Source organism: Pyxidicoccus trucidator (assembly GCF_010894435.1).
Lineage (GTDB): Bacteria > Myxococcota > Myxococcia > Myxococcales > Myxococcaceae > Myxococcus > Myxococcus trucidator.
Genome location: NZ_JAAIXZ010000008.1, coordinates 1 through 115,343 on the forward strand (window position 1 = coordinate 1; position 115,343 = coordinate 115,343).

The 115,343-nt window shown below is 69.8% G+C and carries 88 protein-coding genes and 3 pseudogenes (1 of these 91 running past the window's edge); 39 read left to right on the forward strand and 52 right to left on the reverse strand.

Features of this window, described 5'->3' with window-relative positions; all coding sequences use genetic code 11:
- Positions 1-140: pseudogene (locus tag G4D85_RS50765) on the reverse strand (IS701 family transposase); the annotation flags it as partial.
- Between the two features lie 599 nt (positions 141-739).
- On the opposite strand from G4D85_RS50765, the gene G4D85_RS22395 reads away from it, so the two are divergent.
- Entirely contained in the window at positions 740-1,120 is a 381-nt protein-coding gene (locus G4D85_RS22395; RefSeq protein ID WP_164015229.1) for a TIR domain-containing protein, read from the forward strand.
- A 58-nt stretch (positions 1,121-1,178) separates the two neighbouring features.
- Complete coding sequence (locus G4D85_RS22400; RefSeq protein ID WP_164015231.1) at positions 1,179-1,592, forward strand: hypothetical protein; 414 nt, start codon at positions 1,179-1,181, stop codon at positions 1,590-1,592.
- A gap of 194 nt (positions 1,593-1,786) precedes the next feature.
- Here G4D85_RS22400 and G4D85_RS22405 read toward each other — a convergent pair whose 3' ends face one another.
- The 5 genes from G4D85_RS22405 to G4D85_RS22425 form a co-directional block, all read right to left on the reverse strand.
- On the reverse strand, positions 1,787-2,455 hold the full coding sequence (locus G4D85_RS22405; RefSeq protein ID WP_164015233.1) for an IS630 family transposase: 669 nt from the start codon (positions 2,453-2,455) through the stop codon (positions 1,787-1,789).
- Entirely contained in the window at positions 2,376-2,921 is a 546-nt protein-coding gene (locus G4D85_RS50770; protein ID WP_420821717.1) for a helix-turn-helix domain-containing protein, read from the reverse strand. Before G4D85_RS50770 ends, G4D85_RS22405 begins: the two co-directional genes overlap by 80 nt.
- A 190-nt stretch (positions 2,922-3,111) precedes the next feature.
- Complete coding sequence (locus tag G4D85_RS22415; protein ID WP_164015237.1) at positions 3,112-3,771, reverse strand: SLOG domain-containing protein; 660 nt, start codon at positions 3,769-3,771, stop codon at positions 3,112-3,114.
- A 2-nt stretch (positions 3,772-3,773) separates the two neighbouring features.
- Positions 3,774-4,934, reverse strand: coding sequence for a toll/interleukin-1 receptor domain-containing protein (locus G4D85_RS22420; protein ID WP_164015239.1), 1,161 nt, complete (start codon positions 4,932-4,934; stop codon positions 3,774-3,776).
- A gap of 6 nt (positions 4,935-4,940) precedes the next feature.
- On the reverse strand, positions 4,941-5,429 hold the full coding sequence (locus tag G4D85_RS22425) for a TIR domain-containing protein (protein ID WP_164015241.1): 489 nt from the start codon (positions 5,427-5,429) through the stop codon (positions 4,941-4,943).
- Between the two features lie 559 nt (positions 5,430-5,988).
- Between G4D85_RS22425 and G4D85_RS22430 the strand changes: the two genes are divergently transcribed.
- Positions 5,989-10,176 (forward strand): nSTAND1 domain-containing NTPase, encoded by a 4,188-nt coding sequence (locus G4D85_RS22430; RefSeq protein ID WP_164015243.1) that lies wholly within the window; start codon positions 5,989-5,991, stop codon positions 10,174-10,176.
- Between the two features lie 479 nt (positions 10,177-10,655).
- Here the strand turns inward: G4D85_RS22430 and G4D85_RS22435 are convergent, their stop codons facing one another.
- On the reverse strand, positions 10,656-11,906 hold the full coding sequence (locus G4D85_RS22435) for an ISAs1 family transposase (protein ID WP_164015245.1): 1,251 nt from the start codon (positions 11,904-11,906) through the stop codon (positions 10,656-10,658).
- Positions 11,907-12,653: 747 nt separating this feature from the next.
- On the opposite strand from G4D85_RS22435, the pseudogene G4D85_RS50775 reads away from it, so the two are divergent.
- Positions 12,654-12,785, forward strand: a pseudogene (locus tag G4D85_RS50775) (TetR family transcriptional regulator); the annotation flags it as partial.
- Positions 12,786-13,682: 897 nt separating this feature from the next.
- Here G4D85_RS50775 and G4D85_RS22445 read toward each other — a convergent pair.
- The 11 genes from G4D85_RS22445 to G4D85_RS22495 are packed head-to-tail and all read right to left on the reverse strand — an operon-like array spanning position 13,683 to position 27,304.
- Positions 13,683-14,333, reverse strand: a complete 651-nt coding sequence (locus G4D85_RS22445) for a putative glycoside hydrolase (RefSeq protein ID WP_164015248.1) — start codon at positions 14,331-14,333, stop codon at positions 13,683-13,685.
- The gene (locus G4D85_RS22450) at positions 14,330-14,884 is read right to left on the reverse strand and encodes a hypothetical protein (protein WP_164015249.1); all 555 of its coding nucleotides are present in this window, start codon (positions 14,882-14,884) and stop codon (positions 14,330-14,332) included. Before G4D85_RS22450 ends, G4D85_RS22445 begins: the two co-directional genes overlap by 4 nt.
- A gap of 10 nt (positions 14,885-14,894) precedes the next feature.
- Complete coding sequence (locus tag G4D85_RS22455; protein WP_164015251.1) at positions 14,895-18,245, reverse strand: glycoside hydrolase family 2 TIM barrel-domain containing protein; 3,351 nt, start codon at positions 18,243-18,245, stop codon at positions 14,895-14,897.
- Positions 18,242-19,612, reverse strand: a complete 1,371-nt coding sequence (locus tag G4D85_RS22460) for a GH1 family beta-glucosidase (RefSeq protein ID WP_164015253.1) — start codon at positions 19,610-19,612, stop codon at positions 18,242-18,244. The genes G4D85_RS22455 and G4D85_RS22460 overlap by 4 nt, the downstream gene beginning before the upstream one ends.
- The gene (locus tag G4D85_RS22465; protein ID WP_164015255.1) at positions 19,593-20,585 is read right to left on the reverse strand and encodes an ABC transporter ATP-binding protein; all 993 of its coding nucleotides are present in this window, start codon (positions 20,583-20,585) and stop codon (positions 19,593-19,595) included. Before G4D85_RS22465 ends, G4D85_RS22460 begins: the two co-directional genes overlap by 20 nt.
- Complete coding sequence (locus G4D85_RS22470) at positions 20,582-22,342, reverse strand: dipeptide/oligopeptide/nickel ABC transporter permease/ATP-binding protein (RefSeq protein WP_164015257.1); 1,761 nt, start codon at positions 22,340-22,342, stop codon at positions 20,582-20,584. The genes G4D85_RS22465 and G4D85_RS22470 overlap by 4 nt, the downstream gene beginning before the upstream one ends.
- A complete protein-coding gene (locus G4D85_RS22475; protein ID WP_164015259.1) occupies positions 22,335-23,315 on the reverse strand; it encodes an ABC transporter permease in 981 nt (326 codons plus the stop codon). Before G4D85_RS22475 ends, G4D85_RS22470 begins: the two co-directional genes overlap by 8 nt.
- 2 nt (positions 23,316-23,317) lie before the next feature.
- Positions 23,318-24,958 (reverse strand): ABC transporter substrate-binding protein, encoded by a 1,641-nt coding sequence (locus G4D85_RS22480; RefSeq protein ID WP_164015261.1) that lies wholly within the window; start codon positions 24,956-24,958, stop codon positions 23,318-23,320.
- On the reverse strand, positions 24,955-25,806 hold the full coding sequence (locus G4D85_RS22485) for a glycoside hydrolase family 16 protein (RefSeq protein ID WP_164015264.1): 852 nt from the start codon (positions 25,804-25,806) through the stop codon (positions 24,955-24,957). The genes G4D85_RS22480 and G4D85_RS22485 overlap by 4 nt, the downstream gene beginning before the upstream one ends.
- Positions 25,803-27,035 carry an ROK family transcriptional regulator gene (locus G4D85_RS22490; RefSeq protein WP_164015266.1) on the reverse strand — a complete coding sequence of 411 codons (1,233 nt, stop codon included), beginning with the start codon at positions 27,033-27,035 and terminating at the stop codon, positions 25,803-25,805. Before G4D85_RS22490 ends, G4D85_RS22485 begins: the two co-directional genes overlap by 4 nt.
- Positions 27,036-27,079: 44 nt before the next feature.
- Positions 27,080-27,304, reverse strand: coding sequence for a hypothetical protein (locus tag G4D85_RS22495; protein WP_164015268.1), 225 nt, complete (start codon positions 27,302-27,304; stop codon positions 27,080-27,082).
- Positions 27,305-27,652: 348 nt separating this feature from the next.
- On the opposite strand from G4D85_RS22495, the gene G4D85_RS22500 reads away from it, so the two are divergent.
- Entirely contained in the window at positions 27,653-27,970 is a 318-nt protein-coding gene (locus G4D85_RS22500) for a hypothetical protein (protein WP_164015270.1), read from the forward strand.
- Between the two features lie 90 nt (positions 27,971-28,060).
- Here the strand turns inward: G4D85_RS22500 and G4D85_RS48920 are convergent, their stop codons facing one another.
- From G4D85_RS48920 to G4D85_RS22540, 8 genes are all read right to left on the reverse strand, one after another.
- Positions 28,061-28,702, reverse strand: a complete 642-nt coding sequence (locus G4D85_RS48920; protein WP_205525657.1) for a hypothetical protein — start codon at positions 28,700-28,702, stop codon at positions 28,061-28,063.
- 214 nt (positions 28,703-28,916) lie between these two features.
- On the reverse strand, positions 28,917-30,095 hold the full coding sequence (locus tag G4D85_RS22510; RefSeq protein WP_164015272.1) for a hypothetical protein: 1,179 nt from the start codon (positions 30,093-30,095) through the stop codon (positions 28,917-28,919).
- 114 nt (positions 30,096-30,209) lie between these two features.
- Positions 30,210-33,623, reverse strand: coding sequence for a peptidoglycan-binding protein (locus G4D85_RS22515; RefSeq protein WP_164015274.1), 3,414 nt, complete (start codon positions 33,621-33,623; stop codon positions 30,210-30,212).
- A gap of 189 nt (positions 33,624-33,812) precedes the next feature.
- On the reverse strand, positions 33,813-35,888 hold the full coding sequence (locus tag G4D85_RS22520; protein WP_164015276.1) for a TonB-dependent receptor plug domain-containing protein: 2,076 nt from the start codon (positions 35,886-35,888) through the stop codon (positions 33,813-33,815).
- Between the two features lie 182 nt (positions 35,889-36,070).
- The gene (locus G4D85_RS22525; protein ID WP_164015278.1) at positions 36,071-37,123 is read right to left on the reverse strand and encodes a PEGA domain-containing protein; all 1,053 of its coding nucleotides are present in this window, start codon (positions 37,121-37,123) and stop codon (positions 36,071-36,073) included.
- Between the two features lie 57 nt (positions 37,124-37,180).
- Entirely contained in the window at positions 37,181-38,356 is a 1,176-nt protein-coding gene (locus G4D85_RS22530) for a serine/threonine-protein kinase (protein WP_164015280.1), read from the reverse strand.
- 114 nt (positions 38,357-38,470) lie between these two features.
- Complete coding sequence (locus G4D85_RS22535; RefSeq protein ID WP_240359437.1) at positions 38,471-39,100, reverse strand: imm11 family protein; 630 nt, start codon at positions 39,098-39,100, stop codon at positions 38,471-38,473.
- Positions 39,101-39,367: 267 nt separating this feature from the next.
- Positions 39,368-40,075, reverse strand: a complete 708-nt coding sequence (locus G4D85_RS22540) for a metallophosphoesterase family protein (protein WP_164015283.1) — start codon at positions 40,073-40,075, stop codon at positions 39,368-39,370.
- A gap of 84 nt (positions 40,076-40,159) precedes the next feature.
- On the opposite strand from G4D85_RS22540, the gene G4D85_RS22545 reads away from it, so the two are divergent.
- The 9 genes from G4D85_RS22545 to G4D85_RS22585 all read left to right on the forward strand — a co-directional run bounded on the left by G4D85_RS22545 (position 40,160) and on the right by G4D85_RS22585 (position 51,769).
- Positions 40,160-42,802 (forward strand): DUF5916 domain-containing protein, encoded by a 2,643-nt coding sequence (locus G4D85_RS22545; protein WP_164015285.1) that lies wholly within the window; start codon positions 40,160-40,162, stop codon positions 42,800-42,802.
- Positions 42,803-42,999: 197 nt separating this feature from the next.
- On the forward strand, positions 43,000-45,486 hold the full coding sequence (locus tag G4D85_RS22550) for a DVUA0089 family protein (protein ID WP_164015287.1): 2,487 nt from the start codon (positions 43,000-43,002) through the stop codon (positions 45,484-45,486).
- A 177-nt stretch (positions 45,487-45,663) separates the two neighbouring features.
- Positions 45,664-46,545, forward strand: a complete 882-nt coding sequence (locus G4D85_RS22555) for a tetratricopeptide repeat protein (RefSeq protein WP_164015289.1) — start codon at positions 45,664-45,666, stop codon at positions 46,543-46,545.
- 87 nt (positions 46,546-46,632) lie between these two features.
- Positions 46,633-47,235, forward strand: coding sequence for an RNA polymerase sigma factor (locus tag G4D85_RS22560; RefSeq protein ID WP_164015292.1), 603 nt, complete (start codon positions 46,633-46,635; stop codon positions 47,233-47,235).
- On the forward strand, positions 47,232-47,936 hold the full coding sequence (locus G4D85_RS22565) for a hypothetical protein (protein ID WP_164015294.1): 705 nt from the start codon (positions 47,232-47,234) through the stop codon (positions 47,934-47,936). The genes G4D85_RS22560 and G4D85_RS22565 overlap by 4 nt, the downstream gene beginning before the upstream one ends.
- 194 nt (positions 47,937-48,130) lie before the next feature.
- Positions 48,131-48,934: a GNAT family N-acetyltransferase gene (locus tag G4D85_RS22570; protein WP_164015296.1), complete on the forward strand. Its 804-nt coding sequence runs from the start codon at positions 48,131-48,133 to the stop codon at positions 48,932-48,934.
- A 79-nt stretch (positions 48,935-49,013) separates the two neighbouring features.
- Positions 49,014-49,700 carry an iron-containing redox enzyme family protein gene (locus G4D85_RS22575; protein WP_164015298.1) on the forward strand — a complete coding sequence of 229 codons (687 nt, stop codon included), beginning with the start codon at positions 49,014-49,016 and terminating at the stop codon, positions 49,698-49,700.
- A gap of 104 nt (positions 49,701-49,804) precedes the next feature.
- Positions 49,805-50,830 carry an SPFH domain-containing protein gene (locus G4D85_RS22580; protein ID WP_205525659.1) on the forward strand — a complete coding sequence of 342 codons (1,026 nt, stop codon included), beginning with the start codon at positions 49,805-49,807 and terminating at the stop codon, positions 50,828-50,830.
- 18 nt (positions 50,831-50,848) lie between these two features.
- Complete coding sequence (locus tag G4D85_RS22585; RefSeq protein WP_164015303.1) at positions 50,849-51,769, forward strand: diacylglycerol kinase catalytic domain-containing protein; 921 nt, start codon at positions 50,849-50,851, stop codon at positions 51,767-51,769.
- 87 nt (positions 51,770-51,856) lie between these two features.
- Here G4D85_RS22585 and G4D85_RS22590 read toward each other — a convergent pair whose 3' ends face one another.
- Together G4D85_RS22590 and G4D85_RS22595 are read right to left on the reverse strand one after the other, a co-directional pair.
- Complete coding sequence (locus G4D85_RS22590) at positions 51,857-52,297, reverse strand: protease (RefSeq protein WP_240359438.1); 441 nt, start codon at positions 52,295-52,297, stop codon at positions 51,857-51,859.
- Between the two features lie 204 nt (positions 52,298-52,501).
- On the reverse strand, positions 52,502-53,611 hold the full coding sequence (locus tag G4D85_RS22595; protein WP_164015307.1) for a M35 family metalloendopeptidase: 1,110 nt from the start codon (positions 53,609-53,611) through the stop codon (positions 52,502-52,504).
- Positions 53,612-54,122: 511 nt separating this feature from the next.
- Here G4D85_RS22595 and G4D85_RS22600 point away from each other — a divergent pair.
- On the forward strand, positions 54,123-55,070 hold the full coding sequence (locus tag G4D85_RS22600) for a tetratricopeptide repeat protein (protein ID WP_164015309.1): 948 nt from the start codon (positions 54,123-54,125) through the stop codon (positions 55,068-55,070).
- A 52-nt stretch (positions 55,071-55,122) separates the two neighbouring features.
- On the opposite strand, the gene G4D85_RS22605 is transcribed toward G4D85_RS22600, so the two are convergent.
- On the reverse strand, positions 55,123-55,632 hold the full coding sequence (locus tag G4D85_RS22605) for a peroxiredoxin (RefSeq protein ID WP_164015311.1): 510 nt from the start codon (positions 55,630-55,632) through the stop codon (positions 55,123-55,125).
- 583 nt (positions 55,633-56,215) lie between these two features.
- Between G4D85_RS22605 and G4D85_RS22610 the strand changes: the two genes are divergently transcribed.
- The 7 genes from G4D85_RS22610 to G4D85_RS22640 all read left to right on the forward strand — a co-directional run bounded on the left by G4D85_RS22610 (position 56,216) and on the right by G4D85_RS22640 (position 61,400).
- Positions 56,216-56,638, forward strand: a complete 423-nt coding sequence (locus G4D85_RS22610) for a PTS sugar transporter subunit IIA (protein ID WP_164015313.1) — start codon at positions 56,216-56,218, stop codon at positions 56,636-56,638.
- A 33-nt stretch (positions 56,639-56,671) separates the two neighbouring features.
- The gene (locus G4D85_RS22615; protein WP_164015315.1) at positions 56,672-57,157 is read left to right on the forward strand and encodes a PTS sugar transporter subunit IIB; all 486 of its coding nucleotides are present in this window, start codon (positions 56,672-56,674) and stop codon (positions 57,155-57,157) included.
- 4 nt (positions 57,158-57,161) lie between these two features.
- Positions 57,162-57,878: a PTS sugar transporter subunit IIC gene (locus G4D85_RS22620; protein WP_164015318.1), complete on the forward strand. Its 717-nt coding sequence runs from the start codon at positions 57,162-57,164 to the stop codon at positions 57,876-57,878.
- On the forward strand, positions 57,875-58,642 hold the full coding sequence (locus G4D85_RS22625; protein WP_164015320.1) for a PTS system mannose/fructose/sorbose family transporter subunit IID: 768 nt from the start codon (positions 57,875-57,877) through the stop codon (positions 58,640-58,642). The genes G4D85_RS22620 and G4D85_RS22625 overlap by 4 nt, the downstream gene beginning before the upstream one ends.
- A 21-nt stretch (positions 58,643-58,663) precedes the next feature.
- Positions 58,664-58,942 carry an HPr family phosphocarrier protein gene (locus G4D85_RS22630; protein ID WP_164015322.1) on the forward strand — a complete coding sequence of 93 codons (279 nt, stop codon included), beginning with the start codon at positions 58,664-58,666 and terminating at the stop codon, positions 58,940-58,942.
- 46 nt (positions 58,943-58,988) lie between these two features.
- Positions 58,989-60,827 carry a phosphoenolpyruvate--protein phosphotransferase gene (gene ptsP, locus G4D85_RS22635; RefSeq protein WP_164015324.1) on the forward strand — a complete coding sequence of 613 codons (1,839 nt, stop codon included), beginning with the start codon at positions 58,989-58,991 and terminating at the stop codon, positions 60,825-60,827.
- Between the two features lie 135 nt (positions 60,828-60,962).
- Positions 60,963-61,400, forward strand: a complete 438-nt coding sequence (locus G4D85_RS22640; protein ID WP_164015326.1) for a hypothetical protein — start codon at positions 60,963-60,965, stop codon at positions 61,398-61,400.
- A 12-nt stretch (positions 61,401-61,412) separates the two neighbouring features.
- On the opposite strand, the gene G4D85_RS22645 is transcribed toward G4D85_RS22640, so the two are convergent.
- The 5 genes from G4D85_RS22645 to G4D85_RS22665 form a co-directional block, all read right to left on the reverse strand.
- Positions 61,413-61,925: an MgtC/SapB family protein gene (locus tag G4D85_RS22645; RefSeq protein ID WP_164015328.1), complete on the reverse strand. Its 513-nt coding sequence runs from the start codon at positions 61,923-61,925 to the stop codon at positions 61,413-61,415.
- Between the two features lie 11 nt (positions 61,926-61,936).
- Positions 61,937-62,536, reverse strand: a complete 600-nt coding sequence (locus G4D85_RS22650) for an MXAN_6521/LA_1396 family lipoprotein (protein WP_164015330.1) — start codon at positions 62,534-62,536, stop codon at positions 61,937-61,939.
- 79 nt (positions 62,537-62,615) lie between these two features.
- Complete coding sequence (locus tag G4D85_RS22655; protein ID WP_164015332.1) at positions 62,616-65,333, reverse strand: efflux RND transporter permease subunit; 2,718 nt, start codon at positions 65,331-65,333, stop codon at positions 62,616-62,618.
- 139 nt (positions 65,334-65,472) lie between these two features.
- On the reverse strand, positions 65,473-67,617 hold the full coding sequence (locus G4D85_RS22660; RefSeq protein ID WP_164015334.1) for a site-specific recombinase: 2,145 nt from the start codon (positions 67,615-67,617) through the stop codon (positions 65,473-65,475).
- A 106-nt stretch (positions 67,618-67,723) separates the two neighbouring features.
- The gene (locus tag G4D85_RS22665; RefSeq protein WP_164015335.1) at positions 67,724-68,302 is read right to left on the reverse strand and encodes a Tgt2/MlaC family protein; all 579 of its coding nucleotides are present in this window, start codon (positions 68,300-68,302) and stop codon (positions 67,724-67,726) included.
- Between the two features lie 227 nt (positions 68,303-68,529).
- Here G4D85_RS22665 and metK point away from each other — a divergent pair, with 227 nt between their 5' ends.
- Complete coding sequence (gene metK, locus G4D85_RS22670) at positions 68,530-69,711, forward strand: methionine adenosyltransferase (protein WP_164015337.1); 1,182 nt, start codon at positions 68,530-68,532, stop codon at positions 69,709-69,711.
- Positions 69,712-69,812: 101 nt separating this feature from the next.
- Here metK and G4D85_RS22675 read toward each other — a convergent pair whose 3' ends face one another.
- A complete protein-coding gene (locus tag G4D85_RS22675; RefSeq protein WP_164015339.1) occupies positions 69,813-70,640 on the reverse strand; it encodes a penicillin-binding transpeptidase domain-containing protein in 828 nt (275 codons plus the stop codon).
- 394 nt (positions 70,641-71,034) lie between these two features.
- Between G4D85_RS22675 and G4D85_RS22680 the strand changes: the two genes are divergently transcribed.
- A complete protein-coding gene (locus G4D85_RS22680) occupies positions 71,035-73,785 on the forward strand; it encodes a CHAT domain-containing protein (RefSeq protein ID WP_205525660.1) in 2,751 nt (916 codons plus the stop codon).
- A gap of 39 nt (positions 73,786-73,824) precedes the next feature.
- Positions 73,825-74,460 (forward strand): hypothetical protein, encoded by a 636-nt coding sequence (locus tag G4D85_RS22685; protein WP_164015343.1) that lies wholly within the window; start codon positions 73,825-73,827, stop codon positions 74,458-74,460.
- A 728-nt stretch (positions 74,461-75,188) separates the two neighbouring features.
- Here the strand turns inward: G4D85_RS22685 and G4D85_RS22695 are convergent.
- The gene (locus tag G4D85_RS22695) at positions 75,189-75,674 is read right to left on the reverse strand and encodes a YchJ family protein (protein WP_164015347.1); all 486 of its coding nucleotides are present in this window, start codon (positions 75,672-75,674) and stop codon (positions 75,189-75,191) included.
- Between the two features lie 124 nt (positions 75,675-75,798).
- Here G4D85_RS22695 and G4D85_RS22700 point away from each other — a divergent pair, with 124 nt between their 5' ends.
- Together G4D85_RS22700 and G4D85_RS22705 are read left to right on the forward strand one after the other, a co-directional pair.
- A complete protein-coding gene (locus G4D85_RS22700; RefSeq protein ID WP_164015349.1) occupies positions 75,799-76,692 on the forward strand; it encodes an undecaprenyl-diphosphate phosphatase in 894 nt (297 codons plus the stop codon).
- A 17-nt stretch (positions 76,693-76,709) separates the two neighbouring features.
- Positions 76,710-77,321, forward strand: a complete 612-nt coding sequence (locus G4D85_RS22705; RefSeq protein ID WP_164016063.1) for a CoA pyrophosphatase — start codon at positions 76,710-76,712, stop codon at positions 77,319-77,321.
- Between the two features lie 4 nt (positions 77,322-77,325).
- Here the strand turns inward: G4D85_RS22705 and G4D85_RS49560 are convergent, their stop codons facing one another.
- The 4 genes and pseudogenes from G4D85_RS49560 to G4D85_RS22725 form a co-directional block, all read right to left on the reverse strand.
- On the reverse strand, positions 77,326-77,868 hold the full coding sequence (locus G4D85_RS49560) for a hypothetical protein (protein ID WP_240359439.1): 543 nt from the start codon (positions 77,866-77,868) through the stop codon (positions 77,326-77,328).
- 133 nt (positions 77,869-78,001) lie between these two features.
- A pseudogene (locus G4D85_RS51000) lies at positions 78,002-78,289 on the reverse strand (AHH domain-containing protein); the annotation flags it as partial.
- Positions 78,290-78,564: 275 nt separating this feature from the next.
- Positions 78,565-79,980, reverse strand: a complete 1,416-nt coding sequence (locus G4D85_RS22720) for an MBOAT family O-acyltransferase (protein WP_164015353.1) — start codon at positions 79,978-79,980, stop codon at positions 78,565-78,567.
- A gap of 1 nt (position 79,981) precedes the next feature.
- Entirely contained in the window at positions 79,982-82,774 is a 2,793-nt protein-coding gene (locus tag G4D85_RS22725; protein ID WP_240359440.1) for a GDSL-type esterase/lipase family protein, read from the reverse strand.
- Between the two features lie 164 nt (positions 82,775-82,938).
- Here G4D85_RS22725 and G4D85_RS22730 point away from each other — a divergent pair, with 164 nt between their 5' ends.
- The gene (locus G4D85_RS22730) at positions 82,939-84,003 is read left to right on the forward strand and encodes a mannose-1-phosphate guanylyltransferase (protein ID WP_164015357.1); all 1,065 of its coding nucleotides are present in this window, start codon (positions 82,939-82,941) and stop codon (positions 84,001-84,003) included.
- Between the two features lie 69 nt (positions 84,004-84,072).
- Here the strand turns inward: G4D85_RS22730 and G4D85_RS22735 are convergent, their stop codons facing one another.
- A complete protein-coding gene (locus G4D85_RS22735) occupies positions 84,073-85,668 on the reverse strand; it encodes a Tox-REase-5 domain-containing protein (RefSeq protein WP_164015359.1) in 1,596 nt (531 codons plus the stop codon).
- A 253-nt stretch (positions 85,669-85,921) separates the two neighbouring features.
- Here G4D85_RS22735 and G4D85_RS22740 point away from each other — a divergent pair, with 253 nt between their 5' ends.
- From G4D85_RS22740 to G4D85_RS22760, 5 genes are all read left to right on the forward strand, one after another.
- A complete protein-coding gene (locus tag G4D85_RS22740) occupies positions 85,922-88,009 on the forward strand; it encodes a serine/threonine-protein kinase (RefSeq protein ID WP_164015361.1) in 2,088 nt (695 codons plus the stop codon).
- A gap of 119 nt (positions 88,010-88,128) precedes the next feature.
- Positions 88,129-89,928 carry a CotH kinase family protein gene (locus G4D85_RS22745; protein WP_164015363.1) on the forward strand — a complete coding sequence of 600 codons (1,800 nt, stop codon included), beginning with the start codon at positions 88,129-88,131 and terminating at the stop codon, positions 89,926-89,928.
- An 86-nt stretch (positions 89,929-90,014) separates the two neighbouring features.
- The gene (locus G4D85_RS22750; protein WP_164016068.1) at positions 90,015-91,385 is read left to right on the forward strand and encodes a phosphomannomutase/phosphoglucomutase; all 1,371 of its coding nucleotides are present in this window, start codon (positions 90,015-90,017) and stop codon (positions 91,383-91,385) included.
- A 1-nt stretch (position 91,386) separates the two neighbouring features.
- Positions 91,387-91,938, forward strand: a complete 552-nt coding sequence (locus tag G4D85_RS22755; RefSeq protein WP_164015365.1) for an NADPH-dependent FMN reductase — start codon at positions 91,387-91,389, stop codon at positions 91,936-91,938.
- A 15-nt stretch (positions 91,939-91,953) separates the two neighbouring features.
- Positions 91,954-92,886, forward strand: coding sequence for an ROK family protein (locus tag G4D85_RS22760; RefSeq protein ID WP_164015367.1), 933 nt, complete (start codon positions 91,954-91,956; stop codon positions 92,884-92,886).
- A 58-nt stretch (positions 92,887-92,944) separates the two neighbouring features.
- Here G4D85_RS22760 and G4D85_RS22765 read toward each other — a convergent pair whose 3' ends face one another.
- The gene (locus G4D85_RS22765; RefSeq protein ID WP_164015369.1) at positions 92,945-93,352 is read right to left on the reverse strand and encodes a hypothetical protein; all 408 of its coding nucleotides are present in this window, start codon (positions 93,350-93,352) and stop codon (positions 92,945-92,947) included.
- 144 nt (positions 93,353-93,496) lie between these two features.
- On the opposite strand from G4D85_RS22765, the gene G4D85_RS22770 reads away from it, so the two are divergent.
- Entirely contained in the window at positions 93,497-94,318 is an 822-nt protein-coding gene (locus G4D85_RS22770) for a helix-turn-helix domain-containing protein (RefSeq protein WP_164015371.1), read from the forward strand.
- Between the two features lie 77 nt (positions 94,319-94,395).
- Here the strand turns inward: G4D85_RS22770 and G4D85_RS22775 are convergent, their stop codons facing one another.
- The 4 genes from G4D85_RS22775 to G4D85_RS22790 all read right to left on the reverse strand — a co-directional run bounded on the left by G4D85_RS22775 (position 94,396) and on the right by G4D85_RS22790 (position 99,417).
- Positions 94,396-94,944 (reverse strand): M23 family metallopeptidase, encoded by a 549-nt coding sequence (locus G4D85_RS22775; RefSeq protein WP_164015373.1) that lies wholly within the window; start codon positions 94,942-94,944, stop codon positions 94,396-94,398.
- Between the two features lie 58 nt (positions 94,945-95,002).
- Entirely contained in the window at positions 95,003-96,001 is a 999-nt protein-coding gene (locus tag G4D85_RS22780) for a HEAT repeat domain-containing protein (RefSeq protein ID WP_164015375.1), read from the reverse strand.
- On the reverse strand, positions 96,001-97,173 hold the full coding sequence (locus G4D85_RS22785) for a HEAT repeat domain-containing protein (RefSeq protein ID WP_164015377.1): 1,173 nt from the start codon (positions 97,171-97,173) through the stop codon (positions 96,001-96,003). Before G4D85_RS22785 ends, G4D85_RS22780 begins: the two co-directional genes overlap by 1 nt.
- Positions 97,174-97,401: 228 nt before the next feature.
- Positions 97,402-99,417 (reverse strand): CBM96 family carbohydrate-binding protein, encoded by a 2,016-nt coding sequence (locus G4D85_RS22790; RefSeq protein WP_164015379.1) that lies wholly within the window; start codon positions 99,415-99,417, stop codon positions 97,402-97,404.
- Between the two features lie 246 nt (positions 99,418-99,663).
- Between G4D85_RS22790 and G4D85_RS22795 the strand changes: the two genes are divergently transcribed.
- Both G4D85_RS22795 and G4D85_RS22800 read left to right on the forward strand, forming a co-directional pair.
- On the forward strand, positions 99,664-102,471 hold the full coding sequence (locus G4D85_RS22795) for a fibronectin type III domain-containing protein (protein WP_164015380.1): 2,808 nt from the start codon (positions 99,664-99,666) through the stop codon (positions 102,469-102,471).
- Between the two features lie 122 nt (positions 102,472-102,593).
- Positions 102,594-103,718, forward strand: coding sequence for a hypothetical protein (locus G4D85_RS22800; RefSeq protein WP_164015227.1), 1,125 nt, complete (start codon positions 102,594-102,596; stop codon positions 103,716-103,718).
- Between the two features lie 115 nt (positions 103,719-103,833).
- Here G4D85_RS22800 and G4D85_RS22805 read toward each other — a convergent pair whose 3' ends face one another.
- The 3 genes from G4D85_RS22805 to G4D85_RS22815 form a co-directional block, all read right to left on the reverse strand.
- Positions 103,834-104,967, reverse strand: a complete 1,134-nt coding sequence (locus G4D85_RS22805; protein ID WP_164015382.1) for a pectin acetylesterase-family hydrolase — start codon at positions 104,965-104,967, stop codon at positions 103,834-103,836.
- Between the two features lie 107 nt (positions 104,968-105,074).
- Positions 105,075-106,277 carry an AMP-binding protein gene (locus G4D85_RS22810; protein ID WP_164016069.1) on the reverse strand — a complete coding sequence of 401 codons (1,203 nt, stop codon included), beginning with the start codon at positions 106,275-106,277 and terminating at the stop codon, positions 105,075-105,077.
- 3 nt (positions 106,278-106,280) lie between these two features.
- Complete coding sequence (locus G4D85_RS22815; protein ID WP_164015384.1) at positions 106,281-107,957, reverse strand: isovaleryl-CoA dehydrogenase; 1,677 nt, start codon at positions 107,955-107,957, stop codon at positions 106,281-106,283.
- A 272-nt stretch (positions 107,958-108,229) separates the two neighbouring features.
- On the opposite strand from G4D85_RS22815, the gene G4D85_RS22820 reads away from it, so the two are divergent.
- Together G4D85_RS22820 and G4D85_RS22825 are read left to right on the forward strand one after the other, a co-directional pair.
- Entirely contained in the window at positions 108,230-109,255 is a 1,026-nt protein-coding gene (locus tag G4D85_RS22820; protein WP_164015386.1) for a BPSS1187 family protein, read from the forward strand.
- Between the two features lie 123 nt (positions 109,256-109,378).
- Complete coding sequence (locus G4D85_RS22825) at positions 109,379-112,228, forward strand: cation-translocating P-type ATPase (protein ID WP_164015388.1); 2,850 nt, start codon at positions 109,379-109,381, stop codon at positions 112,226-112,228.
- A gap of 16 nt (positions 112,229-112,244) precedes the next feature.
- Here G4D85_RS22825 and G4D85_RS22830 read toward each other — a convergent pair whose 3' ends face one another.
- Positions 112,245-113,141 carry a DUF547 domain-containing protein gene (locus tag G4D85_RS22830; protein WP_164015390.1) on the reverse strand — a complete coding sequence of 299 codons (897 nt, stop codon included), beginning with the start codon at positions 113,139-113,141 and terminating at the stop codon, positions 112,245-112,247.
- Between the two features lie 186 nt (positions 113,142-113,327).
- Here G4D85_RS22830 and G4D85_RS22835 point away from each other — a divergent pair, with 186 nt between their 5' ends.
- On the forward strand, positions 113,328-114,377 hold the full coding sequence (locus tag G4D85_RS22835) for an aromatic ring-hydroxylating oxygenase subunit alpha (protein ID WP_164015392.1): 1,050 nt from the start codon (positions 113,328-113,330) through the stop codon (positions 114,375-114,377).
- Between the two features lie 33 nt (positions 114,378-114,410).
- Here the strand turns inward: G4D85_RS22835 and G4D85_RS22840 are convergent, their stop codons facing one another.
- A complete protein-coding gene (locus tag G4D85_RS22840; RefSeq protein ID WP_164015394.1) occupies positions 114,411-114,629 on the reverse strand; it encodes a hypothetical protein in 219 nt (72 codons plus the stop codon).
- Positions 114,630-114,772: 143 nt separating this feature from the next.
- Positions 114,773-115,343, reverse strand: the 3' end of a protein-coding gene (locus G4D85_RS22845) for a TolC family protein (protein ID WP_164015396.1). It continues 878 nt past the right edge of the window; the window shows 571 of its 1,449 coding nt (coding positions 879-1,449); its start codon lies off the right edge, out of view; the stop codon is at positions 114,773-114,775.

The following is a 115,343-nucleotide window of genomic DNA, read 5'->3' on the forward strand; positions in this document are numbered from 1 at the left end:
GGCTCGACGCTCTTGCGCTCCCCGTCTCCCAGCAGGCCCATGGCATAGAGGGCGAACGAGCCACGCCGGCTCTCCTCGCCGAGCACGTCGCCGATTCGCTGGAAGTACCTCTCAAGCCGCTGCACGGTAGCGGCATTCATGATGGAGTCCATACCTACTTCATGAGTAGGACGCCGGGCGCACAACGCAATGGTAGCCAAGGGCGCGCAGCCCTCAGTCGCTCGCTCCCCCGCATACCCCTGACGCAGTAGTGCTAGCCACCGCCTAAGCGCGCTCCTGGAACGCGTGGAACTGGAACGGGTGTGGGCCGGGCGGTCCATCCGGATCCCGGCCGCGTCGCTGGAGGCGCTTCTCGCCCGGGGGCGTCGCTGGCGCGTGGCCGGTGGTTCCCGGTTCCTGGCCCTATAGCGGGAACCGAAACCGGACGAGCACTGCGCCTCGTCATCCCGTAAACCGAGGCCCGTGGGAGGCTGACGTGTGCCCCATCGGGCTGCACAATGAGTGCACCGGCGTGGCGCACAGTTCCTGGGCTCCTGTCAGCGGCTTTCCTCTGACTCTCAGCTCCAATCCGCTGTCCTCAACAGTGCCCCAATTTCTCTTATGCGCTGACCGCGTCGATTTCCTCGTGTACCCAAGGTCCCCGCCGAAGGCGGAAGCCGGAATGTCACCGACTGGTGAATCGCGAACCCGTTGCGGTACAGTCAAGACGCTGGTTGAAATACGAACAGGGAGTCCAGCCATGCCTCAATCTATCTTCCTCAGCTACGTGTACGAAGACCACAATCACCGAGACGATGTCATCCGCTGGTGCCAAGGGGGACGGTTGGGCTCCAACATGGTCACGGTGACGGAGAGTGAGGATGTAAGGCACCTGGGACAGACCGCCATCGAGAACCATCTGAAGCCCAAGATCCGGGGCGCTTCTATTGTACTCTGCCTAGTGGGCCAGAATACGCACAACCATGACTGGGTGCGATACGAGTTGGCGGTCGCCACCTCGCTCAACAAAAGGGTGTTCCTGGCGAGGATACCAGGTACTACTGGCGCTCCCCCCCAGGGCTTTGGACAACTCCTCCCCATCCCGCTGAACCCGGAGGCCATCGCCAAGGCCCTGGCATGATGACCTGAGCAAGGTCTCCAGGGAACGCTGGAACCTCGGTTGAAAGGAGCGCGGCGGCATGAGTGACTCAAGTGAGGACAAGCGCAAGCACCTTGAGTTGATTCAAGGGGTCATCAACCGGATGACGAGCAACTCCTCAAGCCTTAAGGGCTGGGCCGTCACGCTCGTCGCGGCACTCTTTGCGCTCTCATCGCAGGACGCGGATCAGCGCTATGCGTACATCGCACTTCTGCCTGCCTTTGCCTTCTGGATGCTGGACGCCTACTACCTTCAACAGGAGAAACTCTTCCGCGATCTCTACAACGACGTGCGGCAGAAGCCGGGTACCGACTACTCCATGGACACGAGCGGCTTTGCCAGGGAGAGCCTAAATGAGGCTGCGGCGCGCCCGGCGTTGGCGGCGTTCTATATTCCACTCCTGCTCGCTGTCATCGGCGTGCTGGTCTTCATCAACCTCAAGAAGGGAGCCTGACATCACGCAACCCTGTCTCGCTCAAGGAATGCCGAGATCCGCGAAGAGCTGCTTCATGACGAGCGGATAGGACTTGAGCTTCATCAAGTCGGAAGCACGAATGTCGCGGTGGTTTCCGGAGAATGCGCCCGGAGCCCCGGAGAGCAAGTCCTTCGCCGCAGGGAAGGATGCATCCCCAAGAGTCCCTGCCCTCATTAGTCCTTTGACCGGGTGAAGTCTGGTGGGCAGTAGCGGAACTTCGCTCGGGCCTTCGGCACGGTGAAGAGCCAGCGGATTCGGACCCGCTGGCGATTAGCCCACCTCGCCCATGCTCCCGTTTCGCGGCGGAGCTTATCGAGAGTGGGGATGCGTCGCTTGCCCAGACACTGACGTGAGAGAAGGGAAATCTCCACCTCCGCTTGGTTGAGCCAGCTTCCGTGCACAGGCGTGTAATGCACGGTGAATCGGCGCCAGAGCCGCCGACCTGCGCGCACCCCATACCGAACCTCGAGAGCGCGGCGGCTGTGGGTGCTGAGGTTGTCCATCACCAGGTGGATGGTGTCCGCGTCCGGGTACCTGTTCGCAATGTCCTGCAGAGCCTCGGCAAACGCCGGACTCTTCCTGTTCGGTGTCGCCTTCACGAAATGCCAGCCGGCCTTTGGCTCCACGGCACAGAAGAGGTTGGCCGTGCCGCACCGAAAGTAGGCGTAGTCCCGGCGTGCCTCGCGCCCGGGACATGCTGGTGAGGCAGGACGTACCCACTCCAGCAGCTGTACTGGTCTCTCATCGAAGCAGATGACGGGTTCAGTAGGACAGAGCGGCCGCTGGTACAGCTCCAGCACGTTCTCCATGCGCTCGGCGTACTGGGCGTCCAGCTCGGGCACGCACCACATTTTTTTCTCGCCACGGCATCAAGTCATGGCGCAGGAGGAGTTCGCGCACGGTTTCCCGGCCGACCTCCGGCACGATGCCCCGACGCACTGCCTCGTGCGCAATGAGACGCACCGTCCAGCGGGCGCGGCCCTCGGGTGGCGGTGCGCACACCATGGCCACTACCTCGCTGGCCTGCGTCTCGGTGAGGCGTCGTGCCGCACCTGGCCTGGGCCTCTCACGCAGAGCCGCGGCGAGCCCCGCCTCACGGTAGAGCCGCCGGACGGTGCGCACCGTGGTTTCGGTGACGCCCACCGCTTCGGCCGCGCCTACCACCGTCCACCCCTCAGACAGCAGTTGCAGCATCCGCGCTCGCCGCAACACCCGCACCGACTCCCGCCCCCGGTGCGTCAGCGCTTGCAGCGCTGCCCTGTCCGCCTGCTTCAGTTTCAACCCTCGGCTTCGCGTGTGCGCCCTCATACCTGGGCAACACGCGGGAGTTCGCGAGTTAATCTCCACCCGGTCAAAGGACTAGGGTGCCGTCTTGGACGGTTGGTGGGACGTCAGTCGGTGACGTCGGAGAAAGAAGGTCTCACCATGCCGCACGAACATCGCGGATGTTCTTCTCCACGGAATTTCGTTCGCCGAAGAAACACCATGGTTCGAACCATCAGGGTTTGACGCCTAGCGGGCGCCAGTATCGCTGATCAATCTCAGCCGGCTGGGCCTCGGGTCGGGCGAATCGTTCCTCCCGCACCGAGATCTCAAGATGACGGTGGAAGAGTGCGACGTAGTCGAGATCGTTCGACAGGTCTGGGGCGACCACCGGCAGTCGCTCGGCCACCTTCAGAACGGCTCCGCCCGTCGAAACCACGGGTACCACCGCCGCGTTCGGTTGGAGGCGATGAAAGAGTTCGAACTCGTCGATGATCCCACCCATGCCGCCGATAAACACCGCAGCCTTGAACTGGTGCTCGGTGAACATCCGCTCCCGCATTTCGAGGAGGCTCTTTTCTCGATCCTTCTCGACGTCGCCAGTATAGGTGACGTTTTGGAATCGCTCGTTGTCCTCGGGGAACTCGTCTTGAAAATGGCGCGACTGATATAGGCGCACCCACCGACCGTAGTCGACCCCGATGTTTTCTGCGACCACCCAAATCATAGGAGTGATAGCGGGATGGCCGCCCCAAATCAGAAGCCTCCGGCCGAGCGTCACGTGGACGAGTGCGGAGACTGCGGCGGTAATCGCGACGGTGTCGGCGGTTGCCGCGTACTCGGGGCCGCACTTCGGGTCGGGAACGCCGGCTGAGAGAAAGATCGCCTCAGTCATGCTCAACTCTCCCAAGCCGCAAGCGACCATCCGGCCTCCGAGACCTTAATGGCGCGAACAGCCCGGATGTTCTCATCCAGCCACTTCAGATGTGCGTTCCAAGCGTCGCGGATGCCGATGTGGTCGTAGACGAGCACTGGAACTTCCCGTTGGTCGGCCCGCTTCGCCTTCTCCGCGACATCGTTGAGGACCTCGGCCGTCGGCACGCCTACAACGGGATAAGCCCAGATCTTCCGGTCATCGAGCAGACGCACGGCAATGGCGCGGTGAGCTCCAATCCCTTCGACGCTGGCACCGATCTTCTCGACGTCCGCGCGCAGCTTGCCCGTAATAGACATGTAGCGAGCCGCGATGCTTCGGCTTCTCAACCGTTCCACGCCAAGCACGATCGTATCCGCTGTGGCGGCAATAATCGGACCATCGGGCCCTTCGAGTTCAGCGCTGTCCAAGTAGATCGTTTCGGCAAGATCGGTCAGTTTGCTTGGCTTGTGCTCGGGCCAGATCACCCGAAGCACTTGGATCTCCTTAGCGCGAGCGCGACCAATCTCTTGGCGCGTCCAGCGGCTGTCGAAGTAGGTCGGCGTGTCCAGCATAACCATGACGTCAGAATCGACCAGCCGATGCCAGAGGACATCCTGGAATGGATCGCCGGGCCGGATGTCGTGCGTGTCGAGGAACACGTCGAAGCCGTGGGCCGTCAGCATATCGTGCAATTGCAACGACGCAGCGCGTGACTCCACGCGTCGGTAGCTCACGAACACACGACGTTGCCGCCGGAGGAGCCCGACGCACTCAAGCATCGCCGCCGCCAGCTCGGCCATCTCAGGATCGTTATTCCGGCGGCGCAGCCCGTTCACGGCATGCAGGAAGCCCGGGACGTGAGTACTGAAATCGCCTCCGCTCCCGATTGTCGGGATGATGGGAGCGCTCGTACGCACCACCTCACTCGCTGCCTCCAAATCCGTCTGGTCGGCCCCACCGAAGTAAGCCGCCGCGAAGGCGGAGCGCTTGTCTCGTCCGGCAAGCGTATCGGCGTTGTGGACGACCACTTCCGCGCCGAGCGCGAGCCCAAAGTCCGCCACCATCTTCTTAATGGTTCCCGTGAGCACCGCCCGCTCCTGCGGCGATACTGCGCCCAAGATGGCTAGTTCATAGATACTCACGACGCGTCAACGCCCAGCGGCCTTCGCGGCTGCTTCGATCCAAGACAGCATGTTGGCATAGCCATTGTCGCGCACCCAATCGTAAGTCTTGTAGAGGGTGGACAACGGTACATCGCGCCCGTTCTGATTGATCGTCAAGTAGTCGAGCGGGTTCTTCCCCTGCACGTCCACTCCATGCTGCGGATCCTTCACGTTGTGGATGTCAATCGCAAGCAGTCCCTTACCGAGTACGTAGCTACGCTTGATCTCGTGCCGCACCCAAGGACGTTCGTAGGTCTCCGCACCGAAAAGAACCACCGTTACGGACGTCCCATTGAGTTGCTCCTCGATCCACTTCTCAATGCCGCCGGCGCGCTTCTTCACCTCCTCGAACTCAGCCTTGTCGTAGAAGGGCTGCGCCTCGCCTTCTGGACGAACGACCCACGAGTTTCGAACCTGCACGACGCGCCTCACGTCACGGTCGTAGTGGAAACTGAAAAAGACCTTTCGAGCCATATGCGCCTCCGTAGAACGCCTTAGCCTATATCAGAGCCGGCAGCGCCTGTAATCCTACAGCCGGAGCATGGACGGATAGGGACTCTGTTGAGGGTGGCGGGCTGAAGCAGAGGGGGCGAGGAGGGCCGCTGACTAGGCCGTCCGAGCCGTGTGCCGGGTCGGTGGAGTGGCCGCGCAGCCCCTTGGGGTACACGCCTGTCCAGGCCGCGCTTCCATCAGGTGCGTGGCATGGGGCCTGGACCTCCTGGGATGGGAGGGGCTCGGGGATCGCATTCACGCACGGATATTGTGGAGCCTGCGGAATCCCGGGCTGAGGAGACTTCGGCTACCGCTGCTCGAACAGCAACAGCCGCTATACCGGGGCCGCCAACCAGTCGCGGGCCCTCACGTGAATGGACAAGGCGCTGCGCTGCGCCACCTGGTGACGCGGCGACGTCACGCGCCGCCGCCCGTTTCCGCCCTCCTCCGGGCTGAAGTATCCTTCGGGGCACTGGCTCACGTCCGAAGCGCAGCGCAACCGCTCCTTCGCCGCCGGGGGAGAAGCAAGAGGATGGAGCGGATGTTCGATGTCTTCCTGTCCCACAACGGCCGCGATAAGCGAGCCGTCGAGGAACTGGCGAAGCGATTGAAGGAAGTGGCCCAACTCGAACCCTTCCTCGACAGATGGCACCTCATTCCGGGCGCACGCTGGCAAACCGAGCTGGAGCAGGCCCTGGCCGAGTGCCCCTCGGTGGCCGTCTTCCTTGGCGAGTCCGGCGTCAGCCCCTGGCAACACGAGGAGCTGCAGTTGGCCATCATCCACGCCGTTCGCACCCGGGACGAGTACCGCGTCATCCCCGTCCTCCTGCCCGGCGCCAGACCCGAGGACGTGAAGGGGTTTCTCGCCCAGCGCACCTGGGTGGACTTCCGCTCGGGCCTCGACGACGCCGACGCCTTCAACCGACTGGTGGCCGGAATCAAGGGCCAGGCGCTCGAGGGCGATGCGTACCGATTGCCAGATGAGCCCGCGCCCTACCGGGGGCTGCTGCCTTTCGGCAGGGAGCATGCGCGCTTCTTCTTCGGCCGTGACTCCGAAATCCAGACCGTGCGCGACAAGCTGACGCAGCACCCCTTCGTCGTGGTGGTGGGGGCCTCGGGCGCCGGCAAGTCCTCGCTCGTGCTGGGCGGCGTGCTGCCACGCCTGGAGGACGCCGCGACGGAGTCGGGCCGCCCCCTGCGAATCCAGGTGATGACACCTGGAGACCAGCCCCTACGAGCCCTCGCGAACCAGCTCGCCACGCTGGTGCCTCCTGAGGCCAGGCTGGTCACCGCCGATGAGCTCACCCACCGCCTCGCCACTCGGACGGAGGCCTTCCGCAACGCAGTGGACACCCTTACCGCCGAGCAGCCGGGCACCTTCCTCCTGGTGGTGGATCAGCTCGAGGAGTTGTTCACCCACTCCGCGCAGGAGGAGACCTCGAAGGACGTCGCTGCCTTCGTCTCTACCCTGCGGGAGGCCGTCGAGAAGGGTCGAGACTCCATCCGCGTCATCGCCACCCTGCGCGCGGACTTCTTCGAGCGCTGCCTCGGCCTGCCTGTGCTGCGCGCCCTCATGCAGGACCATCAGGTGCTGCTGGGCAACCTGGGGCCTGAGGCGCTGCGCGACGCCATCGTCCGCCCCGCGCAGGCCGTTGGGGCCTTCCTGGAGAAGGGCCTGGCGGGCACCATCCTCAAGGACGTGTTGCAGGCGCCGGGCACGCAGCCCTTGCTGGAGCACGCCCTCTACGAGTTGTGGCGGGCCCGCCAGGGTGCCTGGCTGACGCTGTCCGCCTATGAGACGAGCGGGGGAGTCTCGGGTGCGCTCCAGCGGCGCGCGCAGTCCTGCTATGAGGCGCTGAATCCCGAGGAGCAGGAGATTGCTCGACAGCTCTTCCTGAGACTCACCGCCCTGGGTGAAGGTACTTCCGATCCCGATACACGACGGCGCGTGGCGCGCGGCGAGCTGTACTTTCCAGGCATCGCCCCCGAGCGTGTCGAGCACGTGCTCCAGGTGCTGTCGGGGCCGGAGACACGTCTGGTCACCGCGGATGGGGACACCGTGGAGGTGGCGCACGAGGTGCTCATCCGCGAGTGGCCCACGCTGCGCGGTTGGCTCAACAAGAACCGGCGGGAGCTGCGAGTCCACCGACGCCTGACGGAGGCGGCCAACGAGTGGGAAAAGCGTCGGCGCGACCCGAGCTACCTGTACACCGGCTCACGCCTGCTGGAATCCGAGGAGCACTTCGCGAGCAGTCCCAGGCCCATGAACCAGCGTGAGCGCGACTTCTTGGAAGCGAGCCTGTCGCACCGTGACGCACAGAAACGGGAGCAGGACAGGCGCAAGCGGCAGGAAGTCCGGCTCCTGCGCCTACTGGCCGTGGTTCTGGCGGTTGCCACAGCAGGCATCTTCGCTTCCTGGCAACGGGCGCGGCAGGAGCGGGACAAAGCCCACTCGCGAGAACTGACATCGCAAGCGTTACTAAGCGTCAAGGCGTCCCCACAGCAAAGCCTCCGCCTCATTCAAGAGGCATGGAACATCGATCCAAACGCAGATATCGCAGGGGCATTGTCTGCGTGGAGTCGTGAACCAGGACTGGCCGTTTTCGACCACTCCGCATCGGTGTTTTCGGCCGCATTTAGCCCTGACGGCTCTCGCATCCTTACCGCCAGCCATGACAGGACAGTACGCATTTGGGATGCAGCTACCGGCGCCCCCCTGGTAACCCTTCCCACCTACATTGACTATCTTGACATGTTGATGGCAGCAGGTTTCAGCCCTGACGGCTCTGGCATCCTCACCGCCAGTTCGAATGGCACAGCGACTCTTTGGGATTCAACCTCTGGAGTCGCCCTCGCCACCTTCTACGGTCACTCCGACGCATTGAGGGCAATCAGCTTTAGCCCCGATGGTTCCCGAATCATTACCGCCAGTCAGGACCGCACTGCGCGTATCTGGGACGCAGCCACGGGAAGAAGAGTCGCTATTCTCCGTGGCCACTCCGACGCGGTTGTAGTGGCCGGGTTTGGCCCCGATGGCTCCCGTATCCTCACAGCCAGCTACGACGGCACTGCGCGCATCTGGGATGCGCTCAGCGGCACTCCCCTCATCACGCTCTCCGGTCACAACGGGCTAATATTCGCGGCCGACTTCAGCCCCGACGGCTCCCGTATCCTCACAGCCAGCGGTGACAAGACGGCACGCGTGTGGGATGCGGCAACCGGCAACCTCCTCGCCACGCTCCATGGTCATGAGGGAGGAGTAACGGCGGCCTCATTCAGTGCAGATGGCTCACGCGTCCTCACTGCAAGCCTTGATGGAACAGTGCGCATTTGGGATTCGTCCACCGGCACATTTCTCTCCAGTCTCCTCATTCACACAGAACGCGCCACCGTAAGGATAGTGGCAAAGTTCAGCCCCGATGGCGCCCACATCCTCACCGCCACCAGCAAGGACGGCACCGCACGCCTTTGGGACACAGTCGCTGGCAAGCCCATCTCCACCTTCTCTCAACACTCTGGGCCAATAAATGCTGCCGCATTCAGCCCTGATGGAACTCGGATCATCACTGCCAGCGAGGACGGTACCGCACGCCTCTGGGTAGCCGCGCCCGATAAAGCTTCCTGTATTCTCGATAGCCACTCCGGCGAAGTATTTTCAGCGGAGTTCAGCCCAGATGGCTCGCACGTCCTTACTGCCAGTGACGACCATGCTGCGCGCATTTGGGACGCGAACTCCTGTAAGTCACAGGCGCTCCTCACCGGTCACTCCGATATGGTGAGAACGGCCAGGTTCAGTCCCGATGGCACTCGTATCGTCACTTCCAGTAACGACAAGACAGCACGCATCTGGAGTGCATCTACCGGAAAGATCATTACAATTCTCCAAGGTCACGACGACGCGGTGTGGTCAGCCGAATTCAGTCCCGATAGCACCCGCGTCGTCACCACCAGTCATGACAGGACAGCACGAATATGGGATGCAGCCACCGGCAGACTCCTTACTCTGATAACCACACGCTCCGACCCTGATGATGCAATTTGGGTGGCCAGGTTCAATCCCGATAGCACACTCGTCATCACTGCCAGCAATGATAAGACGGCGCGCATCTGGGATGCATCCAGCGGAAAGCTTCTTGCCGTATTGTCTGGTCATTCTGGCCAAATAGGCACAGCCGAGTTCAGCCCTGACGGCGCGAGAGTCCTCACTTCCAGCAGTGGGGATGGCACGACGCGCCTTTGGGATACGGTTTCCGGCAAGCCCCTGATAATTATTTCCGGTTACCTTGGCCTGACGGGGAAGGCCTGGTTCAGTTCTGATGGCTCCCGAATTGCAGCCATCAGCACTGACGGAACGGCGCGCGTCTGGAACGCAGCTGCCGGGAGCCTCATCGCCACACTTTCCAAGCACTCCGGCCAAGTAATCACAGCCGATTTCAGTGCTGGCGGTAATCGTCTGCTGACTGGTGGCGTAGACGGAACTGCCCGCCTTTGGGATATAGCCTCCGGCAATCCCCTCGCCATACTCTCCGGTCATTCTGGATTTGTACGGGCGGCCAAGTTCAGTCCAGACGGGTCCCGAGTCCTCACCGCTGGCAGGGATGGGACGGCACGCCTTTGGTCGTGCTGGAACTGGGCACCTGTTTCGGTCCAGCTCTCGATGGCCTCTCAACTGGAGGCAGGTCGACCTCACACCTGCGATGCGATGCCAGGAGTTGTCTTAGGCCCATAGCAGTGAGGGTTGCCCACGCGCGTGTGCCAAGAGCAGCCCGGCGCTTCATCTCCGAGCCACCTCTTCTTGGTTGCAGCCCCCCGCGACGCCCGGTCGCCTACTTCGGGGGACTTAGCACTACTGCATCAGGGGCCCGCGGGATGAACGGGGAGACCGGGCAGGCTGCGTGAGGCGCGTCGGTAGTTGGAGCGGTGGCAGGTGGGACAGCGAGGCAGCCAGGTGGCAATCACGCGCGCCATGGCGAGCCGTACGGTGATGAAGCTGTCGTGGAAGTGGCGCTCAGGCCGGGAGCGGCTGCGTGTGGGCTTCAACCGCCCCTCGGGCCGAGGGCAGGCCTGATGCGTTCTCGGGTGTCAGCGATTTCATGAGGCGACCTCGTGAGAGAGAGGCGCGGTGCGGCAAGGCTTCGCCGTTCGGCCGGGGCGCCGTGCACCTCGAGGGCTGTGGCGGCCAGCAGCGGAGGGAGGGCCGGCGAGCCCTCATGCAGCTGGGAGGCACGCCTCCTGCGGCCTTCGTCCATGGACGAGGCTGTCGCGAAGCAGTTCGCACGCGCGTGCCCACTCAACGAGGTGGCGGCCTTCCGGAGACAGACGCGCTCTGAAGCAGGCCAGCAGGTTGAGGGCCAACGCCCGCAGCCAGGCCACCACCTCCAGGGCCGTGCGCGTCGGGCGGCAGGGCTGACGCGCGTCCTCGCCCAGAACGACGTCGAGAGTCCAGTTGTGTCGGTTCTCGATGCCCCAGTGCACCCGCACCAGCCGCAGCAGTTGGTGGAAGTTGAAGACGGTGGTGTCCAGCGAGGTGACGAAGTAACGGTAGTCCTCTTCGAGGAGGTTGTCGTCGTCATCCCAGTGCTGCTGACGCACCAGCAGCAACAGGCGCGCTCCGGGGAAGTCCACCTCGTCGGGCGCCAGCGCGTGCGTCCACAGCTCGCGCACCACCGTCTTGCCATGCGCCCGTTCCTCGGTGCGCGAGCGGGCCGGGCACTGCTTGGAGGCGATGGCCCGCATGGCGTACTCGTGAAGGGTGGGCTGGTTGCCCTTCAGCCCGAAGCAGTAGTGCTTATCCGCCTCTCGCACCAGGGCCGCATTCCGCGCGGACGTCAGCCCCGCGTCGGCCGTCACCACCCCGAAGTGCTCGCCATACGCCTCTACCACGCGGGGCAGCAACTGGCGGAAGGCCGGAGACTCTCCCTCCTTGGCGCCGAGGAATTCCAGGTCCAGGCAGGGCGCCGCCAGCGCGCTGGTGAGCACCGCCCGCAGCGCGCCCAGCCTCCAGAGTTCGCGGCCCTCCTCGTCGTTGGCGACGGCCTCCAGCGCCTCCACCTCCCCCTGGTGCGTCGTCCACAGGCTCTTGCCATCCACGCTCACCACGCCCAGGGGAAAAGGCAGGCGTGGCGTGTTCGGGTCCTCCAGCACTTGCACCGCCTGGGCCTTCAGCGTCTCGCGCAGGCCGTCCGACGACTGCTGCTCCAGCAGGCGCCAGAGCGTCGAGCCCACCACTGAGTGCGGCAGCCCCAGTCGCTTTCTCGTCCGGGCCCCCACGTCCCGGGCCAGTTGCCCGGCCTGCTTCAGCCCCTTCTTGCCCACCGCGAAGGCCGCCACCACCAGCCCCAGTAGGCCCAGGTGCCCATGACGCGTGCCCCGGGCCTCGCGCGGGTCCTTCACCCGTTCACTCCAGGGCAGGTGCGCCTGCCGCAGCACACGCCGCTGTTGTCCTCGAAGTCCACCCATGCTCGACTCCTTGGGGCCCTTGTCCGCCTTTGACCGCAGAGAGGGGCTCCTGGGGGGATGGGGCTCGCCGGCCTCATCCCTCCGCTTTTTTGACCGCGGAGCGAAGTTTCGCGTACATCCCACCCGCCAGGGTGGCGATCATCTGGAGCACCCGTTGGGTGGTGCACGAATCCGGTCTCGCCCGTACGCGCCCAACCCCGCGACCTCACGCCCCTTCTTCAAATCCTCGCCCGCGAGAACGCATCAGGCCTGGGGGCCCGGGGCGCCCACCTCTCCCTGAAACCCCTGCGCGCCGCGGGGACCCGGCTCCCCCTGCGGGCCCTGTGGACCGGACTCTCCCTGGGGGCCTGGCGGGCCTTCCCGCTGGCTGCAGCCTGCGGGCCCGATACACAGCAGAAGCCGGAGACCTGCTACCTGAACTGGAATACGCATGTGCCTCCCATGGGTGTGCGCGGCAAACTCAGTCACGGCAAGGAATTGCAAACGGAATGCAATCCGACACAAGGGCATGGGGGCAGGGGATCCACGCAACTCAAGAGGAGCACTCACCGTGCTGGGGCCCTGCCGCGGTGCGCCCCATGTCAGACCCGCCCGGTAGACAGGTTCGGGTGGAAGGAACGTTCGTTCCGCCGCACCCCCTCTCCCGAGGGGTAGCGCGAAGCGGAAGGACGTCTCGTTCGCGGCAGCCAGTCGCCCGAGGGGCGGGGAGGGGATGGGGTTATGGAGTTGCTGGAGATGTTTCACGCGATGGCCTTGCGCTATGCGGCGGGACTGCTGGCGCGGCGTGGGTACGACAACGCGCAGGCCTCGGAGCTGGCCCAGGCCATGCACATGTCGGTGGGCGCGATGTACCGGCGCTATGGCAGCAAGCTGGGGCTGGCCCTGGCGGTGCGCGAGTACACCGAGAAGACGCTCTGCTATCAGGCGGAGGTCGCGTTCCTGTTGAGCCACGGCAAGCCGGGCGTGGACTTCGCCCAGGCGTTCCTCGACTTCTGGTGGGAGCTGGCCTGGTGGGCGCTGGCGCAGCCGGACTTCTTCAACTTCACCTTCCTTCACTGGCACGCGCACGAGTATGGGCCGCACTCGCCGCCGGCTCCCGGGCCTCGGGTGGCCGGGGCGCTCATTCCCCAGCAGTCGTCCGGTGGGACGACGCGGGCGCTGGTGCGCGAGGTGCTGGAGAAGGGCGAGCGGGAGGGCGCGCTGCGACGCGGCTGCGTCCAACTGGGCGAGGGGCTGGTGTGGGGCACGCTGATGGAACTGGCTCGCACGGCGCAGCAGGGCGCGCAGGTGAGTAGAGCCGAGGTGCTCGCGTCGGCACGAGCCCTCTGGCGCGCCCTGGGCCGCCCCGAAGACTCCGGGCCGCGAGGCAATGGCACTCCTCCTCCGAGCACAGAAGAGCCTTCGCCCGGGATGCCCGGAGGCCTCGCGGCAATGTCCGGAGGCCTCGCGGCAAGGCCCGCGCCCGTCCCCATGCCAGACGGTGGCATCGACGTGGCACCGTCGCCTCGGCCGATGACGCCCGGTGGCAGCGGGCAGCGCCTCCAGCCCCAGGTACTCAGCCCTCCCTGCTCCGCGCCCGGTGACTCGGGCTTCTCACGAAGCAAGCGCCACGCGTGGAATCACCAGCATGCAGGAGGTGCCGCGGCAGTCTCGCCGCGGCACCCTCACTGCAACGGAACGGTTGCGGCCCGTCCGTGTCCTCCCTCATCCCTCGCATCCTCCCGGGCAGTCGCAGACAGCCCAGCAGACGCGGCCTGCCTTCCGACGTGGCTCGAATCAGTCCGCCGTGAAGTACAGGTTGTCCAGCACCAGCTTGTCGGCCGCCGGACCCGCACCCGAGAAGAGGGCGAAGGGCGAGTTGACGGCGTTGAGCTTGAGCCCCTTCGCCGTGTAGTCCGTCAGCGGGATGGCCAGGTGGTGCCACGCGCCGTCATTCACGTACCCGTACTTCTTCGCGTCGAGCTGGATGCTGCTGGTGGTGTCGTTCATCGCCACCGTCACGTTGGCGAAGCCGGCGTCCTCCGACTTGAGGCTGACGTGCAGCGTCTTCCACGCGTCCAGGTTGCGCGGCGTGTCCCAGTGCACGCCGAAGCCCAGCCACGCCTTGCCCGCGTGCACCACGAGCTCCGCCGCGCGGCCCTCGATGTGGTCGTCGGACGGCTCCATCGTGACGGTGTTCTCGTACAGGTAGACGTGCGTGGTGGTGTTGTCGATGGCGATGTCCTCGGAGCGGCCGCCCTCGTAGAACCCCACGCCCAGCCGGCGCTGTCCCTCCTGGAAGGGGAACGGCCCCGGCAGCCCTCCCGCGCTGGGGTCCGTGCCCGCGTCCGGACGGGCGAACGGGGCGTTGTTCTCGTAGTCCGGCGCGCCCGGCTCCGGGCGGCACGCGGCCAGCAACAGCAACAGCGCGTATGCGGGCTTCTTCATGGCTTCACCGCCCTTTCCTGGCCATCGGCCGTCTGCACCAGCACCCAGCCGCCCTGCACCGTCCCGCCCAGGTCGACAATGCCCTTGTACGCGGGCGTCAGCAGCTCGTACGGAATCGTCCCCGTGGCGTCGTACGTCACCGCGTCGGGGAAGTTGTCGAGCACGGACTGGAAGGCGCGGATGGCCTGTGCCCGCACCAGGGGCAGCTCCTCCTGGCTCGCCTCGCCGTTCTGGTACACGGCCACCAGGTCAGTGGCCGTGTAGAACTGCGCCTCGCCGTAGGGGCCTCGCGCGAGCAGCGTGGCCCACGCGTAGAACGCGGCCACGTGGTCTCCGCTGCCCTGGATCTGCCACTTCGTCTCCTCACCCGGTGAGCTGAGCGCGAAGGGGTTGTTCGGGTCCTCCAGCACCGACTGGTCCGGGTGGATGCCCACGTCCGGGCCGTGGAGCTGGAGCGTGAGCCCGTCCAGATTCTCCCCATACACATAGCTGGCGCGGTCGTAGCACCCGGAGATGCCCACCGCCGCGGCCAGCAGCAGCCACGTCTTCATACCGCGTCCCTCAGAGCGAAAGGATTGCATAGGCCCCCACCTCGAATTCGCGGCCGTCCAGGCCGTCCGCCAGGGCCATCGTGCTGAGGCCCTCCGAGTACTCATTCAGGTAGCGCACCAGGCCCCGCAGGCCGAAGCGCGTCGTCACCGAGCCCAGCACGGGGCGCTTGAGGCCATACGACAGGTCTCCACCGAGCTGGAGCGGGTAGGTCAGGTTGAACACGCGGTGGTAGTCGTAGGGGCCCCAGTTGTTCAGGTGCACCTGCGCCGTGAGGAGCAGCGTGTCCAGCAGCACCGAGCCGTCCACTCCGTAGCGGTGGACCTGCCGCGCGTCCTCACCCGGGGACTGGTTGCTGCCCACGAAGGCCGTGCCGTACAGCTTCAGGCGCCGGCTGGGGTTACCCACCATGCGCAGCGTCGTCTCCCACTCGTCGCGAGCCGGAGGCGCGGTGCCGAAGGCCACCGTGCTGCCGTCCGCGAGGGTGGCGATGCCCGCGTCACGCGACGTCGGCTGCCGGCGGTAGACCAGGTCCAGGCCCGCGGCGAAGGGCGCGTCCTCGCGCATCTCCCTGTCCCAGGACCAGAACCACGTGCCCGGCGTCGGGTCGAAGGTGAGCAGCAACTCGGCGCCCAGCGTCTCGCGGTTGTCCAGCACGCTGAAGGCTTCCGTCAGCACGCTGCGCGGCCGGAGGCCCGGGTAGTACCGCCCCGTCGTCGCGTCGTACGCGTCGCCGAGCGTCGGGTTCGGCCCGATGAGGGGCTTCTGGTAGAGCAGGTTGGGCGAAATCTGGAAGGTGCTGTTCACCTGCCACGACACGCCCGCCTGTCCGGCGTAGTGGTTGCCACGGCCGCTCTCGCGCAGGCTCCAGCCCGTCAGCACGGTGGTCTGCTCCGGGCCGCCGTCCGCGACGAGGCCGCGGAAGGAGGACTGGACGAACCAGCGCACCGCGCCCATGTCGTAGGTGAGCCGCGCCTTCGCGCCGAGCGTGTCCAGGAACTGCACCTTGTCCTGGAGCACCTCGTAGCCGCTGTTCATGTAGCTGGTGCCGTCCGTGCGCCGCGCCCAGGAGAACTCCTCACCGATGCGCTGGGGCGCGGCGAGGATGCCGCCGAACTCCAGCTCCATGGGGCCGCGGTTGTACTGGAAGCTCAGCGCCGTGCGGCGCGCCACGCGCTCGCGGATGACGGAGCTGGTCTGCTGCGACGAGCCCCGGGCGATGTCCTCCTGGTGTATCAGCGTCACGCCGAGCGGGCCGACGCTGCGCTGGTACTTGGCGACGATGGACGGGTTGGCGCCCCAGTACAGCTCGGGGCCCACCGCCACCTTGAGGCCTTCCAGGTTCTTCTTGCCGGCGAACACGACGCCGAAGGGCGCGTTGCCGTGGTAGATGTCGATGTTCGGCCCGTAGTTGGCCTCGCGGTAGAGGTTGAAGAAGTCGCCCTCCTCGCCCCAGTGGTAGTGGCCGGTGCGGTAGAAGCCCTCGAGCGCGAAGTCCTGCCGGTCCAGCTTGAACTCGGCCTGGTACAGCGCGAAGCGCTCCAGTCCCAATTGCTGGCCCACGGCCCCGTTGCCAGTGGTGGGCGGCACCTGCGAGGAGCCCACGCCCGTGGTCGGCGTCGGCTGCGTGCCCCGGTTCTCATAGAAGAGGTTGTTGAGCCGGTTTCGCGCCACGTTGCCCACGACGTTGAACGAGGCACGCCCGTACACGCCGGAGGCCGGCTGGAGCGCCAGGTCGAAGAAGATGGACTCGGTGTGGTCCGCGGCCACCTGGTTGGCCCGCGCCGTCGCGATGCTTCCGCGAGACAGCGAGCTGTCCAGCAACAGGCGCAGGTTGGACACGCGCACCGCGCTCAATTCCTCCGCGCGCGCCAGCGCCACGGAGGACTCGTAGCCCCGGGACATCTCCGTGGGACGGATGCCCGCGAAGTGCTCGCGGATGGTGTCCGCGTTGGTGGTGGGGGAGTACGGGTCCAGGCGGAAGGCCGCCTGGAGGACGTAGTAGGCGGTGCGCGGCTGCACCCGGGCGATGCCGGCCTCGTCCTCGGGGCCCAGCGCGCAGATGCCGAACCACTCCTCGTTCATGTTGTTCTGCCCGTCCACGAAGTCGGACGGGTAGCCGCCGTTGGGCCACGAGGCGGTGGTGTCGTGGACGGAGAGGTTGGCCTCCTGGCCCATCTTCCACCAGCCATCCACCCACTGGAACACGAAGCCGCCAATCGCGTTCTGCGCGCGGCCCTGGCCGTAGCTCTGCGAGTAGATTTCCTCCCACTGCTTGCGCAGGTACTCCGCCTGCGCCAGGTGGTCCTCGCGCCCGGCCTTCGCGTCATACGCGTCCGCGCCGAACTCGGTGAACATCACCGGCTTGTCCAGCTTGCGCAGCACCTCGTCGAACAAGTCGCGCGCCGACGGGCCGCGGTAGACGTTGGAGCCGAGGATGTCCAGGTCCGGGGCCAGTCGCGCAATCAGGTCGATGTACTGCAGGTCGCCGTTGGCGATGGACACCGGGTGGTGCGTGTCGCGGGCCTTGATTGTCCGCGCCGCCTCGCCCATCAGCGAGTAGAGGGACTCCGCGCGGGCGGCGTCCTCCTGGCCGGGCAGCGGCTGGATTTCGAAGCCCGTCCAGTGCAGGCCGTAGTTGTTCTCGTTGCCCAGCATCCACATCAGCACGCCGGGCGTGGCGTGGTACTTCTCCACCTTCTGCGCCAGGTCCGTGAGCAGCGCCTGGCGGTGCACCGGGTTGGAGTAGTCGGTGTTGGGCACCATGACGCCGTTGACGTTGGTGCCGTAGCGGCCCATCAGCGGGTTCACCACGGTGTAGATGCCGTAGTTCCGGTAGATGTACTCCACCCACTGCGGGGGGATGTCGTCGAACTGGCGGATGGCGTTGACGCCCATGTCGCGCAGCAGCGTCATCTCCCGCGACAGCACCGCGCGGATGAAGCCTTCCTGCTGGTTCCACAGCGAGTAGCGGTAGTTCTCGCCAATGGGCGTGTAGCCCCAGTTCATGCCGTGGATGGGGAAGTCACGCCCGTCCACCTGGAGCTTGAAGCCGCGCTCGTCGCGGTGGACGCGCACGTTGGCCACGGCGGAGACCGACACCTCCCGGGGCCGCAGCACGGGGGCAGGGGCGGCCACCGGTGCGTCGGCCGGAGGCGCCACCGGTGCGGCAGCGGCGGGGGCCGCCGGGGCTTCGGAGCCGGGCGCCGCCGGGGCGGGCTCGGTGGCCTTCGGCTCGGCGGGCGCGGGCCCGGCGGCCGTGGGGTTGTTGCTGTTGGGGCCCGTCGTCGCGGGCGCCGCGGCGGGGGCAGGCGTCTGGGACAGCGACGCCGCCAGACACGTCACGAGGATGAGGGAATTCATGCCGCCAGCTCCACGTCCAGGCCGTTGCGCGCCACCACGGCGCGGTAGAGATGAGCGCTGTCCTTGGGGATGCGCTTCTGGGTGGCGTAGTCCACGAAGACCAGGCCGAAGCGCTTCTGGTAGCCCCAGGCCCACTCGAAGTTGTCCATGAGGGACCAGGCGAAGTAGCCCGCGAGCGGCACGCCCTGTTTGATTGCGTCCAGCGACGCCTCCAGGTGCGTGCGCAGGTAGTGCACGCGCTTGGTGTCACGCACGCGCCCGTCCGCGTCGGGGCCCGTGGAGTAGGCGGCCCCGTTCTCGGTGATGTAGATGCGCTTGGGGTTGTAGTCCTTCTTCAGGCGCAGCAGCAGGTCGGTGAGCGCGCCCGCGTACACCTCCCAGTCCATGTCCGTCTTCTCCGGCTCGGCATGGACGGTGCGGGGGGCGTTCTGCGACTCGGGGATGCGGTCGCTGCGGATGATGCCGCGCGAGTAGTAGTTCACGCCCAGGAAGTCGGTGGGCGCGGCCATGGCCTCCAAATCACCGGGGCGCACGAAGTCCAGCTTCTCCGAGGCGATGCGGCCGGCGGCCACGTGGTCCGCGATGACGTCCTGCGGGTAGCCCTTGCCGTAGATGGGGTCCAGGTACCAGCGGTTGAAGCCGCCGTCGAAGGCACGGCAGGCGTCCTGGTCCTCGGCGCTGGGGGATGCGGGCTGGGCGGGGCACAGGTTGAGGGTGATGCCCACCTCCGCCTTCTTCACGTTGGCGCGGATGACGGACACCGCCTGCCCGTGCGACAGCAGCACGTGGTGGGCGGCGGCGAGCGCCTCGCTCCAGTTCTTGTGGCCCGGGGCGTGCTCACCGTTGCCGTAGCCCAGCACGCTGATGCACCAGGGCTCGTTGTGGGTAATCCACTTCGACACGCGGTCGCCGAGCACCTGGCTCACTTCGTCCGCGTACTCGACGAAGGCGCCCACCGTGTCGCGCGCCGTCCAGCCGCCCTTGTCGTCCAGGGCCTGCGGGAGGTCCCAGTGGTAGAGCGTCACCATGGGCTCGATGCCCGCGGTGAGCAGCCCGTCCACCAGGCGCGAGTAGAAGTCCATGCCGGCCTGGTTCACCTTGCCCCGGCCCAGCGGGAGGATGCGCGGCCACGCGATGGAGAACCGGTAGGACTTGACGCCCAGCCAGCGCATCGTCTCCACGTCGTCCTTCCAGCGGTTGTAGTGGTCGCACGCGACGGAGCCGTCCGTACCGTCGGCAATCTTGCCCGGCGTGGCGGCGAACCGGTCCCAGATGGACTCGCCACGTCCGTCTGTCTGGGTGGCGCCTTCAATCTGGAAGGCCGAGGTGGCCACACCCCAGAGAAAGTCAGGAGGGAACTGCCGCATCGTCGGGGACTCCTTTCGAGGCTTCAAGGTGGCAGCGGACGTGGTGGTCCGCCGCGGGGAGGTGTTCAGCGGGAAGGGTGTCGTGGCAGCGCGCGTCCGCGTGGGGACAGCGGGGCGCGAAGGCGCAGCCGTGTAGCGGCACCGGGCCCGCCGCGGCCTTCACGGGCAGCGGCGCGCGCAGGAAGTCCGCGCCATCCGGCACGGCGGACAGCAGCAGCCGCGTGTACGGGTGCCGGGGCGCCGCGAGGACTTCCGAGGTGCGGCCGGACTCGACGACCTTGCCCGCGTACAGCACGAGGATTCGGTCCGCGAGGTGGCGCGCGCTGGCCAGGTCGTGGGTGATGAAGAGGATGCCGATGCCCCGCTCGCGCGTCAGGCCGCGCAGCAACTGGAGCACGCCGCGGCGGGTGGACACGTCCAGCATGGAGGTGGGCTCGTCCGCGATGATGACGTCCGGCTCCACCGCCAGCGCCCGCGCCACCGCCACGCGCTGGCGCTGGCCTCCGGACAGCTCGTGCGGGAAGCGCCGGGCGAAGGACTCGGCCGGCGTCAGCCCCACCGACTCCAGCAGCGCGTGGACGCGCGCCTTCAAGTCCGTCCCCGTGGCGCGGCCATGGCGCAGCAGGGGGCGCTCCAGGTGGTGCGCCACGGTGTGGACGGGGTTGAGGGAGGCGAACGGGTCCTGGAACACCATCTGCACGCGGCCCCGGTACTCCAGCGTCGCGCGCCGCTCTCCGGCGAGCACCTCCGCGCCTCCGAGCTTCAGGCTTCCGCCGTCTGGCGTATCCAACCGCGCCAGCACCCGGGCCAGCGTGCTCTTGCCGCTGCCGGACTCGCCCACCAGCGCGACGATTTCGCCGCGCTCCAGGGAGAAGGACACGCCGTCCAGCAGCGTGCGCCGGGCGCGCGACAGGAAGCCGCCGATGGGGACGGTCCTCGAGAGCCGGGTGGCCTCGAGCAGGGGGGCGCTCATCGGTGACCTCCTCGGAGCGCGGCCCGCGCGGGCGCCAGCTCGTTGGCCGCGAGCGCGGCGTCCGCGAGCGGCCCGTCCGCGTCGGCGGCGGTGAGGTGGGGGAAGGACGACAGCAGCAGGCGCGTGTACGGGTGGCGCGCGTCCGTGCGCAGGCGCTGCGCGGTGTCCACCTCCACCAGCTTGCCGCCCTGGAGGATGCCCACCCGGTCCGCCAGCGCGAGCAGCAGCGGCAAGTCGTGGGTGATGAACAGCACGGAGAAGCCCAGCCGGCCCTTCAGCTCAATCACCCGCTGGAGCAGCTCCTTCTGCACCACCACGTCCAGCGCGGTGGTGGGCTCGTCCATCACCACCAGCTTCGGCTCCAGCGCCAGCGCCAGGGCAATGCCCACCCGCTGGCGCATGCCGCCCGACAGCTGGTGCGGCCAGGCATTCACCAGCTTCGGCTCCAGCCCCACCATGGCCAGCAGCTCCCGCGCGCGGGCATACGAGGCCGCCCGCGAGGTGCGCCCGTGCGCCGCCAGCGTGTCGTGGAACTGCTCGCCCAGCGTGAGGACGGGGTTGAGCGCGCTCATCGCGCTCTGGAAGACCATGGACACCTGCGCCCAGCGGAAGGCGCGCAGGGACGCTTCGTCCAGGGCGGTGACGTCCGTGCCCCCGAGAATGATTCGCCCCTGGGTGATGCTCGCGGCCGGAGGCAGCAGCCGCAGCAGCCCGTAGCCGATGGTGGACTTGCCGCTGCCGGACTCGCCGGCCAGACCGAAGACCTCGCCGGGGGCGATGTCGAAGGACACCGAGTCCACCACCCGTGATGGGCCGCGCTCCGTGGCGTACTCGATGGACAGCTCACGCACGCTGAGCAGCACGCCGGGCGGCAGCGGCTCGGCCTGCGCGGCCGTGACGACGGCCTTCACGGGGGGCGCCTTGGGCGGCTCGCGGAGCGCGGGGTTGGTCAGCTCGTCGATGGCGGAGCTGAGCAGGGTGAGCGAGAAGCCCACGAGCGCGATGCACACGCCGGTGGGGACGAAAATCCACCACGAGCGCGTCAGCAGCGCCGCGTCGTTGCCGGCCCAGTAGAGGTTGGTGCCCCACGTCACCGAGCCCACGTCCCCCAGGCCGAGGAACTCCAGGCCCACCTGGGCGCCCACGGCGTAGAGCGTGTTTCCGATGAACGACGAGCCCACCAGCGACGCCATGTTGGGGAGCAGCTCCCGGGCGACGATGCGCGAGCGGCTCTCGCCCGCCACCACCGCCGCGGCCACGAAGTCGCGGTTGGCCAGGGCCAGCGCCTCGGCGCGGAAGACGCGCGCATTCCACGCCCAGCCGGCCACCGTCAGCACCGCCACCATGCGCAGCGGGCCGGAGGGCAGGTACGCGCCCAGGACGATGGCCAGCGGCAGGCCAGGGATGACGAGGAACACGTTGGTGGTGAGCGTCAGCGCGTCGTCCACCCGGCGGCCCAGGTAGCCGGCCGTCACGCCCACCAGCGCGCCCACCAGCGTGACGAGCGCGCCCACCGCGAAGCCGATGGCCAGCGTCTCGCGCGCGCCCACCACCGTCTGCGCGAGCACGTCCTGGCCCTGGCCCGTGGTGCCGAACAGGTGCTCCCGCGAGGGTGGCTGGTGCGGCCGGCCCACGAGGTCGCTCGGGTCCATGACGAGCCACGGCCCGACGAGCGCGAGGACGAGGAAGAACAGCAGGATGCCACCGCCCACCGCGGCCTTCCGGTGGCGGAGCAGACGTCGGATGGAATCACGCATGGGCGCGGGTCCTCGGGTCCAGCCACAGGCAGACGAGGTCGACGGCGAAGTTGGCGGCGAGCACCGCCAGGGTGATGACCAGGAAGAGCCCCTGCATCAGCGGGTAGTCCTGGTTGCGCACCGCGAGGATGAGCAGGTACCCGGTGCCCGGGTACGAGAAGACGATCTCCGTCAGCAGCGAGCCGCTCAGCACGAAGCCCAGCGCCATGCCGAAGCCGGTGACGTTGGGCAGCAGCGCGTTGCGCGCGGCGTAGCGCAGCATCACCTGCCGGGGCGGCAGCCCCTTCGCGTGCGCCAGCCGCAGCGTGTCCGTGCCCAGCGTGGCCACCATGGTGTTGCGCATGCTCAGCATCCACCCACCCAGCGTGGCCACGACGATGGAGGCCGCCGGCAGCACCGCGTGCTTCGCCACGTCCGCCGCGAAGGCGAAGGACAGCGCCGGCTCCAGGTCATGCGAGTACGCGTGGCGCAGCGGGAACCACCCCAGCCCGAAGCCGAAGAGGTACAGCGCCAGCATCGCCAGCCAGAAGTAGGGGAAGGCCCCCAGGAGGGCGAGCGCGGGCGCCAGCGCCGAGTCCATCCACCCGCCGCGGTTCCACGCGGCCAGCACCCCGAGCAGCGAGCCCAGCGCGAAGCTGAAGATGACCGCGCAGCCGGCCAGTCCCAGCGTCCACACCAGGCCGGTGCCGATGACGTCCGACACGCGCGACGGGTAGTACGCGTAGGACATCCCCAGGTCCCCGGAGAACAGGTGCCGCATGTACGTGAGGTACTGCAGGTGCAGAGGGGCGTTGGTGAAGCCGAAGGCGGCGCGCAGGGCCTCCATGGCCTCGGGCTGGATGCGGCCCTCGAAGCGGGCGAACATGGCGGAGGCCGGGTCGCCCGGGGCCAGCCGGGGGATGACGAAGTTCAGCGTGAGCGAGGCCCAGGCCGCGAGCAGGTAGAAGCCGAGCCGCCGGAGGACGTAGTTCATCGTCAGGGCTCCCTCGGGGCGAGTGTCGTCAGCACCAGCAGGCTGTCGGGCTCGGCGTGGGGGGACAGGCGTGCGTAGGGATTCGCCGCGCTGGGAAAGCCCGTGAAGCGCCGCGAGTTGGCCTCACCCCAGGACGGGTTCGGGAAGAGGGGAATGGCGGGCGCCGTCTCGGAGAAGCGCCGCTGCACCGCGGCCATCAGCTCCTTCTGCGCCTCGGGAGACGCCTCCGTCTCGAAGCGCGTCAGCAGCGCGTCCGCCTCCGCGTCGCCGAAGCGGTGCCAGTTGGCCGCCGCCACCTCGCCCACCGGGCGCACCGTGTTCTTGGACACCAGCCACTTGTAGAAGGTGTACGGCGTGGGCCCGTCCAGCGACCAGGCGATGGAGAGCTGGAACTCGCCCTTCTGCAGGCGCGCGTTCCAGGCGCCGAACTCGTACGTCTTCAAGTTTGCGTGGATGCCCGCCTTGCGGAGGTCCCGCACCAGCACCTGCCCGGCGCGCACCCAGTCGGACCAGCCGCCCACCACCTCGATTTGGAACTCCATCCGCTGCCCGTCCGCCAGCAGCCGCATGCCGTCCGGCCCCCGCTTCAGGCCCGCCTCGTCCAGCAATTGGTTGGCGGCCGCCAGGTCGTGGCGCACCCAAGCGCCCTTCGCGGCCTCCGCGTCCCGCCAGCCGGTGTACGAGTCATTGAGGGCCGTGGAGTCCGCCGGGCGCGTGTAGCCGTACATGGCGATGTCCACCAGCCGCTCCCGGTCGATGGCCATGCTCAGCGCCTTGCGCACGCGCACGTCGTCCAGCGGTGGGAGCGTGGTGTTGGGGTAGAGGAAGACGGTGCTGCCGAAGAGCGGGAACCAACGCGCGTGGTGTTGCGGGTCCTTGGACACGAAGGTGCGGTCCACGGCGGGCACGAAGTTGCCGGCCCAGTCCACCTCGCCCTCCACCAGCGCGAGGTTGGCCTGGTCATTGGTGGGGAAGGCCAGGAAGCGCAGCGCGTCCACGGCGGGCTTGCCGGGCTGCCAGTAGTGCGGGTTGCGCCCCAGCTCGTACACCTGGTTGCGGAAGACGCGCACCTCGGTGAAGGGCCCCGTCGCCACCGGCTCCGGGTTGGTGAAGGTCACCGGGTCCGCCACCTTCTCCCAGACGTGGCGCGGCACCAGCGGCTGGTGCGCCAGCTCCGCGAAGCCGGGGATGTAGATGCGGGAGAAATGGAAGGCCACCGTGTGCGGCCCCTCCGCTCGCACCTCCGACACGAAGCGCCACACGCCGCCCGCGTCCAGGGCGGGGTGCTTCTTGAGGAGCGTGAAGGTGTAGGCCACGTCCTCCGCCGTGAAGGGGCGGCCGTCGGACCAGCGCACGCCCTCTCGCAGCGTGAAGCGCAGCGTCTTCCGGTCTTCCGACCAGGCGTGCCCCGTGGCCAGCCACGGCACCCACTGGCCGGTAGAGGGGGTGAACACCTCCATGCACTCATGGATGCCGGCCCGCGTGGGCCAGCGCGAGCCTGCTCCCGCGAACAGCGGGTTGAAGTTGCGGACCCACGCGCTCTGTTGCTCCACGGAGACGAACAGCACGCCCGGAGGACGCGGGCGCGGCTCCGAGGTGCAGGACATCCACAGGACGGGCAGCAGCCAGAGCGCGCGCCTCATTCGGGCCTCGCGTAGACGCGGACGTAGTCCACCTTCATCTGCTGGGGGAACACGGTGGAGCGGTCCACCGGCCCCACGAAGTTCCCGCCCACCGCGACGTTGAGGATGATGAAGTGCGGATGGTCGAAGACCCACTTCTTCCCGGCGGGCAGCCTCGCGGGCGTCGCCTCGAAGAACATCGTCCCGTCCAGGAACCAGCGGATGCGCTCCGGCTCCCACTCGATGGCGTAGACGTGGAAGTCCTCGTTGAGCTTCACGCCCGCGGCGACGTGCTCGGCGCCCAGGTTGTCGCCCCCCGAGTAGCCCGGGCCATGGAGCGAGCCGCGGACGATGCTCGGCAGCTGGCCCCGGTACTCCATGATGTCGATTTCGCCGCAGTCGGGCCAACCCAGCGAGCCGACGTCCGCGCCCAGCATCCAGAACGCCGGCCAGATGCCACGCCCCACCGGCAGCTGGAGGCGCGCCTCGATGCGGCCATAGGTCGGCTCGAAGCGCCCCTGCGTGTTGATGCGGGCGGACGTGTAGTCCCTCTCCTCGTACCGCTCCTTGCGCGCGGTGATGACCAGGTGGCCCGCGCCGTCCAGCGAGGCGTTCTCCGGCCTCGCGGTGTCGAACTCCAGCTGCTCGTTGCCCCAGCCGCCTCCACCCACGTCGTGCTTCCACCGCTCCGGGGAGGGCGGGGTTCCCGCCGGCCCATCGAACTCGTCCTGCCACACCAGCGCCCAGTCGGTACTCGGCTGCGGGGTGGAGGTGGGAGGCGCATCCGGCTTCGTCTGCTTCGAAGCCGCGGGGTCACAAGCGAGGGTTCCCAGGGCCGCGAGCCATGGGAGGAGACGGATGGAGGTCATGCGGTCTTCCCGACATGTTGTTGGATTGGAAAGAGGGAGCGGTTGCGCAGCGCCGCCTGGAGCACGAGGGTGGCCGCGCCAACCGCGATGGCCCGGTCCCCCAGCGCGGAGGTGACGATGCGCGTCTCCGCCATGGAGGTGGACAGCGCCCGCTTGCGCACCGAGGCGCGGAGCGGGTCCAGCAGCAAATCACCCACCGCGGAAATCTCCCCGCCGAGCACGACGATGGCGGGGTTGAGCAGGTTGAGCAGGCCCGCCACCGCGATGCCCAGGTAGTGGCCCATGCTGTCGATGACCTGGCGCGCGGCCGACTCGCCCGCGCGCGCGCCCTCCACCAATTCCTTCACCGTGAGGGGGCGGCGGCTCCGGGGGGCCATCAGCTCCCGCGCGCGCTCCAGCAGCGCCACGCCGCCGATGAGGGTGACGAGGCAGCCGCGAAGCCCGCAGACACACTGCGGCCCGGCGGGGTCCACCGCGATGTGGCCAATCTCACCCGCGGTGCCGCCCGAGCCACGGTAGACGTCGCCATTGATGATGAAGCCGGAGCCGATACCGGTGGCCAGCTTGATGTACGTCAGGTCCTCGCCGCCGACGCCCGCGCCCCAGTAGCACTCCGACAGCGCGCCCAGGTTCGCGTCGTTGTCCACGAACACCGGCATCGCGAAGGCGGCCTTGAGCGACTCCTGCACGTCATAGTCGCGCCACGCGGGGACGATGAGCGGCGACAGCTTGCCCGGCGCGGACGGGTGGACGGGGCTCGGCACGGCCACGCCCATGCCCACCACCGAGCGGCGGGGAACGCGCTCGGCGTCCAGGCACTCCTGCACCAGCTCGCGCACCTTCTGGAGCGTGCCCTTCGGGTCGTCGCGCACCGCCTGCGGGGCATGGCGCTGCACGCGCACCCGGCCGCGCAGGTCCGACAGGACGACCGTGACGTGCGTGGCGCCCAACTCCACGCCGACGATGCTGAACGCGTCGTCACAGAACCCGATGAGGGTGGGCCGGCGCCCGCCACGGGACACCCCGGCTCCAATGCTGCGCACCAGCCCGGAGTGCTCCAGGTCCGCGACAATGGCCGACACGGTCGACGGGCTCAGCTCCGTCCGCCGGGCAATCTCCGCCCGGGAAATCTGGCGCTCGCGCCAGATCATGTTCAGCAGCAGGCTGCTGTTCTGTGCGCGCATGCCCGCCGCGTCGACCGTCGTCGTTGCCGCCGTTCCCACTCTCATCGTCCGCTCACGCTCCGTTCCGCCGCGGAGAAGGGCGGCGGGCGTCAGCTCCACTGGATGTCGTCGATGAAGAGGACGAGCGGGCTCGTCCTTCCACCAGCTACCCAGCCGAAGCCACCCACCACCTTCCCGTATCGAACGCGGCTGAGGTCGATTGTGTACTGCTTCGGCTCCGGGGTGAGGGCGACGTCCTTCAATTCGAGCGCGAAGCCGGCCACCGCGAGCAATCCCGCCGCCCAGGCCCGCGCGAAGCGCTTGTTCCGCTGCATAGGTCCCCTCCGCTACGAATTGGCTTCGTGCGTATGGCGAAGAATGTGGTGCTACCGAAAGACGCTGTGTGTGTTGCGCGTTGCGTCACCGCGGGCGCGCCGTGCCAGAGCGAAACAGCCCTGATGCGCGCCCGGTCCGGCCACCAGCAGCTCCGGGTCCCCGCCTCACCCCACCGCGAACGCCGAGAAGTTCGTTCGAGTGGTGAAGAAAGTACCAGCGAGTTCCCGGTGAATGCAAGTCCGGGCGTTACCGGTGGGGGGAGGCCTGGGGGGGATACCGGGCCTGTGCCGGGCTCCGGGGGAACGGTAGGCTGCGCGTCCCGGTTGGGCCGCTGGAGGCGCATCGACATGGCACAGGACCTGGAGTCGCTGCTCAAGTCACTGCAGGAGCTGACGCGGGCGGCAAAGGAGCCGGGCCGGCTCTCGCGCGAGCAGCTCGAGGCGGAGGTGCGCAAGGTGACGCTGGCCCTGCAGGAGATGCTCACGCAGGTGGGCGGTCAGCTCCAGGCCACGGGCACGCCGGCGGCGGCCTCGCTGGTGGAGGTCTTCAAGTCGCAGCTCAACACGGTGATGCGCGAGAGCGGGCTCGCCATGGAGCAGACCGAGGAGATGAAGAAGCTCGGCGAGGAGCTGGAGCGCCTCAAGCGCGGCTTCATCCGGAGCTGACGCGGCACCGGAAGCCCGGAGCCCCGGAACGCACGACGGCCCGCCAACCCATCAGGGTGGCGGGCCGCCTGGCTTCAAGGATGCGAGGGCTCAGGCCGTGGCGGTGGGCTGGGTGCTGGTGTCGGCCGCGGGAGCCGCGCCGTCCTGGGCGCCCAGCGACTTCACGAGCTGGCTGATGGTCTCGACAATCTTCTCCAGCGCCTTGAGCAGCTTCTGGAGGGGGTCCTTCTCGTCCTCCTCGGCGGCGCCGGCCGGGGCCTGCGAGGCATTCGCGGGAGCCGCACCCTCGGCGCCACCGGCGGGAGCCGCGCCCTGCGCGGGAGCCGCACCCTGCGCGGGAGCCGCACCCTCGGCACCACCGGCGGGAGCCGCGCCCTGGGCACCGCCCGCGGGAGCCGCGCCCTCGGCGCCCTCACCGGCCTTCTCGCCGGCCAGCGTCTTGAGCACGCTCACCAGCTGCTTGAGGGTGTCGAGGATCTTCTTGAGGGCCTCCTCCGGGTTCGCCTTTCCGGACGCGCTCGCCTTCTCCGCCTTGCTCGCGCCGGCCGCGCCGTCGAAGGCGCTCTCACCCAGGAGCGAGCGGAGGATGGGGTTCTGGCTGAGCGCCTTCAGCGCCGTCTCGGCCGTCTCCATCCCGGGAAGCTTGCCAACCTCGGGCGACTTGATGTCGGAGCCGATGGAACGGAAGGAAGCCAGCGAGGGACCCGCGGACAGCTTGGAGATGCCGCTCATGGTTATGCTCCGGGCGTGAAGGGAGGAGTAGGCTCATGGGGGCTGAAATCCAACCCCTGCAACCATTCTCGTACATGAAGGCAAATGGTTGCTTCGCGCCTACATCTTCCTGCATCCCACCCGGGAAAGCCGTTTGTTCATGAGGGTTTACCCGGGCCCCCTCCTCCGCTTTCCGGCGGAAGAAAAGGCCCGGGAAATTCCACGCGGGGTGCGCCTACCGGCAGGTCCAGGCTTCGGGAGACGTGCAGCGGCCTTCGTCCGAGCAGACGCCTTGCTCGCATCGGGCCTCGGGCCCGCAGCGCTCGCCTTCGCGCACCCAGGGCACGCACCGGTTCGTCTCCGGGGAGCAGTGATGGCCCGCGAGGCAGTTGGTGATGGGCCCGGTGCCGAAATACAGCTCGCAGGCTTCTCCAGCCCCGGGCCGCTTCTGGCAGCGGCCCCACGTGCCGGACTCCGGCTCGGCGCCGGCGCAGTACAGGTCCGTGGCGCACTCGGAGAAGTTCCGGCAGGCGGCCCCTTCCTCGCGACGCTCCCGGCAGGTGCCGGGCTGCTCGGCGTCCGCGTCACAGAAGAGGTCGCGCTGGCAGCGGTGGGCCTGGAGCGCGCTCTGCGCGGCCGGCGCCGTGCAGGCCCTGCCCTCGGGGGGGCGTCGCTCACAGCGTCCCGCCTCGCAGATAAACGACGCGCCGCACGGACGGTCCTGCTCGAACGCGCAGGCGTCACCTTCTGCCCCGGTAGGGCGGCACGTATTGCTTCCCCGGTCACACCACAGTCCGGCGGCGCACGGAGGGTCACGGCTAGCATCCTCGCCAACCTCGTGGCAGGTCTCCCCTTCGCCCCTGGCGCGCTGGCAGGTGCCATCGGCACCCGGGACGAGCCCTGGCGCGCAGTGCTCGGGCCACTCGCCGGGGCCGCCCTCGCCGTGACGCGGGGTGCACGTGCCCTGGCAGCCGCTCGCCTCGGTATAGCGACAGAACCCGCTCTCGCCGCACTCCGCATGGGCAAGACAGGCCCCTTCGGTCCGCTGGGCGCGGAGCACCTGGCACGAGGGGTCGTACTCGATGCCCCGGCTCATCGCGGCTTCCGACAGCGCGGGGAGGCGGCAGTCGCGGTCGCGGATGGCGTCCAGGCAACGCTCGGCGGCCTCCTCGTCGAAGCTCAGCCGGCCCGACTCCAGCGCCGCCTCGTAACGCGTCCCCAGCCCCATCCAGGTCTCCCAGCCTCGCTGGCGCAGGGACTCCTCGCAGGTGTCCGCGCTGGCGTACACCCCGCACCGGGCCTCGCGCTCGCAGAAGGCTTCCACCACCTGCTCGCCGAAGTCCTCGGGGTCATCGCCACCACATGCCGCCAGCCCCACCGCGAGCGCAATCACCGCCAGCCGCACTCCGTGCATGGTTCCCTCCCTGGGGGCGCCGCATGGAATGAAGGTTCCTTCCAGGAACGGCGCCGCGGCATTGTGACGCAACCGGGTGGCGGGAAGGAAATCGCTCCCGCCACCGGCCCCGCGTCAGGCCGCGGCCTTCCGGTGCCGCTCGTCCACCCACGCGGCGAGGTCCGGGTAGCTGGTCTCCACCCACTTGCGGAAGCGCTGCGACTGGGTGGGGAAGCTGCCGTCTTCGGCCATCGACGGGAGCTGGCCGAAGAACAGCCCGTTGAGCCGGTCGCCCAGCGCGTACATGTCCTCCGAGCCGTTGTTGTTGGCGCGGGACAGCCGCTCGACGAACTCCTGGAAGTTGGGCCCTGTCATCCCGAACTCGGAGGCGGCCTGGGCCAGCGTGTCGATGTAGCCCTTGTGGCCCGCGAGCTCCCGGTGTTCGCCGATGAACTTCTGGATGTCCTGGGGCGACATGCCGAGGCCCTTGCCCAGCTTCTCGGCGAGGAACTCGGGCCCGGAGTGGACGAGGCTCTCGGCGAGCTGCCGGTCCATGCCGCTGTTGGCGAGCAGGTCCACCCGGTTGCCGCGCTCGAGCGCCTCGTCCAGGTACTTCAGGCCGATGCCGCCCACGAAGAGCAGGGCGCCCGCGACCTGGAGGCCGGGAATCACGCCCACGAAGGCCGACGCCGCCAGGATGGTGCCACCCGCCGCCTGGGCGAAGGAGCTGCCGGCCTTGGCGTACCGCTCGTCCTTGAGCGCCTGGAAGCCCTGGATGGCGTCGCCCACCGCGCCGATGATGGCGCCCGCGGCGGACAGCTTCCCCAGGAACTTGCTGTTCGAGGCGCCCTTGACGACCGCGTCCATGAGGAGGCTCGAGCCGTCCGCGCCCGCACTGAGGCCGTCGCCGACAATCTTCAGCCGCGCGGCCATGTCCGCCTGGGACCAGTCGCCCAAGTCGCCGAAGAACGCGGCGGTCGAGACGGCGACGCCCAGGCCGCGGAGCGCCTGCCCCGTGCCTGTCTCCGGGTCGCCCAGCAGCCCGCCGGATTTGTCCTTCTTCAGCAGCGTGTTCAGCGACTCCGCGCGCGTCTTGTACTGCTCGTACGGCATGTTGGGCTTCAGCGTCTGCAGCACGGAGGTGTACGAGCGCATGTCGTCCGGGGTCATCCCGAACAGCTCGGCGTGCTTCGCCAGCCCCTCGTAGATCTTCCCGGCCAGCGCCAGGTTCCTGTTGTTGGCCGCGATGATGGCGCCCATGCCCGCGGCCCGGGCGAGCCCGACGGCGAGCTTCTCGTCGAGGTCCTTGAGGTCCTTGAACCCGCCCACCACGGTGAGGAAGGCGGACTTGCCCTCTCCGCTGGCCTCGAGCTGCGCGGCGAGGTACTCGGCGCCCGACTGTGTCTCGGCCAGCCGCGGCAGCGCGAGGGCGAGCTCCTTCACGCGCGGGTCCGTCTCATCGGGCGGAACCCCATCCGGCGCGGCCGGGGCGAGCAGCTTGCTGAGCCGCTCGAACTCCGCCAGGTCCTTCTTCCGGTCGGGCGTCATGAAGGTGTTGATGGCGGCCTGCTGCTGCTCGGGCGAGAGCACGGCGGCGGGGCCGCTGAGCAGCTCGGTGAGCCGCCGCTGGTGCCGCTCCGCCTTCTCCGCGGCGGCGGTGAAGTCGGCGCGAATCGTGTCGATGGCCTTCCACGTCGTCTCATGCAGGGCCTTGAGGTCCTGCGCATTCGGCGAGGGGATGCCGCGATGGGACGCGTAGTCCACCGTCTTGGCGCGCTCCATGGCGAAGGCGAGCCGCGAGCCCACGCCACCCTCGATGCACTTCTTCACCGCGCCGAGCAACGTGCTGCCGTTGATGCCCTGGGTGAAGCCCCGCGGCATCTTCTCGGTGAAGAACTCGCCCACCTTGCTGGCGGCGGGGTCCTTCAGCGCCTCCGTCGCGCGCGCCAGGCTGTAGTACGTCTCATACTTGAGCGCGTTCTCCTGCTTCGACAGCGCGTCGAGCTCCTTGGGGTTGTTGACGTCGACCGGCTTCTGGCCCTTTGGCGGATGGAGCTTGCGGTTCGACTCCGGCGACACGCCATGGAAGTACTCGCCCATCTTCTCCAGCGAGGGCTGCGCGGCGGCGACGAGCGCCTCCTGGTAGGCCGGGTCCGGGTTGCTCGCGACGAGCTGCTCGAACTGCTTCGCGCCGTCCTGCAGGCTGTGCTGGAGCGTCTTCTCCAGCGCCTTGGCGTCCTGCGCGGCCCGCTCGGCGGGAGTCGCGCTCGCGGCCTGCGTGGTGGCGGGCGCCTTCGTCCCGGCGCTGGCGGTGGTGGTGCCCAGCTCGGGCACGGGGAGCTTGCTGGCGGCCTGCTTCAGCAGCGCCAGCACGTCCGCGTCCTTCCCCTTGGGAAGCCCCGCGCCGGCAGCTGCACCCGCGCTCGCCCCCGCGGCGGCGGCACCACTCCCACGCGACGCGCCCTGCAGGGCATTGAAGGAGGGCTGGCCTCCGGTGGGCGAGAAGAAGGTGCTGAGCTGCTGGCGCGTCATCGCCACCGGGCCGCCGGTGTGCAGCGGGTCCGCCACCAGGTACTTCCCGTCCGCCGTCTTGCCGAGGATGGCGTTGAGGTGGCCCACGTCCCCGCTGCCCATTCGCTCGGGGAACTGCGAGCGCCAGGCGGCGTTGGTGTAGCCGTTGGCGATGACGGGGTTGCCCGCGGCGAGCTGCTTGTCGAGCGTCTCCCAGCCCTGCCCGTAGCGTGACTCGAGGCCCGCGCTCTTGATGCCGTCCGCCACCATGGTGCCGCCGGTCAGCTCGCGGTCGCGGTTCAAGAGCGGCACGCGCGTGCCGTCCGACGCCTTCACATAGGTGAACTCCGACTCGCGGCGCGGGCTCATCAGCGCGCGGGCGTGGTCCACCTGCTGCTCCTTCGTCAGCCCCTGCGGCATGTGCCCGGTGTACGCCAGGGACATGGCGAGGCTGGCGGGACCGCAGTTGGTGCTGCCGCGAGGACCGTACGGGTTGTACTCGGAGGTGAACTGGGTGATGAACGCCTGCTCCGCCGTCATGGCCGGGCCCGGCTTCCCGCCCGCCTGCGCCGAGCGGGTGCGCGCCTGGGACAGGGCCTCGCGGGTGCTGGCCTCGTACTGGCCGTTGGCGGACACGCCGCTGTCCCGCTGGAACTTCTCCAGCGCGGCCTCCGTCTGCGGGCCGAACGTGCCGGGGCCCGTGGCCACCTGCTCCTCCGTGAGGTAGCCCAGCTCCACCAGGGACTCCTGGAGCGCCTCCACCTCCTCGCCCGTGTCGCCGCGCTTCAGGTCCTTCCTCGGAACGGGCCGGGGCTCCTCGGGCGGCGGCTCGGGAGGAGGTGGCGGGGGCGGCGGCCGCAGCCTGGGCGCCGAGGATGACGACTCCTCTTCGAAGGACGAGACGTCATCATGTCCCGTGCTCTGGGTTCCCTCCTCCTCGCGGATGACGTTGGGCTCGGGGGCCTCGCTCCGCTGGACGCTCCCCGACTCCTGGGAGGAATGGCTCTGGGTGGAAACAGAAGGACCGTCGACGCGCATGGGGTGTGGGCTCCTGTGACAGCAGCACTAGGCACTCCCATTGTCGGGCGTGACATGAGCGCGATGTCTCAGCAGCGCTGCCCCCCGGGAGTGCACCCGCCGTACGCACTCACGCGAAAACGAATTCAATATGCGTGATTTTGTCTGGCGTTCTCTCGGGGCCCTGCTGCCGCGTCGTGAATTCTCAGATTACGAATCGCTCGCCGGGTCCAGCAGGTAGCTGATGCGAACCAGGAACTCTCGGGAGAACACGGGAAGCGGTGCGTGGCCGCCGTTGTACGGCTGGGCGATGCGGAAGTGGGTGCCCATGAGGTTGTAGATGCCGGCGCCCAGCTCCAGCCCCTGCGTGCCCACGTTCTCCGCGCTGACGAAGAGGTTGAGCAGCAGCTGCGTGGGCAGCTCCTCCACCGCCGAGTCCCCCGCGTCGTCCGGCGCGTCCACCGCGTAGCGCTTGCCCACGAGCACGGCGGTGGGGCTGACGGTGAGCCACGGCAGCACCTTCACGTTGCTCGTGAGCGACGCCTTGTGCGTGGGCATGGCGGTGAAGGCGTTGGAGTGGCCGGGCACCTGGTAGTCCTCCACGTCATTGCGGCCGGCCGGCGCGTAGAAGGAGTAGTTGAGCGCGAGCCGGCCCCAGCCCGCCCGCAGGTGGTAGTCCAGCTCCACGCCGCGGCTGCCCAGGCGGCCGAGGTTCCGGTACGCCTCCGTGTTCGTGGTGGCGTCGTAGGAATAGATGATGGGGTCCGTCACGCCCATGTCGAAGGCGTTCGCGCTCACGGTGTGGCCGTCGCCGAACCGCAGCGTGCCCTCCAGCTCGAACACGGTGGTGCGCTCGGGCCGGACGTCGGCGCCCAGGCTGATGTTCTCGATGCCGGGCGCGCGGAACGCGCGGCTGAAGAGGGCCTTGGCGCTGAACGGTCCGAAGGCGCGCAGCAGCACCAGCCGGGGCACGAAGGAGCTGCCGAAGGCGCTGTGGTTCTCATAGCGCGCGCCGGCCACGACGGTGGCGATGGGGTTGTCGAGGTACGCCTCCATGAAGCCGGCGAGGTTCAGGTACGAGACGCTCTCGGCGCCCTCTTCACCGAAGGCCGTCTGCAGGCCGACGTCGGCGGGGCCGTTGAGCTTCCCCTGGTCGGACATCACGTCCACGCCGCCGGTGAGCTGGAGGAAGTCCAGCGCCGCCCAGCGGGCCAGGGCGCGCCCGCGCAGCCGCCGCACCTGCTTCTCGTAATAGAAGGCCGACTCGCGGTCCGAGTCGCGGAACGGCTCGGACAGGGTGAGGTTGAAGCGCGAGACGAGCTCCAGCCGCTCGCTGGGGCGGAAGCGGTCGCTCAGCTCGGCGTGGAAGGTCTCGAACTGGGTGGGCGCGGGGGCGGAGAGCACCTCGTCGAAGGCGATGATGGTGGAGGTGGTGTTGCGCTGGTACAGCACGCTCAGCTGCAAATCCTTGTAGCCCACGCCCGCCTGCACCGTCGTCGGGTCCAGCTTGCTCTGCCCGCCCATGCGCGCCGAGTTGCCGAAGAAGTCGCGGAACACGGCATCGCTGCGCTGGCCCTGGCCCAGCGAGGCGGAGCCGAAGACGCTCAGGCCCGGCGCGGACTCGAAGACCTTGCGCCCGGAGAGCGTCACGCTGCGCCGTCCGTTGACAGTCTCCAGCTCGCCGTAGGTGCCCGCCACCAGCAGGTCCGTGCTGCCCTGGATGCCGCGGGTGATGACGTTGATGACGGCCAGCTCCGCGTTGCCGCCGTAGATGACCGAGCCCGGGCCGCGCACCACTTCGATGCGCTCCACCAGCTCGATGGGGAACTCGTGCCCGAGCTGCATCGTCGAGTAGAGCTGCTCGTTCATCTCCTTGCCGTCGATGACGAGGAGCACCTTGCCCTCGTAGCCCCACAGGCCCCGGAAGCCCGGACCCACCGAGCCCTGCACGTCCACGCCGAAGAAGAAGCCCGGAATCTGGAGCAGCAGGTCCATCAAGTCGCGGGCGCCCGAGGCGCGAATCTCGTCCGCGTTCATCGCGGTGACGACGGCGGGGGACTCCTGCAAGCGGGTGACGGCGAAGGACGCCACCTGACTGTGGACCTCCGGCTCCTCGGTGGAGGCCGCGGCGTCGTCCTCGGAAGGAGCGGGCTCCGCCTCCGGGGACTGCGCGGGCTGCTCCGTCTCCCAGGCGTCAGGAGACGTCTGCTGCGCGAGCGCGGGGCTGCCGGACAAGAGGAGGGACAGGGCCACGGAACCGACGGGCCACCAGCGGCGGACGCTCATGGGAATCTCGAACGCAGGAGAGCGCCGGCCTCGGGGCCATCGCTCTGGGGTGTGGGGGAGTGAGAGCGCCGGCCTCGGGCCATTGCTCAGGAAGGTGGGGGTAGGGGAGTGCTGGCCCTCGGGACCAGGGCTCAGGGGAGGGCGCGCTCGAGGAAGGCGAGCGCCGCGCGCGGCGCGGTGGCTCAGCGGACGCGGACGGCGGTGAGGCGGTCCGGCTCGACTTCAACGGTCATCTTCCGCTTCACCACGCCGTTGACGCGGACCTCCACGCGGGCCGGTCCGGCCGGGAGTCCCTGGGCCTTCAGGGGCGGGAAGCCATAGGGCCGGTTGTTGATCCACACCTCGCCGTAGAGCGCCGGAGACGTGACGTCGAGGTCTCCCTTCCCCGTCACGGCGGTGCGGGCCACGGTGGTGGGCGCGGGCGTGGAAGCCGGCTGCGGCGCGGCGGCCGAGGCGGGACTCGTGGGCGCGGGCGCCGCTGCGACCACCGGCTGCGGCGCGGAGCGCGGAGCCGTGGGCGTCAGCTCGGCGGTCAAATCCCGGTTGATGGAGTGGACCTCGTCCTCGCCCAGCTCCACCGTCTCCTCGGCCAGCCGCCGGTCCCCCTGCGCAATCGACACGCGATGCGTCCCCGCGCGCAGCGGCACGCGCGCGGGCGTGAGGTCCACCGTCTTCCCATCCACCAGCACCATCAACCCCGGAGGCGTCGACGTCACCAGCAGCAGTCCATTCCGGGGCTCCTCGGCGGCCGCGGGCTCCTCGCGAGGCTGCGCGCGGGACGAAGTACGGATGGCCCGCGACTTCGCCTGGGCCCGCGTCAGAGCCGCGGCCTCACGCGTGGGGCGGACCCGCTCGCGCGTCCGGTCCTGCTCGCGGGTCCGCAGGTCCGCTGCGATGCGCAGCAACTCCACCAGGTCGCCCTTGTCGTCCTTGCGCAGGCGCAGCGCCTCGGTGAACTCGGCCACGGCCGTCTCGTAGTCGCGGTCCTCCAGCGCGGCCAGCCCCGAGGCCCGCCGGGCCCTCGCGAGGCCGGAGCTCGCATCGTCCTCTTGAGGAGGCGGCGGCGGAGCGGGCGTGACGGACGCCACGGCCACGGGCGGCGGGCGGGGCGCGTCGGTGACGGCGGGCGGCGCGGTGGGGCTCTCGGCGCGGCGGCCTCGCAGCACGCCGTAGACCACGGCGTTCGCGGTGACGGTGCCCAGCAGGATGACGGCAATCCAGGTCGACTGTTTCATCAGCGTCTCACTGCGGCGCCAGGGAGCGGACGGGCCGCCCCGCCTGGCCGCCGCCACTCAGGCGGCGAAGTACCAGAACAGCGCGGAGCCAAGCGCGGAGACTCCCGCGGCCACCGCGATTCCCCACGGAAACCCGGCCGGCGTCGGGAGTGGAGCCGCGGTCGCGGCGCTGGAGCTCGCAGGGGGCGTGAGCGTCGCGGTGCCCTCATCGACAGGCGGGCCGGGCTTCACACTCTCGGCGCCGCTCGGCGTGCGGCCGGTGGCCGAGGCGAAGGCGGGCAGGGCCGTGGGAATCTGTCCCGCCTGGTCCGGCGGCGACAGCGTCGTCACCAGCATGGCCAGCTCGCGGCCACCCGACGTCCAGTGTTGCGACGCGCGGAACCGCTCCAGCTCCACATGCAGCTCGCGCGCGCTCTGGTACCGCGCATCCGGCTCCCTCTCGAGCAGCTTCAGGAGGATGCGCTCCAGGCCGGGCGGGAAGTCCGGGGCGAAGCTGGACGGCGGCGGCACGTGCGCCTGCGACGCGGCGATGATGGTCGCCTCCACGGTGTCGCGCTTGAACAGGCGCTTCCCGGTGGAGGCCTCGTAGAGGACGATGCCGAGCGAGTACAGGTCCGAGCGGTGGTCCAGCTCCCGGTTCGTAATCTGCTCCGGCGACATGTACGGGTACTTGCCCTTCACCACGCCGGCGACGGTGCGCTCCAGGTTGACGGCGCTCTTCACGATTCCGAAGTCGGCCAGCTTGACGATGCCGTCGCGCGACACCAGCACGTTGCCCGGCGTGACGTCCCGGTGCACCAGCCGCAGCGGCGTGCCGTCCGGCAGCGTCTTCCCGTGCGCGTAGGCGAGCGCATCGGAGATGGCCAGTCCCACATCCACCGCCACCCGGGGCCCCAGCGGGAAGGCGCCCTTCCACGCATGGCGCATCACCCGGTCCAGCGACTGGCCCTGGATCCACTCCATGGCCAGGTAGTACTGCCCCTCGAGCTTTCCGAAGTCGAAGACCTGGACGATGTTCGGGTGCGTCAAAAGCGCCGCGACCTTCGCCTCGTCGGCGAACATCCGGCTGAAGGCCTCCAGGTTCGCGTACTCCGGCAGGATGCGCTTGATGACGCACGGCTTGGAGAACCCGTCCGGCCCGTCGATGGACGCCAGCAGCAGGTGCGCCATCCCACCGGAGGCGAGCTGCTGAAGAATCCGGTATTTGCCGAAATACGTCTCTCCTGTGCCCAACGCGCGCCTCAAGCTTTGCTGGAAAAAGAGGAACGTACTGGATAATCGGCCTACCCCACAAGTTTGTCGCCGGCTGTCAACCGGATTTGGGTTGCCGGAGACGCGGGGATGCCCTCAGGTAGGGCGAGGTGTCTTCCGCCGAGCATTGCGGCGCTGCTTCTGGGGCGGGGGCTCGGTCACCTCGGCGAAGCGCGCGCCGGTGACGCCCGCGTGCTCCAGGGCCTGCTTGATTCCCTCGGAGACGATGAGGCTGACGGGCCAGCCCCAGGAGCGGAGCACCCGGGCACCCTCCGTCTTCTCGGGGTCGATGCGCAGGCCGCGCACGGTGCGGTAGTGGCCTACACGCTCGGGCAGCCCGTCCTCGGGCGTGTAGCGGTGGGCCTCCGCGCACTTGCGGTCGTCGATGCAGCGCACCAGCCGGGTGGCGACGAGGATGAAGTACGGCTCGTCGCAGTCCTCCACCTCCACGGGCAGCAGCTGCACGTCGTCCGGCGCCAGCTCGCGGAAGATGGACGCCACCCGCGCGTGGACCACGGGGGTGAGCCCGGCGCCGGCGAGGGAGAAGTCGAGCGGGCGGCCCGGAGGCTGGACGGTGGAGCGCAGCTTCCCCAGCCCCCGCACCGGGGTGCCGGAGGTGAACTGCCAGACGGAGTCCACCTTCTTCTTCCGCTCCAGGGAGAAGGGGTCCCCCAACTCGCGCCGGCCGGGGGCACGGAAGTCGTCGTGCAGGTCGTAGTACCGCACCGGGCGTGCCGTCCGGGGGGGAGCCCGGCGGGCGGCCGACCTCCGTCGGGAGGGCGCGTCGGAGGGCAGTTCGACTGGAGCGTCCCACAGGGTGTCTTCACCCGTGCCGCCGTCCCGTCTCGGGGAGCGTCGCGCCAGCACGCGCAGGGCCTGGGTGAGCCGCCTGAACATCCGCCGATTTTACCCTCTCCCCACGTGGGTGGGAGCCAATCGGGAACCCGGGCCCGGCCTCCCTGCCTCCTCTCCGGCCAGCCAGAAGCCTTTGGGCTACCAGGTGCTGTGCAGGGAGTAGCGGGCGGCGCGGGTGTCCAGGCTGAGGAAGGAGAACTGGCCCTCCGAGCACGTGCCGCTGTTGAGGAACAGCCGGCTGCCGTGCTCCACGCGCATGCCCAGGTGGGTGTGGCCGGTGACGACGATGTCGGCGCCGCTGTCGTTGGCCCGCGCCAGCGCCCAGCGCTGGAAGGTGCAGCGCTCCGGGTCCGGCAGCGCGTTCGTCAGCCGCGCGTCCAGCGCCTGGAACATGCGGAACATGGCCCGCAGTCGCATCCGCCGCAGCCAGGCCCCCGCCCACACCGCCGCCTCCGACAGGAAGCGCGCCTTGCGGATGACCCAGTCATGGTGGTGCCCATGGGTGAACAGCATCCTCACCCCGTCTGCCTCCAGGACGAGCTGCTCGGGCGCTCCCAGCAGGGTGCCGGCCACCAGGTCATGGTTGCCGTGGATGTAGTGGTACTGGGGCTGGGCGAAGCGCTGGACGATGTCCGGGTGCGCCGCGCGGGCCGCGGCCAGCTCGGCCACCTGCCTCCCCGGAGTCCTCGGGGTGAGCGTCTCGAAGATGTCGCCGAGCAGGATGATGCGCTCGAAGTTGCTCTCCAGGAAGCGGAGGAATCGCAGGAAGCCGGAGTCGTCGTGTCCGAAGTGGTCCGCGGCATCACGCCGCCCGAGGTGCAGGTCCGAAATCACCGCGATGCGCATGGGTCCTCCTGGTGAACGAGCAAAACCCCGGGAATTTCTGGTCGCGTGACTCGTGCGGGCGGGTGTGTACCGTGCGTCTCTCGCATGGCCCTCCGAGTCGTCCCATTCACGCTCTGCATGCTGCTCCTGGGTGGCGCGCTGGCCCACGCCCAGGTTCCAGGTCCTCGCCGGACGGTGTCGGCGGTGCGCGTGGAGCAGCCGCCCGCGGTGGACGGCGTGCTGGACGACGCGGCCTGGAAGCAGGCCAGCTTCACCACCGACCTCGTGCAGAAGGAACCGGAACAGGGTCTCCCCGCCACGCTGCGCACGGAGGTCGCGTTCGTCTACGACGGAGACGCGCTCTATGTCGGCGCGCGGATGTTCAGCGATTCGCCAGCCGACATCGAGACGGTGATGACGCGGCGGGACGAGAGCGGCGTGGCGGAGCGGCTCATCATCTCCCTCGACACCTGGCATGACCGGCGCACGGCCTACAGCTTCGCGGTGACGGCCGCGGGCCAGCGCGTGGACTGGTTCCACCCGTCGGACGCCGAGTACGACAGGGACTTCTCCTTCAACCCTGTGTGGCAGGCGCGCACCTCCCTGACGGGCGGGGGCTGGGTGGCGGAGCTGCGGATTCCCTTCTCCCAGCTCCGCTTCAACGACGGAGACGAGCAGGTGTGGGGCCTCAATCTCAACCGCTACGTGCCGCGCCGCAACGAGGACGACTTCTGGGTGGTGGTGCCCCGCCACGTCACCGGCTGGTCCTCGTGGTTCGGCGAGCTGACGGGGGTGCGCGGGGTGAGGCCCTCGCGCCGCCTGGAGCTGCTGCCGTACGTGGCGGGGGACTGGCAGTTGAACTCCGGGCGCAACCCGCGCGCGGGCACGCCCTTCGACTCGCGGCGGGACTGGGCGGGCCGGGTGGGCGGCGACGCCAAGGTGGGCCTGGGGCCCAACCTCACGCTGGATGCCACGGTGAACCCGGACTTCGGCCAGCTGGAGGCGGACCCGGCGGTGGTGAACCTGACGGCCTTCGAGACTGTCTTCGACGAGCGCCGCCCCTTCTTCACCGAGGGCAGCCCGCTCTTCGCGGGCAACGGCCCCACGTACTTCTACTCGCGCCGCATCGGCGCCTCGCCGCGCCTGCTGGGTGACTTGCAGTCGCAGCAGGACTTCGTGGAGGCGCCCCGGGCCAGCACGCTGTGGGGCGCGGGGAAGCTCACCGGACGGCTGGCCTCGGGCCTGTCGGTGGGAGCGCTGGCGGCCGTCACCGGGCAGAGCTTCGCGGACGTCTACGACTTCGACACGGCGGCGGAGGGCCGGGTGAAGCTGGAGCCCTTCACCGGCTACGGCGTGGTGCGCGTGCAGCAGGAACTGGGAGACGGGGCCTCGGTGGTGGGGGCCATGCTGACGGGCGTGAATCGCTCCGTGACGCCCACGGGCCAGGCACAGAGCCTCGCCTTCAACCTGCCTCAGCAGGCGTACACGGCGAGCGCGGACGCGTCCTTCCGGCTGGGCGCGGGGGGCCAGTACGCGCTGAGCGCGTACGCGGGCGGCAGCCGCGTGAGCGGCTCGCCCGAGGCCATGGCGCGGCTGCAGCGCTCCAGCGCGAGGTACTTCCAGCGGCCGGACCAGACCTACGTGCGGGTGGACCCGGAGGCCACGTCGCTGTCCGGCTACACCGCGGGGGCCACGCTGGAGCGGGTGAGCGGCCGGCACTGGCTGTGGAGCGTGGGCGGCTACGCGGAGTCGCCGGGCTTCGAGCTCAACGACGTGGGCAGCCTGCAGACGGCGGACGACCTCCAGGCGGACCTGAGCCTCACGTACCGGGACACGGAGCCGGGCCGGTGGCTGCGCGGCCTGGAGACGACGCTGGGGCTCTACAACAACTGGAACTACGGCGGCGTGCGCCAGTCCACCAGCCTGTCCTCGACGGCGAGCGCCACCTTCCCCAACTTCTGGACGGGGGCTGTCACCGCCTCGTACTTCCCGCGCGCGCTGTCGGACGTGCTGACGCGCGGCGGGCCGCTGATGCAGACGGGGCAGGGGGTGGACTTCATCGCCGAGCTGGACAACGCCTTCAGCGCGACGACGCGCTGGAACCTCAACGCGAAGGCGTGGCGGTACGAGACGGGCAGCCACGGCTACGTGCTGGGCGGGAGCCTGGGCGTGCAGCCCACGTCGCGGCTGCGCCTGTCCGTCGAGCCGGGGCTGTCGCGCTACACGGAGGAGCCGCAGTACGTTGCCACGGTGGACGGCGGCGGGGCGGAGACCTACGGCCGGCGCTACGTCTTCGGCGCGGTGGACCGCAACGAGCTGTTCGCCCGGCTGCGCGTGGACTTCTTCGTCACCCCGGACCTGAGCGTGGAGCTGTACGCGGAGCCCTTCGCGGCCAGCGGGCGCTACAGCCGCTTCGGTGAGCTGGCCCGGGCGCGGAGCCGCACGCTGCTGTACTACGGCGACGAGAATGTCACCCACGAGGATGGGCGGCTGCGGGTGGTGGACGGCTCGGGCGCGGCCTTCGAGGTGGACGACCCGGACTTCAACCTCCGCTCGCTGCGCAGCAACCTGGTGGTGCGCTGGGAGTTCCGGCCGGGCAGCACGTTCTTCTTCGTGTGGCAGCAGGACCGCTCCACCGAGCAGGCCCTGGGCCGCGTGCTGGAGCCGTCCGCGCTGGGCAACAGCTTCTCCGCCCCGGGCAGCCACACCTTCGCGGTGAAGCTGGCCTGGTGGCTGCCGGTGGACTGACGCCCCGTAAGGCGCGGCTGCCGGGGTTGTCCGGTCCGCTACGCCTTAAGTGGTACAGCCCGCGCGCGGCAACTCCCGCACCCTGGGGCCTGTCCGTGCATGTCGCGTGGACGCCTCCGGTGTCCGCCGGAAGCCCTCCCCAGTCACGGGGCGGCCGGCGCTCGCGCCGCCCCGCTGGCCACACCTGGGAGTCTTGAATGTCGACGTCTCACCGCTCCGCCCCGGGGCTGCTCGCCGTGGCCGCCCTGGCGCTCTTCGCCCTGGCCTGTTCCTCGTCAGAACCCTCGGACTCCGAAGACTGTTCCTCGCAGCAGATCTCCTGCGGCGGCACCTGCCTCGACCCGCGGACGGATGACCGGAACTGCGGCGCGTGCGGCTTCGCCTGCCAGGCGGGCTACGCCTGTACGCAGGGCGTGTGCGCCATCGAGGTGGCTTGTGGCAACGGCCAGCTCAACACGGGCGAGTCCTGTGACGACGGCAACCGCCGGGGGGATGACGGCTGCAGCGCGCTGTGCTCGCTGGAGCCCGGCTACACCTGCCCCGGCACGCCCGGCGTCTGTGCCACCCGGTGTGGCGACGGCGTGCGCGCGGGGAGCGAGGCCTGCGACGACGGCAACGCGGCCTCCAATGATGGCTGCTCCGCCGCCTGTGCGCTGGAGTCCGGCTACGACTGCACCAGCACCACGCCCACCGTCTGTGCCGCGCGCTGCGGGGACGGGCGCGTGAGGGGCAGCGAGTCGTGCGACGACGGCAACACCACTCCGGGTGACGGGTGCAACGCCAGCTGCAACGTGGAGGGGGTGTTCGAGACCGAGGCGAACGACACGGTCGCCACCGCCAACCCGCTGGCCTGGGTGCCGGCGCGGGCGTTCGGCGCGCTGGCGTCCGGGGCGGACGTGGACATGTACCGCTTCACCCTCGCCTCGGTGTCCGACGTGCTCATCGAAACGGACGACAGCCGCGGCTCGCACAGCTGCCAGAACATCGACACGGGCATCCGGCTGCTGGACGCGAACGGCAACTTCCTGGCGGAGGACGACGACAGCGGGCTGGGCTTCTGCTCCCTGCTGGACCCTGCGACCGACCCGGAGGTGACGCACCTGCGCCCCGGCACCTACTACGTCGCCGTCCGCGCCGTGGGGTTCAGCGGCACGGCCGCCCTCCCCTACGGCCTCAACATCCGGCGCGTCGCCACCTGCGGCGACGGCGAGCGGACGGGCAGCGAGACGTGCGACGACGGCAACACGGCGGACGGCGACACGTGCAACCGCTTCTGCCAGGTGCCGCCCGCTCCGGAGGCCGAGCCCAATGGCACGACGGCCACCGCCAGCGGACCGCTGACTCCAGAGAGCCTCTTCGGTGGCGCGCTCACCCCCTCGGGGGATGTGGACTTCTATCGCTTCACTCTCACCGCCACCTCGGACGTCGCCCTGGAGGTCTTCGACGAGGCAGGCCCGTCGAGCTGCCTGGGCATGGACCCGAACCTCGCCCTGCTCGACGCGAGTGGCGCGGTGGTCGCTTCCAACGATGATGGCGGGCCGGAGAACTGCCCCCTGCTCTCCGCGGAGCGGGGAGACCGTGCCATGCGGCGGCTCGCCCCGGGCACCTGGTATGTGCGTGTCCAGTCGACCCCGGGCGGAGTCATCCCCGGCTACACCGTGCGCGTGCGGTACGAGGCCGTGTGTGGTGATGGCCGCGTCACCGGCAGCGAGGAGTGCGACGGGGGCGGGCGCTGCACCAGCACCTGCGAGCGCGTCCCGGTGTGTGGCGACGGGTTCCTCGACGCGCCCGAGAGCTGCGAGGACAGCAACACCGCGGACGGAGACGGCTGCAGCCGGACGTGCGCCGTGGAGGGCGCGACCTCCGAGGTGGAGCCCAACGACACCCGCGCCGACGCGGACGCGCGCGCCTCCGGTGGCTCGCCCGTGCGCATCACCAGCGGCGGGCGGCACTCCGGGGTGCTCTCCGGGGCGACGGACGTGGACCTGTACCGTGTCGAGCTCGCGGCGCCGACCGTGGTGCGCTTCGAGACCTTCCACGGAGGCGTGCTGCGCTGCGACGTAGGGGGAGACACGCGGGTGCGGCTGCTCGGCTCGACGGGCACCCTCGTCGCCGAGTCCTCCGGCGAGGGCCTCCGCGAGTGCGCGGCGCTCCTCTACCACCTGACCGCGGGCGTGCACTACGTGGAGGTCTCCGCGAGCCCGAACGGAGAGGTGCCCTTCACCTACGTCCTGGAGACGACCTTCCTGGCCAGCGCGGGAACCGAGGCGGAGCCCAACGAGGTGCTCGCCAGCGCCAATACGCTGAGCCTCACCAACGGGGAGGGCTTCGTCAGCGGGACCCACCCCACCGCGAGCGACCGGGACGTCTTCCGCATCACCGTGCCCGCAGGAGGCCGCTCGCTGCGCGCGGAAATCAGCGAGGGCACCGGGACGGAGAGCTGTGAGTCGCAAGGCATCGACAGCCAGCTCACGCTGCTCGACGCGGACGGCGAGCAGTTGACCACCGACGACGACGGCGGCCGGGGCTACTGCTCGCGCATCGACGGCACCGGCCCCACGCCGGATGACTTCGGCGCCAGAAACCTGGCGGCGGGCACCTACTACCTGGAGGTGCGCGCCGCGAGTCTGGCGAGCGGGGAGGACGCCATCTTCAACTACCGGCTTTCCGTCACCCTGCGCTGAACCCGGGCTTGCTCCGCCCTCCGTCCCGCGCGGTGGGTGGGGCCGGCCCCTCCCTTCACGATGCCCGGGTGCCATGGTCCGCATGGCGCCCCTGCTAGACTCCGCCCGCTCCCAGGAATCGAGCACCGGGCCTGTTGCTTCGCGGAGCCCCGCCTCCCTTTTCCAGAGAGAACCACCATGCTCCACCGTTCGCTGCGTCCCCTGCTGCTCCTGGCCTCGCTCGTCATCGGCTGCTCACCCGCCCTCAAGGTCCGCGTGTTGGAGCCAGCGCGGGTGAACGTGGGCTCCTCCAAGAAGCTGGTCCTGATGCAGACCGAGGGCCGTCCCAGCATCCGGGACTACGTCCTCAACGAGCTGCGGCGGCAGAGCCGGCAGGACGGCTACTTCGCGCTCGCGGACCGCACCGACACGGGCGCCATCGTGAAGGTCGCGGGCCGCGAGGTGCAGATTCATGGCGACAAGGCTCCCACCCTGGAGCAGGGGGAGATTGGCCTGCGCGTCGACGTGCTCGGATGGGACACCGACATGGAGAAGCGCGTCACCGAGACCAAGGACGACAAGGGCAAGGTCAAGAAGACGAAGAAGGACGTCTTTGTCGCGAAGCTCGTCCTCGGCGTGACGGCCTTCAACTCCGCCGGCAGGGTGCTGCTCGCGGAGGAGGAGTACGCGGGCCAGTTCGAGTCGGAGAAGGTGGACGAGCTGCTCCCCATGGCCGCCGCGCAGATGGTGGACCGCGTGCTCGGGGAAATCACGCCCCGTCACGTCACCCACTACATCCGGATGGATGACGACGACGAGGCGCAGAAGGACTTCGTCAAGGCGGCCGAGAATGGCGACGTCGACGGGGCCGTCACCAAGCTGACGGCGTACGTGGAGCAGCACCCGGACAACGCGGGTGCCTTGTACAACCTCGCCGTGCTGCAGGATGCCAGCGGCGAGTACGAGAAGGCGCTGGAGCACTACTCGCGCGCCATCTCCCTGGCCTCGAAGGACTTTTATGTGAAGATGCGGGACGAGTGCGCCGCCCGGCTCGCGAGTCGGCAGGCCCTGGCGGAGTGACGTGCGTCCCGACCCCTCCGGCCCGTGAGGGCTCGTGGACCTTCGGTTTGAGTGTTCGCGAGGCCCGGTGGTCCGGAGGTGGCTCGATTGAGTGCGGAGTCCGCCGCTTCCCGGGGAGGGCCCGCCGCGAGGGCGGCTCCTCCTGCGCCGACCTCGGAGGACCTCGCGGCGCTCTACCGGCGCTTCGGCCCCGCCGTGCACCGGCGGGCGCTGTCGCTCACGCGTGACGCCGAGGAGGCGCTGGACGTCACCCAGGACACCTTCCTGGCGTACATGAACGTCCGGCGCACTCCGCGCGACGAGGCCTCGCCCTTCACGGTGCTGTATCAAATCGCCACGTACCGGGCGGTGGACCGGGTCCGCCGCCGCGCGCGCTGGTCCGGCCGCCTGGGCCCGCTGTCCGTGGAGGACGAGGACGGGGAGGCGGAGCACCCGCGCGGGGAGGTGGCGACGGCGCACACGGGCGGGCTGGAGCGGGTGGAGGCCCTGCAGGACCTGGCGCTCCTCACGCAGGGCGAGGACCCGGAGGTGCTGACGGTGGCGGTGCTCTACTTCGTGGAGGGGCACACCACGGAAGAGGTGGCGCGGGTGCTGGACATGTCTCGCAAGACGGTGACCCGGATGCTGGCGCGCTTCGCCGAGCGCGCTCGGAAGCGCAGCCTCCGGCTGGCCCCGGGGGACGCGCCATGAGCGAGGGCGGTCGCCGTCTCCAGGAGGCCCTGCTGGAGCGCTACCTCGCGGACGCGCTGTCGCCGGAGGCCCGCCGCCAGGTGGACGCCGTGCTGGAGGCGTCGGCGGCGGACCGCGAGCGGCTGGCGGAGCTGCGAGCGGACTCGGCGGCGTTCCTCGTCCAGCACCCGCCCGGGCCGCTGGTGGCTCGCTACGAGGCGTCCCAGCCCGCGCGGCGGCGGCCCTGGTGGGTGTTGCTGGTGCCGGCGCTCGCGGCCTCGGTGCTGGTGGTGGTGTGGCAGCGCGAGGACCCCTTCACGGTGAAGGGGGGCGTGTCGCTGGTGCTGCACCGCAAGGCAGGTGACGGCAGCGCGCGGGTGGAGCCGGGCGCGACGCTGGCGCCCGGAGACGTCCTCCAGTTCGAGGTGAAGGCGGCCGGGGACGGCTACGTGGCGGTGCTGAGCCGGGACGGGCAGGGCATCGTCACCGTGTACCACCCGTTCGAGGGCACCCAGGCAGCGGGCTATCAGGCCGCGCGCCCGATGCTCCAGGCGGCCATCGAGCTGGACGACGTGCGGGGGCGCGAGGACGTGTACGCGCTGCACTCGCGCGAGCCCTTCGCGCTGGACTGGGCCGTGGCCGCGTTGAAGGAGGGCCGGCGGCTGGAGGACGTGGCGCCGAAGGACGTGACGGTGGAGCACGTCGGCTTCGACAAGCGCTGAGGAAGAGCCACTCCCGCTCCCGGGTCGGGGCCCCCCAGCGTGGGCCGCTCCGAGGGGCGAGAATAAAAAGTCCCACGGAAAATCCCTCGCGCGATGAACGAGGTAAGCGGGGCGCGTTGGTGCCCCGGGTCCTTGGGGGGCCTGGGGCGCCATGCCTGTCGGCGCCGTCCGCGATGCAAGGGGGAAGGTGAGAGATGACGACCGTGCGGTGTGTGATTGCCTCGTCGCAGCGGCAGTTGGACGACGCGCTCCGGGTGCGCTGGGCGGTGTTCGGCGCGGAGCTGGGGCTGTTGGGGACTCCGCCTCCAGCGCCTCGTGACGTGAGCTGCTTCGACACGCTGGAGACGACGCTCCACTTCGTGGTGTACGCGGGGGACAAGGCCGTGGCCACGTCGCGGCTGCTGCTGCCGAACGCGGAGGTGGCGCGCGCCTCCGGACGGCGGCTGGGCATCGAGCTGGAGCAGAAGCTGGACCTGGAGAACGTGGACGCGCCGGGCATGCGGCTGGCGGAGACGACGCGCTACTGCGTGCTGAGCGGCTACCGCGGCTCGGAGGTGTTGCTGCGCCTGCAGGCGGAGATGTACCGGGAGAGCCGCCGGCGCGGGGTGACGCACTGGATTGCGTCAGCGAACACGGAGACGGACTGCGAGGTGGACGCGCTCATCGCCTTCCAGGTGGCCGCGCGGATGAGGTGCGTGAGCCCCCGCTGGAAGGTGATTCCCCTCGCGCCCGCCCAGGCACCCGAGGTGCCCGAGGCGCCGCTGTTCACGCCCGAGGAGCGCCTGCGCGCCTGCCAGGGCCGCTTCGACGGGCTGCGCCTGCCGCGCACGCTGTCGCTCTTCGCGAAGAAGCTGGGCGCGTGCTTCATCGCCGAGCCGCTCTACGACGCGCGCTTCCACCGGTACGCCACGCCGCTGGTGGCCGCGCTGGACGCGATTCCGGCCAGCACGCTGGGCTGGTTCGATGCGTTTCCGGAAGGCGCCACGCGCGCCGCCTGAAGTCCCCGCCACACCCTTCCAACACCACCCATCCATTCAACCGCGGACGCGCCTGCGCGTGCCCGCACGGGAGAAGACCATGTCGACGGACCTCATCGTGAAGCTGGAGCAGGAGGCGAACACCCTGGTGCGCGAGCTGGACGCGCACCCGGACGCGCGGAGCCTCTTCGAGGGCACGGCGGACGCCGCGCGCTACGCGGGCTACCTCGTGCAGTCGTACCACTACGTGCGCTGGACGGCGCCGCTGCTGGGCCTGGCGGGCCGGCGCATGCAGCGGTTGGGGCGCCACCCCGCGCTGGCCGAGCTGCTCGTGCAGAAGGCGAAGGAGGAGTCGGGCCACGAGCGCTGGCTGCTCTCCGACTTGCGCGCGCTGGGCTGGACGAAGGAGCGCGTGGAGATGACGCCGGCCTGCGCGGCGGTGCGGGCGTATGTGAATTGGAACCGCTTCACCTCGGAGGCGGGCGTGCCCACCGCGTTCCTCGGCACGGCCTACGTGCTGGAGCACCTGTCCGTGGTGCGCGCGGGGTTGGCGGCGGAGCGACTGGTGGCCCGGGGCGCCATCCCCGGCATCCACCGCGCCGTCACCTTCCTGCGAGGCCACGCGGGAGCGGATGAGGGCCACGTCGCGGAGCTGGCCAGCGTGCTGCGCACCCTGGAGGACCCGGCCGAGCGGGAGGCCATCCTCCTGTCCGCCACCACCACGCGCGCCCTCTATCCGGCCCTCTTCACCCCAGTCGAGGAGGCCGCGGTCCACGACGTGGGCTGAGCACCGACACGCCCCCAGGGCCCGCCCTCCTCACTTTGACTTGCAGAAGTGTACGAATGACACTAACAATGTGTCGAAGGTACACGAAGCGGGAGGGCGGGCCCATGGTCATCGGGTACATGAAGGCAGCACCGACGACGTACGTGATGCAGTTCGAGGGGGGCAGGGTGGTGCGAGAGGGGGCGGGGCTCGCGTTCTTCTACTGGAAGCCGTCCGCGACGCTGGTGTCGGTGCCGCTGGCGAGCGCGGATGTGCCCTTCGCCTTCAATGAGGTGACGCGGGACTTCCAGGCGGTGACGCTGCAGGGGCAGCTCACCTACCGGGTGGCGGACCCGAAGCGGCTGGCGTCGCTGCTGGACTACTCGGTGGGGCCGTCCGGCCGGCATCGCTCGGACGACCCGGAGAAGCTGCAGGAGCGGCTGGTGCAGGTGGCCCAGGTGCGGGCGCGCACGGTGGTGCAGGGCCTGCCGCTGCGCGAGGTGCTGGTCCAGACGGGCACCATCGAAGCGCAGGTGCTCGCGGCGCTGGCGGTGGCCGAGTCGGTGCGGGGGCTGGGCGTGGAGGTCATGGCCTTCTCGCTGCTGTCGGTGAAGCCGACGCCGGAGATGGCGCGGGCGCTGGAGGCGGAGGCGCGCGAGGACCTGCAGCGCACCGCCGACGAGGCCATCTACGCGCGCCGCAACGCGGCCGTGGAGCAGGAGCGCCGCATCAAGGAGAGCGAGCTGGCCACGGAGTTGGCGGTGGAGGAGCGGCAGCGCCAGATTCGCGAGGCGAAGATGGCGGCGGACATCTCCGTGGAGGAGCAGCGCTCGGCGTTGATGGAGCGCTGGAGCCAGAACGAGCGCCAGGCCGCGGACGCCCGCGCCTACGCGCTGGAGAAGACGCTGGCCCCGGTGCGCGGGGTGGACTGGAAGACGCTGATGGCCACGTCCGCGGGGGGCGCGGACCCGGCGCTGAACATCGCGCTCGCCTTCCGGGAGATGGGGGAGAACGCGCAGCGCATCGGCGAGCTGAACGTGTCGCCGGACCTGCTGCACTCGCTGATGAGCGCCTCGGGCGGTGGTGGGGGTGGTGCGAAGCCCACGCGGCCCGTGCAGGGCCACAGGCCGGTAGACCCGCGCGAGCGCTGACCGGAAGGAGGGCGGGCCATGTACGAGAAGATTGTCCTCGTCACCCGCCGCACGCGGCTGGCGGGGCTGGTGGAGCGCTTCAACACCAAGAAGCAGGCGAAGTTCTACGTCGAGCACGCGGGGCAGGACTTCGAGGAGTTCTCCCGCGAGGACGAGTCCTACCGCCGCTCGGTGGACACGCTGCGCGACGCGCTGGGCCTGGGGCTGCCGGTGCAGCAGGTGGACCGGAGCCTGGTGCCCACCTTCCTCTTCACGGGGAAGGAAGTGGTGGTGGTGGCGGGGCAGGACGGGCTGGTGGCGAACGTGGCGAAGTACGTGGGGGAGCAGCCGCTGGTGGGCGTGAACCCGGACCCGGAGCGCTTCGACGGCGTGCTGCTGCCGTACCGCGTGGCGGGGGCCCGGGGCGCGGTGCGGCGGGTGCTGGAGGGCAAGGCCGGCTTCCGGCAGGTGACGCTGGCGGAGGCGCGGCTGGGGGACGGGCAGCGGCTGCTGGCCTTCAACGACTTGTTCATCGGCGCGAAGACGCACGTGTCGGCGCGCTACCAGCTGCGCTACGGGGACCAGGAGGAGGCGCAGTCGTCCAGCGGGGTGCTGGTGTCCACGGGGGCGGGCTCCAGCGGGTGGCTGTCCTCCGTGTTCACGCTGGCGCGGAGCCTGACGCAGCAGACGGGTGGAGTGCCGGGGCAGCCGTGGAAGCTGGGGTGGGAGGAGCCGAAGCTCGCGTTCGTGGTGCGCGAGCCCTTCATCAGCCGGCACTCGGCCGCGGACGTGGTGGGTGGCTTCGTGACGGAGGAGCGCGAGCTGGTGCTGGAGTCGCGGATGGCGTCGGGGGGCGTCATCTTCAGCGACGGCGTGGAGGAGGACTTCCTCACGTTCGGCGCAGGTGCCACCGCGCGCATCCGCCCCGCGAAGCAGCGCGCGCGGCTGGTGGTGGGGTGACGCTCCGGCGTCCAGGGCTGGGGCCACGCGCGGGACTGCGTGTCCTCGCGCGCGACCCGGGGCTCAACGCCCCGGGCCCCGTTTCCCTCACGGCGTGACGGTCGTCTCCACCTCGTTGCACTTCACCGGCAGCTCGCGGAACCCGTCCATGGTGTGGGGGAGCCCCGCCTGCTGCGTGGCGACGTCCATCAGCCGGCCCTGGAACGCGATGCGGTAGCGCCCCGGCTGCGTGAAGTCATACGCGAGCGCCACGTTCACCTTGCCCTCCACGGTGGCGCCCGGTGCCACGGCGACATAGTCGTCCGCTCCCGGGTTCGCCCGCTTCAGCATCGGCCCCGCGTAGGAGATCTCCGCGCCGTCGCGAGTCACCTGGAAGATGTTGTTGAGCAGCCCCTCCAGCGGCGTGTGCCAGTCCAGCACGTACAGCGGCTGCGCGGTGGGGTTGCTCAGCCGGAAGACCACCTCCACCGGCTCGCCCGCCTTCACCGTCGCGGGGGCACTCAGCGCACATTCCAGCGTCGTCGCCATGGCGGACTCCTCCTGCCGGGCCGCGGTCGGCGGCGGTGTTCCCTCGGAGCGTGACGCGCACGCGCCACCCAGCACTCCCAGGCACAGCAATGTGACGGAACGCAGCTTTCCACGTGTCATGAGAATGGGACTCCCGACTCCGGAAAAAAGAAACGGGGGCGTCGCCGCCCCCGTTCCGCGTCACATCATGTCACCGCGCGCCTGTCACGGCAGCGACGGCGTGTTCTCCGCGAAGTACTCGTGGCTGTCCGCGTTGTCGCGGGCGCGGGTGGGGTTGGAGGTCGCCAGGCTCTTGGCGGCGCTCTGGCCGTAGGCGTGGTCATCCGTGTCCGCCACCACCGTGAAGTGGCTCAGCTCGTGGATGAGCGTGCCGGCGCGGGAGTCCGTGCCCGTGTTCGGCGCGCTCCAGAAGGCGTTGCACACGTAGATGCGGTACGGCGAGTTCTTGTACACGTACGCGTAGGCGCTGTCCGTGCAGCCGCAGTCGACGATGACGGACTTGGTGTCGAGGGCGCTCTTGATGGACGTGAAGTGCGTCTTGACGGTGTTCCAGTTGGTGGTGCTGAACGTGCCGAACCAGGTGCGGAAGCGCGTGGTGTTGCTGGGCGTCGCGCTCAGGTAGGTCACCGAGTTGTTCGCGTAGGTCTTCGCCGAGTTGAACGCCGTGGTGACGGACGTCACGCGGCTGCTGGTGCAGTTCGCGGTGGACAGGGCCTGCGCCGTGACGGTGCCGGTGGCCGCCGCCTCGGGATTCACGAAGGGACGGCCCTCGATGAACACGCTCAGGCTGTCCGAGCGCAGCTGCGACACGCCCTCGTGGCTGGCGTCGTGGTGCGCCTCGGAGTCGTAGCTGATGCTGTACGTGGCGCTCTTCGACAGGTCGTAGATGGACGCCAGGTCCACCTGCCGCGACACGCTCTCGCCGGCCTTCAGCGTCAGGAAGTCATGCGCCTCCGGCGTGGCCCACTTGTAGTGGCGGCCGTTGTACTCCGCCGACGCGCCGTCGGCCGTCACGCGGAACAGGTCCTCCTTCACTCCGTCCACCGGCGTGTGCCACTTGAGCACGCGCACCGAGCGCGACGAGACGTTGGTCAGCGTCACGTTCACCAGCACTCCGTCACGCGCGGCCAGGGACGACTTCTCCGTCGACAGCGTCACCACCACATCGCCCGCGACCGCGTCCTGCACGGCGGGCTCGTTCGACTCGAGCGCGTCACCCGAACGCTCATCCGGCGCTCCACACGCACCCAGCAGGGACACGCTGGCGAGGGCACCAATCCACCAATTGAGACGACCACGAGGGCTCAGGCTCATTGCGGGGACTTCCTTTCAGCTCGAGGGGGGGAACTCTGCTGCCGCGCGGCGGCCCATTCAGTGAATGCAAGCCTGTCGCGCTATCCCTTTTATATCGAGCTGGGCGTCTTCCCGTCCAGCACTCGCCGGGTCGTCACTCAGGGGTGTGCGTAGCTGACGACCAGCATCACCAGGCCGAACACATGTGCGGCCATCAGCGGGCCCACGGTGAGGAGCACCACATCGAATCGGCTTTCGTCAGGGGTCTTCATGACCTTGCTCTCCAGGCCGCGCGTGTGTTGCGCGGCCCCCGTTGCTTGAGCAAGGTGCGGGCCACCGCGCGCCAGGTGCGGTGTGCCTGAGCTGAGGTGAGGCAGTTCGCGGGGTTGCGTCCGCATGACGGGCAGCGCCGGTGCGCGGAGGCGGGACAGCCTGTCCGCCGCGCATGTTCGCCCCTGGGATTGGGCGTGCGGCCCTGGCATCGCGACGCGGAGAGGCGCCAAGGTTGCTTGGAACCCCTAGTATTCGCGCCATGCGAATCCACACCCCCGCCCTGTTGCTGTTCTTCGCCGGAGCGTGCGCGCATGCGCCGGCCGCCACGGAAACCCCTGTCATCGCGGAGACGCCCGGCGCCAGTGCGCCCGACGCGCAGGCGAAGGCGCCCATCGCGGAGCTCCCCTTCATGGAGGCGCCCGCGGCGCCCATGCCGGGGTGGCGGCAGGTGAAGCGCGCGGACGCGCTGATGCGCGAGGGGAAGAACGCCGAGGCCCTCGCGCTCTACAAGGAGGCGCTGGGCGCGGGGAACTCGAGCGCGAACACCGCGTACTCCGCCGCGTGCGCCATGGCGCTGCTCGGGCAGAAGAAGGAGGCGCTGGACTCCCTGTCGCGCGCGGCGGAGCTGGGCTTTCGCGACGTGAAGTGGATGCAGCAGGACACGGACCTGGTGTCCCTGAGCGGCGAGCCGGCCTTCACCGCCCTGGTCGAGCGCATCCCCACGCTCCCGGAGCGCCACTCCAACGGGAACCCCGAGCTGCAGCGGATGTTCACGGAGGACCAGGCGGACCGCTCACCGCCGCCTGCCTCTCCGGAGGCGTGGAAGGCCGTCACGGCGCGGGATGCGCAGCGCCGCACACGTGTGAAGGAGCTGGTGGCCTCGGGCGCCCTGAAGGACGCCGCGGACTTCCTCGCCGCCGGGTTCATCTTCCAGCACGGGGACACGCAGGAGGACTACGCCATGGCGCGGGAGATGGGCGCGGAGGCCGCCCGGCGCGGCAACCCGACGGGCCTGTGGCTGGCCGCCGCCGCGTGGGACCGCTGGCTGATGAACGCCGGCAGGCCGCAGCGCTTCGGCACGCAGTACCGGGGCGACGTGCAGACGAAGAAGATGACGCTCTACCCGGTGGACCCGAGCGTGACGGACGAGGAGCGCGCGCGCTGGGGCTTCCCCCCGCTCGCGGAGATTCCCACCACCATGCGGTAGCCGGTGCCGCGCTTCCGGGCCTGCTCGGCGAGGCCCGGAAGGCGCGTGGCGCCTACTTCGCCGCGGACGCGGGCGCTGGCGCGGCGCTCTCGCTGGCCAGCGTGCGCACCAGCTCCAGCGCGCGCCGCACGTGCTCGCCCACGCGGAGCTGCGACTCGAAGGCGCTGCGGATGACGCCCTGGCGGTCCACGACGAAGGTGACGCGGCCGGGAAGCAGGCCCAGCAGGGAAGGGGGCACGCCGAAGGCCTCGCGCGCCGCACCGCCCGCGTCGCTGAGCAGCACGAAGGGCAGCCGGTGCTTGGAGGCGAAGCCCTCGTGGGACGCCACCGAGTCGCTGCTGATGCCCACCACCTCCGCGCCCGCGGCCACGAAGTCCTCGTACTGGTCCCTCAGGCCGCACGCCTGCGCGGTGCAGCCCGGCGAGTCATCCTTCGGGTAGAAGTAGACGACGAGCACCTTCTGCCCCACCAGGTCCTTCAGCCGCACCGGGCGGTTGCCAGCCCCCGTCAGCGTCACATCGGGGACCGCATCGCCTTCTTTCAGCAGCTTCGGCCTGGCCATGACTTCCTCCCTCCGCCCCGGAGCGTCGTCCCGGCACGTGTGGCCCGGTTGATGCTGAAGGGTGACTCATAAGTCAATCAAACCGGCGCTGGCGCCTCCTCATCAGGCGCGGGCCGTCACAGGGGCGTCCACTCCGGAGTCCTCTCCTTGCGCCTCCGCAAGGCGTCAGCGGGGACCCAGGTTGCGGTACGTCGCGCCCACGCGTCGGACGAACGGCTTCGACGGGGGCATGCGTCACGGCTCTATCGTTCCGGCCCGGGCTCGTTTATGAGGGAGCTTGCTTCCTTGCCGGGCGGGCGGGTGGGACGGTGCGTGTGGGAGATCACGACGGGTGCGCATCGCATCCGTCTTCATGGCATCGGATAGGATGTGGGGGGAGCGGAGTCGCTCCCCCGTCCGGCAGGCGACAGCCCTGCGTTTTGCCGGGTCCGAAATTTCGGCATGGGAGCCAGGGTCGTCTTACCTTTCGAGACAAGAAGCGCGAGCTTGAGTTCGGGGTATTGGGCGGAAACTTTCGCCGGAGTTGCGTGACGCAGCGTTCAGGCGTAGGACGGCAACTTCGGGGGGTTGGTCAGGAGCGGACATGGTCGGCCTCGTCGTCGCAGCGCACGGGCGTCTAGCGGAGGAGCTGGTCTCCACCGCGGAACAGATCGTGGGAAAGCTTCCCGCGGTGGCAACCTGCAACATCGAGCCGGGGACTCCCGTAGAGGAGCTCCGCGCGAAGATGAAGCAGGCGGTCGCCCGCGTGGATGAGGGGGAAGGTGTCATCATCCTGGCCGACCTCTTCGGCGGGACTCCTTGTAAGGAGTCCCTGATGATGTGCCAGCGGATGAATCTGGAGGTGCTCGCTGGCGTCAACCTGCCCATGCTTCTCAAGGCGAACTCGCTCCGCAGTGAGCAGATGTCCCTTCCGGAGATGGCCAACCAGCTGGCTTCCCACGGCCAGCGCAACATCACCTGTGCATCCGCCCTGCTTCGCGAGGCCCAGCAGCAGCCGCGAACTTGACGGACCCGCGCGGGTCGGCGATTCGAGACTGCCGTGATCACCCTGGTCCGCGTCGACAACCGCCTCATCCATGGTCAGGTCGTCGAGGCCTGGCTGCCCTTTCTCAAGGTCTCAAGAGTCGTCGTCGCCGACGATGAGGCGGCCTCCAGCCCCCTCATCCGCGCGGCCATGGCCCTGGCCGTCCAGAGCGCCATCGAGGTGCAGATCCTCCCGCTGGCCCAGGTGGACTTCGCCGCCCTCTCCAAGGACGGGGTGCGCACCCTGGTGCTGCTGCGCGACGTGGCGTCCGTGCCCTTCGCCTTCGCGCACGGGCTGTCCATGGAGGAGCTCAACCTGGGCAACGTGCACTTCGGCACCGGCCGCCGGCAGGTGTCCCCGTCCGTCTTCCTGGCCGAGGCGGAGCTGAAGGCGCTGCAGCAGCTGGCCGAGCAGGGGGTGCGCGTGGAGGCCCGCGCCGTGCCCGTGGAGAAGCCGGTGGAGCTGCTGGACCTCACCGAGCGGTGGGCGAAGGCCGGGTGAGCGAGTGAGCGTCGTCTGGACCCAGGTGGCGCTTGCGGGAGTGTGGGGCGGACTGGTGGCCTTGGAGCGCAAGGCGTTCCTCCAGGCCATGCTGTCCCGCCCCCTCGTCGCGGCCACCGTCATGGGCGGACTGCTGGACGACGTGGCCTCCGGGCTGGCCGTGGGGCTGGTGCTGGAGCTGTTCTTCCTGGGCACCGCCAACCTGGGCGCCGCGCTGCCGGAGAACGACACCCTGGCCGCCACCGGCACCAGCGCCGCCGCCGCCACCCTCACCACCGCCACCGGCGCCGGCTCCACGCCGGCCATGTGGTCCCTGGCGGTGCTGCTCTTCATCGGCCTGGGACGCGTGGGCCGCAGGAGCGACCGCCTGCTGGAGGGCTACACGGCGCGGCTGGCCCGGGTGGCGCTGGCGTCCGCCGAGGCCGGTGACCTCACCCGCGCCATGCGGCAGAACCTCTGGGGCATGTGGCCGCACTTCGTCCTGTACGGCAGCCTCACCTCGCTGTGCGCGCTGCTGGGCTTCTTCGTGGAGCCGCTGCTGACCGCGCTGCCGCCCGCCGTGGTGCGGGGGCTGGCCTGGGCGTGGCCCGCCATGGCCTCGGTGGCGGCCTCCCTCGCCGCGCAGGGCAGCCACGCCCGGCGCGCGCCCCTGTACGCGGCGCTGGGGGCGGCGGCGGTGACGGTGGCGGTGGTGCTCCTCCTCCTCCGGGAGGGCCGGTGAGCACGAAGGACACCTACCTGCCGCCGTGGGTGCTGCTGCGCGTCTTCCTGCGCTCGCTCTTCCTCCAGGCGTCGTGGAACCCCAAGGGCATGCAGAACCTGGGGCTGGCCTACGCCGTCTACCCCGCCCTGGCCACGCTGTACCCGGCGGGCCCCGCCCGGGAAGAGGCGGTGCGCCGGCACCTGGTCTTCTTCAACACCCACCCCTACGTGGCGGCGGCCATCGTCGGCGGCGTCGTCAACCACGAGATGCGCATCGCCCGGGGGGAGGAGACGCCCGACAAGGTGGTGGCCTTCAAGGCCGCGCTGATGGGGCCCCTGGCGGCGCTGGGGGACGGCTTCTTCTGGCTGTCCCTCAAGCCGGCGGCGGGGGCGGTGAGCGCGGCCATGGTGCCGCTGCTGGGCGTGTGGGCGGTGCCCCTCTTCCTGGTGCTCTACAACGGCGTCCACGTGCTGTTGCGCGTGCGCCTGTACTGGCTGGGCCTGTCCCTGGGGGACAGACTGGTGGAAGCAGTGGCCCGGGCCAACCTCCCCTCGAAGGGGGCGAAGCTGCGGGCGGTGGCGGCGGCGAGCGCGGGCGGCCTTGCCGCCTGGCTGTCCGTTTCCTTCGGGGCGAACGCGGGTGGAACGCGAGCGCCCCTCCTGGCGGCCGGGTGCCTGGCCCTGGGGGTGGCGTCCTACGTGCTGGTCAGCCGTCGGGTGCCGAACTACGTGGTGCTCTACCTTGCCGCGGGGCTGGCCTGCGCGGCGGGAGCATTCCTTTAAAGAAGAGAGGTGGGAGTCGCGATGCCAACCATGGCCGAAGGAACCTACGAGATCATCAACGCGCTGGGGCTGCACGCCCGGGCCGCGGCGCAGATGGTCAAGGTGGCCAACCGCTTCAAGAGCGAGGTCACCATCGAGGCCCAGGGCCAGCGGGCCAATGCCAAGTCCATCATGGGCGTGCTGATGCTGGCGGCGGCCCAGGGGACCCAGGTGAAGGTGACCTGCAAGGGGGATGACGCCGACGCCTGTCTCCAGGAGTTGGCAAAACTCATCGGGGACCGTTTCGGCGAGGCCCAGTGACAGGAGAGAATGGACACGCGGTAGAGCGAAGGGAGAAGACGGGCACGTGAGCAGCCAGGCCACCCCCACCCTCAGACTGATGGGCATCGGCGCGTCTCCCGGCGTGGCGGTGGGCCACGCCTTCATCCTGGACCGCAAGCGCATCCGCACCCCCAAGCTCCGGCTGGCCGAGGCAGAGGTCGAGCCCGAGCGGATGCGGATGAAGACCGCCATCGACCTGTCCGACCGGCAGCTCGCCGAGCTCAAGGACCAGATTACGCGCACCGAGGGCAGCGACCATGCCCTCATCCTCGAAGCCCACCGGCTGATGCTCCACGACCCCATGCTCGTGGACGAGGTCAACCGGCTCATCATCGACGACCGCATCAACGCCGAGTGGGCCGTGCGGCGGGTGGCGCGCAAAATCAAGCACCTGTTCGACAACATCCCCGACGAGTACTTCCGCGAGCGCCGCTCGGACGTGGACTACGTCGCGGACCGCATCATCCGCAACCTGATGGGCCAGGTGGTGGACGAGGAGGTGGAGGTCCCCGCCGAGGCGATTGTCGTCGCCCACGACTTGTCCCCCGCGGACGCGGCGCTGATGGCGCGCAGCGGGCGGGTGGCGGGCTTCGTGACGGACCTGGGCGGCCAGACGAGCCACACGGCGATTGTCGCGCGGGCGCGCGAGACGCCGGCGGTGGTGGGCGCCGGACGGGCCAGCGAGCAGATTTCGCCGGGCGACCTGGTGGCCATGGACGGCATCCGGGGCGTCATCCTCGTCAACCCTTCCGACGAGCAGCTCGCCGTCTTCCGCGAGGACCAGCGCCGCTACCAGGAGGGCGAGCGGCTGGCGCTGACGACGAAGGACCTGGAGGCGCTGAGCACGGACGGCTTCCGCATCCGGCTCTACGGCAACATGGAGTTCCTGGAGGAAATACCCTCCCTGCTGGCGCACGGCGCGGAGGGCATTGGCCTGTACCGCACCGAGTTCATGTTCCTGGACCGGAAGACGGCGCCGACGGAGGAGGAGCACTACCGCGCCTACCGGCAGGTGCTGGAGGCCATGGGCGGGCGCCCCGTCACCATCCGCACGTTGGATTTGGGCGGCGACAAGGTGCCGGGCAACAAGGTGAAGCACGAGAAGGAGCCCAACCCGGCCATGGGCCTGCGGGCCATCCGCTACTGCCTGTCCAACCGGGAGCTGTTCCGCACGCAGCTCCGCGCGCTGCTGCGCGCCAGCGTGCACGGCAACCTGCGGCTGATGTTCCCCCTCATCTGCGGCGTCAGCGAGCTGCGCGAGGCGCGCAGTGAGCTGGAGGCCTGCCGCACGGAGCTGGGCCGCGCGGGCGTGCCCGTGGGCAAGCGCTTCCCGGTGGGCATCATGGTGGAGACGCCCAGCGCGGCGATGATTGCGGACCGGCTGGCGCAGGAGGCGGACTTCTTCTCCATCGGGACGAACGACCTCATCCAGTACTCGCTGGCCATCGACCGCCAGAATCGCGAGGTGGCCTACCTCTACCGGCCCCTGCACCTGTCGGTGCTGCGCATGCTGCGGACCATCATCGACGCGGGCAAGGCGGCGAACATCCCCGTGTCCATGTGCGGCGAGATGGCGGGTGACCCGCTGTACACGCTGGTGCTGCTCGCGCTCGGCTTCGACGAGCTGTCCATGACGTCGGGGCAGATTCCGGTGGTGAAGCGCTTCATCCGCCGGGTGAGCCGCACGGATGCCGTGGAGCTGCTGAAGGGCGCCATGGAGCTGACCACCGCGGAGGAAATCGAGCGCTACGTGCGCACGGAGATGGACCGCCGCTTCGCGGAAGTCCTGGAGCCCGCCTCGGAGCCCGGCCAGCCGGAGCCCGCCGAGCACGAGCCCACGCCCTCCGGCCGCACCACCGGCTGAGTCCTGCTCCTTCCCTCCTGGGGAGGGAGCAGGCGGCCCGCCCGCCCGGCTGCCGGGCGGGGAGGGCATGCCGGGGCCTTCCCCCCATGCCCAGCTTTCCCGGGACGGGCACAGGCGTGTGAGCGGGGAGCGAGCATGTTCAATCCAGCGGACATCCAGATGGGCATGGTGGCGAGGGACAGGGACGGTGAGCGGCTGGGCACCGTCATCGCCGTGGACGCGGGAGGCTTCTTCATCGGCAAGGGCCCCTTCTTCGCCCGGGACTTGCGGGTGGCCTTCTCGGAGGTGCTGGATTTGGACGGGGAAGACATCTACCTGCGCGAGGACGTGGCCAGCCTGCCCGGCGTCAACGCGGACGTCCTGTCTGGTGCGCGGACCGACGAGGCGGCCCCGGACAGGGTGCTCCACCACGACCTCACCGGGGGCCTGGGCCTGGAGCCGGAAGAGCCGGAGCAGGCCCGGATGGACAGCGCGAAGTTCCAGGACCCTGGCCGAGGGGTGGCCGCGCTGGACGAAGATGAGAAGCCCCGCCGCGAGGCGCCGTCCGAGGGAGACCCGCACACGCGGCGCTGAGGCACGCGGCCTTCAGCTCGCGTCCCCCGAGTCGGGAGGCGAGCCGACCACGTCCCGGTCCGCCACCAGCCCGCGGCGCTTCCGGTACCGGTGGATGGCCCGCTCCACGGGCCGCAGGCCCACCAGGCTCAGCAATGAGATGACCACCGTGGCGCCAGCCGCGAAGTACAGGCCCAGCCCCGCGACGAGCCCCACGGAGGCGGTGAGCCACAGGTTGGCGGCCGTCGTCAGGCCCCTCACCTGGCCGCCATGGCGCAGGATGACGCCCGCGCCCAGGAAGCCGATGCCCACCACCACCTGGCTGGCGATGCGGCTGATGTCGACTCGCACCGCGTCCGGGGCCTCGCTGCTGGCCAGCGGCGCCTCGATGAAGACGCTGGCCAGCGTGAAGCAGCACGCGCCCAGGGACACCAGGATGTGGGTGCGGAGGCCGGCGTCCTGGCCCCGCACCTCGCGCTCCAGCCCCAGCACGCCACCGAGCACCGCGGCCAGGGCCAGCCGCAGGGCAATGGTCTTCTCGTCCACGAGGGACGAGCCTACTCACCCAGCTCTATCTTCTCGTCCTTGTCCGCGTCGTTGAGTTCGGGACTGGGCAGCGTGTCCAGCGTGGCCGCCAGCAGCTTGGCGGAGGGCACCACGTAGGGGGCCACCTCCTCGCCCAGCTCCTGGACGTACTGGGCCACGCGCTGCGAGTAGTCCTCGTCCTTGGAGCCCCAGCTCCCGGCGGCCTCGGCGGCCCAGACCTCCTCGCCGTCGCGGCACCGCGTCAGCTTCGCCTTGACGGAGGCCTCGGCGCCGTCGCCCTTCAGCGCCACCGTCGGGTCCAGCCAGAGCACGCCTTCGATGCCCTCCACGCACAGGCCCTTGAAGGACAGGTCCTCCGGCCGGTCGGGAAGCGCCAGGTTGGACTTCACGATGAAGTCCCGGTTCTGGTTCACCCACTGGCGGGCGAGCAGGCTCCACAGCTCGCCCACCGCGGGCTTGCCGTCGGGCAGCGGCTGCGCCACCACCACCAGCCGCTTCACCTGCTGCTTGTCCACCTGCGTGTAGTCGTCACGCAGCCGGTGGCTCTTCACCGTGGAGCACGCGGACAGCAGGCCCAGCCCGAGCACGGGCAACAGTCGCTTCGTCGTCATCTCCCTCTCCCGGCCCCCTTCGTGGGAAGGGGGCCTCCTTCAGTTGCACTCGACGCCTGGGCCCGGCCGCCCTGGCGGCTCAGGCCGCCTTCGTCTTGCTGCTCTCGTCGCTGCCGGCCGCGCCATCCGCCCCGGCGCTGTGCCCGGCCTCGCGCTGCCGGCGGTCATGCATGAGTTGCATCACCGCGGCCAGCACCGTGAAGGACACCACCAGCGTGGTGATGAGGCCGATGCACGCCACCAGGCCCATGGACCGCAGGCCGTTGTGGGCGGCGGCCAGCAGCGCCGCGAAGCCCGCCACCGCCGTCAGGGTGGAGGAGGCCACCGCCGCGCCCACGCTGCGCAGCGCGACCAGGGGGGAGGTGCCCTCCAGGAAGCGGTGCAGCAGGTACAGGCCGTGGCTCACCCCGAAGCCCAGCAGGATGGGCAGGATGATGATGTTCATGAAGTTCAGGCGCAGGTCCGTCAGAGACATGATGCCCAGCATCATCGCCACGCCCACGCCCAGCGGAATCACGGACGCCAGCGCCAGCTTCGCGTTGCGGAAGTCCAGGAAGTGCATGGCCAGAATCCACAGCGCGGTGAGCACCACGGTGAGCTTGCCGTCCCAGAGCACGATGCTCGCCAGCTTGGCGTAGAGCTGCGTGGCGCCCGCGGCGCGGAACTCCTTCTCCGCGGTGGGGCCCTGCGCGTCCCACGCGTCCTTGTCGAGCGAGCCCGGCGAGTACTTCGCCCGGATGGTGCGCGTCTCGTCGGCGAACTGCATCATCTTCTTGCCGTCCATCAGGTCCACGCTCGCGTAGATGAACGTGAGGTAGCCCCGGTTCTCCGGCAGGGCGGCGGGCAGGTTCTTGAACTGGGCGGTGTAGTTCGGCGGCACGCCGTGGACGTCGAAGGGCTTCGCGTCCAGCACCTTCTTGAAGAACTCGGCCTTGTCCTGCATCTCCGGCGGCAGCGCGGCGGTGCTGAAGCCCTCCGCCTCCAGCTGCGCCAGCTCCGCCTTCCACTCCTGCAGCACCTTCTCGTTGGCCTTCGCCGTCTCCGCGGGAGGCACGAAGGTGAAGATGCTCACCACCTGGTCGATGGACGGGTACTTCTGCGGGTTCTGCGTCAGCTCCCGGTAGACACCCTCGGCCTCGTCCAGGTCCTTGGTGTAGATGGCCATCGGGTCGCTGGAGATGTTGAAGCGCTCGTTGATTTCGTCCTGGAGCAGCACCGAGGACATGCCGTCCGGGATGAGCGCGCGGGTGTTGTAGTTGAAGCCCACGCCGTACTTGAGCCGCTCGAAGAAGCCGAGCTTCGCGCCCTTGGGCAGCTCCGCGTCCAGCCCCGCCCAGGGCACCGCGGCGGCGCAGATGAGGGCCACCACGCCGGTGCTGATGGCCAGCACCAGGCCCGGCTTGGGGATGCGCAGCTCCTTGCCGGTGGCGGCGGAGGTGTTGTTCGGCGGCTTCATGACGCCGATGAGCTTCTGCGGCAGCGCCGGGTTGAAGCGGCCCGCCAGCGCCAGCAGCGCCGCGCTCCACAGGAACAGGGTGAGGCCGAGGATGAGCGTGCCGCAGCCGGCCAGGAAGCCGAACTGGCTGAAGCCGCGGAACTCGCTGACCATCAGCACGAAGAACGAGCCACCCGTCACCACCGCGGCCACCGCCGCCGGGCGGCCCGCGTTGACGAAGGCGTCGCGGATGGCCACGTCGTACGGCTTGCCCGCGCCCAGCTCCAGCCGGGTGCGGAACATGAAGTGGATGCCGTAGTCGATGCCGAACCCCATCAGGATGCCGCCCAGGATGGAGGTAATCATGTTCAGCTCACCAATCGTCGCGTAGGTGAAGCCGAGCGTATAAATCGTCCCAATCACCGTGCCGCTGACCACGATGAAGGTGGGCGCCAGCTTGCGGAAGAAGACGATGGTGATGAGGAAGATGGCGACCAGCGCGATGATGGTGACGGGGTGCAGCGACTCCTCAATCGCGAACGAGTCGTCCACCGTCGTCTTGTACGAGCCGGTGAAGCCGTAGGCGATGGTGGTGGCGCCCTTGCCGTCCTTCGAGCCGTCGCGCGTGAAGGACTGCTTGTCGTAGTCCTCGACGAGCTTCACCTTGCCGGGCTGGGCGGAGTACGCGTCCAGTTGGAGCTTGAGCTTGTCGAGATACTCCTTCGTCTTGCCGATCTCCGTGGTGTCCCACATCGGCTTGATGAGCATCAGCACCATCTTCTTGTCGGTGGAGATGTTGTAGTCGTCGCGGATGCTCTTCTTGCCGACGGAGGAGTACTTGTCGACCAGGTCCTGCATGTCCAGCTCGACGGGCCTGGTGGCGCCCAGGTCGATGAAGAACGGGTTGCTGCGCTTGAGCTTGTCGCGCAGGAAGGCCATGACGCGGCGCTTGCCCTCGACCAGGTCCTCGGTCTTCACGAAGAGGACCATGTTCTGCTGGATGAACTCGACGGGCAGCTTGTAGGAGACGTTGCGGACGTTCTCCTTGTCCGCCTCGAGCAGCTTCGCGAGGTCGTCCGCCGTGCTCTTCATGGCGGCTTCGTCGGACGAGCGCAGGGCGAGCATGAGGAAGCCGCTGCCGCCCACCATGTCGATGACCTGCTTGACGTCCTTCACCTCCTGGAGGTCCTGGGAGATGAGGTCGAGCTGGTTGGAGTTGATGCGCAGCTTCAATGCGCCCCAGGTGGACACGCCCAGCAGGGCGAGCAACACCAGGAGGACAGCCCCGGGCCGGCGGACCAGCAGTCCGGCGAAGGCGAGGGCGAAGCGAGAATGGGAGTTCGGGTTTCGGGCGCCGCTCATGCGGCGGCGACCCTACCGGCAAACGCCCCTGCCAGGAAGCAAAGCCCGCCCGCCAGGCCGGTCACCGGCCATGGCCCTCCGCCTGGAGCCCCGCCGGGCATGTCATGCCCCTGTCACGAAGGGGGGCCCGCGGCCCGGCTCAGGGAGCGGGAGGCGCGGAGACCCGGAGCACGTCGCTGGCGGTGTCCCGGGGAGGCAGGAGGAAGGAGCGGGGCGCCTTCACCAGATGGAGGAGCACCGCGCGCAGGAAGGGCAGCGCCTCGCGGGTGGGCACGTCCCTGGCGCGCATGGCCACGCCCAGGGCCAGCGAGAAGGAGACGGTGAAGTTGAGGGCACCGGCGAGGGCCGCGCCCGCCAGGGCGGCGAGGAACTCCGGTTGGAGCACCGCCTGGGCGCCCAGGGTGGCTCCGGAGAAGGCCAGCGAGCCGAGGACGAAGGTGACATGCCGCACGTCCAGCTCCAACCCGAAGAAGCGCCCCACCACCGGCGTCAGGGCCAGGAGGAAGCCCAGCGTCACGTTTCCGCCCAGGCCGGAGGCGGCGTGCTGGAGCCAGGCGGCCAGCCGGCTCGCGCCAGCGTCCCCCAGCAGCCGGCGCAGCACGCGGTGGTGCGCCAGCGCCTCCGGCAGCCGCCGGTACACCACGAAGTTCTCCAGCCACCCGCCCGCCACGCTGCTCAGCCACAGCAGCACGCCGGTGAGGGCGGCGAAGGCCAGGGTGCCGCTCTTCCATGGGTGCAGCGAGGCCACCGTGGCCTGGGCCTTCGCCGGCGTGAGGAAGGTGTGGCCCGTCGCCCACTGGAAGGCCAGCGCCAGCGCCAGCGCCGCCGGGGCCACGACGCCCAGGTTGCCCGCGAAGGCCGCGAGCTGCGAGCGGGTGATGCGGGGGATGAGCTCCACCAGGCTCGCCAGCCGCTCGCCCCGGGCACCCTCGCCCACCGCGCCCGCCAGCGTGGCCGCCGTCACGGAGGGCTGCTTGGTGGCCAGCGTGAAGCCCAGCAACTGGATGAGGACGAAGGCCAGCGCGTAGTTGAGCCCGGTGCCCAGCGCGAGGAAGAAGGGGGCCAGCGCCAGGCCGGACAGGACGAACTTCAGCGCCACCGCCACGGCCGTCACCAGCCCACCGCCCGCCGCCGAGTGCACCATGGCGTGGAACTCGGTGCGGGTGCTGGTGATGTAGTGCTCGCCCGAGTGGCCGGCGCGCTCGATGATTTTGCGCGCCAGCATCCGCACGTTGCGCTTCGCCAGCTCGCGCACGGAGCGGTCCGCGTGCGCCCGCCGCAGCAGGTCCACCAGCAGCGCCATCGCCTCGCGCCAGCGGGGCTCGCCGCGGGGCGCGCCCAGCACCCGGGCGACGGCCTCCATGCGCTCCAGGCTCCGGCGGATGCGCTCCAGCCGGTACACCAGGTCCACGCTGACGCCCGCCTCCTCCAGGTGGCGCGACACGCTGCCCACCACCTGCCGGCAGTCCGCCACGCAGGTGGACAAGTCCTTCAGCGTGTCCGCCGCCGCGTCGCGTGCGAGCACCGCGTCGCAGACGAGGCGCAGCCGCAGGAAGGGCGACGCGCGCAAGGCGGTCTCCGGGCTGCGGTCCCTCACGTCCTCGGCCGTGCCCAGGGCGGCCGTCTGCACCGCCAGCAGCAGCAGTGCGTCCATCAGGTCCGCGCGCACGCGGGCGGCGGGCACCGGCTCCGGCGGGCGCGCGTCGCCCACCAGGGCCGCCAGCTTCGCCAGCAGGGCCGGGGACAGCCCGGCCAGCCAGTCCGCATCACCCGGGACGGGGAAGAGGCGCAGCAGCAGCTCGGACAGCTTGCCGGGCTCCGGCGCCGCGGGGAGCAGCGCGCGCGCCAGCCGGTCGGAGGCCTCGGCGAAGAAGCCCTGGCCCGCGGGCAGGCCCACCTGGGCGAAGAGCTTCAGCCCCCGGCTGCCGTCGCACACCGCGGACACCAGCCGGGTGATGGCGGTGCGCATGGCGGGCTCGCCCTCCATCACCCGCACCATCAGCTGCAGCCGGCTGTCGGCGGCGGGCAACTCCGGCTCGGCGGCGTCCACCAGCGCGTGCGCGGGGATGCGCTCGCGCAGCCACAGCGTCCACCGCTCCACCCACTCCAGCCGTGCCTCCAGGCCACCCTCGGGCACGTCGCACAGCAGTCGGTACAAGTCCCTCACCGCGGGGTTGCCTGGCGAGCGGGGCGCGTACTGCACACAGAACGCGTCCACCTCCCGGGCGGACGGGCCGGTGCTGCGCACGGGGGGCTGGGCGGGGACGGGGAGGGGGACAGTCATCGGCCAGGCAATCCGGGGGAGGCGCGAGCCTAGTCGATGACGCGCCTCCCCGGAACCCTTCCGGCGGCCAGGAGCCTGGTGGCCCGGCCGCCCGGTGGGAGGCGAGCTACTTCTTCTTCACCTTCGCCAGCTCCGTGCGCATGCGCGTCAGCAGCAGGTCCCACCCACCCTGGGTGAGCAGCGGCTGCACCTGCGAGTCGCGGATGTCCTGGAGCATGGAGGAGCCGAGCACCGTCACGTCCACCACCTTCCACGCGGCGGCGTCCTTCATCAGGCGGTACTTCAGCTTCATCTCCTGCGTCTTGAGCGGGTGCTTGATGAAGATGGTGGAGGCGACGGTCGCCTCGTTGCCCTTCACCTCGGCGGGCTCGTAGGTGATGGAGTCCAGGTTCTTGAAGTTCTCACGCACGCGCGGGAAGGCGATGCCGGCGAAGAGGTTCTGGAAGAGCTCGACGAACTCCTTGCGCTGGGCGTCCGTGCCCTTGCTCCACGCGTCGCCGAGCAGGAACTTCCCCTGCTCCTCGCTGCCGAAGTGCTTGAGGGCGGCCGCGTCACGCTCGTAGCGCACGGACTGGACCACCGTCTTGACCGGCTTGGCGACGGCATCGTCCTTCGGCGCGGCGAGCGCGGGGACGGCGAGGGTCAGGGCAGCCAGGAAGGTGATGGTACGGAAGCGGGCGTTCATGTCGGCGGTCCTCCAAAGGAATTCGCGTGCTGTCTGTTAGCGCAAGGGAACGGTCGACGGCTCATGAAATTCACGCCCCCGAGGTGAGCAGCCGTGCGACAGGGCCCGCCTGCCCGGAGGGCGCGAAAGCTGAATGGATACGCCCTTCTGCGCGTTTGACTCCTCTAGGACCACACGTTTAGTGTCCGGACCCTCGCGCACTGTTTCCGCGCCAGTTCAGAGACGACATGCCTACCGACTTTTTGTTCACGTCTGAATCCGTCACCGAAGGCCACCCGGACAAGATCGCCGACCAGATCTCCGACGGTGTGCTGGATGCCATCATCGCCAAGGACCCGCAGGCGCGCGTCGCGGTGGAGACCCTCGTCAAGACGGGCCTCGCCATCGTCGCGGGCGAGGTGACGACGAACTGTTACGTGGACATCCCGCGCATCGTCCGCAGCACCATCTGCCGCATCGGGTACACCGATAGCTCCATGGGCTATGACGGCAACACCTGCGGCGTCATGGTGGCCATCGAAGGCCAGAGCCAGGACATCGCGCGCGGCGTGGACAACAAGAAGGAGCAGGGTGCCGGCGACCAGGGCATGATGTTCGGCTTCGCGTGCGACGAGACGCCGGAGCTGATGCCCGCCCCGCTGCACTACGCCCACGCGCTGACCCGCCGCCTGGCGGACGTGCGCCGCAAGCAGCACGACTGGATCCGCCCGGACGGCAAGAGCCAGGTGACGGTGCAGTACGTGGACGGCCGCCCGGTCCGCATCGACGCGGTGGTGGTGTCCACGCAGCACTCCGAGGACGTCTCCAACAAGAAGATCCAGGAGGCCATCCGCGAGGACGTCATCGCGAAGGCGCTGCCCAAGAAGCTCATCGACAACAAGACCAAGTTCTACATCAACCCCACGGGCCGCTTCGTGGTGGGTGGCCCCATGGGCGACTCGGGCGTGACGGGCCGGAAGATCATCGTCGACACCTACGGCGGCATGGGCCGTCACGGTGGCGGCGCGTTCAGCGGCAAGGACCCGTCCAAGGTGGACCGCTCGGCCGCGTACATGGGCCGTCACATCGCCAAGACGGTGGTGGCTGCGGGCCTGGCGAAGCGCTGCGAGGTGCAGGTGTCCTACGCCATCGGCGTGGCCGACCCGGTCAGCGTCATGGTGGAGACCTTCGGCACCGCCACGGTTCCCGAGGAGCGCATCGCCAAGGCCGTGCGCCAGGTGTTCGGCCTGCGCCCGCGCGAAATCACCGAGTACCTGGACCTGCTGCGGCCCATCTACCAGAAGACCGCCGCCTACGGTCACTTCGGCCGCGCCGAGAAGGAGTTCACCTGGGAGCGCACGGACAAGAAGGACGCCCTGCGTGACGCCGCCGGTGGCACCGCCGCCGCGAGCCGCCTGAAGGCGGTCTGACACAGCTTCAACGGGGGTGGGGGCTCTGCCTCCTGCCCCTTCCGAAGTGAGGCCGCGCGCCAGTCCCGACGAGGGGCGGCGCGCGGTTTCGTTTCAGGCGCTCACAGCAGCCCGTGCGCCTTCAGCGCTTCGAGCGCGGAGGCGAGCGCGGGCTGGGGCTTCGGCCGCTTGCCCGGCGGTGACTGCACGGCGCTGACGAAGACGTAGCGCCCGCGCGGTGAGGTGACGTGGCCCACCAGCCAGGTGATGTCGCCCTTGGGCTGGAGATACGTGCCTGTCTTGCAGCTCAGCACCGCGCCGTCCTTCCACGGGCCACCCATGTTGATGCCGTCGCGGGTGTTGGCCACGGTGTCCGGGCCCTGCACCAGCGTGGCCTTCACGGCCTCCAGCGTCTTCGGGCTTACCGGCAGCTCGCCCCGGTACATGCGGGCGAGGAAGTCGAGTTGCTCGTCCGGGGAGACGCGCAGCGGGCCACCCCGCCAGAAGCGGGTGAGGTCGCCCGAGGCGTCCGCGTTGCCGTAGCGGAAGCGCTTCAGCCACTCCTCCATGCGCTTCCTGCCAATCTGCTTCGCCGTGCCCTGGAAGAACCACATCGCGGAGCGGCGCATGGCCGTGTCCAGCGTCTGGTCCTGGTTCCACATCTCGATGAAGTGCTTCGTGCCGTCCCATTTGCGCACCTCGGTGGTGCTGGAGACCACGCCCGTCTCCAGTGCGATGAGCGCGTGGGGCACCTTGAAGGAGGATGCCGGGACGAGCCGCTTCGCGCACCTCGCGGCGTCGTTGCGCGTCACCGTGCCTGTCTCCAGGTCCATCAGCAGGAAGCAGCCCGGGTGTGAGACGGCGGGCTTCGCGGCGGGTGGCTCCGCGGCGGCGCAGAGGGTGGAGACGACCAGGGTGAGCGCGAGCAGGACGCGATGGGGCTGGGGCATGCGGTGGCTCCTGGGACGGGGTGGGGCGGTGGATGGTGGCTCCATCCATCCGGCATGTCGGCGCGGGCGTTGAGCAAGGCCTGGGCCAGCTTCGAGGGGCCGTCGGTGCAGAGGCACGGGAGTCGGAATCTCGAGCAGCATGGTGGAGTCCGTGGCCGCCCGGACACGCGTGTGCGTGTTCGCGCCCACGGCGGCGCGCCGTCCCTGTCAGGCCCAGGCGCGTGCAACGGGAGCCGTGGCCGCTCCCGCCGAGACTTTCGCGAAGGTGAGTGCCACCGGGCAAGTGAAAGTCGCGGCACCCTCGGAAGCGGCGTAGCTTCGAGCCAGGAAGATTCACGGTCGCCGTCGTTGGGTGGGCGTGGGACGCCACGGCGCACAGGCAGGGAGCTCGGAGTTGGCGGAGCAGAAGCGTCGTTCCTGGAGTCCGCGGCTGCGTCATGCCGCGCTCATGGTCCTGGCCGCCGTCGCGGGAGTCGTCGTCGCCGCCGTGGGCCTGCCGTCCTGGCTCAGCGCCGCGAGTGAGCAGGCGCCTCCCGCCCTCTTCCTGGCGGACGCCCCCACGCGCACCCTCGAAGCGCGGGTGAGCTACCCGGGCGCGGACATGCATCGTCCCTATGGAGCGCTGCGCTCCGGAGATGCCGGGGCCCCGCCGCCCGCGCCGCTGCGCGAGCTGGCGCGGATGGAGGAGGCGGGAGACGTGCATGGGCTCGCGGCGGCCTACCTCGTGCGCGGCAACACGCAGATGGCGGCGCCGTACCTGGCAACGGCGGCGGAGTCGCCGGACGTGGCCAGTGACAGGGCCGTGCTGGCGTTGGACCGGAAGGACTACGCCGAGGCGCTCGAGTTGCTGGAGGGCGCGCTCCACGCGCAGCCGAAGCATGCGCAGGCGCTGTGGAACCGCGGACTGGTGCTGAAGGAGCTGGAGTTGTGGGCGCTGGCCGCGCAGTCGTTCGACGCGGTGGCCGCGCTGGGGGAGCACGGCTGGGCGGGGGAGGCGAAGGCGCGGGCGGACGCGCTGCGGAGCCACCTCGTGGACTCGTGGCGCGAGACGACGGACGCGGCCAAGGCGCTGATTACCGAGAAGAGCACCGTCCCCGAGGAGCTGCTCCAGGCCAAGCCCGGAGCGTTTCGCGCGAAGCTGTATGAAGCCATCCGTGTGGCTCCGTCGGTGGAGAGGCTCAAGTCGCTGGAACCCGTGGCTGCGGCGCTGGATGCCCGCTACGGAGGCTCGGCCATGCGCGATGCCATCCGCTGGGCGCAATCCCGGGACTTCCGTCATCGAGGACCGCTGGCCGCGCGCTACCTGGAGCTGTACCGCACCAACAAGGTCGCCGGAGGCGTGTCGCTGTTTCTGGAGGACGTGCTGCGCGCGGGAGAGCGTGACCTGTACATGGGGGCACTCGTCCACCAGGGGCTGGTGGACGAGCACCTGGACACCTTCTCTTCGCTGGCCGCACAGGTGAGAGACCCCTGGTTCATCCTCATGGCGGAGCATGAGAAGGCCCTGGTCGCCATCCGGCGCGGCGAGCTCCTTCGGGCGGAGCATCTCCTACTGGGAGCGGTGGCGCGCTGCGCTGCACAGCCGATTGGCTATCGCTGCATCCCCATTGAAGCGGACCTGTCCGATCTCTATCGCCAGCTCCACCGTCTGCCAGAGTCGAACAGGCACGCGCAGGCGGCGCTCTCCCGCTATCGCGGTGATAGCCGCTGGAGCGAGGAGCAACACCAGCAGCAGCTTGGGCAGAACGCGCGCTATCTCGGTGAGGCCTCGCTGGCGCGCGCGTATCTGGAAGAGACGCTCGCTCGGAACCCGAACGACTGCAAGATGCGGCACTTCGTGCGGGCGAACGATGCCCTGGCGCGGCTGCAAGCGTTGGACGTCATGGGGGCCCGCGCGAGCATGTCCGAGGCGCTGTCGTGTGAGACCCCCTTGTCGATCTCGGGAGCCAGGACACTGGTGGACCTTGCGCGGATGCATCCCGATACCGGGCAGGACCGCATGTTGTTCGATGGGCTCAAGGCCCTCCGCAGCCAGGGAAGGCTCCCTCCTGGGCAGATGGCGCTTATCACGCATTTCGAGGGACGCTTTCACGTGGAGCAGGACCGGACGCGCGGCGAAGAGCTACTCCGGCGTGCCATCGTCGAGGCGCGGCAGCTCCCCTCCTATGATGTGGATGCGCGGAAGGCGCAGGCCTATAGCTACACCTCCCTCCTGTTCGCCGCCGGGAAAGCCGGTGAGTACGAGCGGTCGCTGGCGCTCTTTGGTGAGGAGCTGGGGGGCGCGCTTCCACGGCGGTGTCTGCTCGCGGTAACGGTGGATGCCGAGCGGACCCTCATCGTCACGCTCGGCGTGGACGGTCAGTCATTGGCCCACTACGACGCGAGCCGTACGGTGGCCCTGGGCGAAGACGTCCGGGGACTTGTCCCCGAGGTGGTGATGGCTCCACTTCGTGCGTGTGAACAGGTGGCAGTGGTGGCGCGCCCGCCGCTGCACGGTCGCGCGGGCTTGTTGCCTGCCGAAATGGCCTGGTCCTACTACGTTCCGCGCTCTCCTCCTGACGTGCCTGCTACCGGTCTCGCGCGGCGCCTGGTGGTGGCTGACGTCGTGGCGCCCCGGGGCCTGGGGCTACCTTCACTGAATACGTGGGACGGCGCTGTGGAGACGGGGACTACCCTGTTGTCCGGGCAGGATGCCACGCCTTCCCGAGTGCTCAATGCGATGGCGGAGGCCACCGAGGTCGAGGTCCATGCCCACGGGCTGGTGAACCCGAATCTCTCCGAAGCGTCTTTGTTGGTGCTGTCGCAGGAAGATGGCGGGCGCTATGCGTTGACAGCAGGAGAGGTCCAGGAACGGCGGCTCCATGGCCAGCCGCTGGTCATCCTGGCTGCATGCCGTGCGGCGCATGGGGCGCCGTGGACGTATGAGCGCTTCAGTCTGCCAGTTGCATTCATCAACGCGGGAGCTCGCGCGGTGCTCGCCGCCACGGTGGATGTGCCGGATGCACAGGCAGGCGCGTTCTTCAGCGCCGTGCGGGAGCGTATCCGGCATGGCGCGCACGCGGCGGTCGCGCTCCGCGACGTGCGCATGCAGTGGCTCGGTCGCGACCCGGAGAGCTGGGCCCGGTCGGTGCTCGTTTTCGATTGAGGATGGGATGATCCCGTCCTGAGTGTGGAGGGGGATGTCATGATGAAGAGACTCTTGCTGTGTGTAGTCCTGGCGGGCTCGTTGGCGGGTTGCCGCATTCTGGGTGAGCCCCGGCCCACGCCGGACACATGCCCCGAGTTGGGACCGGTACCCACGGCTCCGCCGGTCAAGGAGTTGCCTCCGGGCGCAACCCCGCCACCGGGGGCCTCGCATGTCATCGGGCTGTTCTGTCAGGACACGGGGACGTTCCATGCGGCCGGCGTCAACGTGAAGACCCGGTCCTTCACGTACCTCGTGTCGGGCAGCCGGGCCTCGCGGGAGTCGTTCCTCGCCAATGCCTACAAATCGGGCGTCCCCGTGGTCATCTACACCGGTCCGGTGAAGGTGCCCGGGGGCAAGCGCATGAGCGGAAGCGCCGCCGTGGCCTCCGGGGCCACGACTCCGTCCACGGAGACAGGCGCAGGGGAGGATGAGACACTCGATCCTTGCTTCGATGCGAACGAGGTTGGCGACAAGCCACCGCAGACCCCGAAGGACCCGGGCGACGCGAACCCGAAGCCGATTGATACCTTCACCCAGCTGGCTTGGACGTCGGCCAATGCGATTGATGGTGTCAGCGACCCCGCGACCGCGTCCAGCACGCAGCCGTCGCCCGGGACGAGCGTGCCTCGGTAGTGAAGGGGCCGACCGGGCGCGGAGCCATCAAGAGAATGGCTCCGCGCCTGGTGTCCTCCGCTGTCAGTGTCTTCCAGTAGTCTGGTTTCGAAGCGGGGCCGGCTGCTTCGAGTTGTACAGAGGGGGATGAGATGAAGAATCGGTTGTTGAGACTGGTGATGCTGACGCTGGTCACCGGACCGCTGGTGGGGAGCGCTGGGCCGCTGGGGCCCATCCTGCTTCCAACAGGGACAGGGGACGGGCTGGACTCAACGGAGATCGGCGAAGATCCACCGCCCTCTCCAAAGGACCCGGGCAATGTCCAGCCAGGGACCAGGACTTCGGAGCTCCAGGGCACGGCCGCCGCGAGAAGGGCCGACGGGTCCTTCGGGCCCGTCCTGCTGCCGACGAGACCTGGAGAGGGCCCGGACTCGACGGAGATTGGTCAAGACCCGCCGCCCTCTCCGAAAGACCCGGGCGACATCCAGCCCGAGTCGCCGTTGTTGACGCCCGGAGCAATCGCCATCGCTGCAAGGCCGGTCGTTGGGACCGCCAGGTTCTCCGGGCCCATCCTGTGGCCCACGGGGCCCGGAGATGACCTGGACTCGACGGAGATTGGTGACAAGCCTCCGCCGGATCCGACAGACGAGGGCGGCATCTGGCCGGTGTCTTCGCTGGGGGCCTGAAGTCCGCCCGGGCTTCTTGAAGGTTCAGGGGCCGCCTTCCTCACCGGGAGGGCGGCCTCGCTGTCACTGACCTCCCGCTGTTTCCGGGAAGGTGGCCAGCGTCAGGGACTCAGGAGAGCCCTTCAAGTCCCTGGGAAACACCGTCACGCCGGACAGGTAGCGCCAGCCGGTGCCGTCGTGGCGGAAGTCCGAGCGCTCCACGAAGGACTGCTCCTTCCCCTTCTCGAACACCTTGGCGAAGAAGAGCACCCGCGCCAGGCCCGAGGCATCCGGAGGCTGGCGGTCCATCACCACCAGCTTGGGGTACTGGTGTCCCTGGGCGTGGGCGCGCACCTCGCGCAGGTACTGCTCCTGGGGGCGTGCGCGGTCCGGGTGGTCCGGGTGCAGCGTCTTCCACAGGTAGGCCGCGTCGCGCAGGGCGAAGGCGCTGTAGCGGCTGCGCATGAGGCGCTCGGCGTCGGGTGGCTCCGCCTCCCCTTTGTGGAAGGGGGCGCAGCACTCGCGGTAGCGGAGTCCGGAACAGCAGGGGCAGGGTGGGGCAGGGGGCATGGCGCGGCGTCCAGCCTACCCCGGCCCGGTGGGCGGACGTGGGTGGGGCGTGCTGGCGCTCACAGAGGCGGAGGAACGCCCTTGCTGGCGGGGGAGTCCGGACATACATCCGGAGGCCGCGCCTATGAGCCTCCTCGAAGCCATCGTCCTGGGCCTGGTCCAGGGTCTCACCGAGTTCCTCCCCATCAGCTCCACCGCGCACCTGCGCATTGCTCCGGAGCTGTTCGGCTGGAAGGACCCGGGGGCCGCGTACTCGGCCGTGATTCAGCTGGGCACGGTGGCCGCCGTGCTCATCTACTTCCGCAAGGACCTGGTCTCGCTGACGGTGGCCTTCTTCCGGGGGCTGGCGCGGCGCGAGCCCTTCGCAACGCTGGAGTCCCGGCTGGCGTGGTTCGTCCTGGTGGGCACGCTGCCCATCGGCGTGTGCGGCCTGGCCTTCAAGAAGCTCATCGAGAACCAGTTCCGCTCGCTCTACGTCATCTCCGGCAGCCTCATCATCCTGGCGCTCATCCTCCTCGTGGTGGAGCGGGTCGCCTCCCACCAGCGGACGCTGGCGGACATGCGCTGGAAGGATGGCATCATCATCGGGCTGTGGCAGGCGGTGGCGCTCATCCCTGGGTCGTCCCGCTCGGGCACCACCATCACCGGTGGACTGGCGCTGGGCCTCAAGCGCGAGGACGCGGCGCGCTACTCCTTCCTGCTGTCCATCCCCGCCACCACCCTGGCGGGCGTCTTCGAGCTCAAGCACCTGCTGGAGGCCACCGAGCGGCCGTCCGCCCTGTCCCTCTGGGTGGGCACGCTGGTGGCGTTCGCCTCGGGCATGGCGGCCATTGCCTGGCTGTTGAGCTACCTGCGCTCGCGCACCATGCTGGTGTTCGTGGTGTACCGAGTGGCGCTGGGCGTGCTGCTGCTGGTGCTCCTGCAGGCAGGGAAGCTCAAGCCGATGTCGGGCGTGGAGAACATCGACGTGCCTCCCGAGCCCGGCAAGCAGCAGATAGAGAAGCAGATCACGGATTAGAGAAGGGTGTGTGGGTCGTGAGCGTGGAGGCGCTGTTCGAATCGCTGGAGGCACGGCTGTCATCGCGGCCGGCGCGCACGGTGGACCTGCCGGGGCTGGTGCTGCGGGAGGCCTCGGTGCTGGTGCCCGTGTTCGAGCGGGACGGGGTGCCGCACGTGCTCTTCACGCGGAGGCCGCCGACGCTGCGCACCCACGCGGACCAGTACAGCTTCCCCGGGGGCGGGCGGGACGCGGAGGACGCGACGCCGCTGCACACGGCGCTGCGCGAGACGGAGGAGGAGCTGGGGGTCGACCGTCGGCGTGTGCGGGTGCTGGGCATGCTGGACGAGGTGCCGACCATCTCCCAGTACCGGGTGAGTCCCTTCGTGGGTGTCATCCCCGGTGACGGCCAGTACCGCCCGAGCGCGGAAGAGGTGGCCTTCATCCTCGAGGTGCCGCTGGCGAACCTGCTGGACCCGGCCATCCTCCGCGTGGAGCGCAAGGAGGTCTTCGGCGCCGAGCGCGAGCTGTACTTCTACACGTACGGAACGCACATCATCTGGGGCGCCACGGCGCGAATCCTGCGCGACTTCCTCAATCACGTGACGCAGGTGCCGGGCCTGGCCGCGGCGCTGGGGCTTCGGAACTGACGGGCTACCCCTGCGCGGGCTGGGAGAAGCGCCGCAGCGGGTCCCAGACGTATTGCTCCGTGGGCGTGAGGACAGTGTTGGTCAGCTGGTGGTCGGAGACGAGGCGCGCGAAGCGCTCCGACACAACGTAGATGCCGGGCAGGCCACGGGGTTCGAAGATGTCGTCCCCGTTCCAGCTTCCAGGCTCCAGGCTGAAGCCATTGATGCCGTCCGTGCCCACCGCGCGGCAGTAGTCGCAGTCGAAGGGGCCCGGCCGGAGAATCTGGCTTCGGGGCTCGTCCACGAGGGCCGAGCCGAAGGTCATGGTCACCGCGAGATACTGTGGAAGCGTGAAGCGGGTGTTGGTGCCGCGCCGCTGACGCTGAACCTTGAGAACGTCTACCGGGCCGAAGCCGTGCAGGCCCGTGAGTCCCGCTGACCGGAAGGCATCTGCGAACCGCTCGGAGACAATCAGGTCCGAGCCTCCGCCAAGCGACTGAGCCATGTCTCCGGGCTCTTCACCGTACAGCTTCAGTTTCACGCGGTAGGGCGGGAGCCACTTCAACATGCTCACGAATCCACCGCAGCGTGGGCAATGCTCGGCGTCCATTCGTTCCTGAGCCTCGACAGTGGAGAACTCCGTGTCGTGGCGGGTGTAGCGCTGAGTCTTGAGGACGAAGAAGTGGGGGCTCGGGTAGGGGTCAGAACCCATTGGGAAACCTCGCCAGCATCTCAGGCCGCGAATAGACCGAGCGCAAGAAGGCTTCGAACTGCTGTGGCGTTGCCTGCCTGTGTGTAAAGAGCCAGTTGACCACCTCTTCATCCACTTGCCGGTGCCAATGCTGGTAGCCGTTATGGGCTGCCTTGTCGACTGCCCGGCTGACGAAACGCGGATCTCTCGGCTGATAGACGCCTTTGAGCGTGCCGTGTTTGTTCAGCGCGTCCGCGATCGTCTTGGAGATGACGTGGTGCTGCTGCCCGGTGGTGGCAACGGTCTTCGCGGCCTGTTGGGCCTGTTGAGCCGCCTCTTTCTCCAGCTTCGCCGCCAGCTTGGCGTCGACCTGGCGGACGGCCTCACACGCGGTGGCGGAGCCTTGCTTGCAGCCACAGACCGCACTCGTCTCTTGCGGTGTACAGGGAACCGTGGACAGCGCCAGCAGGAGCAGCGTCGTCAGCATCGTGGGACTCCAAGGAGTGGGAAGCATCACCTCGGGGCGTGAGCCCCGGGTTGCCCTGCCAGCGGCTTCGTGCCCGTGCGTGCCGCCTAGAACTGCAGGTACACGTACGGGCGCGTCTCCACGGCGGACAGGTGGCGGATGCCCAGGCCGAGCAGCACGAGCGCCACGGCGCGCACCGGCACAGGCATCCGCACGAAGAGCTCCGACGACACGGTGTAGAGCTTCATCGGCACGGCGTGGAAGAGCACTGCCGCCGCCAGCATGCCCCACACCAGCGGACTGACGTTGGCGATGCCGGGCACCCCCGCCATCATCCGCGCGTAGAACTCCGTTGCGTGCGTCATGTCCGGCGCGCGGAAGACGACGCGCGTGAGCACTACAATCGTGAACGTCGCCAGCATGCCCAGCGCGACGCGGGGGATGCCCGGTGACTCGGGCTTGCCCACCGCCCACTCCCAGCAGCGCAGCCCGCACAGCGCCACGCCGTGCACCGCGCCCCAGACGGCGAAGCGCCAGTCCGCCCCGTGCCACAGGCCACCCAGCACCATCACCGTCATCAGGTTGAAGAGCACGCGCGGCTTCGAGACGCGGTTGCCGCCCAGCGGGCGGTACAGGTAGTCCCGCAGCCACGTTGACAGGCTCAGGTGCCACCGGTTCCAGAACTCGGCGATGTTCTTCGCCAGGTACGGGCGGTTGAAGTTCTCCGGGAACTTGAAGCCGAACAGCGCCGCCACGCCCAGCGCGATGTCCGAGTACCCCGAGAAGTCGTAGTAGAGCTCGAAGGTGTAGGCCACCGCGGCGACGATGCACTCGGCGGAGGCGTACTTCTCCGGCGCGCCGAAGACGGGGTCGACAATGCCCGCGCCCAGCACGTCCGCGATGACCAGCTTCTTCACCAGGCCCACGGCGATGCGGAACAGCGCGTGGCCGCCCTGCTCGGGCGTGAGGCTCGGCGTGTCGCGGAAGTGCGCCATCAGCTCCGACGCGCGGACGATGGGGCCGCTCACCACGCGCGGGAAGAAGAGCATGTACAGCAGGTGCTCGATGAACGAGTGCTCCGCGCTCGCCTTCCCCCGGTACACGTCCACCGTGTAGCTGATGGCCTGGAAGACGAAGAAGGACAGGCCCACCGGCAACAGCAGGTTGAAGGGCTCCGGCCGCACCGCGATTCCCAGCGGCGCCAGCAGCGACAGCACCGTCTGCCGCAGCAGCTCCAGGTACTTGAAGCCCGCCAGCAGCCCCAGGTTGGAGACGATGGACAGCGTGACGAGCGCCTTGCGCGCACCCTGGGACTGCGCGCGGGCCATGCCCTTCACGCACAGGTGGTCCACCGTGACGCCCACCAGGAAGATGAGGATGGGGAAGGGCGTGAAGGCGGCGTAGAAGTAGAGGCTCGCCACCAGCAGCACGCCCATGCGCGGCCAGAAGTGGCGGTGCACCGCCCAGTAGAGGGCGAACACCGCGACGACGAAGGCGAGGTATTGGAGGCTGTGGGACAGCACGTCAGTTGTCCTCCACGCGCGCGGTGGGCTGGCCCTTCTTGTGGACCTCGTAGGCGGCGAGCAAGTCCCGCACGAAGGCACCCGCCAGCCGCGCGTAGCCTTCCGGCGTCAGGTGCACGCCGTCCGGGTGGCCCAGCACCGGCTGCGAGTGCTTCCAGCGCAGCATGGCGCGCTCGCCGCCCATGGCCGCGCGCGGAGACCAGTATGCGCAGCCCGCGTCCTTTGCCACCTGGGGCAGCGTGCCGAGCACCGAGGCCAACGCGGGCGCTTCCTTCCACTGACCGCTGGCGTCCTGCTCCAGCCGGTCCGTGGGGCCCAGGAGCAGGCACTCGGCGCTGGTGGCCTTGCGCAGCCGGGAGATGAGCGCGGTGTAGTCGCGGCGCAGCGCCGCCGCGTCCAGGTCCGGCAGGTGGGCCTCGTTGGTGCCGTACCAGAAGACGAGCAGGTCCGGCCGCCGCGAGGTGAGCTGCGCGTCCACCGCCGCCGCGTCCATGTCCCGCAGCGTGAAGGCGGTGGCGCCGGGCAGGCCCAGCGCGTCCAGCACCACGCCCGGCGTGTCGTGCTCCAGCGAGGCACCCAGCACGGTGACGCCGCTGTCCGTCGGCGCGGACACCTGCACCGTGTGCGCGGGGCCGGCGACGGGGAAGGAGCGGATGCGCACGGTGGGCGCGGCGAGGGGCTCGGGCAGGGGCGCGTCAGGCGGCACCGGCTGGCCGTCCACGAGGATGTCCGGCGCGCTCGCGCCCGGCACGTCCAGCGTGTACAGGTCCAGCCGCCCCGCGGGCGTCTTCGCGTCCGGGCAGCCCTTGCAGAACTGGATGCGGAGCTTCGCGCCAGGGGCGCCCACGGCGCGGATGCCGGTGAGGCCCCAGAGTCCTCCGGGGGCCGCCTCCAGCGCGTCCTCCACCGTCCACTCGCCCTCCAGCTCGCGGGCCACGCGCGCCGGCTCCAGGCGCGGGGACGACTTGCCGGCGGCGATGAAGCCCCGGCCCGCGTCGCCGAAGCGCTTCGCCAGCACCTCGCGCACCGCGTCCGTGAAGTAGTGCGAGGCCGTGTGCGAGGCGCCGAGCTGGGTGATTCCCACGCGTGTGGCCTCGCCGGCCTCGCGGCGGCCCAGCCGCTCGAAGGTCTTCACCAGCGCCGCGTCCGCGCCCTGCAGTCCCGGCGGGTCCGCCACGTTCAGCATCGGCGCGTGCGACTTCGCGAAGGCCCGCTGGAGGGACAGGTCGAAGAGGTGGCCCAGCAGGTCCGAGCCCTTCGTTCGCGGGTGGACGAGGTCCTCCAGCATCAGCCCCTCTTCCAGCCAGCGGATGGCGGAGCCCTCGCCGCCCATGGCGGTGAAGGCGTCCCAGAAGGCGCAGCCGCCCGCGCGGGCCTCCTCGCGGAAGATGTCGCCCACTTCCTTGGAGCCGCGGCGCGGAATCACGTCGCCGCTCATGGTGCGCACGCCCGCGTCGATGGGGGACATGACGAGGCACGCGGAGTCCGGCACGTTGGCGCGCACGCGGGCCACCAGGTCCTTTATCTGCTGGCGCACCTCGTCCAGGGTGGTGCGGTCTCTCGAGTAGAAGAAGGCCTCGTTGCCGCCGACCATCAGCACGACGAGCGACGGCTTGCGCTGGCGAAGCTGCGCGCGGAAGGCGGCGGGCTGGGCACGCAGGTACACCTCCGCCATGCCGCCCAGCAGGCCCACCGTGTCGTAGACGATGCCGGGCGTGCCCGTCTCCAGCGTCACGCCGTGCAGCTCCACCTTGCCGGACGTGGTGAGCGACAGCGTCTTCGCGCCCTCGGGCAGCGCCACGCGGGCGAAGGCGGCCTCGGACTTGTTCTTGGAGAAGCCGCGCGTCTGGATGCGCTGAATGGACTTGCCGTCCACGGACAGCTGCACGGAGCCGCTGGACGGCTGGGCGAGGAAGAACAGCTCCGCCACCCGCGAGCCCTCCACGTCATAGCGCGAGGTCTGCGCGCCGCCGCCGGAGGTGAAGGCCACGCCCGTCCAGCCCACCCTGTCCCGGGGCCACTTCGTGTCCACCAGCCGCTCAATCACCCAGCCGTCCGAGCCTCGCCCGGAGCGCGTCCACCGGCCGGCGCTGGCCGGGCGGGTGATGAAGAGGAAGCCCTTGCCGCCCGCGCCGAAGCGCTCCTGGAGCCTGTCTCGCACCAGGTCGGTGATGTGGTCCGACGCGACGAGCGAGTCACCCAGGTGCACCACGCGCACCGGCGTGCGGCGGGCGTCGGCGCGCAGGGCGGCCAGCGCGCGGGTGAAGGGGACGAGCCCGTCCTCCAGGCAGGTGCCGTCCGCGGCGGCCTTCCGGCAGTTGAGCTCCAGGTCCACGTGCTGGGCGCCCATGCGCTCGCGCAGGGCTTCCAATTCCAGCGCGCGGGCGAGGGTGGGGGCGCTCAGCTCCTCCAGGCCGATGCCGGGCGTGGTGGGCACGGCGGGAAGGGCGGGCACGGTGTCAGCGATGGTGGCCCCGGCGTCGGGCTCCTCTTCCTCAGGGGGGAGGCCAGGCGTACCGGGGGCCTCCGCCACCATCGTGTCCGAGGGCGGGCGCACGGGGCGCTTCCCCGTCAGCGAGGCGGGCAGCAACAGCGCCACCAGCTTGGGGCCGAGGGGACCGCTTCGCTGCAGGCTCGGGACGGGGCGGAACGCTTCGGGCACCGGCGCCAGCGACAGCCCCACCGCCAGTGCGATGGTGAGGAGGAGCGTCAGCCCGGTGGATCTGGCCTTGAGGAAGTCCAACAGCGCGGCATGAAAGAGGCTTTTTGGAGTCGGGTCAAAACTCTCACCCACCTTCGGCGGCTCCCCGGGCGGGGAGCAGGCGGGCTGCCGTGACGGGTTCCGGCGCGGGAAGGGGGCTCCGGAGCGCGTGCCCCTTTCCAGGAGGGGACGAAACGGTATGGTGCGCCGCCATTGGCGCCGGCTCGGACCGGGCGCCCTCAGGAGTCCGATACCGCATGGCCCTCTATCCCGTCATCATGGCCGGTGGCTCCGGCACCCGCTTCTGGCCCCTGTCCCGTCAGGCGCGCCCCAAGCAGTTCCTGCCGCTGGCCTCGAAGCAGCCCCTCATCACCGACACCTCCGCGCGCCTCAAGGGGCTCGCCTCGGTGAAGGACACCTTCATCGTCTGCGGCCCGCTGCACGCGAAGGCCGCCCTGAAGCTGGTGAAGGGCCTGCCGAAGGCCAACCTCCTGGTGGAGCCGGTGGCGCGCAACACCGCCCCCGCCGTCGCCCTGGCCGCCGTGCAGGTGGCCGCGCGCAACCCGAAGGGCGTCATGGTGGTGCTGCCCTCCGACCACCACGTGGCGGACGTGCCCGGCTTCAAGCGCACCCTGGCCGAGGCCGCGAAGCTCGCCGAGGCCGGCCACATCGTCACCCTGGGCATCAAGCCCGCGCACCCGGAGACGGGCTACGGCTACATCCAGGTGGGCGAGCCCCTGGAGGGCGGCGGCCGCAAGGTGCAGGCCTTCAAGGAGAAGCCCGATTTGGAGACGGCGAAGGGCTACCTCGCCTCCGGCGACTACCTGTGGAACGGCGGCATCTTCGTCTTCCGCGCGGACGTCATCCTCGAGGCCTTCGCGAAGCACATGCCGGAGATGCAGAAGGGGCTGGACGCCCTGCGCAAGGCCGCCGGCAAGCGCACCTTCGCGTCCGTGCTGAAGAAGGTGTTCCCCAAGCTGCCCTCCATCTCCATCGACTACGGCGTCATGGAGAAGGCGTCCAACATCGCGGTGCTACCCGGTGACTTCGGCTGGTCCGACGTGGGCTCCTTCGCCGCCATTCCGGAAGTGCGCCCGGCCGACGCCAACGGCAACGTGGTGTCCGGCGACGCCGCCGTGGTGGTGGACTGCAAGAACTGCGTGGTGCTCGCCGACAAGCGCCCGCTGGCCGTGGTGGGCCTCACCGACGTGGTGGTGGTCGACTCGGGCGACGCCGTCCTCGTGGTGCCGAAGGACAAGAGCCAGGACGTGCGCAAGGTCGTCGAGGCGCTCAAGGCTCGCAAGCTGACGAAGTACGTGTAGCTCCGTCAGACGCTTCGCCCCGTCGGGCAGCCGCCGCGCTCATGCGGCTGCTCGACGAGGCAGGAGCCGTCATGGCAGCGCGGCGGTGTGGACCACCTCCACCTCGGAGAGCTGGTTCGCTTCGAGCAGCTTCCGGAGCGCCCGCGCCGCCAGCTCCTCCGCGACGTGCCAGCGAACGCGCGCGCCCACTCCACCCGCCGCCGCGTGCTGGCGCCGGGCCTGCGCTATCAGCTCCTTCGCTCCCCACCGCGCGAACCACGGCTTCGGACTGAGGTCATCGTTGAAGCGGCTGGCGAGTCCGGGGCCTCGCGCCTCCAGCAGCACCCCCTCCGCGAAGCCGTCGAACCTCGGGCCCTTCTTCCCCACCTCACCCAGCCAGTACGCCTCGCTCGAGGCGTGGCCGGAGAGCTGCTCGTGGTAGCGCGCCGCGCGCGGGGACAGCAGCTCGCGGGACGGGCCCCACCTGCCGGGTCCGCCCATGGGCTCGGGCTGGCGCGCACCCTCCGCCACCGAGGACGACAGGTGGAGGATGGCGACCGCGCCCGGCCCGTCGCCCAGCACGGTGACGGCGCGGCCCACCGGCACCGCCACGCGCTCCACCGCCAGCGCGCCGTCCGCCGCGAGCGAGAGCACGGGGATTCGGCTGGCCTCCCACCCCCGCCCCATCGCCGCCAGCGTGCGCGGGGTGCCCACCACCGTGCCCCACGTGGCCAGCAGCGTGGCGCTCAGCTTCGACAGCTCGCGGACCTGCTCCCCGCGTGACAGCCGCTCGAAGCGCTCCAGGTACGGCGGTGAGGACGCGACGAGCGTGGCGAGCCCCTCGGGCAGCCGCGACAGCGCGGTGAGGCGGTCCCCCGACGCGGGGAGGAGCTGCCCCAGCGCCAGCACCAGCTCGATGAACGTCTCCTCCGTGCCGCCGCGCGCGCCACCCGGCACGGCCGCGTCGTCGCGCACCTCCGCCAGCACCGGACTGGCCCAGCCCCGCTGGAGCGCCGCGTCCACGGACCGCCACACGCCCGTGGCCCCCGAGTAGAGCGAGCCCACCTCGAAGGCCCCGGCCCGGAAGGAACCTTCGTTCCACTGCACCTCGCCCACGCGCTGGCGCGGCGCCCCCGTGAGGGCCATGGCCAGCGAGCCATCCGGACGCAGCACGGCGAGGCGCTCGAAGCGCTTCACCCGCTCCAGCAGCTCCGCGCGCGGCACCTCCTCGTCTCCCTCCACCACCTCGCGCAGCAGCCGCGAGGCCACGAGCCGGGGGCCGAAGCCCGCCACCGTGACGGGCTGCTCCAGCAGCGCGCCGAACAGGGCCGACGCGTCCTCTGGAGACAGCGGGGCTTCCGCCGGCAGCCGCTCGGAGGCGCTGGCGAGCCCGGCCCGCAGCAGCACCTCCACCAGCGCGTCGCCTTGCACCAGCCGCTGCTTCATCGAGCGCGCGGCCTGGGCCGCCGCCTGGGCGGACGCGTCCGCCTTCGGCTCCTCCGTCGGCGTGAAGGAAGGAGGCGAGGCGGAGCGGTAACGGAACGAGCCGCTGTCCAGCTCGCTCAGCGGCAGCTCCTTCAAGGTCCCGCACCCGGTGAGGGCCAGGAGCGTGACGAAAAGTGTGTGGGGCCTGCCGCTGTGCTTGTGGGTGCTACAGCCGCGGTGGCCAGGATGACGGACGGACATGAAGGGACCTCCCCGTCAGACTCGAAGTAGCAGGCAGGGGTGACAGTCCCTGGACGCGCCCGGGGCCCCAGTGTGAACGGGAGAATCTTCGTGTCCGAGGCTGGAAGAATTACGGGTGCGTCCCGACCCGCATCCGCCCGCTTCTAGCGCTCCCGGGAGGTTGCCCTGTCCACTCATGGACGAAGCGGCACTGCACGAAGGTTGCAGAGCCGACGCCGCCCGCCCCGCTCCGGGGCTGAACGAGGTGGCTTCGATGGCATGCAAGCACTGCGCGGTGGCTCATCCGGCTGGAACGTCCTGCCCGGCCGAGCAGCCTGCCTCCACCCCGGCCGGGGGAGTGTCGCTGGAAGGTCAGCGACACGGGCCGCTCGTCTTCAAGCGCCGCCTGGGCGCGGGAGCCCTGGGCACGGTGTACCTCGCCGAGCACCTGCCCAGCGCGCACCGCTTCGCGGTGAAGGTGCTGCACCCGCACCTGGCCGCGCAGCCGGCCCTGCGCACCCGCTTCTATGTGGAGGCCCGCGCCCTGCGGGAGCTGACGCACCGCCATGTGGCCCGCGTGCTCGACGCGCGCCCCGGCCCCGGCGGCCTGCCGTGCCTCCTGATGGAGTACGCCAACGGGGAGGCCTTCTCGCGGCTGCCCATGCCGCTGGCGCCGGTGGAGGCCGTGGAGTTGCTCGGCCAGGCGCTGGAGGCGGTGGAGGCCGCGCACGCGCGCGGGCTGGTGCACTGTGACTTGTCCGCGGACAACCTCGTCCTCACCCGCGACGCGCGCGGCGAGCGGCGGGTGAAGGTGCTCGACTTCGGCACCAGCGCCGTCCTCAGCGCCAGCCTCTCCGAGGAGGAGCGCGCCTGCGGCATGGTGGTGGGCTCGCCCGCGTTCATCGCTCCCGAGCAATGGTCGGGCGAGGCGGTGGATGGCCGCGCGGACCTGTACTCGCTGGGCGTGGTGGGCTACCTGCTCGTCACCGGGCGCCTGCCCTTCGGCTTCGGCCGCGTGGGCGAGCTGGCCCCCCCGCAGGCGCACGAGCTCAACCCGGGCGTGCCGCCAGCGCTGTCCGCCGTGCTGCTGCGCGCCCTGGCCCAGCGCGCCGACGAGCGCTTCCCGGATGCCCGCGCGTTCCGCGAGGCGCTCGCGAGCTGCCTGGCGCCCACCGTCGCCCGGCCGGCCACGTCGCGCTCTCCGTTCGCCGACGAGGAGCCGCTGGCGGACATCGAGGTGGTGGTGGACGAGCTGACGTCGTCGTCGGGCGTGCCGTGGGACATCATCCCGCCGCGGCCCATCCGCCTGCTGCCCTCCATGGCGGTCCGGCCCCAGGAGGGCCACGTCACCATCTTCGGCCAGGCCATGCCCCCGGACGGCGCCACGCCGCTGCACCTCGCGCTGCGCGAGGCCGCCCATGCCACGGCGCCGATGCTGGAGGTCTCCGCGCCGTGCGCGCCCGCGCCCGCGGGCCTGCGCGCCCGCGTGGGCCTGGGAGACGCCGCGGCGCTGGTCTCCGTGGAGGCCGGTGATGTGACGACGGACGGCTTCTTCGCCGCGTGGGACGGGGCGCTGCCGCCGCTCGCCGCGCGGCTGCGGGCGGAGCTGGGCTTCGCCGGGCGGACGGTGGTGTTCGAGTGCGACGTCGTCCGTCACGTCTCCCAGGACGAGGCGCGCATCTGGAACGTGGCCGCCGGCATCTTCGTCCAGTACACCGAGCCCGGAGAGTCGCTGCGCCAGTTGCTGGCCCAGGCGCTCGCGAGCGGGGAGAAGCCGCGCGCCACGGAGCCCGGGCCCGACGCGGAGCTCGGCCGCCTGCTGGCCCGCGCCGCCACCGTGGCGAAGGACCCGTACACCCTGCTGGGCGCGCGGCCCGACGCGGGCTTCGACGAGGTGCGCCGCCGCGCCAGCGCCGCGCTGCGCCGGCTGGACGCCTTCCGCCTGCGGCCCCTGCCCGACTCGCAGCGTCGCGCCCTGGAGTCCCTGCGCGTGCGCGTGGAGGCCGCCGGGCGCACCCTGGGCGAGCCGCTCCACCGCGCCGGCTTCGACGCCGTCCGGGGCAACCTCGCCGGACTCTCGCGCTGCGTCGAGGCGGGTCTCACCGAGGAGTCCATCGAGCCGCTGCGCCGCGCCTTCCTCACCGCCCGTCCCGAGTCGGAGGCCCGCGCGCGCACCCTCTTCACCCAGGGCCACGCGCTGGAGGTGCAGCGGGCCCTGCGTGGCGCGCTCATGCGCTACTCCGAGGCGCTCGCGTTGGATCCGCTCAACGTGTCCTGGCTGCGCCACTACCAGGAGCTGCGTCGGAAGGCGCACGCCGTGGCACGGGTGAACCATTCCCAGCCCTCGGGGGCCATTGCCTGAGCGGGCAGCCTCCCCGTTCAGGGCAAACCATTTCCCTTTCGTCCCTCCGCGCTTCGTCTTTCCTGGCAAGTCGCGGGCCAGAAACCCTGGCGTGTCGTTTGCTGTAGGCGCCAGGTGACATGAAACGACTGAGCCTGCTTGCTGGACTGCTGTTGCTGCTGGGCGCGTGTGGTGGCGCGTCCTCGAATCCTCCACCTCCAGACACTCCGCCGGGCCAGGACGACCGGCCCACGCCCACCCCGGACGCGGGCACGCCGGACTCCGGCTCGCCCGAGGACGCGGGCACACCGGACTCCGGCACGCCCGACTCGGGGACGCCGGACTCCGGCACGCCCGACTCCGGCACACCGGATGGAGGCCCCGGCAAGCCGCCGCCGGACTGGCCGGCCCTGCAGACATCCATTCCCGTCTACCGGCTCACGGTGACTCCCGAGCACCTCAAGGCGCTCAACGACCACGTCGACGACCGGGACTACGAGGTGCCGGCCTCCTTCACCGCGGACGGACGCTCGTACGCGGTGGACGTGCGCTACCGCGGCCGCTCCACCCGCTACGAGGTGAAGAAGCCCTGGCAGGTGCGCTTCGACAAGGAGGCGCGCTTCAATGGCGTGAAGCGAATCGAGCTGCTCGCCGCGTACAAGGACGGCGGCTACCTCACGGAGAAGCTCTGGTACGACACCGCGGCCAGCCTGGGCCTGGACGTGCCTCGTGTCCGGTACGTGAATCTCTACCTCAACGGCCAGTACGAGGGCGTCTACGTGGAGGTGGAGTCCATCACCAAGGACTTCCTGCGCGCGCATGGGCTGGACGAGGACGGCGACATCTACCGCTGCGGCATGCACGACTGCGAGCTGCGTCCGCCGCCGAAGCAGCGGTACATGGAGGATTGGGAGAAGCGGACGAACGAGGACCAGCCGTGGGACAAGCTGTGGACCTTCCTGGACGGGCTCAACCGCACACCGCCGGACCGCCTCGCGGCCTTCCTGGAGAAGAGCGTCGAGTTGGACGACTACCTCACCTGGATGGTGCTGGACGCCTTCATCGTCAACCACACGCACCAGGACGCCCGCAGCTTCCTCATCTACAGCCGCGAGACGGGCCGGTGGACGTTCGTCCCGTGGGACTTGAACAACGCGCTCAGCCTCTACAACCGCACGACGCCGCACACCAACCAGGGCGTGAAGGAGGACTACCCGCACCCGGGTTTCAGCGGGTACGACCCCCAGGTCTACGAGCTGTATGTCCACCGCCGCGACGATCTGGGCTACACGGACATGCGGCCCACCTGGAGCACGCTGACCACCCGCATCCTGGACGACCCGGCGCTGCGCGCCCGCTACATCACCCGCATGCGTGAGCTGCTGACCGAGCATCTCACCGAGGAGAAGCTGGGCGCCCGCATCGACACGATGCACGCGCTGCTGGTCCCCTTCATCCTCCCGGGGGCCGGCGGCAAGGTAGAGGACCCGTACGTCAGCCCCGGTCACGCCGCCGAGAGCGCGAACTACCTGCGCCGCTTCGTCCGCGAGCGTCGTGCCTGGCTGCTCGCCCACCTGGATGCCCTGGAGAAGCATGGCCAGGGCCCCCTGGTCCTCGACCGCGTGGGGCGGAACGCCGCGGGCGCTTACTGGGTCCAGCTCTACAACCGGGGCAGCGCGCCCGTGTCGCTGGGGGGCCTGCGCCTGTCGGCGGACACCCGGGTTCCTTTTGCCCCCCAACTGTCCCCCCGCACGCTGGCGCCGGGGGAGCACGCCACGTTCAACCTGGCCCTGGACCCGGCCCGGACGGAGGTGGCCCTGTTCAACGGGGCGGGGATGGTGGCGCTGGACATGCTTTGGTTCGCCCCGCTGGCCGCCGGGGAGGCGTACGGCCGGGAGCCCCGGGGGGCCGAGTCGTTCAAGAGTCAGCCCGGCCCTTGAGGCTTGTGCCTACCCGCCCCGTGCTCGTGTAGAGTCCGCCGCCCTCTGCCATGCCCTCCGGCATCTCCGGGGGCGGGGACCTCTTCATGAACACGCACATCTTTCGCGAGTACGACATCCGGGGTCTGGTCGATAAGGACCTGACCACCGAGGTGGTGGAGCTGCTGGGCAAGGGCCTGGGCACCATCATCCGGCGCCAGGGCGGGCGCTCCATCGCCGTGGGCCGGGACTGCCGCGAGTCTTCCACCCGCTTCCGGGACTCCCTCTGCGCGGGGCTCACCTCCACCGGCCTCAACGTGCTCGACGTGGGCGTGGTGCCCACGCCCCTGACGTACTTCGCCGCCAACACGCTCCCGGTGGACGGGCTCGCCATGATTACCGGCAGCCACAACCCGCCCGAGTACAACGGCTTCAAGATTGGCGCGGGGAAGACCACCTTCCACAGCCATGAAATCCAGGCCCTCCGCAAGCTCATCGAGGCGAAGGACTTCGAGGTCGGCGCGAAGCAGGGCCGCGTGGAACTCTACGACATCATCACCGCGTACAACCACTTCATCCGGCAGACCATCAAGGTCGGCCGCAAGGGGATGCGCATCGTCATCGACGCCGGCAACGGCACGGGTGGCGCGGTGGCGGTGCCGTTGTTCGAGGCCATGGGCTTCGACGTGGTGCCCCTGTTCTGTGAGATGGACGCCACCTTCCCCAACCACCACCCGGACCCGACGGTGGTGGAGAACCTCCAGGACCTCATCGCCGCGGTGAAGCGCGAGAAGGCCGAGGTGGGCATCGCCTACGACGGCGACACCGACCGCATCGGCGTCATCGACGACAAGGGCAACATCCTCTGGGGCGACCAGCTCATGGTGCTCTTCGCCCGCTACGTGCTGAAGGAGAGCCCGGGCGCGGCCATCGTCGGCGAGGTGAAGTGCAGCTACACGCTGTACGACGACATCGCGAAGAACGGCGGCAAGCCCGTCATGTGGAAGGCGGGCCACTCGCTCATCAAGTCGAAGATGAAGGAGGAGCACGCGGAGCTGGCCGGGGAGATGAGCGGCCACATCTTCTTCAAGAACCGCTACTTCGGCTTCGACGACGCCATCTACTCCACGGCGCGCCTGCTCGAAATCCTCACCCACGAGCCGAAGAAGATGTCGGAGCTGCTCGCGGATGTGCCGAAGACGTACGCCAGCCCCGAGCTGCGCTTCGACACCAAGGAGGAGAAGAAGTTCGAGATGGTCAAGCGCGCCACGGAGACGCTGCGCGCGGCGGGCCACGACATCATCGACGTGGACGGCGTGCGCGTGACGTTCCCCGACGGCTGGGGCCTCATCCGCGCTTCCAACACGCAGCCCATCCTGGTGCTCCGCTTCGAGGCGAACACCGAGGCGCGCCTGAAGGAAATCCAGACGCTCATCGAGAGCACCGTCGCCAAGGTGCAGAAGGAAGTCGGGGGCTGAGATGACCGGCCCGCGCATCCTCGCCGTGAGCGGAAGCCTCCGGACCCAGGGCTTCAACCGGAAGCTCCTGGACCTGGCCGTCACGCACGCCCGCTCGCTGGGGGCGGAGGTGGACGTGGTCGACTTGAAGGCCCTGGGGCTGCCCCTCTATGACGGTGACGTGGAGGCGGCGGGCCTGCCGCCTCCGGTGTTGGAGCTGCGCGAGCGGCTGGGGAAGGCCCAGGGGCTGCTCATCTCCAGCCCCGAGTACAACTCGTCGATTCCGGGCGGGCTGAAGAACGCCATCGACTGGGTGTCGCGCCCGCCGGGCCGCCTGTTCCACGACAAGTGGGCGGCGATGATGGGCACCTCGCCCGGCGTCTTCGGCACCGCGCGCATGCAGCCGCACCTGCGGCAGGTGCTGTCCTCCGTGGGGGCCCTGGTGCTGAACACCCAGGTGCACCTGCCCAAGGCGGCCGAGGCCTTCACCCCGGACGGGAAGCTGAAGGACGAGGCACGCCAGAAGGAAGTGGAGACGCTGGTCGGGGCGTTGGTCTCCAAGCTGAAGGGCTGAGAAAGGACATTGCCGATGCCGACGCTGGGAATCGACCTGGGTGGAACCTTTGCCCGCGCCGCCGTCGTGGATGCAGCCGGGAATGTGCTCGCTTCCGCGAAGGTGGCCCTGTCCGAGCGCAGTCCGGCCGGCGTGGTGGAGACCATTGTCCAGGCCGCGGCCGCCGCCAAGAAGTTCGCGGGCGTCGAGGTGGTCGGGTGCGGGGTGGGGGCCGCCGCCCAGATTCACAAGGACTCGGGCGTGCTGTCGGTCGCCCCCAACCTCGGCTGGCGCAACGTGCCACTGGGGGCGATGCTCAAGGCGCGCCTGGGCCAGCCGGTGCGCGTGGTGAATGACCTGGCCGCCGCGGCCTGGGGCGAGTTCCAGGCCGGGGCCGGGCGCGGGGCCAGTGACCTGCTGGTGGTGTTCGTGGGCTCGGGCGTGGGCAGCGCCATCATCGCCAACGCCCGGCTGCTGGACGGCGCGGGCGGGGTGGCGGGAGAGCTGGGACACATCAAGGTGGTGCCCGGCGGGCGGCGCTGCGGCTGTGGCGAGCTGGGGTGCCTGGAGGCGTACGCGGGCGGCCACAACCTCATCGCCCAGACGCGCGAGCTGCTCGCGGCGGGGAGCTCCCCCAAGCTGGTGGAGCTGACGGGTGGGGACGCGGCGGTCATCACCCCGGCGACGCTGGAGCAGGCGGCGGAGGCGGGAGACGCCGCCGCGCATGAGGTGTACGCGCGGGCGGCGCAGTTCCTGGCGGTGGCGGTGGCCAACCAGGTGACGGTGCTCAACCCGGCGCGGCTCATCCTGGGCGGCGGCGTGCTGACCCACTGCCCCAGCCTGCGGCACCGCGTGATGGAGGGCGTGCAGGCCTGGGCGTCCCAGACGTCTCGCGAGGGGCTGCTCATCGCCGAGGCCGAGCTGGGTGACGACAGCGGTCTGATTGGCGCGGCGCTGCTGGCGGCGTAGGCGCCGGAGCGGCGCCCCTGCACGGTATGGTGCCGGTCTCCCTGTCGAGCGTCGTGGCTCAGGCGTGCGCCACCAGGCGCGCGCCCTTCAGGCCGACGTACTGGAGCGCGGCGAAGCCCGCGACGGCCACTGCCTGGAACACGGTGAAGGCGTAGCCCAGCGCGGTGGGCGCCACCCAGTCCGTGGTCAGCAGCAGGAGGCTGTCCACCGCCCACAGCACGTTGCAGCCCACGATTGCCCAGATGAGCGGCCGCGATACCACCGGGCGCACCGCGAGGAACAGCAGCAGGGCGGCGAAGGGCAGCAAGCTGAAGCCGGCGACGCTCAGCAGGCGCTCGTGCAGGCCCAGCAGCCCGGCCAGGGGGGCGGCGGCCAGGAACATCAGTGCGCCCGTGGCACCGGTGACGACACCATCCAGCATCAGGATACGGCCGAGCAGCGTCTTCGCGGAATTGATGGCGCTCATGTGCGGGTCCTCCAATGGGGTGGTCAGGAGCGGCGGCAACCCGTGCCGCCGTCTTGATGGACCTAAAGTGCGCTGGCCGCGTTCCGGTCTCAATTACGTGGGAGGTAATTGGAGGCACTACGCCGCGCTTCCTATGTTCCGGACATGATGACGCAGAGCCGCCCCGTGGGAGAGTTGCTGCGCGACTGGCGCCAGCGCCGGAGTCTCAGTCAGCTGGAACTGGCGCTGCGCGCGGAGGTGTCCGCCCGCCACGTCAGCTTCATGGAGACCGGACGCTCCAAGCCGAGCCGGGAGATGCTGCTCCATCTCTCCGAGGAGCTCGACATCCCCCTGCGTGAGCGCAACGCGCTGCTCATGGCGGGAGGCTTTGCCCCTGTCTACCCGGAGGGCAGACTGGACCAGCCCGCCCTCCAGTCCGCGCGTGAGGCGGTGGACATGGTGCTCAGCGGCCACGAGCCGTACCCGGCCCTGGCCGTGGACCGCTACTGGTCGCTGGTGGCCGCCAACCGCGCCGTGGGCCTGCTGCTGGAGGGCGTGTCGCCCGAGCTGCTCGAGCCCCCGGTGAATGTGCTGCGCCTCAGTCTGCACCCCCAGGGGCTGGCCCCGCACATCGCCAACCTCGCGCAGTGGCGGGGCCATGTCCTCGGCCGGCTCCACCGGCAGGTGGACATCACCGCCGACCCGAAGCTCGCCGCGCTCCACGAGGAGCTGCGCGCCATGCCCGCCCCCGGCGGAGGCGTGTGGTCCAAGGCGAGCGCGCACGCGGAGCCCCTGGGCGTCGTCGTCCCCCTGCGCCTGGACACGCGCTTCGGGCAGCTGTCCCTCTTCAGCACCACGACGGTGTTCGGCACGCCGGTGGACGTCACCCTGGCCGAGCTGGCGATTGAGTCCTTCTTCCCCGCGGACCGGCCCACCGCCGAGCTGCTGCGGCGCATCGCCTCCGAGGGACAGCCCGCGGACGCGTGAGCGCGGCCCCCTGAAATGAAAAGACCCCGCCCCGGCGCCCTTGAGAGGCCGGAGCGGGGTGTGGACAGCACCGCGGACTACAGCGTGGGGTTGCCCATCGTGTAGTTGCAGTAGGCGCTGTTGCCGCACGTGGTGCCGACGCTGGTGTACCAGGCCGTCTTGCGGGTGCCGTACTGGCGGTTGTCCGCGTGGACGTGGGCGCCGGTGGAGTTACCGGTGGAGCCCACGAGGCCCAGCGCGCAGCGGTCGCACGTCTTGGAGCCGGACGACACGTTGGCGTTCAGGTGCAGCTGGCGGAAGTCCCAGCCGCTGCCACCCGTTACGACGTAGTAGTTGCCCGCGCCACCGTTGCAGGTGGTGCCGCCGCTGCAGTTGGCCGCACAGCCGCCGTAGTAGGCGTAGTAGCGGCTGACGTTGATCATGCCGCGGTGGTTCCACTCGCTGCACGAGCCATTGCTCATGTCGAGCGCGTTGTGGGAGCTGCCCGAGCACGAGTAGTAGGTGGTGGAACCCACGCGCGCGGCGGTGTCACAGATGGGGCCCACGGCCGTGGCGGCGGTCACCGTGGTGGCCCAGCCGGCCGCCACGAGGGCCATGACGGCCATCGTCAACTTCATCGTCTTCATGAGGACTTCCTTCGTTGGGGGTTACGCTGCTGCACTGCGTACTGCGGTGAGGCAGGGGTCACCTCCGCAGCCGCTGCTTCTCTCGCAGCAGCAGCTCCCACTCCTGGAGGTTGAGGCTCAGGGCGGACAACCACGCTTCGATTTCAGGGTCCATGGCGCGGTCCACGCCGCGCAGCGACTCCAGCACGGGCCGCGCGCCGGACATGCCCAGCCGCGCAATGCCCTGGAGCGCCGCCTTGCGCACCGCCGGATTCGTATCCGACTTGTAGAGGTCCACCAGCGAGCGCAGCGCGCCCTCGGACGCCGCGCCCGGCACGCCGCCCAGCGCCGTGGCCGCCGACGCGCGCAGCGTCGGGTCCTCCGCGCGGAGCTGCTTCGTCACCTGCTCCACGGCCGCGGGGCCCACGGCCTCCATGGAGACCTCGCCCAGCAGCTTCGCCGCCACCGCCGGGTCCTCCGCCGCGGCCGCCGCCGCCACCGCCGCCTCGGACACCTTGCGGTCATGGCCGCTATAGACTTCCAGGCTCTCCGCGACGAGGTTGTCCGCCACCGCCGCGCGCACCTCGGGAGACGAGTCCCGCACCAGCTGGTCGTACGTCACCACGCCGCCGTTCTTCTCCATGAACTCCACCGAGGGAGTGGAGCGCAGCGCACGCACGGCCGCGGCACGGACGGACGGGTCCGAGTCTCCGCTGGCCCGCGCCAGCAGCGGCTGCACCAGCGTGGGGTTCTCCGCGTTGCTGGCCTTGGTGGACAGCGCGGCGCCCAGCGCCTCCAGCACGGCCGGGTCCTTCTCACGCGCCAGGGCCGCCAGGAGCGACTCCGCCGGCATGGCGAGCGCGGCCTCCTTGAGGCGCAGCTTCACGTAGCGCTGGAGGGCCGGCGAGCCGCCCTTCAGTGCGGCGCGCACGTCGTCCAGCATGCCCTCCACCGTGCAGGTGGCCGGCTTCAGCGTCGTCGCCTGCGGGCCCGTGGCCAGGGCCGGGGCGGGGAGCAGCCAGAGCAGGGCGGACAGGAGCGCCGCGCGCTTCAGGAGCTTCATCGTCGTGGCGTGCATCAGTGCGGCGCTCCTTCCTCGACGAGGCACGCGTGGTGCTCCGCCTTGCCCAGCCAGATGCGGGCGAAGTCCACCGTGCCCGACGCGTAGAGGTCCCGGAACTCGGTGTAGTCCTGCAGGAAGCGCGGGTCCTTCGCGGCGAACTCCTGCAAGAGGGGCAGCGCGCCCGCGCCGGCCACGCGCACCGAGAAGCGGAAGAGGGCCCAGCGCACGCAGACGTCGTGCTCCTGGTCGAAGGCGGCGCGGTAGACCTCCAGCGCCTTGTCCGGTGAGCTGGTGACGCCCAGGCGGAAGGCGGCCATCTCCCGCACGTCGCGCTCGCGGTCCGTCTTCAGCGTGCGGGAGAGCTGCTCGAAGGAGTCCTCGCCGATGATGGGGTTGGAGTACGACGGCATCTCCAGCGCCAGCAGCCGCACGGCCATGTCGTCCGACTTGCCGCTGATGTCGAGCAGCTCCTTCCAGTAGGGCGCGTAGTTGCCGGTGCGCTCGAAGTCCTCCTTCATCACCCGGCCCATGGTGCGCGTGGCCACCCAGGCCACCGAGTCCACCGTCTCGTCCAGCGCCACGGCCTTGATTCGCTTGAGGTCCGCCGCGCCCATCCGCTTCTGCGTCTCCAGCGCGTCCAGCGCGGCGGAGCGGGCCTGGAGCGTGGCGCTCTTGTCCTCGCCCATCTTCATCAGCTGCCCGGAGACCTTCGCGTCGTGCACGGCGGGCGCGGCCTTCAGCGCCGTCATGTAGATGCCCAGCTCCGGGTGGCTGGTGCCCTTGGACCACTCCAGCACCTGGAGCGCGCGGCTCGGGTCATTGCCCACCAGCTCCGTGAGGCGCTGCTGGAGGTAGTCCGCGAGGTAGCGGTCCTTGTTGGCGATGGCCGCCAGCAGCGCCGCGCGGAACGTGTCCATGGACGCGGTCCGGTCGAACTCCTGGAGCCCGTCCCAGCAACCGGGGATGGGGATCTGCTCGTCCTTCGGCTTCCGCTCCTCGGGCGGCACCGTCCCGCTGGGGCTCGTCTCAGGACTGCCCGCCGCGCTCAGGGTGGCGGAGGAAGAGGGCTCCGCTGGAGTGCCGTCGTCAGGGGAGGAAGAGGTGCCCCGCGGCAGCAACAGCGCCACGGCCGCCGCGAGGAGCAGGACGCCCGCCATCGCGGTCCAACGAAGTTTTCTAGGAGTCATCGGTGAAATGGGTCAGCCGGTGAAAAGCCGCAAATTCTTGAATACTTGGAAACATGGGAAGATGGCAACGGCTTTGTTTCGGCCTGCGAAATCCGCCCGAGTGAGTCCGGCATGACCACCACGAGGCTGGAGCCCTGGTTCCAGCGGCATTCACCGCCCCCGCAACGACAAGAGCCCCGGCTGCCTGACGCAGGCACCCGGGGCCCCTGGGGTTTCAGCGCGCGAGGACTACGGCGCGAAGCGCAGGAACAGCAGGTCGGCCCTGCCGTCCTGCGGCAAGTAGGCCCGATCTCGCAGGCTGACGAGGTCGATGAACGCGCCCGGCAACAGCGTCGCGCCGTCGGGCGTGGCGCCTACGGAAATGACGTACAGGCTGGAGTCGATGACCCGAGACCAGCGGTGGGTCCCCGTGGAGGAGAAGCGGGCCACCAGCGTGTTGGAGCCTCCCGGATTCCCCATGAGGCTCCCGCCCAGGTCCACCGACCCGTAGGTCATGCCGAGCGCGGAGATGTTGCCCGCCGAGTCCGTGGCGATGTCGCTGAAGAAGTCATCCACGGTGCTGCCGTACCGCCGGGCCCACGTGTCGCCTCCCGAGGAGGTCAGCACGCCCAGGTACCCATCCATCGGGGCATACCCCGGGGCGCCCGGCGCGCTGGAGACGGTGCTGCCAGCGAAGGTGAAGGTGCCGTGGAAGGAGCCGCCGAAGGCCACGTGGCCCCCGGGCATGAGCGCGAGCGACATCTGGCTGGTACGTGCGCCATTGAGGGCGCGGGACCAGAGCAGCGTGCCTTCGGGGCTGTAGGCGGCGACGAACGGCGTCGAGTAGGAGGTGGCACCCAGACGGCCGGTGCCCGCCAGCCCGGTGACGAAGATGCGCCCGTCCGCGTTGGCGACCACGTCCTCGCCGAGGGTGCTGTCACTCCAGGGGTTGCTGGTGCCCGCGGGGACCGCCAGCGACCACAGGTGCTCTCCCTCCCACGAGTACTTCGCGAGGAACATGCCCTGCAGCGAGTAGGTCGGGTCCGACTCGAGCGGCGCGCCGCCCAGGTTCAGCTGGCCGGTGAAGCCACCGGTGACGATGAGGCTGCCATTGGCATCGGTGGTCACCGCGCTCCCCTGGGCGAAGACGTTCGCCCCGCCGGCCTCATTCGTCGGGACGAAGCCACGGGCCCACACGAAGGCGCCGCTCGGAGAGAACTTGGCGATGAAGGCGCCCCACGTCTCGTCATCCGGAGTCGCGGGCAGGGGGCCGGCGCCGAAGTCAGGGGCTCCCTGGTAGGTGCCCACCGCGAGGACGTTCCCCAGCGGGGTGAGGGTGAGGGCGTTGACGATGACGCTGGCGGCATTGTTGAACGGGACGTGGGCGCGAGACCACTGGTGCGTGCCGTCCGGGCCGTACTTCACCAGCGCGAAGTTGTGGGGCGAGGTGAAGGTGTCTCCACCGAAGTGGCCCTGTTCCTCGTACCTCGCGGCGACCACGAAGCTGCCGTCGGGGCCCACGGCCATGCTTCCATCCCACCACTGCTGCTTCGGGCCACCGCGCTGGAAGGCCTGGTCGAGGTCACCGCCCGTGCCCCGGCGCGTGCAGTAGAGCCGGGCCACGGTGACGGCCAGCTGCGGCATCAGGCCGCCCTGGCCCGACTCGGTGGCGAGGAAGTCCACGCCATTGCCGCCCGTGGGCACCAGCGCGAAGCTGTACGTTCCCGGCCCTGTGACTGCTGGCGTCACGTCGTATTCGACGAGGCTGCTGGTGGTGACGGCGCCCAGGTCCGCCAGGGCCTCCCCCGTCCGGGTGGGGCGGGTGTTCCACGTCAGCGACGAAGCACTCCAGTTCGTGGTGGTGCTGTAGATGGCCGGCCCGTCCGTGCTGCCATCGGTGGCATACAGCTGGAGTCGCACCTGGATGACCGGGCTGTTCCGGAGGTCGGTCGAGGAGAGGTTGAAGCGCAGATACGCCTCCATCCGCGGGTCCCCATCCACGAGCAGCTTGCTGACGCCTCCGTTCGCCGCATCCGGCTGCGCGGCGGCGACGTAGGTGTCCTCCAGTCCGCCCACGATGACGGTTTCATACGCGACGTCCTGCTCGCAGGTGTCCAGGGCCGCCGTCTGCTTCGCCGGTGCTTCCGTCGGCGACTCTCCGCGCTCTCCCGCCTCCTCCACTCCACCGCAGTGGGTCAACAACATCAGCCCCGCCATCCAACCCGCCCCTGCACGCACCCGCCGCCACGACTTCAGCCCTGACATTTCCCACTCCCTCATCGTTGCTTCTGCACCAGGGTTGCAATGTCTGCACTCAGCCGCGGTTGCCAGTGGGCAATGTATGGCTTTGGATAGTCCTGGTTGGCCTCCTGCCTGGTCCACGGGCTGGCGCGTGGGGACAGAAGGTGAACCGGCCGTCATATTGCAACGCACCTCCGGTGGCTCAAGAGTGTATAGATGGAATTCCAAGTAATCCTTGGAAGTGTTGCCCCCCTTTCCCCCGGAGCTTTCTTGAACCCCTCTTCCTCTCTTCGCGTCCACCCGGGTCGCGTCTGCGTGCTGGTGCTGGCGCTGCTGGCGCTCCTTCCTTCCGCTGCGACAGCCGCGGACCTCTACGTCAGCCCGAGTGGCTCCGACTCGAATTCCGGAACCTCCTCCTCGTCCCCGCTGAAGACGATTCAGGCCGCGCTGGACAAGGCGACGGCGGGCACGACGATTCACCTGGCCGCGGGCACCTACCGCGAGCGGCCGGTGACGAAGCGGGCGGGCACCGCGACGGCGCCCATCACCCTCAAGGGGCCAGAGACGGGCAAGGCCCGCTCGGGGCGCTACAAGGCGGTGCTGTTCGGCACGAGCCGCGTCTTCAACATCGACCACAGCCACTACGCGCTGGAGGGGTTCACGATTGATGGGCAGGAGAAGCTCGTCAACAAGACCTGGCCCACGAGCCTGTCAGGCGTGCGCCAGTTCAAGGACGACAACCAGACCCTCATCTCCGACGGGCGGCTCATCTACATCGGCTCGTCGGACTCGTCGCGGGACATCACCGGCGTGGTGATTCGCGACATGTTCGTCAACGGCGCGGGTGGCGAGTGCATCCGCATGCGCAACAACGCGGATGGGAACGAAGTCGCCCACTCGGTCATCCAGTGGTGCGGGATGTTCGCCAAGGACGACGGGGATGGCGACAAGTATCACAACGGCGAGGGCGTCTATATCGGCACCAGCCCCAAGTCGACCACCCAGCCGATGTATGCCAATGACCACAGCGCGTTCAATGACATCCACGACAACACGATTCACACGTTCGGCTCGGAGTGCCTCAACGTGAAGGAGAACGCGCACGGCAACACGTTCGCCAGGAACGACTGCCGCTACAACGACGAGCCGCTGGAGTTCCTCGGCAGCCTCGTCGAGCTGCGGGGCCACGACAACGTGCTGGACTCCAACGTCTTCTCCGGCAGCCGCAGCTACGTGCTCAAGCTCAAGTCGGACTCCGGCGCCTACGACAAGGGCGGCAACTCGGCCACCAACAACACCTTCCGCGAGGCGGTGGGCGCGTTCATCCGCAACGACCACAGCGCGTCGCAGGACACCTTCTGCGGCAATACGTTCGATTCCTCGGCTCCGATCCTGACGGGCAACTCCGTGGGCACTCCGACGGCGCCGTGCTCGGGTGGTGGGGACACGACGCCTCCCACGGCTCCGACGGGGTTGACGGCGACGGCGGCCTCCAGCAGCGAGGTCGACCTGTCCTGGAGCGCGAGCTCGGACAACGTCGGGGTGACGTCGTACGCGGTGCTCCGCGATGGCACGAGGGTGGCGACGGTCAGCGGGCGGACGTACCGCGACGGAGGCAGGGCGGCGAGCACCACCTACGCGTACCGGGTGTCGGCCAGCGACGCCGCGGGCAATGTGTCGGCGCCGTCCGCGACGGTGAGCGTGACGACGCTCGCGACGACGGGCCCGGCCCTCATCAGCGAGTCCTTCGACAGCTCGGCGGGCGGGATGACTGTCGTGCGGGGCGGCACCTGGGGCGTCAGCGGCGGGCGCTATGTGCTGTCCTCGCCAGCGGCGGGCACGGTGGCGCAGGGCAACGGCAACCTGGCCGTGCACGCCACGTCCGTGTCGGGCGACTTCACGCTCACCACCACCGCGAGGTCGACGGGAACCAGCGGCACCTTCGACGACTTCTCGGTGGTGTTCGGCTACGTGGACACGGCGAACTACTACTTCGCGAGCTTCAACGAGGGGAATGACGCCAACACCCATGGCCTCTTCCGCGTCCAGGCCGGCGCCATCACCCAGGTTGCCGACTTCACCAGCGTCATCAGCACCGGGGTGGATTACTCCATCCAGGTGCAGCGCACCGGGGCCACGCTTCGCGTGTCGCGGGACGGCGTGCTGGCCGCCGAGGTGGTGGACTCGACGTTCACCTTCGGGAAGGTGGGCTATGGCAGCCGCAACGACGCGGCGTCGTTCGACAACCTCCGCGTCACCGTTGCCAGCGCGGACACGTCGGCGCCCTCGGCCCCGACGGGGTTGAGCGCCACGGCCGCCTCCAGCACCGAGGTCGACCTGACCTGGAATGCGAGCTCCGACAACGTCGGGGTGACAGCGTACGTGGTGTCCCGGGGAAGCACGCCCGTGTGCACGGTGTCCGCGCTGTCGTGCAGCGACACGGGGCTGAGCCCGGCGACGACGTACAGCTACTCCGTCCGGGCCCGCGACGCGGCCGGCAACGTGTCAACCGCGAGCAGCACGGGGAGCGTGACGACTCCGGCGGGCGGCGGCTCGACGCTGCTGGCGGATGACTTCGCGTCGTATTCGAGCTTCCCGGCGGGAGGCTGGACGAATGTCACCGGCAACGGAAGCTGGGCCATCGTCACGGATGGCACGTCGGCGGCCCGGCAGCAGTCCTCCACGTCCGCGACCTACCTCGTCACGGCGGGCCAGCCGACGTGGGCCAGCTACACTTTCTCGGCCCGGATGAAGACCGGCTCGACGAGCGTCCGCAACGGGCTCGTCGCCCGATATGTGGACGGGAACAACTACTACTTCCTCCTGCTCCACAACGGGAACGTGGTGCTGAACAAGAAGGTCGCCGGCTCCACGGTGACGCTGCAGTCGGTGCCCTTCACCGCGAGCACGTCGGCGTTCCACACGCTCTCCCTGGTGGTTCAGGGCACGTCACTCCAGGGCTACGTGGACGGGGTGCTCCGCGTGCAGGGCTCGGACACGAGCCTGACGGCGGGGAAGGTGGGCTTCTATGCGAATGGAGTCGCCACCTTCGACGATGTGCTCGTGACGGCTCCGTGAGGGCTTCAACTCCACGCCGGAGCAAGGAGGGCCGCTGATGTGCGCGGATTGAATTTCTCCGCCCCGACGGAACTCTTGCCCGGGTCCGGACGACAATCGGACATCACGAAGAGGGGGAACACATGTCGGTCTTCAATCGCATTCCCGCGCCAGCCAATGCCGCGCTCCAGGTGGCCGAGGCGCTTCGCCGTCAGGCCCAGGCCCAGGCTCAGGCCCAGGCCCAGGCTCAGGCTCAAGCTCAAGCCCAGGCCCAGGCGCAGCAGAAGGCCTCCGGCGGGCAGCAGGCCGGTGGTGGCGCGGGTGGAATGGCGAGTCGGGCCGGAAGCTCCTTCGAGGCACAGCCGCTCTCCAGGAAGCTGGACCTCTCGGGCGAGGGGACCCAGCAGGTCGCGTACTTCCAGCCGCTGGAAACCACCCAGGAGTCGGAGGAGGCCGCCCCCCTGACGCCGCTGGAGCCCCAAAGGACGCCCGTGGGCATCTCCGTGGGTGAGGTGTCGCACCAGGAAGGCACCGTCTACAGCGACAACGTCCCCGCGGTGCTGGCGGGCACGATTCCCGGCGCCAACTACTGCGCGTCCACCGCGTTCGCCGGCATCGCCGAGTCGGTTCCGGGCTGGGCCAGCGAGGCGGGCATCCACGCCGTGCTCGACGAGCACGGCACGGGCTCGTCGATTGCCATCTGGGACCAGATTTCCGCCGACCCCTCCTTTGGCGAGAGGAACCCGACCACCGGGCAGCGCCCGGGGCTGACTCCCGCGTCGGGGCAGATTCGCGAGGTGGAGCTGCCAGACGGACAGCCGATGCCCGTCGAGCTGACGGTGGGCGACGAGACGCTGCGCTTCCAGGCCGTCGAGGTGGAGATTCGCAACGACGTGGACACGCTGGTGCCGGAGACCGCGACCTCCACGCTTGAGTCCCTGGAGGACATGGAAGTGGGAGAGGTGCGCGCGGTGATGATGCGCCCCATCAACTTCGACGGCACCTCGGCGCCGACGGAGGTGGGGCACTGGGTGCTCGTCGAGAAGACGGGCGAGGACAGCTACCGGCTCACCCAGTCGGCACCGGAGGACTGGGCGCTGCTCGGTGGAAGCGGAGGCACGCCCGACGGCGGGCGGTACGTGCACGAGTTCACCGGCGACACCGCGCTTCAGGACGTCAGCAGCTATATCCATGCCGAGGCGCAGTACTCCGCGAAGAACGCGGGCATGTACGCCGTCGTCGTCCTCGAGCCGGTGGTTTCCGAGTAGGGACACCGGGCCCTGGCTCGGTCCGGTGGCAGGGGCCCGAGCCAGGTGTTCACCGCTTCACGTCAGAGCGCCCTGCCGCGAGCCTGGAGCCGGCCGCGGCGGGGCGCCTGTCTGCTCACTGCTCCTGCACGTTGCTCCAGGCCGCATCACCCGTCACCCACTGTGTCACCCAGGTGTTGAGCGTCACGCCGGTGGTGCTGGTGATGGTGTTGAGCCCGCTCAGGAAGGTGTGCTGCGTCCCCACCTTCAGGAAGTACTTCGCGTTGGCCCGTCCGTCGTACGACGACGTGAGCAGCTGGAGCGTCAGTGTCCGGTATGTCGCGGCGGGATACCCGAAGAAGGCGCGCAACACGTTGTCCTGGTCCCACGCGAGCAGTCCGAACCGCGTGTCCGGATACGTGTCCGCCAGATACGCGGGGAACTTCGTGAAGTCCGTGGTGCAGTCGGTGCACGCGGCTGGAATCGACACGCCCCAGTTGGTGAGCCACGTGTTGAGGAGCGGGCCGGCGGGCGTAATCATCTGCCCCGAGTCGGCGAGCACATGCACCTCCGCGCTCGGGAACGCGGCGATGACCCGCTCGTAGTTGAGCTGTGCGCCGAACGCGCCCGCGCTGCTGCCGGCGAGGAACACGCGCTGCGTGGTGGGGAAGGTGGCGGCCAGCCGGGGGAGCCAGGCCTGCACGTTGGCGGCACCCTTGTGGTGCACCTGGTTGGCCCCGTAGGTCTGGACCGCGTTGCCCCCGTGGACGTCGCCCGTGCAGTAGGGGACGAAGATGAAGGACATGTCCTGGAAGGGGTTGGCCTCCTGGACCCGGTTGAACATGTAGAGGTTCCGGCTGCCTTCGGTCTGGAACTGGGCGGCCTGGTAGCCCGTGCTCAGGTAGCTCGCGCTCGGCCGCGTGAAGCAGGTCAGCTCGTCCCAGCAGGCGCCTCCGCCCTGCATGAAGATGTAGAGGTCCGTGCTCGCGTTGGTCGGGTTGATGCCGATGCCCGTCTGCGCGCCGTTGCCACACGCCGTGCCGGCGACGTCCACCCAGGTCCAGACCTCGGGGTCCGCGACGATGGCCAGCCCACCGTCGGGGTCGGCCGTCCCGGCGTCGAAGCCCGCGTCGGCATTGCCGCCGGGCGTGCCCGCATCGATGCACTCGGGGTTGAGCTCGCGGTCGCACGTGTCGTCGTCGTCGTCACCGCACGCGGCGAACCAGAGCGGAACCGAGGCGAAGAACAGCGTCAGGAGGAGCTTGCGCATGGTGCGAAAGTGTCCCCGTGCCTGGGAGGGCCGGCAATCACCCCATGACCGCGCACCCGGCGGGCCGTGGACTTCTGCACGCTCCATCGGCCCGGCGGACGCTTCCGTCAGGCCCGCGCGTACTTCTTCCGCAGCTCGACCTTGATGACCTTGCCCGAGGGCGTGCGCGGCAGGGACTCCACCACGTGGAAGATGCGGGGCGCCTTGTACTTCGCCAGGCGGGCCTCGCAGTGGGCTCGGAAGCTGGCCTCGTCGAAGGCCGTCCCCGGCTTCAGGACGAGGAGGGCGGCGACCGTCTCTCCCCAGTCCGGGTGCGGAATGCCGATGACCGCCGACTCGGTGAGGGTCGGGTGGCTGGCGAGCGCGTCTTCGACTTCCTTCGAGTACACATTCTCTCCGCCGGTGATGATCATGTCCTTCAGCCGGTCGACGATGAACAGGTAGCCGTCCTCGTCGATGCGGGCCACGTCGCCCGTGCGGTACCAGCCGTCATGGAACGCGGCGGCGGTGGCCTCCGGGTCCCGGTGGTAGCCGAGCATCATCGACTGGCACCGCATCCAGATTTCGCCCACCTCGCCCGGCTTCGCCTCCGTCCCGGCGTCGCGCATCACCTTCACGTCGCAGCCGCTGACGGCATACCGGCCGATGGAGCCCGCCTTGGCGACCTGCTCCTCCGGCCGCAGCAGCGTGCCCGTGGGGCCCGTCTCCGTCATGCCGAAAATCTGGAAGAAGCGCTCGGTGCGGTAGCGCTTCGCGAGCAGGCGCGAGGTGTCCGCGTCGATGGGGCCGCCGCCGTACAGGAAGGTCCGCACGCTGGTGAGGTCGTAGCGGTCGAAGTCCGGCACCACGCGCAGCGGCATCAGGAAGGCCACCGGCGCGCCGAAGAACAGCGTGCACCGCTCGCGCTGAATCGTCTCCAGCATGCCGAGCGGGTGGTACTCCGGCATCATCACCACCGTGGCGCCCACGTAGAGGCTGCCGAGCAGCAGGTTGTTGAGCGGGAAGCTGTGCCACACCGGCATCGCCAGCAGGACGCGGTCGGTGGAGTCCAGCCCATAGGCCAGGCTGCTGCCGATGCCCGCGAAGAGGACGTTGGCGTGCGAGTGCAGACACCCCTTGGGCAGCCCCGTCGTGCCCGACGTGTAGAGAATCTCCGCGACGTCGCCGGGGGTGGGGGCCTTGAAGGGGCCTCGGGTGGTGGGGCTGGACGCGCCCTCGCCGAACAGCGTCAACCCGTCGAGGGTGTCATCGCCGCCGAGCAGCAGGACGCGGCACTGCGCGCGGCTGCTGTCGGGTACGCCCGCGGCCAGGTATCACTTCACCTCTTCGGAGAGGGCGCGCTCGATGAGCGCCTGCATCGGGGTGTGGGCCGGCAGCGTGCCGAACGTCTGCCCGTGGGCGCCGCCCAGGCGCGACTCGCAGAAGGCGTCCGACACCTGCGTGTTGCCCGCGCGGATGAGCAGGGACGCCTGCAGGGCCAGCGCGAGCCCCTCGACGATGAAGCGCGCGCGCGTCTCCAGCGCGTCCGGGTTGGCCAGCTCCCTGCCCAGGCGGGCCGTCGCCGCGTCGTACGCGGCATGTCCGCCCTGCGCCGCGAGCAGCTCCGCGAAGAGGGCCTCGCGGCTGGCCGGCTCGCGCGAGGCCGCGCGCAGCACGTCCAGGCATTGGATGTTGCCGCTGCCCTCCCAGATGGAGTTGAGCGGCGCCTGCCGGTACAGGCGCGGCAGGATGGACTCCTCGACGTAGCCCGCGCCCCCCAGGCACTCCTGCGCCTCGTTGATGAAGACGGGCGTGCGCTTGCACACCCAGTACTTGCCCACGGCGGTGGCGATGCGGCCGAAGGCGGCCTCCTTCGCGTCCCGCCCGCTCGCGTCCACCGCCCGCGACACGCGCGCGGTGAGCGTCAGGTGCGCCTCCGACTCCAGCGCCAGGTCGGCGAGGACGTTGCGCATCAGCGGCTGGTCGGCGAGCCGCTTGCCGAACGCGGTGCGGTGCCGGGTGTGGTGCAGGGCCTGCACCAGCGCCTGCCGCATCTGCCCGCTGGAGCCAATCATGCAGTCCTGGCGCGTCATGGAGACCATCTCCAGGATGGTGGGCACGCCCCGGCCCTCCTCACCCACCATCCACGCGAAGGCGCCGTGCAGCTCCACCTCGGAGGAGGCGTTGCTCCAGTCGCCCAGCTTGTCCTTGAGCCGCTGAATGCGGATGGCGTTCAGCTCGCCGTCCGGCGTGAAGCGCGGCATCAGGAAGCACGACAGCCCGCCCTCGGCCTGCGCGAGCACCAGGAACGCGTCGCTCATGGGCGCGGAGAAGAACCACTTGTGGCCCACCAGCGCGTAGGCCTGCCCCGGCCCGCGCGCCGTCCCCAGCCGCTGCGCGCGCGTGGTGTTGGAGCGCACGTCCGAGCCGCCCTGCTTCTCCGTCATGCCCATGCCGACGGTGGCGCCCGTCTTCTGCGACGCGGGGATGAAGCGGCTGTCGTAGGTGGCCGAGCTCACGCGCGGCAGCCACTCGCGCGCCAGCTCCGGCTGGTGGCGCAGCGCGGGCACGCACGCGTATGTCATGGTGAGCGGGCAGCTCGTCCCCTGGTCGGCCTGGTTGTGCAGGTAGAAGAGGGCCATGCGGGCCACGTGGGCGCCGGGCTTCTCCTCGTTGCGCCAGGCGAAGCCGGACACCCCGTGGGCCATGCCCAGCTCCATCAGCCGGTGGTAGGCGGGATGGAACTCCACCTCGTCGCGGCGGTGGCCATAGCGGTCGAACGGGCGGAACTTCGGCTTGTTCTCGTTGGCCAGCACCGCCAGCTGCACCATCTCCCCGCCCACCACGGGGCCGTACTTCGCCAGGTCCGCCTCCGCCCAGCCGCCGCCCTCGCGGGCCACCACTTCGCGGAGCACGGTGTCGCTCTTCCAGGCGTCGAGGACGAGCGGCGGAGGCTGGTTGGTGACCTCGTGGGTGACGAAGCCGGCGGCGATGGGGTTGCGTTCAGTCATGGTGGCGGTCCTCCCGCGGGCCCGGGGCCCAGGCTCCCCTGGCTTACCGTGAACGGCCGCACCAGACCACTCGCGCCGGGTGGGGTCCGCGCCGCGAGGGGCCGCCACCTTGGGCCCTTCCGGGCAGGAAGGAAAAGCACGCACCGCACCGAAATTCGCGGGGTTCTCCGCAACCAGTCCTCACGGTGCGTGTTGATGCCATGGGCGCGCCGTGAGGGCGCCCATCACCCGTCAGTCATTCACTGGCGGGCCCGGACCAAGGAGCCGTCTGCGTGAGCAAGCCGAGCGTGTGGATGCGGTGGTGTGCCCCCGTCGTGCTGGGGCTGGGACTGCTGGCCATGGGGTGCGGGGCCGAGCCCGAGCCCGGGACGGCTCCCCCGGAGCAGGGGAGCGTCGAGCAGGGCGTGAGCACCTGCGCCGGTCCTACGGGCGCAGTCTGTCGCTTCGTCACGCCCACGGAGGTGGGGACGCCCGGCTCGGGGGACTACCTGGACCCGCACGTCGTCATCCGTCCCCAGGTTCCGACGAAGGCGGAGCTGGTCATCTTCCTGCCCGGCACGGGCGGCAGGCCCCAGAACAACCTGAGCGGCAACTACGCCGACGCCGACCACAGCCTCTATGCCAGCGCCAGCTCCAAGGGCTACCGCGTCATCGGCCTCACGTACCAGAACTCGCCCTCGCTCAACTCGCTCTGCGGCAATGACGATGCCTGCTACCTCGCCACCCGCCGCACCCTCATCACCGGCGACGTCCAGCCCGGCAGCGCGGTGACGACCATGGACAAGGGGGACGCCATCATCCCCCGGCTCGTCCGGCTGCTCGTGTACCTGCGTGACACGGGGGACCCGTCCGGAGGCTGGGGCAGCTTCCTGATGAATCCCTCCTGCACCGTGCTCTGCCGCCTCAACCCGGCGAAGCTCATCGTCTCCGGGCACTCGCAGGGAGGTGGCCACGCGGGCGTCATCGGCAAGGACTACTCCGTGCGCCGTGTCGTCATGCTCGCCTCGCCGTGCGACGCGGTCAGCGTCCTGGGGCCCGTGGCGAGCTGGAGCCTGCCGCCTTTCACCACCGCCCCCGGCGCCGACACGTACCGTGGCCTGGTGGCGCGCGGGCAGACCGCCAGCGGCTACGTCACGGACATCTGCGACTCGGAGGCCGTGAAGTACTGGGCGTCGGACCGGATGAATGCGCAGTGGAGCCGCATCACCAGCTCCACCGGCCTGTGCCCCACGGACCCGCACGCCTGCGTGGTGAGGGATGCGCAGTTCTTCACCCAGTGGCAGGCGCTGTGGCCGTAGGGCCGGAGCAGGCCCTACCCCGGCGCGGGTGAGACGCCCGGAAGGTGCTGGCGGCGCGGCCACACCTCGGCCCGAGGTGGACGTGCCGCGCACCGTCACCAGATTGGTCGAGGAGGACTGCCCATGAACGACCAACCCCCCGCCCGGCTCCCGGCGAGCGCGCCACCGCCCGCCGGGTCGCCCGCGTCAGCCGCGCCGCCCTGGCATGCCCTGCCTCCCGAGGCCGTGCTGTCACGGATGGGCAGTGACGCGAAGGGGCTGACGGAGGAGCAGGCGAGCGAGAGGCTGGCGCGTCACGGGCCCAACGTCATCGAGCGCCAGAAAGGAGAGGGGCCGCTCAAGCTGCTCTGGCGGCAGGTGAACAGCCCCTTCATCTGGGTGCTCATCGCCTCCTCCGTGCTGGCCATCGCCATGGGGAAGGTGACGGACGGCCTCGTGGTGGCCGCCGTGGTGGTGCTCAACACGCTCATCGGCTTCGTGCAGGAGTACCGCGCGGGCAAGGCCATCGAGGCGCTCAGCCTCATGGTTCCGGAGAACGCCACCGTGGTGCGCGGGGGACGGAAGGAGTCGGTGCCCGCGGCGCGGCTGGTGCCCGGGGACGTGGTGGAGCTGGCCTCGGGCGACAAGGTGCCCGCGGACATGCGGCTGCTCTCCTCGCGCAACCTCCAGGTGGAGGAGGCCGCGCTCACGGGTGAGTCCGTGCCGGCGCAGAAGCACGTGCCGGAGGTGGAGGAGCGGGCCGAGCTGGGGGACAGGACGAGCCTCGTCTTCGGAGGCACGCTGGTGACGTCGGGCACGGCCTCGGCGGTGGTGGTGGCCACCGGCCACGCCACCGAGCTGGGCCGCATCTCCACGCTGCTCAGCCAGGCCACGGACCTCCAGACGCCGCTGACGAAGGCGCTGGCCGTCATCGGCAAGTACATCACCGTGGGCATCCTCGTCGTGTCCGCCGTGCTGCTGGGCGTGGGGCTGTGGCGCGGCTACGAGCTCAGCGAGGCCGTGGTGGTGGCCATTACCCTGGCGGTGGCGGCGATTCCGGAGGGCCTGCCCGCCATCGTCACCATCGCCCTGGCCATCGGCGTGCAGCGCATGGCGGCCCGGCGCGCCGTCATCCGCAAGCTGCCGGCGGTGGAGACGCTGGGGAGCACCACCGTCATCTGCTCGGACAAGACGGGCACCCTCACGCGCAATGAGATGACGGTGCAGGCGCTGTGGACACCGTCGGGCCGCTGCTCCCTCAGCGGCGTGGGCTATGCGCCCACCGGTGAGCTGCGGCGCGACGGGCAGCCCGTGGGCGCGGTGCCCGAGGAGGTGCGCGAGCTGCTGCTGGCCGGCGCGCTGTGCAACGACGCCGCGCTCCAGGGCCGGGGCGAGCGGTGGGAGATGACGGGCGACCCCACGGAGGGCGCGCTGGTGGTGGCGGCGGAGAAGGTGGGCCTGCGCGTGGATGAGGCCCGCGCGAAGCACCCTCGGCTGGACGCCATCCCCTTCGAGTCCGAGCACCAGTTCATGGCCACCCTGCACGACGACGGCCAGGGACGCCGGCGCATCCTCGTCAAGGGCGCGCCGGAGGTGGTCCTTCGCCGCTGCGCGCCGCATGACGGCGCCACGCCGGAGGCGGTGCTGGAGGAGGTGGAGCGCCTCGCGAGGCAGGGCATGCGCGTGCTGGCGGTGGCGGTCCGGGACGTGCCCGCCTCGCACCCCGGCATCTCCGACGAGGAGGTGGCCAGCGGCCTGCGGCTGCTGGGCCTGGAGGGGATGATTGACCCGCCGCGCGAGGAGGCCATCGCCGCGGTGCGGGCGTGCCATGAGGCCGGCATCATCGTGAAGATGATTACCGGCGACCACCCCGCGACGGCGGAGGCCATCGGCGCGCAGCTCGGGCTCCAGGAGGCGGGCAAGCCGGGCATCACCGGCGCGCGGCTCGCCACCGTCGATGACGCCCGGTTGCCGGAGGTGGCCGAGAGCACCCACGTCTTCGCGCGCGTGGCGCCCGAGCACAAGCTGCGGCTGGTGCGGGCGCTCCAGGCGCGGCGGCACGTGGTGGCCATGACGGGGGACGGGGTGAACGACGCGCCCGCGCTCAAGCAGGCCAACATCGGCGTGGCCATGGGAATCACCGGCACGGCGGTGTCCAAGGAGGCGGCGGACATCGTGCTGACGGACGACAACTTCGCCTCCATCGCCGCGGCGGTGGAGGAGGGGCGGCGCGTCTACGACAACCTCATCAAGTCCCTGGCCTTCGTGCTGCCCACCAACCTGGGGCTGGCGCTCATCCTCATGTTCGGCGTGGCCTTCTTCCCCATCCAGGACTTCGGCGGGGACCCGGTGCCGCTGATGGCCATGCTCCCCACGCAGCTCTTGTGGATCAACCTGGTGGCCACCGTGTCGCTGGCGCTGCCGCTGGCCTTCGAGGCGAAGGAGGCGGACGTCATGCGCCGGGCACCGAGAGACCCGGACGCCCCGGTGCTCAGCCGCTTCGTGCTGATGCGCACCGGCCTGGTGGCGCTGCTGATGGCCGCGGGCGCCATCGGCCTGTTCCTCTGGGAGTACCGGCGGGAGCTGCCGCGCGTGGGCCACGGGGTGGCGCTCGCCGAGGCCCAGACGATGGCCGTCAACACCGTCATCAGCTTCCAGATTTTCTACCTGCTGATGTGCCGCACGCTCACCGGCTCGCTGCGGAAGGTGGGCATCTTCAGCAACCGCACCATCTTCGTGGGCATCGGCGCGCTGGTGTGCCTCCAGCTGGCCTTCATGTACGTGCCCTTCATGCAGCGGGTGTTCGACACCGCGCCGCTGAGCCCGGAGTCCGTGGGCCTGTCCGTGCTGCTGGGCGCGGTGGTGCTGCCGGTGGTGGGACTGGAGAAGTGGCTGCTCCAGCGCCGCGGCTACTCGGTGGTGAAGCAGGTGCACCGCGACCACGACAAGGAGGAGCCGCCGCGTCCCGGGCACCGCGAGCGCCTGCCCGCGTGACGCCGGGTGGGGGACTTCAGGGCCGGGGCTCGCGGGCGGCGGCGTCCGGGAGCGTCCAGTCCTCCGGCGAGTAGACGATGTGGCAGCGGTCCAGCTTCGGGCCGCAGGCGCGGTCCAGGTCCCCGCGCGTGGCGCAGCCGGGCCGCTCCTCGCAGGTGTCCGGCAGGAAGGCCCAGACGAACTGGAGCACGTTGCCGCCCCGGCCCTCCGGCAGCGCGGCGAGGAAGTCGTCGCGGTACGTCTCGAAGAGGCGGGACAGGTGGACGGTGTCCCCGTCCAGCTCCACGTTGCGCTTGTCGCCCACGAAGCGGCGGCCGGCGTCGTTGAGCTGGGCGTCCAGGTACTCCGGCTGGAAGTGGGCGCCGTCCAGCCGGGGCCCGCCGCGCGCGGCCTGGAAGAGGGCGAAGTGGATGCGCGGGTCGGCGAACTCCGTGCGCAGCACGCGGTTCTCCAGCGCCCACAGCGTCAGCCGCTCGCCGCCCACGGGCCAGGCGCGGCCCCAGAAGAAGCGCCCCAGCCAGGGCTGCCGGACGTTCTCCAGGTAGGGGTAGCCGTCCACCACCTGCTGGAGGACGAGCGCGTTGTAGGTGTTGAGCCAGTAGGCGAGCGCGTCCTCCGAGGTGGGGAAGACGTCCGGCCGGTTGTGGGGCGAGAAGGAGGCCAGCGACTGGACGAAGCCGTCCAGCGCCTGACGCTCCCGCCCCACGGAGGCGAAGTCCACATCCCCGTCCGAGCGCACATGCCGGAGCACCTGCGCGTACTGGTGGTAGTGGAAGGGCTCCGACGCCGAGGGCACCCGGGCGGGCAGCAGCCCCTGCACGTGCAGCGCCGCGGTGGCGACCCCCAGGGCCGTCACGACGAAGAGCAGCGCGGGCACCCGGTAGCGGCGCAGGGGGGAGGGGGGAGCGTCCACGGCGGCCCATCATAGACCAGGGCTCACGGACGCCGCCTCACCCCGCCGGGCACCCAGGCTGCAAGGCATGCAGCAGACCCCCGGTGAACCGCGGCGCGGCGGGGCTCACCCCGCGTGAGGGCCGTGAAGCTGTTTCAATCGGCGAAGCCGCTTGGAAGCCAGGAGCGCCGCTATACTTGGCGCGTCATGGAGCCTACGCCCGACGTCATTCGTCACTTCCATCCGGTGCTCCCCTCGCGCTCGCTCGGCAAGAAGCCGGTGCGTGTGGAGGTGGCCGGTCGCGCCTATGCCCTCTTCCGCGAAGCCTCGGGCCAGCCCGCCGCGCTCGCGGACGCCTGCCCCCACCGCTTCGCGCCGCTGTCGAAGGGGCGGGTGCGCGCGGACGGGCGGCTCCAGTGCCCGTACCACGGCTGGCGCTTCGACGCGCAGGGGCAGGGCGCCAACCCCAGCCAGCCGGACCTGCGCCACTGCGACGTGCGCAGCTTCCAGGTGGTGGAGCGCCACGGCTACCTCTGGCTGGCCGAGCGGGACACCCCGGTGTCCGCCATGCCGGACCTGGAGGCCGGCGAGTACGTCTACGGCGGGGCCTTCTCCACGCTCTTCGAGGCGCCGCTGCACGTGTCGCTCGACAACTTCAGCGAGGACGAGCACACGCCCTACGTCCACACCCGCCTGGGCTGGGACGACCCGCGCGCGGACCAGGTGGAGTTCGAGGCGAAGAACTTCGATGACCGCACCGAGGTGAACTACCGCGCGCCGCAGCGGGCCGCGCCCCTCATCCGGATGCTGGGCGTGCTCGACGGCGACTTCTTCCAGAACAGCTGGGTGACGCGCTTCGACCCGGTGCGCAGCCAGTACACCGTGAGCTGGGTGTCGCCGTCCGGCAAGTCACGGCCCTTCATCACCCGCGCCAACATCTTCTTCGTGCCAGAGACGGCGACCACCACGCGCCTGCACGTCTTCTCGTTCCTCAAGTGCGTGGTGCCGGCGATGCGCCCGCTGCTGCCGCTGGCGGCGCGCGTGGCCGCGGCGCTGACGTGGTGGGAGGTGCGGGACGACGCGCGCTTCATTCCCACCGTGGCGGACACGCCCTACAGCCACAAGGGCATGCGCCTGGACAAGTACGACAAGCCGCTCGTCCATCAGCGCAAGCTCATGGAGCGCATCTACTACCGGGTGGGCGCGAGCGCGGTCCCCGCTCCGGTGCCGCTCGCGCGAGAGGCCTCCGGCGGCTGAAAGGCCGGGCCCGTCCACACGGGTATCGCGGCCTCAGTGAATGGAGGGCGCGGGGTCGTGGTAGGGCGTCGCCGTGCCGCCCACTCCGGCGCGCGTCTCCCACGCGTTGCAGCCGCTGTCGCCCGAGACTTCGAGCTCGAACCTGGAGAGCTCGGGTTGCATGCAGCGGCTCTTCTCGTCACTGCCCGGCTGGGGATGGTGGCTGCCGAAGTACTTGCAGCCCTTGCAGTTGCCCCACTGTCCGTCCGCCATGACCGTCCTCCTCGGAAAAGGGTGGAGTGCCTCCTTCCGAGGGTGGGGCCGGTGGTGGGCGCTCACAAGCGCCGCTCGCCACCCGCGCTCCAGGGCAGACGGCCCGGCGCCCGGGAATGGGGCGCCGGGTCCGTGAAACCCGGCTACTGCTGGGGCGCCGGCTGCGGCTGGGCGGGCTGCTCCGGCTGCGGAGCGGCGCCTTCCGTCGGCTGCGTGGCGCCGCCCTCCAGCCGCGGCGCGTCCTCCGCCGGCAGCGCCTGGAGGTGCGGCGGCACCGCGTTGTCGTCCTTCAGGTCCGAGTCCAGCGCCCGGGCCTCGAAGGCGCCCACGGAGCGCAGCAGGCGCAGCGCGGCGACGGCGGCCTGGAGGCGCTCGCTGACGAGGCCAATCTCCGCGCTGGAGAGCGCGGTGTTGGCGTCGGCGACCTCCAGGTAGGTGGCCATGCCGGCCTTGAAGGAGACGTCGATGAGGCGCTGGCTCTCGCGCGCCAGCTCCACCGTCTGCTCGGCCTTGAGGCGGTTGGCCAGGGCGCTCTGCAGGTCCAGTTGCGCGCGCTGCACGTCCTCACGGGCCGTCAGCTCGGCCTTGCGGTAGTTGGCCGTGCTCTCCGCGATGCGGGCCGAGGCCTCCTTCAGGTTGGCCTCACGCAGGCCGCCGTCCCACAGCGTCCAGGAGGCCGCGAAGGTGATGGCCCAGCTTTCCGGAGGGGCACCG

Excerpts from the sequence above, each read along its gene's own strand:
- G4D85_RS22805 (WP_164015382.1), bottom strand. The coding sequence starts at position 104,967 with ATGCGCAAGCTCCTCCTGACGCTGTTCTTCGCCTCGGTTCCGCTCTGG.
- G4D85_RS22600 (WP_164015309.1), top strand. The coding sequence starts at position 54,123 with ATGCGAATCCACACCCCCGCCCTGTTGCTGTTCTTCGCCGGAGCGTGC.
- G4D85_RS22735 (WP_164015359.1), bottom strand. The coding sequence starts at position 85,668 with ATGTCCGTCCGTCATCCTGGCCACCGCGGCTGTAGCACCCACAAGCAC.
- G4D85_RS22570 (WP_164015296.1), top strand. The coding sequence starts at position 48,131 with ATGACGACCGTGCGGTGTGTGATTGCCTCGTCGCAGCGGCAGTTGGAC.
- G4D85_RS22840 (WP_164015394.1), bottom strand. The coding sequence starts at position 114,629 with ATGGCGGACGGACAGTGGGGCAACTGCAAGGGCTGCAAGTACTTCGGC.
- G4D85_RS22700 (WP_164015349.1), top strand. The coding sequence starts at position 75,799 with ATGAGCCTCCTCGAAGCCATCGTCCTGGGCCTGGTCCAGGGTCTCACC.
- G4D85_RS22545 (WP_164015285.1), top strand. The coding sequence starts at position 40,160 with ATGGCCCTCCGAGTCGTCCCATTCACGCTCTGCATGCTGCTCCTGGGT.
- G4D85_RS22540 (WP_164015283.1), bottom strand. The coding sequence starts at position 40,075 with ATGCGCATCGCGGTGATTTCGGACCTGCACCTCGGGCGGCGTGATGCC.
- metK (WP_164015337.1), top strand. The coding sequence starts at position 68,530 with ATGCCTACCGACTTTTTGTTCACGTCTGAATCCGTCACCGAAGGCCAC.
- G4D85_RS22755 (WP_164015365.1), top strand. The coding sequence starts at position 91,387 with ATGACCGGCCCGCGCATCCTCGCCGTGAGCGGAAGCCTCCGGACCCAG.
- G4D85_RS22555 (WP_164015289.1), top strand. The coding sequence starts at position 45,664 with ATGCTCCACCGTTCGCTGCGTCCCCTGCTGCTCCTGGCCTCGCTCGTC.
- G4D85_RS50770 (WP_420821717.1), bottom strand. The coding sequence starts at position 2,921 with ATGAGGGCGCACACGCGAAGCCGAGGGTTGAAACTGAAGCAGGCGGAC.
- G4D85_RS22660 (WP_164015334.1), bottom strand. The coding sequence starts at position 67,617 with ATGACTGTCCCCCTCCCCGTCCCCGCCCAGCCCCCCGTGCGCAGCACC.
- G4D85_RS22465 (WP_164015255.1), bottom strand. The coding sequence starts at position 20,585 with ATGAGCGCCCCCCTGCTCGAGGCCACCCGGCTCTCGAGGACCGTCCCC.
- G4D85_RS22435 (WP_164015245.1), bottom strand. The coding sequence starts at position 11,906 with ATGGGTGGACTTCGAGGACAACAGCGGCGTGTGCTGCGGCAGGCGCAC.
- G4D85_RS22770 (WP_164015371.1), top strand. The coding sequence starts at position 93,497 with ATGATGACGCAGAGCCGCCCCGTGGGAGAGTTGCTGCGCGACTGGCGC.
- G4D85_RS22815 (WP_164015384.1), bottom strand. The coding sequence starts at position 107,957 with ATGACTGAACGCAACCCCATCGCCGCCGGCTTCGTCACCCACGAGGTC.
- G4D85_RS22730 (WP_164015357.1), top strand. The coding sequence starts at position 82,939 with ATGGCCCTCTATCCCGTCATCATGGCCGGTGGCTCCGGCACCCGCTTC.
- G4D85_RS22835 (WP_164015392.1), top strand. The coding sequence starts at position 113,328 with ATGGAGCCTACGCCCGACGTCATTCGTCACTTCCATCCGGTGCTCCCC.
- G4D85_RS22575 (WP_164015298.1), top strand. The coding sequence starts at position 49,014 with ATGTCGACGGACCTCATCGTGAAGCTGGAGCAGGAGGCGAACACCCTG.
- G4D85_RS49560 (WP_240359439.1), bottom strand. The coding sequence starts at position 77,868 with ATGTTGAAGTGGCTCCCGCCCTACCGCGTGAAACTGAAGCTGTACGGT.
- G4D85_RS22415 (WP_164015237.1), bottom strand. The coding sequence starts at position 3,771 with ATGACTGAGGCGATCTTTCTCTCAGCCGGCGTTCCCGACCCGAAGTGC.
- G4D85_RS22510 (WP_164015272.1), bottom strand. The coding sequence starts at position 30,095 with ATGCACGGAGTGCGGCTGGCGGTGATTGCGCTCGCGGTGGGGCTGGCG.
- G4D85_RS22760 (WP_164015367.1), top strand. The coding sequence starts at position 91,954 with ATGCCGACGCTGGGAATCGACCTGGGTGGAACCTTTGCCCGCGCCGCC.
- G4D85_RS22515 (WP_164015274.1), bottom strand. The coding sequence starts at position 33,623 with ATGCGCGTCGACGGTCCTTCTGTTTCCACCCAGAGCCATTCCTCCCAG.
- G4D85_RS48920 (WP_205525657.1), bottom strand. The coding sequence starts at position 28,702 with ATGAGCGGCATCTCCAAGCTGTCCGCGGGTCCCTCGCTGGCTTCCTTC.
- G4D85_RS22740 (WP_164015361.1), top strand. The coding sequence starts at position 85,922 with ATGGCATGCAAGCACTGCGCGGTGGCTCATCCGGCTGGAACGTCCTGC.
- G4D85_RS22470 (WP_164015257.1), bottom strand. The coding sequence starts at position 22,342 with ATGCGTGATTCCATCCGACGTCTGCTCCGCCACCGGAAGGCCGCGGTG.
- G4D85_RS22790 (WP_164015379.1), bottom strand. The coding sequence starts at position 99,417 with ATGTCAGGGCTGAAGTCGTGGCGGCGGGTGCGTGCAGGGGCGGGTTGG.
- G4D85_RS22430 (WP_164015243.1), top strand. The coding sequence starts at position 5,989 with ATGTTCGATGTCTTCCTGTCCCACAACGGCCGCGATAAGCGAGCCGTC.
- G4D85_RS22765 (WP_164015369.1), bottom strand. The coding sequence starts at position 93,352 with ATGAGCGCCATCAATTCCGCGAAGACGCTGCTCGGCCGTATCCTGATG.
- G4D85_RS22460 (WP_164015253.1), bottom strand. The coding sequence starts at position 19,612 with ATGCGGCAGTTCCCTCCTGACTTTCTCTGGGGTGTGGCCACCTCGGCC.
- G4D85_RS22480 (WP_164015261.1), bottom strand. The coding sequence starts at position 24,958 with ATGAGGCGCGCGCTCTGGCTGCTGCCCGTCCTGTGGATGTCCTGCACC.
- G4D85_RS22450 (WP_164015249.1), bottom strand. The coding sequence starts at position 14,884 with ATGAAGACGTGGCTGCTGCTGGCCGCGGCGGTGGGCATCTCCGGGTGC.
- G4D85_RS22590 (WP_240359438.1), bottom strand. The coding sequence starts at position 52,297 with ATGGCGACGACGCTGGAATGTGCGCTGAGTGCCCCCGCGACGGTGAAG.
- G4D85_RS22580 (WP_205525659.1), top strand. The coding sequence starts at position 49,805 with ATGGTCATCGGGTACATGAAGGCAGCACCGACGACGTACGTGATGCAG.
- G4D85_RS22665 (WP_164015335.1), bottom strand. The coding sequence starts at position 68,302 with ATGAACGCCCGCTTCCGTACCATCACCTTCCTGGCTGCCCTGACCCTC.
- G4D85_RS22395 (WP_164015229.1), top strand. The coding sequence starts at position 740 with ATGCCTCAATCTATCTTCCTCAGCTACGTGTACGAAGACCACAATCAC.
- G4D85_RS22610 (WP_164015313.1), top strand. The coding sequence starts at position 56,216 with ATGGTCGGCCTCGTCGTCGCAGCGCACGGGCGTCTAGCGGAGGAGCTG.
- G4D85_RS22650 (WP_164015330.1), bottom strand. The coding sequence starts at position 62,536 with ATGACGACGAAGCGACTGTTGCCCGTGCTCGGGCTGGGCCTGCTGTCC.
- G4D85_RS22550 (WP_164015287.1), top strand. The coding sequence starts at position 43,000 with ATGTCGACGTCTCACCGCTCCGCCCCGGGGCTGCTCGCCGTGGCCGCC.
- G4D85_RS22475 (WP_164015259.1), bottom strand. The coding sequence starts at position 23,315 with ATGAACTACGTCCTCCGGCGGCTCGGCTTCTACCTGCTCGCGGCCTGG.
- G4D85_RS22640 (WP_164015326.1), top strand. The coding sequence starts at position 60,963 with ATGTTCAATCCAGCGGACATCCAGATGGGCATGGTGGCGAGGGACAGG.
- G4D85_RS22490 (WP_164015266.1), bottom strand. The coding sequence starts at position 27,035 with ATGAGAGTGGGAACGGCGGCAACGACGACGGTCGACGCGGCGGGCATG.
- G4D85_RS22695 (WP_164015347.1), bottom strand. The coding sequence starts at position 75,674 with ATGCCCCCTGCCCCACCCTGCCCCTGCTGTTCCGGACTCCGCTACCGC.
- G4D85_RS22425 (WP_164015241.1), bottom strand. The coding sequence starts at position 5,429 with ATGGCTCGAAAGGTCTTTTTCAGTTTCCACTACGACCGTGACGTGAGG.
- G4D85_RS22685 (WP_164015343.1), top strand. The coding sequence starts at position 73,825 with ATGATGAAGAGACTCTTGCTGTGTGTAGTCCTGGCGGGCTCGTTGGCG.
- G4D85_RS22785 (WP_164015377.1), bottom strand. The coding sequence starts at position 97,173 with ATGACTCCTAGAAAACTTCGTTGGACCGCGATGGCGGGCGTCCTGCTC.
- G4D85_RS22745 (WP_164015363.1), top strand. The coding sequence starts at position 88,129 with ATGAAACGACTGAGCCTGCTTGCTGGACTGCTGTTGCTGCTGGGCGCG.
- G4D85_RS22800 (WP_164015227.1), top strand. The coding sequence starts at position 102,594 with ATGTCGGTCTTCAATCGCATTCCCGCGCCAGCCAATGCCGCGCTCCAG.
- G4D85_RS22775 (WP_164015373.1), bottom strand. The coding sequence starts at position 94,944 with ATGAAGACGATGAAGTTGACGATGGCCGTCATGGCCCTCGTGGCGGCC.
- G4D85_RS22595 (WP_164015307.1), bottom strand. The coding sequence starts at position 53,611 with ATGAGCCTGAGCCCTCGTGGTCGTCTCAATTGGTGGATTGGTGCCCTC.
- G4D85_RS22565 (WP_164015294.1), top strand. The coding sequence starts at position 47,232 with ATGAGCGAGGGCGGTCGCCGTCTCCAGGAGGCCCTGCTGGAGCGCTAC.
- G4D85_RS22585 (WP_164015303.1), top strand. The coding sequence starts at position 50,849 with ATGTACGAGAAGATTGTCCTCGTCACCCGCCGCACGCGGCTGGCGGGG.
- G4D85_RS22605 (WP_164015311.1), bottom strand. The coding sequence starts at position 55,632 with ATGGCCAGGCCGAAGCTGCTGAAAGAAGGCGATGCGGTCCCCGATGTG.
- G4D85_RS22500 (WP_164015270.1), top strand. The coding sequence starts at position 27,653 with ATGGCACAGGACCTGGAGTCGCTGCTCAAGTCACTGCAGGAGCTGACG.
- G4D85_RS22655 (WP_164015332.1), bottom strand. The coding sequence starts at position 65,333 with ATGAGCGGCGCCCGAAACCCGAACTCCCATTCTCGCTTCGCCCTCGCC.
- G4D85_RS22525 (WP_164015278.1), bottom strand. The coding sequence starts at position 37,123 with ATGAAACAGTCGACCTGGATTGCCGTCATCCTGCTGGGCACCGTCACC.
- G4D85_RS22825 (WP_164015388.1), top strand. The coding sequence starts at position 109,379 with ATGAACGACCAACCCCCCGCCCGGCTCCCGGCGAGCGCGCCACCGCCC.
- G4D85_RS22400 (WP_164015231.1), top strand. The coding sequence starts at position 1,179 with ATGAGTGACTCAAGTGAGGACAAGCGCAAGCACCTTGAGTTGATTCAA.
- G4D85_RS22780 (WP_164015375.1), bottom strand. The coding sequence starts at position 96,001 with ATGCACGCCACGACGATGAAGCTCCTGAAGCGCGCGGCGCTCCTGTCC.
- G4D85_RS22675 (WP_164015339.1), bottom strand. The coding sequence starts at position 70,640 with ATGCCCCAGCCCCATCGCGTCCTGCTCGCGCTCACCCTGGTCGTCTCC.
- G4D85_RS22485 (WP_164015264.1), bottom strand. The coding sequence starts at position 25,806 with ATGACCTCCATCCGTCTCCTCCCATGGCTCGCGGCCCTGGGAACCCTC.
- G4D85_RS22495 (WP_164015268.1), bottom strand. The coding sequence starts at position 27,304 with ATGCAGCGGAACAAGCGCTTCGCGCGGGCCTGGGCGGCGGGATTGCTC.
- G4D85_RS22455 (WP_164015251.1), bottom strand. The coding sequence starts at position 18,245 with ATGAATTCCCTCATCCTCGTGACGTGTCTGGCGGCGTCGCTGTCCCAG.
- G4D85_RS22520 (WP_164015276.1), bottom strand. The coding sequence starts at position 35,888 with ATGAGCGTCCGCCGCTGGTGGCCCGTCGGTTCCGTGGCCCTGTCCCTC.
- G4D85_RS22630 (WP_164015322.1), top strand. The coding sequence starts at position 58,664 with ATGCCAACCATGGCCGAAGGAACCTACGAGATCATCAACGCGCTGGGG.
- G4D85_RS22750 (WP_164016068.1), top strand. The coding sequence starts at position 90,015 with ATGAACACGCACATCTTTCGCGAGTACGACATCCGGGGTCTGGTCGAT.
- G4D85_RS22445 (WP_164015248.1), bottom strand. The coding sequence starts at position 14,333 with ATGAAGAAGCCCGCATACGCGCTGTTGCTGTTGCTGGCCGCGTGCCGC.